91 protein-coding genes, 1 tRNA gene and 3 pseudogenes (1 of these 95 only partly in view) are annotated in these 111,343 nt (G+C 43.4%); 28 read left to right on the plus strand and 67 right to left on the minus strand.

What is annotated here, in order from left to right; genetic code table 11:
- From ACTS60_RS17650 to ACTS60_RS17680, 7 genes and pseudogenes are all read left to right on the plus strand, one after another.
- Positions 1–286 carry the final stretch of a pyridoxal phosphate-dependent aminotransferase gene (locus ACTS60_RS17650; protein ID WP_440889318.1) on the plus strand. It extends 929 nt beyond the left edge of the window, so the window shows 286 of its 1,215 coding nt (coding positions 930–1,215); the start codon falls outside the window, past its left edge; its stop codon occupies positions 284–286.
- A gap of 83 nt (positions 287–369) precedes the next feature.
- Positions 370–600: pseudogene (gene yfbR / locus ACTS60_RS17655) on the plus strand (5'-deoxynucleotidase); the annotation flags it as partial.
- Positions 601–689: 89 nt separating this feature from the next.
- Complete coding sequence (gene yfbR / locus ACTS60_RS17660) at positions 690–1,289, plus strand: 5'-deoxynucleotidase (RefSeq protein ID WP_049843723.1); 600 nt, start codon at positions 690–692, stop codon at positions 1,287–1,289.
- Positions 1,290–1,297: 8 nt separating this feature from the next.
- Entirely contained in the window at positions 1,298–3,151 is a 1,854-nt protein-coding gene (locus tag ACTS60_RS17665; RefSeq protein ID WP_440889319.1) for a hypothetical protein, read from the plus strand.
- Complete coding sequence (locus ACTS60_RS17670) at positions 3,148–5,085, plus strand: tyrosine-type recombinase/integrase (protein ID WP_440889320.1); 1,938 nt, start codon at positions 3,148–3,150, stop codon at positions 5,083–5,085. The genes ACTS60_RS17665 and ACTS60_RS17670 overlap by 4 nt, the downstream gene beginning before the upstream one ends.
- Entirely contained in the window at positions 5,082–6,185 is a 1,104-nt protein-coding gene (locus ACTS60_RS17675; RefSeq protein ID WP_049843720.1) for a hypothetical protein, read from the plus strand. The genes ACTS60_RS17670 and ACTS60_RS17675 overlap by 4 nt, the downstream gene beginning before the upstream one ends.
- Before the next feature lies 1 nt (position 6,186).
- Positions 6,187–7,473: a site-specific integrase gene (locus ACTS60_RS17680; RefSeq protein ID WP_440889321.1), complete on the plus strand. Its 1,287-nt coding sequence runs from the start codon at positions 6,187–6,189 to the stop codon at positions 7,471–7,473.
- A gap of 88 nt (positions 7,474–7,561) precedes the next feature.
- Here ACTS60_RS17680 and ACTS60_RS17685 read toward each other — a convergent pair whose 3' ends face one another.
- From ACTS60_RS17685 to ACTS60_RS17700, 4 genes are all read right to left on the minus strand, one after another.
- Positions 7,562–8,830: a hypothetical protein gene (locus ACTS60_RS17685; RefSeq protein WP_440889322.1), complete on the minus strand. Its 1,269-nt coding sequence runs from the start codon at positions 8,828–8,830 to the stop codon at positions 7,562–7,564.
- Between the two features lie 58 nt (positions 8,831–8,888).
- Positions 8,889–9,518, minus strand: a complete 630-nt coding sequence (locus tag ACTS60_RS17690) for a hypothetical protein (protein ID WP_440889323.1) — start codon at positions 9,516–9,518, stop codon at positions 8,889–8,891.
- Between the two features lie 88 nt (positions 9,519–9,606).
- Complete coding sequence (locus tag ACTS60_RS17695) at positions 9,607–10,317, minus strand: hypothetical protein (protein ID WP_440889324.1); 711 nt, start codon at positions 10,315–10,317, stop codon at positions 9,607–9,609.
- Positions 10,318–10,515: 198 nt separating this feature from the next.
- On the minus strand, positions 10,516–11,862 hold the full coding sequence (locus ACTS60_RS17700; RefSeq protein WP_440889325.1) for a DNA sulfur modification protein DndB: 1,347 nt from the start codon (positions 11,860–11,862) through the stop codon (positions 10,516–10,518).
- A gap of 24 nt (positions 11,863–11,886) precedes the next feature.
- Here ACTS60_RS17700 and ACTS60_RS17705 point away from each other — a divergent pair, with 24 nt between their 5' ends.
- Positions 11,887–13,065, plus strand: coding sequence for a hypothetical protein (locus ACTS60_RS17705; protein ID WP_440889326.1), 1,179 nt, complete (start codon positions 11,887–11,889; stop codon positions 13,063–13,065).
- A gap of 65 nt (positions 13,066–13,130) precedes the next feature.
- Here ACTS60_RS17705 and ACTS60_RS17710 read toward each other — a convergent pair whose 3' ends face one another.
- From ACTS60_RS17710 to ACTS60_RS17730, 5 genes are all read right to left on the minus strand, one after another.
- Positions 13,131–15,401 (minus strand): hypothetical protein, encoded by a 2,271-nt coding sequence (locus ACTS60_RS17710; protein WP_440889327.1) that lies wholly within the window; start codon positions 15,399–15,401, stop codon positions 13,131–13,133.
- A 74-nt stretch (positions 15,402–15,475) separates the two neighbouring features.
- Entirely contained in the window at positions 15,476–18,391 is a 2,916-nt protein-coding gene (locus ACTS60_RS17715) for an AAA family ATPase (protein WP_440889328.1), read from the minus strand.
- Positions 18,391–18,843, minus strand: coding sequence for a hypothetical protein (locus ACTS60_RS17720; RefSeq protein ID WP_049843713.1), 453 nt, complete (start codon positions 18,841–18,843; stop codon positions 18,391–18,393). The genes ACTS60_RS17715 and ACTS60_RS17720 overlap by 1 nt, the downstream gene beginning before the upstream one ends.
- Complete coding sequence (locus tag ACTS60_RS17725) at positions 18,836–20,155, minus strand: hypothetical protein (RefSeq protein WP_440889329.1); 1,320 nt, start codon at positions 20,153–20,155, stop codon at positions 18,836–18,838. Before ACTS60_RS17725 ends, ACTS60_RS17720 begins: the two co-directional genes overlap by 8 nt.
- Positions 20,155–21,117 carry an MBL fold metallo-hydrolase gene (locus tag ACTS60_RS17730; RefSeq protein ID WP_049843711.1) on the minus strand — a complete coding sequence of 321 codons (963 nt, stop codon included), beginning with the start codon at positions 21,115–21,117 and terminating at the stop codon, positions 20,155–20,157. The genes ACTS60_RS17725 and ACTS60_RS17730 overlap by 1 nt, the downstream gene beginning before the upstream one ends.
- 325 nt (positions 21,118–21,442) lie before the next feature.
- Between ACTS60_RS17730 and yfbR (ACTS60_RS17735) the strand changes: the two are divergent.
- A pseudogene (yfbR, locus tag ACTS60_RS17735) lies at positions 21,443–21,802 on the plus strand (5'-deoxynucleotidase); the annotation flags it as partial.
- A gap of 3 nt (positions 21,803–21,805) precedes the next feature.
- Positions 21,806–23,140 (plus strand): anti-phage deoxyguanosine triphosphatase, encoded by a 1,335-nt coding sequence (locus ACTS60_RS17740; protein ID WP_440889371.1) that lies wholly within the window; start codon positions 21,806–21,808, stop codon positions 23,138–23,140.
- A 12-nt stretch (positions 23,141–23,152) separates the two neighbouring features.
- Here the strand turns inward: ACTS60_RS17740 and ACTS60_RS17745 are convergent, their stop codons facing one another.
- Positions 23,153–23,770: a tRNA-uridine aminocarboxypropyltransferase gene (locus tag ACTS60_RS17745; RefSeq protein ID WP_440889330.1), complete on the minus strand. Its 618-nt coding sequence runs from the start codon at positions 23,768–23,770 to the stop codon at positions 23,153–23,155.
- A gap of 3 nt (positions 23,771–23,773) precedes the next feature.
- Here ACTS60_RS17745 and rrtA point away from each other — a divergent pair, with 3 nt between their 5' ends.
- Positions 23,774–24,325 carry a rhombosortase gene (rrtA, locus tag ACTS60_RS17750; protein ID WP_440889331.1) on the plus strand — a complete coding sequence of 184 codons (552 nt, stop codon included), beginning with the start codon at positions 23,774–23,776 and terminating at the stop codon, positions 24,323–24,325.
- A gap of 84 nt (positions 24,326–24,409) precedes the next feature.
- On the opposite strand, the gene ACTS60_RS17755 is transcribed toward rrtA, so the two are convergent.
- The 7 genes from ACTS60_RS17755 to tig all read right to left on the minus strand — a co-directional run bounded on the left by ACTS60_RS17755 (position 24,410) and on the right by tig (position 33,248).
- On the minus strand, positions 24,410–24,703 hold the full coding sequence (locus tag ACTS60_RS17755; RefSeq protein WP_440889332.1) for a ComEA family DNA-binding protein: 294 nt from the start codon (positions 24,701–24,703) through the stop codon (positions 24,410–24,412).
- A gap of 138 nt (positions 24,704–24,841) precedes the next feature.
- The gene (ppiD, locus tag ACTS60_RS17760; protein WP_440889333.1) at positions 24,842–26,701 is read right to left on the minus strand and encodes a peptidylprolyl isomerase; all 1,860 of its coding nucleotides are present in this window, start codon (positions 26,699–26,701) and stop codon (positions 24,842–24,844) included.
- Positions 26,702–26,912: 211 nt separating this feature from the next.
- The gene (locus ACTS60_RS17765; protein ID WP_010447007.1) at positions 26,913–27,185 is read right to left on the minus strand and encodes an HU family DNA-binding protein; all 273 of its coding nucleotides are present in this window, start codon (positions 27,183–27,185) and stop codon (positions 26,913–26,915) included.
- Positions 27,186–27,377: 192 nt separating this feature from the next.
- Positions 27,378–29,729 carry an endopeptidase La gene (lon, locus tag ACTS60_RS17770; RefSeq protein ID WP_440889334.1) on the minus strand — a complete coding sequence of 784 codons (2,352 nt, stop codon included), beginning with the start codon at positions 29,727–29,729 and terminating at the stop codon, positions 27,378–27,380.
- 130 nt (positions 29,730–29,859) lie between these two features.
- On the minus strand, positions 29,860–31,140 hold the full coding sequence (clpX, locus tag ACTS60_RS17775) for an ATP-dependent protease ATP-binding subunit ClpX (RefSeq protein WP_010447003.1): 1,281 nt from the start codon (positions 31,138–31,140) through the stop codon (positions 29,860–29,862).
- A 71-nt stretch (positions 31,141–31,211) separates the two neighbouring features.
- A complete protein-coding gene (gene clpP / locus ACTS60_RS17780; RefSeq protein ID WP_005430931.1) occupies positions 31,212–31,838 on the minus strand; it encodes an ATP-dependent Clp endopeptidase proteolytic subunit ClpP in 627 nt (208 codons plus the stop codon).
- 105 nt (positions 31,839–31,943) lie between these two features.
- Positions 31,944–33,248, minus strand: a complete 1,305-nt coding sequence (gene tig, locus ACTS60_RS17785; protein WP_440889335.1) for a trigger factor — start codon at positions 33,246–33,248, stop codon at positions 31,944–31,946.
- Between the two features lie 525 nt (positions 33,249–33,773).
- Between tig and ACTS60_RS17790 the strand changes: the two genes are divergently transcribed.
- The 3 genes from ACTS60_RS17790 (at position 33,774) to ACTS60_RS17800 (ending at position 37,183) form a co-directional block, all read left to right on the plus strand.
- On the plus strand, positions 33,774–35,579 hold the full coding sequence (locus tag ACTS60_RS17790) for a sensor histidine kinase (RefSeq protein ID WP_440889336.1): 1,806 nt from the start codon (positions 33,774–33,776) through the stop codon (positions 35,577–35,579).
- A 4-nt stretch (positions 35,580–35,583) separates the two neighbouring features.
- Positions 35,584–36,933, plus strand: coding sequence for a sigma-54-dependent transcriptional regulator (locus ACTS60_RS17795; protein ID WP_440889337.1), 1,350 nt, complete (start codon positions 35,584–35,586; stop codon positions 36,931–36,933).
- A 67-nt stretch (positions 36,934–37,000) separates the two neighbouring features.
- Positions 37,001–37,183, plus strand: coding sequence for a hypothetical protein (locus ACTS60_RS17800; RefSeq protein ID WP_081641268.1), 183 nt, complete (start codon positions 37,001–37,003; stop codon positions 37,181–37,183).
- Positions 37,184–37,210: 27 nt separating this feature from the next.
- Here the strand turns inward: ACTS60_RS17800 and ACTS60_RS17805 are convergent, their stop codons facing one another.
- The 9 genes from ACTS60_RS17805 to ACTS60_RS17845 all read right to left on the minus strand — a co-directional run bounded on the left by ACTS60_RS17805 (position 37,211) and on the right by ACTS60_RS17845 (position 50,015).
- Positions 37,211–38,572: a TRAP transporter large permease gene (locus ACTS60_RS17805; RefSeq protein ID WP_045392838.1), complete on the minus strand. Its 1,362-nt coding sequence runs from the start codon at positions 38,570–38,572 to the stop codon at positions 37,211–37,213.
- A gap of 3 nt (positions 38,573–38,575) precedes the next feature.
- Positions 38,576–39,250, minus strand: coding sequence for a TRAP transporter small permease (locus ACTS60_RS17810; RefSeq protein WP_010446973.1), 675 nt, complete (start codon positions 39,248–39,250; stop codon positions 38,576–38,578).
- A gap of 75 nt (positions 39,251–39,325) precedes the next feature.
- Positions 39,326–40,324 carry a DctP family TRAP transporter solute-binding subunit gene (locus tag ACTS60_RS17815; RefSeq protein WP_010446971.1) on the minus strand — a complete coding sequence of 333 codons (999 nt, stop codon included), beginning with the start codon at positions 40,322–40,324 and terminating at the stop codon, positions 39,326–39,328.
- A gap of 215 nt (positions 40,325–40,539) precedes the next feature.
- Complete coding sequence (locus tag ACTS60_RS17820; RefSeq protein WP_440889338.1) at positions 40,540–42,009, minus strand: protein adenylyltransferase SelO; 1,470 nt, start codon at positions 42,007–42,009, stop codon at positions 40,540–40,542.
- Positions 42,010–42,218: 209 nt separating this feature from the next.
- Entirely contained in the window at positions 42,219–43,034 is an 816-nt protein-coding gene (locus tag ACTS60_RS17825; RefSeq protein WP_440889339.1) for a sugar transporter, read from the minus strand.
- A gap of 168 nt (positions 43,035–43,202) precedes the next feature.
- Complete coding sequence (locus tag ACTS60_RS17830) at positions 43,203–46,178, minus strand: M6 family metalloprotease domain-containing protein (protein ID WP_440889340.1); 2,976 nt, start codon at positions 46,176–46,178, stop codon at positions 43,203–43,205.
- A gap of 235 nt (positions 46,179–46,413) precedes the next feature.
- A complete protein-coding gene (locus tag ACTS60_RS17835) occupies positions 46,414–47,781 on the minus strand; it encodes a TrkH family potassium uptake protein (RefSeq protein WP_440889341.1) in 1,368 nt (455 codons plus the stop codon).
- Complete coding sequence (locus ACTS60_RS17840) at positions 47,778–48,440, minus strand: potassium channel family protein (protein WP_138942859.1); 663 nt, start codon at positions 48,438–48,440, stop codon at positions 47,778–47,780. The genes ACTS60_RS17835 and ACTS60_RS17840 overlap by 4 nt, the downstream gene beginning before the upstream one ends.
- Before the next feature lie 339 nt (positions 48,441–48,779).
- On the minus strand, positions 48,780–50,015 hold the full coding sequence (locus ACTS60_RS17845; RefSeq protein ID WP_440889342.1) for a DEAD/DEAH box helicase: 1,236 nt from the start codon (positions 50,013–50,015) through the stop codon (positions 48,780–48,782).
- A gap of 182 nt (positions 50,016–50,197) precedes the next feature.
- Between ACTS60_RS17845 and ACTS60_RS17850 the strand changes: the two genes are divergently transcribed.
- Positions 50,198–51,505 carry a hemolysin family protein gene (locus ACTS60_RS17850; protein WP_440889372.1) on the plus strand — a complete coding sequence of 436 codons (1,308 nt, stop codon included), beginning with the start codon at positions 50,198–50,200 and terminating at the stop codon, positions 51,503–51,505.
- A gap of 412 nt (positions 51,506–51,917) precedes the next feature.
- Positions 51,918–52,883 carry a GlxA family transcriptional regulator gene (locus ACTS60_RS17855; RefSeq protein WP_440889343.1) on the plus strand — a complete coding sequence of 322 codons (966 nt, stop codon included), beginning with the start codon at positions 51,918–51,920 and terminating at the stop codon, positions 52,881–52,883.
- A 66-nt stretch (positions 52,884–52,949) separates the two neighbouring features.
- Here ACTS60_RS17855 and ACTS60_RS17860 read toward each other — a convergent pair whose 3' ends face one another.
- The 20 genes from ACTS60_RS17860 to ACTS60_RS17955 form a co-directional block, all read right to left on the minus strand.
- Complete coding sequence (locus ACTS60_RS17860) at positions 52,950–54,839, minus strand: hypothetical protein (RefSeq protein WP_440889344.1); 1,890 nt, start codon at positions 54,837–54,839, stop codon at positions 52,950–52,952.
- A 15-nt stretch (positions 54,840–54,854) separates the two neighbouring features.
- The gene (locus tag ACTS60_RS17865) at positions 54,855–55,487 is read right to left on the minus strand and encodes a protein kinase domain-containing protein (protein WP_274005823.1); all 633 of its coding nucleotides are present in this window, start codon (positions 55,485–55,487) and stop codon (positions 54,855–54,857) included.
- A gap of 8 nt (positions 55,488–55,495) precedes the next feature.
- Positions 55,496–58,948, minus strand: coding sequence for a type VI secretion system membrane subunit TssM (tssM, locus tag ACTS60_RS17870; protein WP_440889345.1), 3,453 nt, complete (start codon positions 58,946–58,948; stop codon positions 55,496–55,498).
- A 1-nt stretch (position 58,949) separates the two neighbouring features.
- A complete protein-coding gene (gene icmH / locus ACTS60_RS17875; protein WP_440889346.1) occupies positions 58,950–60,092 on the minus strand; it encodes a type IVB secretion system protein IcmH/DotU in 1,143 nt (380 codons plus the stop codon).
- A 7-nt stretch (positions 60,093–60,099) separates the two neighbouring features.
- Entirely contained in the window at positions 60,100–61,416 is a 1,317-nt protein-coding gene (tssK, locus tag ACTS60_RS17880) for a type VI secretion system baseplate subunit TssK (protein ID WP_440889347.1), read from the minus strand.
- 2 nt (positions 61,417–61,418) lie between these two features.
- On the minus strand, positions 61,419–61,886 hold the full coding sequence (gene tssJ / locus ACTS60_RS17885) for a type VI secretion system lipoprotein TssJ (protein ID WP_143692229.1): 468 nt from the start codon (positions 61,884–61,886) through the stop codon (positions 61,419–61,421).
- A complete protein-coding gene (locus tag ACTS60_RS17890; protein ID WP_440889348.1) occupies positions 61,886–62,833 on the minus strand; it encodes a type VI secretion system-associated FHA domain protein in 948 nt (315 codons plus the stop codon). Before ACTS60_RS17890 ends, tssJ begins: the two co-directional genes overlap by 1 nt.
- Before the next feature lie 33 nt (positions 62,834–62,866).
- Positions 62,867–63,562 carry a substrate-binding periplasmic protein gene (locus ACTS60_RS17895; protein ID WP_440889349.1) on the minus strand — a complete coding sequence of 232 codons (696 nt, stop codon included), beginning with the start codon at positions 63,560–63,562 and terminating at the stop codon, positions 62,867–62,869.
- Positions 63,563–63,564: 2 nt separating this feature from the next.
- Complete coding sequence (locus ACTS60_RS17900) at positions 63,565–64,698, minus strand: ABC transporter substrate binding protein (protein WP_071235612.1); 1,134 nt, start codon at positions 64,696–64,698, stop codon at positions 63,565–63,567.
- Complete coding sequence (locus ACTS60_RS17905) at positions 64,695–66,890, minus strand: MFS transporter (RefSeq protein WP_274005833.1); 2,196 nt, start codon at positions 66,888–66,890, stop codon at positions 64,695–64,697. The genes ACTS60_RS17900 and ACTS60_RS17905 overlap by 4 nt, the downstream gene beginning before the upstream one ends.
- A gap of 9 nt (positions 66,891–66,899) precedes the next feature.
- Positions 66,900–68,054, minus strand: a complete 1,155-nt coding sequence (locus ACTS60_RS17910; protein ID WP_138942868.1) for a D-alanine--D-alanine ligase family protein — start codon at positions 68,052–68,054, stop codon at positions 66,900–66,902.
- A gap of 144 nt (positions 68,055–68,198) precedes the next feature.
- Positions 68,199–70,805, minus strand: a complete 2,607-nt coding sequence (tssH, locus tag ACTS60_RS17915) for a type VI secretion system ATPase TssH (RefSeq protein WP_440889350.1) — start codon at positions 70,803–70,805, stop codon at positions 68,199–68,201.
- An 8-nt stretch (positions 70,806–70,813) separates the two neighbouring features.
- Positions 70,814–71,797, minus strand: coding sequence for a type VI secretion system baseplate subunit TssG (locus ACTS60_RS17920; protein WP_440889351.1), 984 nt, complete (start codon positions 71,795–71,797; stop codon positions 70,814–70,816).
- Complete coding sequence (gene tssF, locus ACTS60_RS17925; RefSeq protein WP_440889352.1) at positions 71,779–73,560, minus strand: type VI secretion system baseplate subunit TssF; 1,782 nt, start codon at positions 73,558–73,560, stop codon at positions 71,779–71,781. Before tssF ends, ACTS60_RS17920 begins: the two co-directional genes overlap by 19 nt.
- A complete protein-coding gene (gene tssE, locus ACTS60_RS17930) occupies positions 73,553–73,969 on the minus strand; it encodes a type VI secretion system baseplate subunit TssE (protein WP_274005839.1) in 417 nt (138 codons plus the stop codon). The genes tssF and tssE overlap by 8 nt, the downstream gene beginning before the upstream one ends.
- Entirely contained in the window at positions 73,966–75,321 is a 1,356-nt protein-coding gene (locus ACTS60_RS17935) for a type VI secretion system contractile sheath domain-containing protein (RefSeq protein ID WP_440889353.1), read from the minus strand. The genes tssE and ACTS60_RS17935 overlap by 4 nt, the downstream gene beginning before the upstream one ends.
- A gap of 46 nt (positions 75,322–75,367) precedes the next feature.
- Positions 75,368–76,846, minus strand: a complete 1,479-nt coding sequence (tssC, locus tag ACTS60_RS17940; protein WP_010446919.1) for a type VI secretion system contractile sheath large subunit — start codon at positions 76,844–76,846, stop codon at positions 75,368–75,370.
- Positions 76,846–77,355 (minus strand): type VI secretion system contractile sheath small subunit, encoded by a 510-nt coding sequence (gene tssB, locus ACTS60_RS17945; RefSeq protein ID WP_008219012.1) that lies wholly within the window; start codon positions 77,353–77,355, stop codon positions 76,846–76,848. Before tssB ends, tssC begins: the two co-directional genes overlap by 1 nt.
- Positions 77,356–77,424: 69 nt before the next feature.
- Positions 77,425–77,955: an Hcp family type VI secretion system effector gene (locus tag ACTS60_RS17950; RefSeq protein WP_008219014.1), complete on the minus strand. Its 531-nt coding sequence runs from the start codon at positions 77,953–77,955 to the stop codon at positions 77,425–77,427.
- A gap of 26 nt (positions 77,956–77,981) precedes the next feature.
- Positions 77,982–79,373: an ImpA family type VI secretion system protein gene (locus ACTS60_RS17955; RefSeq protein WP_440889354.1), complete on the minus strand. Its 1,392-nt coding sequence runs from the start codon at positions 79,371–79,373 to the stop codon at positions 77,982–77,984.
- Positions 79,374–80,059: 686 nt separating this feature from the next.
- Here ACTS60_RS17955 and ACTS60_RS17960 point away from each other — a divergent pair.
- The 3 genes from ACTS60_RS17960 to ACTS60_RS17970 are packed head-to-tail and all read left to right on the plus strand — an operon-like array spanning position 80,060 to position 82,920.
- Positions 80,060–82,051, plus strand: a complete 1,992-nt coding sequence (locus tag ACTS60_RS17960) for a type VI secretion system Vgr family protein (protein ID WP_440889355.1) — start codon at positions 80,060–80,062, stop codon at positions 82,049–82,051.
- Positions 82,051–82,614: a DUF6931 family protein gene (locus tag ACTS60_RS17965; RefSeq protein WP_440889356.1), complete on the plus strand. Its 564-nt coding sequence runs from the start codon at positions 82,051–82,053 to the stop codon at positions 82,612–82,614. The genes ACTS60_RS17960 and ACTS60_RS17965 overlap by 1 nt, the downstream gene beginning before the upstream one ends.
- Positions 82,615–82,623: 9 nt before the next feature.
- A complete protein-coding gene (locus ACTS60_RS17970) occupies positions 82,624–82,920 on the plus strand; it encodes a PAAR domain-containing protein (RefSeq protein ID WP_010446907.1) in 297 nt (98 codons plus the stop codon).
- Between the two features lie 23 nt (positions 82,921–82,943).
- On the opposite strand, the gene ACTS60_RS17975 is transcribed toward ACTS60_RS17970, so the two are convergent.
- The 5 genes and pseudogenes from ACTS60_RS17975 to ACTS60_RS17995 form a co-directional block, all read right to left on the minus strand.
- Entirely contained in the window at positions 82,944–83,288 is a 345-nt protein-coding gene (locus ACTS60_RS17975; RefSeq protein ID WP_440889357.1) for a hypothetical protein, read from the minus strand.
- Between the two features lie 44 nt (positions 83,289–83,332).
- Positions 83,333–83,950: a hypothetical protein gene (locus ACTS60_RS17980; protein ID WP_282065864.1), complete on the minus strand. Its 618-nt coding sequence runs from the start codon at positions 83,948–83,950 to the stop codon at positions 83,333–83,335.
- A gap of 268 nt (positions 83,951–84,218) precedes the next feature.
- Positions 84,219–85,346: an HNH endonuclease gene (locus ACTS60_RS17985; RefSeq protein ID WP_088881150.1), complete on the minus strand. Its 1,128-nt coding sequence runs from the start codon at positions 85,344–85,346 to the stop codon at positions 84,219–84,221.
- Between the two features lie 20 nt (positions 85,347–85,366).
- Positions 85,367–85,951 (minus strand): annotated as a pseudogene (locus tag ACTS60_RS17990) (class I SAM-dependent methyltransferase); the annotation flags it as partial.
- 161 nt (positions 85,952–86,112) lie between these two features.
- Positions 86,113–86,189: transfer RNA gene (locus ACTS60_RS17995), tRNA-Arg, on the minus strand.
- Between the two features lie 204 nt (positions 86,190–86,393).
- Between ACTS60_RS17995 and folD the strand changes: the two genes are divergently transcribed.
- Together folD and ACTS60_RS18005 are read left to right on the plus strand one after the other, a co-directional pair.
- Positions 86,394–87,254: a bifunctional methylenetetrahydrofolate dehydrogenase/methenyltetrahydrofolate cyclohydrolase FolD gene (gene folD, locus ACTS60_RS18000; protein ID WP_010446897.1), complete on the plus strand. Its 861-nt coding sequence runs from the start codon at positions 86,394–86,396 to the stop codon at positions 87,252–87,254.
- A 751-nt stretch (positions 87,255–88,005) separates the two neighbouring features.
- Complete coding sequence (locus ACTS60_RS18005; protein WP_440889358.1) at positions 88,006–88,452, plus strand: endonuclease domain-containing protein; 447 nt, start codon at positions 88,006–88,008, stop codon at positions 88,450–88,452.
- 81 nt (positions 88,453–88,533) lie between these two features.
- Here ACTS60_RS18005 and ACTS60_RS18010 read toward each other — a convergent pair whose 3' ends face one another.
- From ACTS60_RS18010 to ACTS60_RS18025, 4 genes are all read right to left on the minus strand, one after another.
- Positions 88,534–89,733 (minus strand): NupC/NupG family nucleoside CNT transporter, encoded by a 1,200-nt coding sequence (locus tag ACTS60_RS18010; protein WP_071235582.1) that lies wholly within the window; start codon positions 89,731–89,733, stop codon positions 88,534–88,536.
- 235 nt (positions 89,734–89,968) lie between these two features.
- Positions 89,969–90,913 carry a LysR family transcriptional regulator gene (locus ACTS60_RS18015; protein ID WP_440889359.1) on the minus strand — a complete coding sequence of 315 codons (945 nt, stop codon included), beginning with the start codon at positions 90,911–90,913 and terminating at the stop codon, positions 89,969–89,971.
- An 80-nt stretch (positions 90,914–90,993) separates the two neighbouring features.
- Positions 90,994–91,965, minus strand: a complete 972-nt coding sequence (locus tag ACTS60_RS18020; protein WP_010446891.1) for a lytic murein transglycosylase — start codon at positions 91,963–91,965, stop codon at positions 90,994–90,996.
- A gap of 44 nt (positions 91,966–92,009) precedes the next feature.
- Positions 92,010–92,294: a YcgL domain-containing protein gene (locus ACTS60_RS18025; RefSeq protein WP_010446889.1), complete on the minus strand. Its 285-nt coding sequence runs from the start codon at positions 92,292–92,294 to the stop codon at positions 92,010–92,012.
- 197 nt (positions 92,295–92,491) lie between these two features.
- On the opposite strand from ACTS60_RS18025, the gene minC reads away from it, so the two are divergent.
- Genes minC through minE form a run of 3 tightly spaced genes read left to right on the plus strand, consistent with a single transcriptional unit; the run spans position 92,492 to position 94,252 of the window.
- On the plus strand, positions 92,492–93,154 hold the full coding sequence (minC, locus tag ACTS60_RS18030) for a septum site-determining protein MinC (protein ID WP_440889360.1): 663 nt from the start codon (positions 92,492–92,494) through the stop codon (positions 93,152–93,154).
- 19 nt (positions 93,155–93,173) lie between these two features.
- A complete protein-coding gene (gene minD / locus ACTS60_RS18035) occupies positions 93,174–93,986 on the plus strand; it encodes a septum site-determining protein MinD (RefSeq protein WP_440889361.1) in 813 nt (270 codons plus the stop codon).
- Between the two features lie 2 nt (positions 93,987–93,988).
- On the plus strand, positions 93,989–94,252 hold the full coding sequence (minE, locus tag ACTS60_RS18040) for a cell division topological specificity factor MinE (protein WP_010446883.1): 264 nt from the start codon (positions 93,989–93,991) through the stop codon (positions 94,250–94,252).
- Between the two features lie 299 nt (positions 94,253–94,551).
- On the opposite strand, the gene rnd is transcribed toward minE, so the two are convergent.
- The 8 genes from rnd to ACTS60_RS18080 all read right to left on the minus strand — a co-directional run bounded on the left by rnd (position 94,552) and on the right by ACTS60_RS18080 (position 102,363).
- A complete protein-coding gene (gene rnd / locus ACTS60_RS18045) occupies positions 94,552–95,670 on the minus strand; it encodes a ribonuclease D (RefSeq protein ID WP_029560939.1) in 1,119 nt (372 codons plus the stop codon).
- Positions 95,671–95,757: 87 nt separating this feature from the next.
- Positions 95,758–97,449, minus strand: coding sequence for a long-chain-fatty-acid--CoA ligase FadD (gene fadD, locus ACTS60_RS18050; RefSeq protein ID WP_038884822.1), 1,692 nt, complete (start codon positions 97,447–97,449; stop codon positions 95,758–95,760).
- 106 nt (positions 97,450–97,555) lie between these two features.
- Complete coding sequence (locus ACTS60_RS18055) at positions 97,556–98,410, minus strand: alpha/beta fold hydrolase (RefSeq protein WP_440889373.1); 855 nt, start codon at positions 98,408–98,410, stop codon at positions 97,556–97,558.
- Between the two features lie 6 nt (positions 98,411–98,416).
- The gene (locus tag ACTS60_RS18060; RefSeq protein ID WP_440889362.1) at positions 98,417–98,974 is read right to left on the minus strand and encodes a Slp family lipoprotein; all 558 of its coding nucleotides are present in this window, start codon (positions 98,972–98,974) and stop codon (positions 98,417–98,419) included.
- 28 nt (positions 98,975–99,002) lie between these two features.
- Positions 99,003–99,308 carry a hypothetical protein gene (locus tag ACTS60_RS18065; protein WP_010446873.1) on the minus strand — a complete coding sequence of 102 codons (306 nt, stop codon included), beginning with the start codon at positions 99,306–99,308 and terminating at the stop codon, positions 99,003–99,005.
- Between the two features lie 53 nt (positions 99,309–99,361).
- A complete protein-coding gene (gene tsaB / locus ACTS60_RS18070) occupies positions 99,362–100,063 on the minus strand; it encodes a tRNA (adenosine(37)-N6)-threonylcarbamoyltransferase complex dimerization subunit type 1 TsaB (protein ID WP_440889363.1) in 702 nt (233 codons plus the stop codon).
- 42 nt (positions 100,064–100,105) lie between these two features.
- On the minus strand, positions 100,106–102,031 hold the full coding sequence (locus ACTS60_RS18075) for an ATP-dependent DNA helicase (protein WP_440889364.1): 1,926 nt from the start codon (positions 102,029–102,031) through the stop codon (positions 100,106–100,108).
- Between the two features lie 134 nt (positions 102,032–102,165).
- Entirely contained in the window at positions 102,166–102,363 is a 198-nt protein-coding gene (locus tag ACTS60_RS18080; protein ID WP_440889365.1) for a hypothetical protein, read from the minus strand.
- A gap of 193 nt (positions 102,364–102,556) precedes the next feature.
- Between ACTS60_RS18080 and purU the strand changes: the two genes are divergently transcribed.
- Entirely contained in the window at positions 102,557–103,390 is an 834-nt protein-coding gene (purU, locus tag ACTS60_RS18085; protein WP_038884829.1) for a formyltetrahydrofolate deformylase, read from the plus strand.
- Between the two features lie 491 nt (positions 103,391–103,881).
- On the opposite strand, the gene ACTS60_RS18090 is transcribed toward purU, so the two are convergent.
- Positions 103,882–104,478, minus strand: coding sequence for a VOC family protein (locus ACTS60_RS18090; protein WP_138956000.1), 597 nt, complete (start codon positions 104,476–104,478; stop codon positions 103,882–103,884).
- A gap of 220 nt (positions 104,479–104,698) precedes the next feature.
- Between ACTS60_RS18090 and argS the strand changes: the two genes are divergently transcribed.
- The 3 genes from argS (at position 104,699) to ACTS60_RS18105 (ending at position 107,769) form a co-directional block, all read left to right on the plus strand.
- On the plus strand, positions 104,699–106,432 hold the full coding sequence (gene argS, locus ACTS60_RS18095; RefSeq protein WP_010446861.1) for an arginine--tRNA ligase: 1,734 nt from the start codon (positions 104,699–104,701) through the stop codon (positions 106,430–106,432).
- Positions 106,433–106,668: 236 nt separating this feature from the next.
- Positions 106,669–107,097 (plus strand): HIT family protein, encoded by a 429-nt coding sequence (locus ACTS60_RS18100; protein WP_010446859.1) that lies wholly within the window; start codon positions 106,669–106,671, stop codon positions 107,095–107,097.
- Between the two features lie 150 nt (positions 107,098–107,247).
- On the plus strand, positions 107,248–107,769 hold the full coding sequence (locus ACTS60_RS18105) for a YqhA family protein (RefSeq protein WP_440889366.1): 522 nt from the start codon (positions 107,248–107,250) through the stop codon (positions 107,767–107,769).
- 73 nt (positions 107,770–107,842) lie between these two features.
- On the opposite strand, the gene ACTS60_RS18110 is transcribed toward ACTS60_RS18105, so the two are convergent.
- From ACTS60_RS18110 to ACTS60_RS18120, 3 genes are read right to left on the minus strand one after another with little or no spacing between them, the layout of a single operon-like run.
- A complete protein-coding gene (locus tag ACTS60_RS18110) occupies positions 107,843–108,073 on the minus strand; it encodes a FeoC-like transcriptional regulator (protein ID WP_010446855.1) in 231 nt (76 codons plus the stop codon).
- A complete protein-coding gene (gene feoB / locus ACTS60_RS18115) occupies positions 108,070–110,346 on the minus strand; it encodes a Fe(2+) transporter permease subunit FeoB (RefSeq protein WP_440889367.1) in 2,277 nt (758 codons plus the stop codon). The genes ACTS60_RS18110 and feoB overlap by 4 nt, the downstream gene beginning before the upstream one ends.
- Positions 110,346–110,573: a FeoA family protein gene (locus ACTS60_RS18120; protein ID WP_010446851.1), complete on the minus strand. Its 228-nt coding sequence runs from the start codon at positions 110,571–110,573 to the stop codon at positions 110,346–110,348. Before ACTS60_RS18120 ends, feoB begins: the two co-directional genes overlap by 1 nt.
- Between the last annotated feature and the right edge of the window lie 770 nt (positions 110,574–111,343).

Here is a 111,343-nt window from a genome sequence, read left to right on the forward strand (position 1 = left end):
TAACCGCGCTTACGAGCTGATCAACCAGATCCCTGGTGTTTCTTGCGTGAAACCAAAAGGCGCAATGTATCTGTTCCCGAAAATCGATACTAAGATGTACAACATTAAGAACGACCAACAAATGGTGTTGGACTTCTTGAAACAAGAAAAAGTACTGCTGGTCCAAGGTTCTGGCTTTAACTGGCCAAAGCCAGATCACTTCCGTATCGTAACGCTACCACACGTAGAAGATCTCGAAACCGCGATTGGTCGCTTTGAAAGATTCTTAACCACATACAGCCAGTAGTAATTACTTCTGATCTCTCATATGCTTAGAGGAGCTCCTAGTGAGCTCCTTTTTTTGTATCAGAATCAAAATTGGAGACAGCAATGAAAGAAAGCCATTTTTTCGCCCACTTGGCACGAATGAAGCTAATCCAACGCTGGCCCTTAATGCGCTCCGTATCACCGGAAAACGTCTCAGAACATAGCTTGCAGGTTGCTTTTGTCGCTCATGCACTCGCACTAATTAAGAACAAAAAATTCGGTGGTAGCCTCAACCCAGAACGCATCGCCATTCTTGCGATGTATCACGATTCAAGTGAAGTTTTGACTGGCGATTAGTTCGTTTTCCTTTTTTTGCGTAAAACACTTTCTTAGTTCGTATTTTGTACTATGTTTACATGTAGTAGCAGATTAAGGAGCGTAGCGTGAAAGAGAAAAACAGCACATTTATGGCTTGGATAACTCGATTACCACTGATCAAACGTTGGGCCTTAATGCATTGCTTTCAAGAAGAAAACGTTTCAGAGCACTGTCATCAGGTATCTGTCATCGCGCACTTACTTACCGTCATTAAGAACAAAAGATATGGAGGTACACTCAGCCCTGATAGAGCGGCTGTGATAGCTATATATCACGAGATCTCAGAGACTAAATTGCAAGACATCAACTCAAAAACCAAGTATCACAGCCCCGAATTCACAGCAGCTTTTAAAAAACTTGAAGATATAGCGGAACTAGAATGCTTAGATACACTACCTGAAGACTTACGCGAGGAATTTGAGGGACTAATCGTTCAAAGGCATGTTGACCCCCAATACAAATCAATAGTAAAAGCGGCAGATATCCTAGCTGCATATATAAAAACAATTAATGAGTTAAGATTTCACAACAATGAGTTTCTACACGTAGAAGAAGGGTTAGCATTACGTATAGAACAGCTCAAAACAGATATGCCTGAAGTACAAGATTTTATGGATGTGTTTTGCGAAAGTTGCACAACAACTTTTGATAAAATTTCTGGGTAGACACCTCAATGAAACAAGAATACTTTACTATTAATCAACTAACCGAAGCGGTACTTGATAGTAGCAAAGTAGAGTTAACGTCCGACGAAAAGTCGTCATTGATAGTTTTTCGAGAGTTCTTGATAGCTAGTAGGACGCAAGATATTTTGTTATCAAAGTTCGGCGAGTTCAATTTCCTTGAATTTAATCATTACTTATCATTGTCTAAGCCCTCAAAACGTCGCTATGTTATATCGACAACTGTAAGAAGACTATTCGAAAAGGCGAACTCTATACTTAATTGTTTTACAAGATGCCCAAGCTCATGGCCAACCCCACCAAAACCTAAACCATCACACTTTGAGCCTCTATCGACCGAACAACTAGATACACTCAGATCCTTTCTAAAGAAACAAATAGACTTGGCCTATCAAAAGGAATCTATAGCGTCAGTCGCGATTAAGACAGGAGTCCCAAGTACTAGAACTGGTCTGGAATTTTGGAGAAAAGACAACCAAGATAACAACTTACCTCGCTTCAAAAACTGGACTAGTAACCTAGTTGACACGTTGGCAACTTTCTACTCTGCTCACCCTGAATACCCTAATAATGTTACTCGGGAAATGCAGAAAACAGGTGGCAAGTACTACGTACCTAGAGACCTTACCTATACCAATCTTAATAACCCTATTGTTACGATAATGAAGCGTATCGTAATGCAAAACGTAAAATCTTACACTCCCTTCATACCCAATGAGCCAGGTTTAAACAACAAGGAAATTCTCTCATACCTTTACCCTGACTTTAGAGAGATGATAGCCATAAAGACTGCTATTTGCCTCGAAACAGGGTGGTCGCCTGATATCACAGATAAAATTAATCCATACGATTTTACATTTGACCCTATCCCAATAGAGAGTGATTGGGTCTTCATTAAGTCAACAAAGGCTAAAGGTGCAGCATTAAATAAAAATTCCCGCATACGAGAGCAACGAGAAATGATTCATCCGAGCTCAAAAAAAAATCGATACAGCGCCTACAATTTAATTAAGTTGCTTGTTAAAAGGACATCTAGACTTAGACAGGGTCATTTGTACTCAAAAGCTATTTCAGACATTAATGCACCCCCTGCGTTTGTCAGTTTTACAACTAATACGAAAGTTCAAATTGTTGCCTCTCATCCAGCAAGAGGCGAAGTAAATCGCCAAGCTGCACAGAAATATCTAGCTAATGAACTTGGATTTAACTTAGATCTTCGTCAACTTAGGCCAACTAGGCTATACCTCAATGAGACCGAAAACAACCTACCACTATTGCTCCAGGTAATCTTATTTGGGCATTCAACTTCGGCGATTACCGATGGAATCTATAAAGATAACGCTCATTTCAACCAAATCCGAAAAGACAAACTATCTTGTGAACTCGACAGCATAGCAGAAAGTATTAGTGATGGTTCGTTCAAAGGCACCTTGATACCCCTACGAACACATCGCTCTATTCAAAAGAAAATACTCACTATTTACTCTAATCAATGCGGGGAGTCTCCACTTGCAATATGTAATGACCCTACGAGGCCAGACTGGAAAGTAACTCACGGAAAAATTAAAACACCTTGTAGACAATTCAACAAATGCCTCCTTTGCTCTCAATCATCAGTTACTAGTAACAACATCCCATTCATTGTTGATAGATACTTATATTTAGATCAAATACGCCGAACCTCACGCGATAGTCACTTTGAATCCATCCATGGCGATGAATTCAAAGCAGCAAAAGAAGTTATCGATTGCTGGCCTTATAAAGAAGAAATTGAAGAAGCAGAACTTAGAAGTGCATCAGAAGGATACCTTCTCCCACCAATTATCTCGGAGAATTACACATGAAGCTTATAGACTTTAGTAAAGCTGACCTAAGTGAAGACTTTGATATTTTAGAAGGTATAAAATTCAGCGAAGATAGTTGGCGCATACAACATGCACAATCAGAGCATCTAACAATGAACTTCGATAGAATCACCAGTCAAAGAGATTTGTCGAATATTAGAGATATTGTCACAATCGTTAAAATCTTCTCGTATTACCATTTTCCAAAGAAAATCAACTTGAATATCACTAGTTGGAAGACTGCGAGTAGTAGGTTCAGTATGTTCGTGACTACGGCTAAGTACTTCCTTCTCAATAAAGGACTTACAACCAGTAGACTGCTATCGAACATCACTCAAAAGCAATGTAGGCAATACATAGACCAATGCGTAGAGCAATATAGAAATAACGTTGTCGGCTCTTCACTAAAACTCTCTAGTGCAATACTTTTTTTTGATACATGGTGTGATTTAACAGAAAAAGGCTTATTACCCTCTCAATTAACAATCCCGTACAGTAAACACTCAATAATTAACAAAAAACTACGTTCTGAGATTCATCAACTTAAAGAGGCGAGTACCTCTCCATGGAGCCCCCTCTCTGCTGACGTAATCAAATCTGTTTTTGATGAGTCGGTAAAATACATACAAGAACTTTCACCAACTATTATTGAGTGCTCAAACCTTATAAGAAACAGAGGACGATTAGGTCAAGGACAATCTTATGGGGCAGTTAGACAAGACGGCAAAACAAAGAAACTTTTCAAAACCTTACAACATATTCAAATCCCTGAAATCTCAAATGGGGTAATGCTCTATGATTTCAAACCAATTACAAAGATAGTAAGTAGTCTCGGTTATTCTTGTGGCTGGCAATATCGAACCACTATCAACATTACTGAAATACGCCCCTCCGTGATTAAGCTAAAACGATGTTGCATTTTTATCATAGCTCTGTTTACTGGATTAAGAAGAGAAGAGATTGCTGAATTAAAGGCAAAGCGAGCATATAAAAAAAATGGTGATCTCTATCTTGATATAATTAGATATAAAACGGCAAAAGATGACGAAGGTGAAAGTGACTCAATACCTGTACCAGTTATTGTTAGAGATGCAATTGACGTCCTACTGAAGCTGTTTGAAGATAATCGTACTAAATTGAATAGTGACTACCTATTAGTTTCTGACATCATCAACCATAAGAAATATAAGAAGATTAAGTTGGACACTATAGGAAAAGACATTAAAGCACTTATTGCTGAGATCACTGGCATAGATGATGCCCATACTCACCAATTGAGAAAAACAATTGCTTGGCTACTTATCTCTAAGAGTGAATCTAATATTGAACTGATACGCCAACTATTTGGACACAAAAGCTATGGAATGACAATGCGATACATTCTTAGAAACGAGCTAATGGTTCAAAGTGTCGTGGAGTTAATCGAGCATAACTACACTGAAGACCTCGTTGATATTTTCGAGGAGATAGCGAACAACAACACCTATGGGCGTCTGTCAGTGAAAATGAAAAAAAGGTTTTTTAGTCGCCACTTTAAAGGGCAAATACTGACAACGGATATAGAAGCTTATGTCCGAACATCATTAGAGGCAGGGGTTCCGCTCTTCGTTTCTAAGGTGCCAATAGGTGGCTTTTGCTTGAAGACAGGAGATGATAAATCAGTTCCACCTTGCATGGAGGTAACTGGTTCAAGTTCTCCTGATATCGAGTTCTGTGACTACAAAAAATGCCCCCATATCCTCCTCACAGAAGATGCGATCAACAACATAGAAGCTCAACTCAATTACTACAAGCAAAAACTAAAGTATATCGACGGGTGTATCAACCCAAGTGTTGCTGAATACTATGAAAATCAGGTCATATCTCACAAGCAGTTATTAGAAAAACTATCTCACAAAGCGTCGACACCAAATGCTTGGGGCACTAAAAAATGAAACTAAGCGAAAAAGATATATCCAGAGCTATAGAGGTGCTTAAAAAGTCCAACTCTTTTTCTGTGTCAAAACTAGCAAAAGAGCTTGGTGTTTCCCGAACCTTTCTCTACGATAAATTTCACCATCTGCTGCCAAAGCGTTCAACTGACACAGAAGAGAAGATAAAGCGAGCAATACTTAGTTTACAAGCTCAAACTGGAAGAAAATCGTTCACGATTTCCGAGGTGGCTAGAACTGTGGGAATAACAAGGCAATGCATATCAAGAGACTACAAATGCATGCTTCCATTTATTCGCGGTGAAGCCTCATTGGAAATCGAAGCTAATGATACAATTCGACTAGAGCATAAGATCAAGTTACTTAACGATGAAATAGCGCGACTTGCAAAAGAAAAGGATGATGAACAAAAACGATTTAGACAGATTGTTTACTCAGATTTGATGAAGATGGACGCGCATGCGTTTGAAGCGAATGAGGACAGGGTTGCTCTAACTAGATTACAAAATCAAATAGATGAGATGGCAAAAGCCAATTTAGAATTAATTGGTGAACTAGCCGAAATGCGTTCATTACTATCTGAGCAAGAGAAAAACGCTCCCATAACCTCATCTACTAATTCACAACTCTTATGTAATGTTTCCCCTGACTATAGTGCTCTATCTAGCAATATGGATGAGTCAACTATGATGAGGCTCTTTTTAAAAGCAGAAGACTTGGCTCTGAAAAAGGCTATTGATATATGCTACTCATCTAAGCCAGACGCCATAGTTTTCTTTCAACCATTCTTAAGTTGCGAATTAGAATCACTAAAAGTGATGCTACCGCAAGGGAAGATACTAGTAGTTGAAAGTAATCACCCTCAAGCGAAACATTTTCAACTTTTATTAGAAAAAGTTTCCGACACACCGATTTTCGCTATTTCAGCCAAAGGGCAAACACCTCAATTAGCTCAGTATTACTGTAGGAAGAGGTTCCCTAGTAAATTTAAAAATACGTTCATAGATAAGCTATATAAGCTACTCTCTTATCCTGAACTTGCCGATGGCTTCTGGTCAGTAACTACTGTGACACCTCCCCCCTTCTTAGCAATGGCAAAGTAAAATGAGAATTGAACGATCCTTAGTTAGTTATAGTTTTGAAGAAAGAGACCTCAAACATCACGTACTGATACTAAAAAATCGCAATGGAACTGAAGTACTTTTAAGTGCCGTAAATTTGTACCTAAAAGATAGAGCGTTCAAAAGCATCAAGACCAGCGAGCGTTATTCGTCTGCAATAAAACGATTCTTAGAGTTTATAATTTCAAAGGGGAATTGCATTGATTCCACATTTTGGAGGAATGTGCGAAACAGTGATATCAGAGAATGGCAAGGTTCAATAGTAAATACACGAGATTCAGAAATGAAGCAAAGGCCAAATGATGAAACAATCTTCCAAGATGCATCTATAGTATTTGATTTTTACTCTTGGGCACAAAAAAAGAACTTCCCTACACTTACCAGTATCACATCATCAAGTTGGAAATATAACTATCGAGACGAAAGTAAGCTTCTCAGTAATATTAGTGTATTCTCTGGCGAATGCCCTGATTATTCTAATATAGACATTGGTATAAAACGGGGACATATGTCTCGGTGCTCTAGAAAGCATAAACAGGTTACGATCATGAGCACTGAGGATATCCAAAGCTTAATGAAGGCATATAACGACCCAGTTTACCCTGCAATGCTAATGCTAGCCTTAGCGACTGGAATGCGAGAACAAGGAGTGTGCTCGTTCCCATATATAGGTATCGGTATCAACGACCACATTCGTAGCTACCCAGAAATCCTTAGTAATCTAACCCAAGGCAGAAAAAGTCGCGGAGAACCAAATACATTTCCTTTCACTGTCATGGAAAAAGGGAGCAAAATTAGAACACTAGAAGTGAACATGTCAGCCTGGAAGGTAATCTGCGCCTCATATTTACCGTTCTATTACGAAAGAAGAAAACTATTTCAAAGTAAACACTCGGGAATTAAACCTGACAACACCTTTTTTCTAAACAAGGCTGGAGTCCCTGTGACCCCAAAAATGATAGCAGATAGAACTTACTCAGCGAAGAAAAAGTTGAATGACAGAAATTTCCGTTGGTCATTTCACAACACAAGAGACTGGTACGCAACCTCATTTATAATAAAGCACTTGACCACAGATCAGATAAACGCTTCTCACTATGATGCAGCAATTGAAGATGCTCTAAGACGACAACTAGGCCACGAGGACATTAGAACTACTTATATGCACTATGTTCGAGTTGCCTCGTTACTCCTAGCAACTCGAAGCGGGAAGCTTGACTTTTCATTAGGTAAAAATGAGAAGTTTTGGAATAGTATTAGCAGCTTATGACACTACTAAACTTTTAGAACTTAGACTGTATACACGAAATTATTTGCAGTACACTACCATAACAGTATGGTGCTACATTAACGAACACCTAATTACTGCCTAGTATCCAAATACGTAGATGAGAGCACTTGGGTAAGAGCTTTAAGTACTGCTTCCCCATCTGGTGTGGGTTTTCAAACTCTGTACCTTCTAGAATTACCCATGCTCGAACTCCGATCTGTTCTAATGGCTTGAAAAACAATTTAATTCCAGACCCTGTCGTACCAAAAGTTTTCGCCACAAGCTTGTACCCATAGAACCCCAAAAGCTGATAATTTAAGTCATGATTTATATCTAGGTACTCTACTATACCTCGATTACGCAAATTACTCTTCAGCGATTTATAAGCAGATAAGGCTTCTGCATTCAATTTTATACAAGATGTTAATGCATTCAGTGATTGGATTGCATCATCACATTTGTCACCAAAGTCAATATCCCCCCTGAGAAGAGCTGCATCATTCACGTTTTGCACTTTTGTAATTAAAGAGTTCATCTTTCTAGCCCAGTGAAGCAGTGCCATTTCTGTTTCGAATACAGAAATGATATCTGTCTCACTGAGTTGACTTACATAAGAAGAGGCCCATTCTAATGGAAGAACTTGGTGCTGACTAAATACGCTATTAATGAATTTTTCACTAGCGCGAGCTTCTACTAAAATGCGGTAGCACCACTCATTAAGAGGTTCGAGATCTTCTTTCAGAGTTGCAAGTTTCATTTTATGACCTAAACCACTACTTAAGCGAGTCGGCAAATCTTGTACTAATAGATCAATGCTCGGCCACCCTTGAGCGTAGTGTCTACTGACTAAGGAACTCAATAGAGTTGTTTCAATATAAGTATCTAGAGAACCCAACTTAAACTGGCTAATAACATCAGGATCATATAATTCTGTAGCGTAATATTTCCGAACTAATTCGGGACGCTGAATGAATAGCTCCTCTATACTATCCCAAAATAATATTTCTACCTGAAACGGTATGTCATTACTGTTCTTTATGTGTTTTAGCAATTCCGCCTGAAGCTTCGTATCCCTTTTTTGAGTTGTCGCTAGTACTAAGCGCTCAAATGAAACCTCTTCATAAAATGCTTTGGCTCGCTCTATCCATGAAGACAAATCTTGTATTTTGATGTGTTGAACTTCAAGCCCACGCTTTTTTGCTTGTAGTACATGTGAGCCATCATGAGACACCAAGTCGATACCACCTTGATCTTGCCCATGACTCCCATACAAGGTCAATTCAGGATGCAAATCTCGAAGCATTCTCTCGAAATCCTGCCAGTTTTTAGGGATTGGATACTCACAAGCTATTGGCATATTTTAAATTCCTTAGTCAAAATTTTTATTTATAAAATCTATCATTGCCAGTTGTAAATCAGGTTGGATTCGAAAGTAACAAATATACAGGTTTATATCCTCCCATAAACGACATCGGTGAGTACTCACTGCTACCTATGCTAGCCATTTTCACTTTCTTAATAACTGCAATAAACTCGGATAAAGTGAACTCAGTATTATTTTCATGAACCAAGTTAAGAATTTCTTGCTCGTCATGTAAAAATGGAGTCGGTTCAGAGTTTACCAAAACTCCATCAATAGTGACTTCAGCTACCATATCAACCTGTTCTTGTGTGAACTTTGACATATCAGCCCACAAATACTTCTCGCATGAAGATAACTCTTGAAAGTTTCTCGCGAGTGGACAGCCCGCAATCATTGGTATTCCGTATCTATTAGCTTGTTGTGAACCGTATATTATCTGTTCACTAAATTTAATATTGATAGTTGGAGCTATTGGAGAATGCACTTTCGGACGTCTAGCGTACATACCTAACACTCTAAACCTAAAGTCCTTGTTGACCAACATTGACAATTTTGAACCTTCCCTAGATATCCATGGGTATACAGGAACAACAATTTCAAAACGACTCCTTAAGATTCTAATCAACTCTGGAAGCAAGTTATATTCTGACGATCGCTCACATATAAAACTAGTCGGGGCCATTACAAATCCTTTTGGTTTATATCCAAGTGCACCTTAATCAAAGCAACGCACACTTTCGCTTCAGTTACGGACTACATGTCTTCATGAATCAAAGGTCGTGGGAAATCTTATAATCGTTTAGATGAGCTCCAGACAATAAAACTTTAAGCCATTGGAAGTATTCGTCTTGGTCTGGGGTCAACTTGATTCTGTACTGTGAATCATCCAAGTCATTCGCGTTTAAGCAAATTTCTCCACTATAAGGCTCTAGACAAATCAGACTTATATTAGGGACTTCATTAGATAATATTGTCGCAGGCAGAAACTCGATATCGACAGGAAACTGATAAATTGAACGCTCCGTTGCCGCTATGAACAACTCTACTACGTCAATAAAGTTTTCTGTTTCATCGAAAGTAGGTACGTAATAGTCGTGTTCTACAGCGTTTCTGACTCTATTCAGCTTCATTAAAATTCTAGGAGTAACGACTCCACATCTTTCTAGATACTTGATGTACTGAGGAAAGGTAGTAAAGCGTTGACTCGCCTTTTTAAGTAAATCGAAACCAAACAAGCTTGCGAGTGTTTCAACCTGCAAATGTAGCGCTCGTTTAGCATTTGAAAATGAATTAATCCTAGCTTTCTCACAACGACCACTTTCCAAGTCGTCAAGTGCAAAATCCAAATACTGTTTGGGTAGCAAACGTTCCCTGCATTCCATGTTACGACATGTAAAGGTAAAATCAGGATCAAAATCTGTATAGTTGCAAGGGATGGGAATCATATCTTTGCTTTGGTCTGTTTTGATGTTTGGAGCCATAAGTAACAGCCATAGGCTAAATTGGCGAGGCACATAAACTCAATGTACTAGGTTAAGATAGAGCTAGGTCTACCATCCTGACAATATGCCATTAAACACAGATGGTGGCAATTGTGCTCAAATAATTTCAATAAGTTATATTATTATCACCAAACTAATTTGAGGTCGTTCAACCTAGTTTACGACCTCATAAGGGGATCACCGTCCTGAATCTAATGTGTAACTGACACCCACCTTGCTTGATAAATGCTTAGCAAAATGAACACGCGACGAAGCACCTCCCGTTACAACTTTATAAGACCCATCTTCTGCAAGTGCGACACAGTCGCAGTTGTGCCAATGTTCGGCTCTACGCGAGTAATCGAGTTTTCCTAAGGCCTTAGCCGACTGATATATAATATTGGTTCGCTCTGCGGGAAGAAGATCTGCACAGGTGTGCCATAATTGATGAAAGACTAACCCAAGAGCTTGTACTAGCGTTGTCACAACCTGAAACCCATTCCTATCATCCGAGTATCTGTCTCCTTGAATTTCAATCCAGGTTTCCAAAAAAAGCGACAGATCATTTTTTATTTGGTTTATGTGCTTATTTGTAAGTATTGCCCCATCCGCCATTTCTCGAACTCCCCTAACCTTGCTTTGTAGCTTGTACCCGCCAAGCGCTCCTAAAACAAATCGAGTCAATGTATTTAAAGTTATAATAAATTCGCTTTTCTCAGACACTCTACTGGAGTCAATACTCATACCACCATGCGACTCGACAATAGGCAAAGATCCAAGTTCTCTCGCAAATACAACAACTTCATCGGCTCTAGTAAGTTTCATCAACTTGTTAGTGCTCATTGGTTGTTGTTGACCATTAACATCAGCGAATATCTGTGAAAAATCGTTGGCCTCTAGAGCTCTGTCTTTTCTGAAGATAAAAACAACTTGAACACTCAGCTTTTCAAGCAGCACAGAAAGCTTTACCCTTCGTTGACGTCTAGCGTCTGAATCTGTGCCCTTCTTTATTAAACTGTTATCGCAATCGCCTAACACCATTGCGGCTGTTGAAAGTCTGTTTAAACCATCAACTATGAAATTTCGTTCAGGCTGGACTGTAAGTACATCATTGTTACGAGGCTCATGCGATAATTCGCATTGCACCTCTGACATACACCCAATGAGTACAGGGGGAATCACTCCTCCGACATCAATAGAGTGAGTTAGATGTTTAAAACAGTAATCTTCAAAGCCATTCCTTCTTTGCGGACTAGCTACCCTTTGAATTTCCGAGTACATGCTCTTCAAGTGACTTGGTAAAAAGTCTAGTGAACAAGTTCTCAATAGATCACCTATAGGCATAACCGTTGACATAGTGTAAACACCATTAAAACTGGTATGCGTCACGTTTCCAAAAATCTGTTTGGTAGTCATACCAAAACGCACTTTTTCTCTCTCTTGTTCTATCACTATCACCTCCAAAAAGTAACAAATTTGGCCTGCATTTTTGATCGGGGCGACGCCCCATTCAAGAGATTTATTGACCTTTTTTGTACAATCCATAAAAAACAATACGTTAATGGATTTATGAATAGTTCAAGTGAGATTAGTATTAACGGCCTTTGCACCAAAAATACAACAGGTGGCATATGTAAATTTCAATCTGTGGCAAAAGTATCAGAGCTATTTGAATTGCTACCAGAACATCACGTTTTATTTGACAGTATTTCTTCTAATTTTGAGCGCCCGACCAACAAGAAACGAGTGTCTCAACTTACTGAATACCTTGAGGAATCTATAGAGAAAAACAGCCCTACAGATGTATTGAGGGTTACGTTTTTTGTAAATGGAAAAGTTAAAGAGAGAGATTTGGGGGAACTTCTCAAAAGAATCTCTTTTGAAAAAGATAAAATTATACTTTTAGATGGATTTAATTTGATTAGTGCTATAGCACAACTTAAAGATATAGATAATCCATTCACTAAAAAGAGAAAAAACAATCAAAAAAAACTCACAGCTTTGCAGAATAGTTTTCTTTGCGAAATGGACGTTCAATTAAATATCATGTTCTCCACTTCAGATAGAATTAGCGATCCTGATATTTATAAATTATTCATTGATATAAATACAAACGACACTAGAGTTTACTCACAAAACCTACTTGTAAACAAGGAACACAAATCTCCTTTGGCAGGCGGTTGTCATCAACTCGAAGTTAACTTAGACTTAGAGAAATTTGGCGGTGTTTCGCGTATAAATAAAATAACAAAATCCGAGACTTACGTTACAACACAAAACACACTCATATATATAATCTTAGGAAGCCTAGGGGGACGAAGTTTAAGAATTGATAAGCATCTTCCAACCCATCTACCAGATAAAAGAGCTATAAATACTACTCTTGTAGATAGTGTAATTCCTGAAATAACACAGTTTATGCATGGTTGGCTCAGTGGTCTAGAGAAAGATTTTAAACAGAATCAAAATGGCTTCCACCGTTCGATGCAAGTCTGGCAAGCACTTGGTCTTGTTATTTTTCACTTAAAAAGTAACAAAAACGCCACATTAAAAGACTACTATATGGCTGGTAATAGACTAGCGAAATTGGATTATAAGAAAAATGCTCAGCATTGGAAAAATTGCAAAGCGTTAAAAATGGATTCAACAAATAGCTATTGGATAAACGCAACTGGTGGTGGAAGAACGTTTCGTGATGAAGTCGCGAACTACTTTATAGATGTGCTTAATGAAGAGTTCAGGACGTAAGTAAAACCGTGAAGCCCAATCACTATCACGGTTTATTGATTACATATGGTTATAAATCATTAGCGTCATATGGTTAAATCAATGATTATATTTTCTGGTCTTCCAAGTTGCGAATAGTACATCGTTTCTGTTAATCCTAACTTTTGGATTTCAGAGTCCAAAATACTAGTTTCAATTCCACATACCTCTTGCATAGTCATCAAAACACCATCGTACCAATCTGATTGCTGAGAATTGATTATCGTTTGACAATATCCATAAATTTCATCGCATTGTTCGGAAGTAATGACCTGGTGTTCGTCTCGTAATGCTGATAGAAAATCAGAACAATAAGATATCCTTAAAAAACAAGATAAAAATCGCCTCCACGTAATCATCGGAGCATTTAGATCTACCAGAGCATCCAAATAAACACTTGTACGCCTTAGTAACGAACCAATGAAATTCGCAGACTTAACTGCATCCACAGGCAATAGAGTGCCTAGAACAGATAAGCTACCTTTGGATAAAAATCCATTAGCTACAGAAGCATGTGAGCCTCCAATTGCTGCCGTTAGACAAGCACTTAATATAACAATAGGCGGATAGACAACTGGCAAAGTCCAGGTATCTACTCGATCTAAACCTATCTGTAACCATCCATGAGAATCCTCTCCACCATGGTTACCGTGACAATCAAGTATTAGAATATTATCATCACAACTATTAACTGCTTCAACGAATTCCTCCATATTGGATACATCTTTAAACTCTATGTTAAGACCGCTCTCATCGTCTATATAGCTGTTTATAGCTTCTTCCAAGACATGCTTTATGGGGTCATTATCCTTAAATGAGCGTATGACTGTGATAGAGTTTAATTGCTTTCTAGATAGGGAAAAACTCGAAAAGTTAGTTGCTTCTTGAAGGAACTTGTTGCCTGGGGTAGTCGAAATTTTTGATATTTCATGTGTGAACATGAGAGGAATTCGGTCAAGGCAGACCCACTCTAGTATAGAGTCCGTACAAATAGTTAGAGAGGAAGACTTTGTTACTATATAGTCGGATAGAACCTCTCCGATTTCGTCCTTCATACCAGAAGTAAATTGATCGAATTTTCGCTTAAGCTTTGTTTCAGATTTTTGTTTGTCTGACTTCGACAAACTTTCTATGTCTCTTAGACTACTATGATAAAAATTCAGCTTATTTGGCAACCTAAGTGCAGGTGCATTATTAGATACGCTCAGAAAGTTAATAGCTCCAGAAGAAAATGCCAGTTCAAACTTTCGAATCTCAGCTATTTGTCTGACAAGATCACTTTTTTGCAACTCTTTAGATTGTTGGTCATTCTTTACCGAGAAATCAAACCCTGAATAATTTGGATTTTTAAATAATCCATTCATGATAAAATCTCTAACAACCTTGCTCTTTTCCTTCCTCTTTATGTTATTCCAGAATTGACTATTGAAATCATACAAATAGGTATAAATGCTTGGACAATATAGAATCAAGTCTGACTTGCTAGATGATTGGACGCAGGTACTCGTAAGCTCTTTAACAGCATTTGAACTGTTAACCATCGCTTCAATATATGCACCTCTGTCAGTACCGCTTTTTAGTTTCTCTTGATTAGGTAATTGAAAACCTAAACTATATAAGACTGCTTCATTGGGATTAGTTACAGCATGATTATATGATGGTAACTTGATATCATTAAAAACCGCCTCTCTCCTACAGGAATCATCAAAGAATAAATCAGCTTTTTCTGGCAACCCCCCTTCACCTTGCACAAGTTTTAATCTATCACATATCGATTCATCTAAAGAAAAAGTTCTGAACTCTTTGTTAATAACTACATCGCAAGTTTCTTCCCATCCAACGGTTATTGGAGGGTATTTAAAGTTCTTACAAACGTCATTAACGTGCTGTACAGCATCTTCATCTATACAGTAGCAATATATGAAAGGAAGCCCCTCGAAAGCACCTATCCTCTTTGTGAAACTTGACTTATCAAGTAATAAGTATGTACCTACACTGTAACCATTTCTAAAGTCTATTAATTCATCTTGGCTCATATAAACTTCATTGGCGGTTGAAGGCATAATACTCATTAAATGTAAAAGAGCTATATACTTGGAGTCAAATAGATTTAGATTGTACCCTTGAAATGGTGAATAGCTATGTACATCATCATTATCGGGTACGATAAGAACATGAAGAATTGAAGTCATTGCAATGTTCGGATACAGGTTAATTTCACTCTCAACATTTGAAATATCTTTTAAATGTGTGAATTGAAAATTAAGAACATTTAATTTTAGCTTCTTCATTTTTATCTTTTTACCAACACGCCCCATAAATCCTCCCAGAATAATGGTAACCTAATGAACCATCAAATAATAAAAAGAGCCAATAGTTGGCTCTTTCAAAACTACAAGCTAATAAACTTCGTAGAGTAACGTTCCTCAGGCAGTTTACTTCTAAACAAATTGAAAAAACTTCGATTATGAGTAGTTATTATTATCTGTTTCTTAAATCGTCTAGAAAATATCTTACATAAATCTATCAAAGCATAGCTATTTAAATCATCCATACTCTGTACGGGGTCGTCGATTACAATTGCATTGATAGCTGATTCATCCGACCTTGCATGGTCAGCGAGGAAAATACAAATCGACAATATATTGATCTGCGCTTCACTTAGGTAATAGATAGGTGTATTATCATCATCCATTGAGTTAGATCTTGCTTGGATATAAATCCCTTTATTATTACCATTAAGATCAACACGAAATGATATCTCGTCATATTTTAAATGTGGTTCAACATACATAAACATATCGTTGAGAACTTCACTATTGATGCTATCACTTGCCAACTCGGAGAAGTAAGACATTGCCTCATCTAGTGCAAGGTTAACCTTTTCCAAATTAGAGTTACCTTCCCTCAATTCCCGATTCTTAATTTCTAATAGTTTTCTATTTTCAATAATATTTTCTTTCTTACTCGCTATTTTTTGTGAAGTTAATAGATTAGCTAAGAAGGCAGAACACTTTTGTTCAATTCGGGTTATAAGGTCGACGAAAAAGAAATTGTTACTAGTTCTATATGATGTAATTTGACTTTTTATATAGTTATAATCAGCTCGAATAACCCTTTTATTTTTCTGAGATATTTCAATAACATCCCTCATAATCATATCTTTCGAAAAACCAGCATAGACTTTTAGATTGGATATTTTTTCTCTTAGCTCTGCTAATTGTTTTTCAAAAATTTGAAGATCACTTTTTGATTTCTTATCCATAAGAATCAAATTGTTACGTTCAAACAAACAAATATGATATGATTTTGACTTTAAAATTAGTTCATTGATACTCAAATCAAATTGTACTTTGATTGTATCTTTCAAACGTTTAAGTTCGGCTTCATAAGTAAATTGCTCTTTTGATTTTTCAGATAAGAGAAAAGTAATCCGCCCTGACCAATTCTCATACTTATCTTTTTTTCTAGAAAGTAAAGATAATCGAATTTCAACATTTTTTTTGATAAATGAAATTTTTTCTAACAAACCAATTATATTAATTTGCGTATAATTAATATTTAGATCAGACAAACAAGTGTATAAGCTCGATGCTTGTTGTTTACGTTCCCTAAGCTGATCTATTTCTTTATTAATTCCTTGCTTTAACTCAGAAACTAGATTATCTATGGTATCATTTAAATTTTTAATTTCACCGACTAATTCAAGCTTTTGCTTGTTAAGAGTTTCTATAGCTCCATCAATAAGTTGCCTTGAGTCAGTTTTTAAACTGTTTACTGAATCTATTAGTTTATTTGTATCATCATAGACTGTTCCGCAGGCTGGACAACTACTCAACGTTCTTTCATTTATGACTTCAATAACATAAGATTTAATAATACCAAGCTTCTCTTCAAATGAAATTACTTTTTCTTTCTCACTATTCAGATCTTTTATCTTTATATTTAGCTGCTCTAGGTCATGCGTTTTTTTATTCAACTCCAACACATATTTTAGTTCATGGTTTTCATCAATAAATGACTTTTTTGTAATAGAGCCAAGTAAATTAGACTTAGACGAAATTTTCTCATTTATTTTACTTATAAATAGCTTTTCACTTAAGAGAGTAATTTCTTCATTATCAACCTTTCCAAACAATGCATTAATCAACCCTTCAGAAGTTGATAGTTTTTTATCTTGGTCTATTAAGTCTAATAAATTAATACTTTTTATTTTTTTCTGAACTAATCCATTTACAGTTGAAACTCTTTCAATGTAATCTTTACAGTTCTCAATACTAAAACTAACCTCATCGAATTCTCGTATTTTATTATTTATATTTTCAATGTTTCTAGGTGAAAGTAGTGTATTTAACTCATCTTTTTTTGATTCTATACTAATAGATTTTTTTTCAATACGTTCAAAATCTGCATTCTTCTCTATAAGCTCACTTTCTAATTTCATTACTTTGGAAGCATTTAAGTGATCTCTAGAGCGTTCTTTGTACTCATCCAAATCAAAACCTATTAGCTTTGACTTTAAGTTTTCAAACGACGTTTTAATTTCAGTCAGATAGCTAATTGAATCACTTATACTCTTTTCAGAAATATCTTGGAAAAAAATAAAGTTTTTCTTAAATAAGTTATAATCTTCAGAAGAATAAAACTCAGCCCCCTCAGTAATACTACCCTCAAGTAATGAAACATCCTTACTTTCATTTGATATCAAGGACTTAATATATGATATTTCAGTTCTTCTCTCTGAATTGGACTTATCTATGCTACTTTTAATAGAGTTGATCTTATCATATACCTCAATATCTTCTGAGTTACCTTTATTACCAATTAGTGACTGAAATAAGCTACCACTACTAGCTTCATATGAAAATTTGCTAATTGTTCCTTGACTAAGAATGTTATTATTGAAGTTTTCTACATCCTTTATAGAGCTTTTCGAAATTCCTGGACAGTAATCATGATTTCTTCTACTTTTTGGTTTTGTTTCTCTATGTATTAACTTTCCACTTTCGAGTTCTAACTTAACAGAACCTATCTTTTTGGCGCTGTATCTGTTTTTGAGTATGTTCCCCTCTTTGGGGTTCCTATTCTTTGCGTTATTATTAGAAATAATTGTATCTAACCTAGATACTTTACCTGTTGCTGCCCACTCTATACCTTCAATAGTGCTAGTTTTTCCAGTACCATTTGGTGCATATACAACAACTATATCGGCTACCTTATTATCAATCTCAAAATCTAGCTCTTTCTCATCAGAAAAAGCTCTGAAACTATCCAGTGTTATTTTCTTGATTTTGTTTTTATTCATCATTATATAGCCATCAATTGAAATACTTCATTGTGTTCTTTCTCTATTATTTCTTTTAGGGAACTTTTTTTTACTTCTTCTTTTTTTTCTGTTCCATAAAAGATCAGGTCTTTTATACTACTTTCTAAGTCCTCGACTTTACTTCTAGCTATCTTTCTACAACAGTATGTGTCTGACTGTATTTCTTTTTTAGTATCAATATCAATTTCTTCAGTAGAACAAAATACCAATAGTAGATTTCTAGATATTACTTGGTCTATAAGATTGGATTGAAAGTCAAGCGCAGTTCTAGTTGTTATGTCATTCCAATTCTTCTTGATACCTTCAGGCGAGTTCATATAACAAAGAATCAAATCACCTTCATCTGAGAATATTTCAATCTCGTTTTCCAAAATGAATTTTTCAGCGGAAGGCATATCATCAAACAGCAAATCTTTACAATTGATACTATTCATAATATTTGACTACCTCCATAACTTCTCTTTGAAGATCTTGCTGATTATAACACTCATCATATAGCTCGTTCCTTATCTGCTCTACAACCATTTTCACTAGGAATCTAATATTTATAATTGAAAACTTCATATCCGCACTCTTTCTAGTTTCAAGGAAACTTCTTAACTTTGCTTTTTCATTAATTGGAATAGAATCATGATATAGTTCAGGCTCTCTCCCATCTGCAAAGTTAGAAATAACTTTAGATATTCTTTTTTTCTTTACATAACTTAGGTCATTGTCATCTGTAGAGTAGATTATCATTATTATTGCATTTGAATAGTCGAGACTATTCTCTTGCTTTATTAACTTAGCTATCAGTTGGTGTGTTTCAGTAAAATCCGTTACATGTATAGTGAACAATTTATTGCTTTCAAATTTTGTCGGATTCAAGCTGACATTCGATAATGTTTCATCCATAACCATGGAGATAATTCTTGAATGTATATATGACTTAAGAGATTCTTCATTTCTTAACAATGATACATGTTGTGTAATTTTATCTTTATCGTCAGGAAGGTAAAAGTATTCACAAGCTTCCAGTCCATTTAAATCTATACAATTTAATTTATCTAAAAAGTTACCATTAATAATGTATTCAATTATTTTCTCATCTAGAACTTTACATGACTTATCAACTATTTCTTCTATGCACTCCTGACTATATAACTCACTAACTATTTCTTTAGGAAGTTTTGTATATATATCCCTCGACCGCACACCGTATATTCTTTTATATGAAAAATTATCGTCAAAGCTATCAGTAATAATAGCTTTCAAATATATTACGTTCTTTGTAACCTGAAATATAGGCCCACCAGAAAAGCCTTCAATATTATCCCTATCGGCATAGCTAGGAAGGTTTTCATCAATCCTAAAGAAAACATTCTCATTATCGAACAGGATTGTTCCTTCATGTTCAATCGCTTTAAAGTCAGAGGTTTTAACCAAAGATTTAGGATATCCCAATATCCAGAAGCTAGAGTCTTTATCTATTCTGGCGGAATCTTCTAGGCACAGCTCAATTTTATTTGTGCACCTTTCATTAATTTTAAGAATCGATATATCCAATCCGTCCAGTTTACAAACGTAGCTGGAGTCAAGCTTTCTACCTGTATTATCGAAAACTTCAAAATCATGGCTATCAATATTATGCTCTGCCGTAAGTACATAGGAATGCTCGGCAAATCCTAAGCTAATCCACACACCGCTTCCAGTTAACTTAGATTTCACCTTAACTAACGCAGAGTGAAAACATCCAATATCAACCATTATAGTTTAACCTTTGTGCCAAACTCATATTCCGAAAAATTCAATTCGATCTCGTTATTTCGACGTTTACTATGAACCCATGAACCTTTCGGTACGAAAACTTCCGAATGCTTTGAATTTTCCTCTATTAGAGCAATGGTATAATAATTTGGATATGAACTTCTATTTCCAGGTATTAGATACTTAACCGCGGGAAATTTTTCCAACAGTTCTTTCGAAATATTGTACTTGCTTCCATGGTGCGGAACCTTGAACAAGGTTACAGGTGTACATTCGATGTCAGCACTTAGTATTTGGCTAGGAACGCTGTCCCCACAAAACAACATTTTCTGTTCATCACAAGTTATCAAACAGACAATACTTGATAGATTTTGTGGCTTATCGTCTTCCTTGTACTTCTTAGTAAGTAGCACGTTTTTGTCGTACTCTTCGTCTTCATCATGGCCAATGTTAGTATCTCGCCAATTATCATGATTAGCTTCCAATGCCTCTTTGGTTGGAGACAGAATATCAATAATAATGTTCTCATCGATCTCAATCGAGCAGCCTTGATGTGCTTGAACAAGATCTATATCTTTGCTTATGATCAATCCAAGCAGAGTGTTGCCTTCTTGATAGCCGCACTGAGTACTCTTTTCTTTGATTACCTTTATTTCTGCTTCACTGTGAGGCACATTAAAGACTACTTTGCCAATACTCTCACGGTTAACGCTATCACTTTCAAAAAGCGCTAAGAGACCATTAACATGATCTTTATCGACGTGCGTTAAGATGACTACGTCAATTTTGCCACCTTCTTCAAGTATCCCCTCTATTTGCTTTAGTGCTTTCCTGCCATCCCCTTTGAAGCCACCATCGATTAAAATATGTTTATGTCCTGACGTTCCAAACAGTTTTAGTAGGAAAGAGTCTGCATTTGAATCTGTGAGTGTTGTAAGTTCTATGTTTCCAGTCATAATCATTGTGTAGCTTTTAAAATATCTATCAATAATTTATCACAGTTGCATATTACATCGTTAGTATAATGAAGAGACCTTGAGCACTAAAGCACTAGCTTTATAAAATCACTTAAATTATTCAATTAAAGAAGGCTTTCCACATACAACTTGATAACCTAGAGGTAGAGCTCATTTACTCCTCTAAGGCGTAGTATGTTGTACAACTTTAAGTCAATAACGCAGATGTAAACGAACGTACAGCTGTCATCAGATTTTTTTGCCAAACAATTGTTATATTTACCTTTTATTCGGTTAGCAACTAATGGGGGTTTCTTAAATGCGAACTAATGGTGACTTACCGACACCGGTTAAATACTATAATCCGGAAATTGCTAAAGAATATAAGAAGATAGAAGCCGCTGCAGAGCAAAAGCTTTTGTCTATGCTACCAGAAGAGTTTCAAGACGATTTTGCTCCTTACCTGCTTTCTCATTCTGCTCATGAAGAGGATGCAAAAATCGTTAAGCAAGCTGATTCCATCTGTGCCTACCTTAAATGCTTGGAAGAGCTTAGCGCGGGTAACCATGAATTTGCCTTAGCCAAGAAACGCCTCGATATCACTTTGCAAGAACGCAAGACGCCAGAAATGGAGTACTTCTTATATACCTTTGCCCCAAGCTTTGAATTATCGCTGGATGAAATCAGTTAATTGATGGAGAGAAAAGTGTCGTTTGAATTAGATGCCCTATGGCAAGAACGCCATGATGATGAGCACAAAATCCGCCGTGATGATCATCGTAGCCCATACCAGCGTGACCGAGCACGGATCTTACACTCCGCCGCTTTCCGCCGCTTGCAGGCGAAGACTCAAGTACATGGCAACAGCTTAGAGGACTTTCACCGTACTCGCCTGACTCACTCTCTTGAAGCTGCACAATTAGGTACGGGCATTGTCGCTCAACTTAAAAAGAAACAACCTGAGTTTCGAGATCTTCTACCGTCTGACAGCTTGATCGATTCTCTCTGTTTGGCACACGATATTGGTCACCCACCCTATGGTCATGGTGGTGAAGTTGCACTGAACTATATGATGCGTGAGCACGGTGGATTTGAAGGCAACGCCCAAACCTTTCGTATTGTTACCAAGCTAGAACCCTATACCGAGCACTTCGGCATGAACCTGTCGCGAAGAGCGTTACTTGGCCTAATTAAATACCCCGCTTTGCTTAGCCACACACGTGCAGTTTGCTTACCTGAGCCTGTTGAGCATCAGCGTAAACTCAAAGCCAAAGATTGGGGGCCAGCAAAAGGCATTTACGATTGTGATAAGGATTTGTTTGATTGGGTCATTGCGCCATTGACCGACAACGACAAAGCGTTGTTAAGCCAAATGCGTTGTCGTCCAGAGTCAGATTTTGAACACTGTAAAACACGATTCAAATCGCTCGACTGTTCGATTATGGAGCTCGCAGACGACATCGCTTATGGCGTGCATGACTTGGAAGATGCCATCGTGCTTGGCATGGTAACTCGTCAACAATGGCAAGAAGGTGCAGCAAGTCAATTGGCAGATTGTGGCGACCCATGGTTTGAAGCACACATAGGTTCTATCGGGCAAATGCTATTTAGTGGAAAACACCATGAACGAAAAGATGCGATTGGCGGTATGGTGAATGCGCTGTTAACCAGTATTTCAATCAAGGTCGTTGATGTACCATTTAATAACTCACTGCTCGCATGGAATGCTTGTTTAGAACCACATATGGCTAAAGCACTAGATGTACTTAAAAGCTTTGTGAGCCAGTACGTAATCCAAGTACATCAGGTACAAATTGTTGAGTATAAAGGCCAGCAAATCATCATGGATTTATTTGAAGCTCTGAGCGCGGATCCGGAGCGTTTGTTGCCAAAACACACTCAAGATCTTTGGCGAACAGCAAGTAATGAGAGTGCCAAGATGCGCGTGATTGCCGACTACATCTCGGCCATGACGGATGGCCATGCGCAAAAGCTACATCGTCAGTTGTTCTCTTCTATCGTTTTGTAACGCAAGGAAGCGCTACTCGCCTTTCAAATAATTCTTCTCAAATACGCCCGAAGGCATCTGGGCGATTTGAAATTCAATCATCTTCTCAAACGCCGTCAGCAACGGCTTAAAATCTTTGTCTGGTTCCACCAAACTCAGCGCATGATATCCAGCTTCTACTGTCGACAAGCTGTTTTCAGATGGCGCTTTGCGAATCGTATAATGACCTTGCAGATTCTCTGGCAGTTTCACCGTAGGGATAGCATGCAAGTTAGTCGATAGTTGCCACATCTTGTAGGCTTTCTTCCAGGTGCCGTCGAGCAAAATCAAACGTATTTTCTTAACGGCAGCACTTTCATCGGCAGATAGCGTAGAAAGACACAACGACTGCTCTGACGGGTAAAGAATAAAATGTTGGTAAGTATCATCTTCTAGTAAGGCATTTAAGACATCATTATCAGAAAAGTCTTCTCCGATCAGACAAGTACAATGATTTAAGCTCAAATTGAGAATTCTTGCCGTACCAAGGGGACGATGTTCTTCACTCATATGCTGAAGGATGATAAGTTCAACCTCGTTTGCTAGCGGTACAATCCATTGGCAAATACAAGCTTTGCGCGATTTTCCACACTGAGAACAATAACGAGACATAGAGTGAACCTTTATACATTGCTGAGCATCATCAGCGTTATCTGTTTAATACTACAATTCGAACCAATGGCAAGCCTAACCGAGTGGCACGCTTACAATATACGCCACGGCGAATGGTGGCGAATCGTAACAGGAAATCTCACGCATACCAACTTTGCTCACTTAGGTATGAATCTGGCTGGTTTATGGGTGATCGGATTTATCTTCCGTCCTACCGTGCGTAATTTCACCATCGTATTTCTCGTTTTGTGTACCTTCGTTGGTGCAATGAACTTGTTCACCAATATGTCGGTTTACGTCGGACTGTCTGGTGTGCTGCACGGCTTATTCGGTTTCTGGGCTCTGGCTGAGGTTTTCGACGGCAGGAGAAGCAGTTTAGTGCTCGTAGGTGGTTTGATTGCTAAAGTCGCTTGGGAGCAATTCTACGGCCCTTCAGCAAGTACGGCTGCAATGATTGGTGCTCGCGTAGCGGTTGATGCCCACCTGTTCGGTGCTATCGGCGGCTTGGGTATGGCATTGATTGAAAAAGGCCTGCACCGACGAGTGTTTGGTTAGGCTATTGACCATTGTCTGCAAACAAAAAATCCCGAGTCAATAAAAGTAAGCGACTCGGGATAGCAGGAACTTTATTTTCTACTTTTATAACAAGATACGCTGAAGGTTCTTTTCAACCGTAGCTGATCCTATGCCTTTGACATTCGACAAATCAGCCGCAGTTTTAAATGGACCGTTCTCTTGACGATACTCAACAATATCATGCGCTTTCTTTAGCCCGATACCTTTCAGCAGCGTCGCTAGCTCCTCTGCCGAAGCTGTATTTACATTAACGGTAATTTCAATTCCATCATGCTTGCTGTTGGTCTCACCTTCTGCTGCATAGGTCAGTGGCGCAAGTACACATAACAGCACTGATAAAATCCATTTCACTTTCATTGCCTTCTCCTCTTTCATCTCTAGGCTGAAGAGCAATCTATGGGATATAGAAAGAACAAAAAAGTGATAAGCGACAAAAATAAAACGGGCCGCTATAGCGGCCCGTTTTAGTTAACATACGAATTACATTCGTTTTGGCTAGTTGCTCACAACGAAGTATTCAATGTCAGTATTAGCGCGCAGAACAGACACGACTGAAGAAAGGTCTTGTTGCGCTGAGCTGCGTAGCATTTGCATTGCAACTTGCTGTTCTAGTGCGCTGTCTAGCTCTGCTTTTACCGCATCTAGCTCAATGATAACGATGTTACCAGCAAAGTCCTTCGATTGACCAAACACAGGTTTACCTTCGGTAGGTTTTGCCATTGCAAATACTGTGCTTGCTAACGGAGAACGGCGATCGATTGATTCCTGCTCACCAAACGCGAGTTTGTTTTCTGCTAGAACGGCTTCGTCACCCGCTTTTAGAGACTCAACAACTTTATCACCTAGTGCCAATGCTTGTTGTTCACCTTTAACACGTGACAGTTCCGCAACAACTTGCTCTTTTACTTGATCCAGAGGAAGGACTGTCTCATCACGAGCATCTTCTACTCGAACAACAATGATGTGCTCAGGAGCAACTTCGATTGCTTCAGAGTTCAGACCGTCTTCTTTTACCTCAGGACTAAGAATCGCTTGCATCACTGCAGGGTTCTTAAGAACTTCCGGAGCATCGACTTGAGAAATGAAGTCTGTTGTCTTCACTTTTTGGCCAACAGCCTTAGATGCATCGTCTAGTGAGTCTGGGTATTCAAACGCTACTTTTTCAAGTTCGTTTTGCAGCTCGTAGAACTGATCTACTGCTTTTTGGTCAACCATTTCTTTCTTGATCTCAGCCGCCACTTCCGTAAATGGTTTAGCAACCGAATCTTTTAGCTCTTCTAGCTTGATGATGTGGTAACCGAACTCAGACTTCACTAAGCCAGTTGTATCACCAACATTCTTAAGCGCAAATGCTGCTTCTTCAAATGCTGGGTCCATAACATCACGTTCAATCCAACCTAAATCACCGCCTTCTTCTGCGCTACCGAAATCATCCGATTTTTCTTTCGCTAGTGTAGCGAAGTCTGCACCGCCATTTAGCTCATCAAGAATTGCTTGTGCTTTTGCTTCATCATCGCCTTCAACAAGGATGTGCGCTACTCGACGTTGCTCTTCTGAAGAGTACTTATCTAGGTGCTCATCGTAGTATTTCTTAACTTCTTCGTCAGAAACTTGGATTTGCTTTTTCAGCGCTTCCGCAGATAGTTCGATGTAAGCGACTTTCACTTGCTCTGGGCGAGTGACGTTATCTGGGTTCGCTTTGTAGTAATCTTGGATCTCTTCGTCACTTAGCTCTACGTGCTTAGCGAAGTCATCAAGATTAATAGTAATTGTACGAATATCACGTGTTTGTGTGAAAAGCTTACCCTCAGCTTGTACTTCACCCGGAAGCGTAAACTCACTCAGTTGAAGTGCATTAAGCAGCTGTTCACGAACAAGCTGGCTACGCATGTACTCTGCAAATGAATCTGGTGAGTAACCTGCGCGGCGTAATGACGCTTGGTAAACATCTTGGTCAAACTTACCATTTGACTGGAACTGAGGTAGTTCAAGAATCATGGTACGGATTTGGGCGTCGCTAATACGAAGACCTAGTGATTCTGCTTGCTGGTCCAGTAAAACGTCATTGATCATACGATCTAATACGGATTTGCGGAAAGACTCAACATAAGCAGGGTCAGCTAGCATTTGAGCGAAAGAATCACCAAACTGAGCTTGCATACGGTTACGCTCGTTTTGGTAAGCCATTTCAAACTCACCACGGCTGATTTCAGTGTTGCCTACTTTAGCTGCCGCGTTGTTGCCACCACTTGTTAGATAGCTCCCTACCCCTGCGAATACGAAAGACAGGATGATCAATCCAAGGATAATTTTGACCGCGATGCTGTTAACGCCTTCGCGTAATCGATCCATCATAATTTAACTGCTCTCCACAATTGAAGCCAAACGCTTCCAATAGAAAAATGTAATGACGCGATAATATCAGAAAAAGAAATGCGCATCAGTAGGATGCGCATAATTTCAAAAAGTTCGGCGGAGACTTTGTAAATTTTTGTTCAAAATAAGCATTTTGAACAAAAGTTACGCAAAATGCTAAGACTCAGAAGCCGAGATAAGATCGCAGATATTAATTACAAGCGTCTTTTAGAGCTTTACCAGCTTTGAATGAAGGTACTTTTGCTTCTGCGATTTGGATCTCTTCACCAGTCTTAGGGTTACGGCCTGTGCGAGCAGCACGAGTACGAACACTAAAAGTACCGAAGCCAACTAAAGCTACTTGGTCACCTGATTGCAGTGTGCCGCCAACAGCTTCGATGAATGCGTCTAGAGCACGACCAGCTGACGCTTTAGAGATGTCTGCATTTTCTGCGATTTTTTCTACTAATTGAGTTTTATTCACTGTGATTTCCCCTTTGTGTCATCTGTGATTATTTTTGTGATGACTTTTCGTTCCATATAAAAATAAAGTAGCTTCAGGCCTTATTCCTAAAGGGCTGACAGCTGTCGAACTTAACTTAGTGCCAAAAAAAAACGCTGACAAGCCTTTTTGGGCCTATCAGCGTAAAGTTTTACTTATTTTTGCTGCACATCACTATTTTTTAGCTTCAAACTCAACCCCAGCAGGGTCTCGCTCTAGTGCAACTTTCAGAACTTCGTCGATCCACTGTACTGGGATAACCTTCAGATCCGCGATAACATTTTCTGGAATCTCTTCCAAATCACGCTCGTTGTCTTTCGGAATCAGTACCGTTTTGATGCCACCACGGTGTGCCGCAAGTAACTTCTCTTTTAGGCCGCCGATAGGTAGAACTTCACCACGTAGTGTGATTTCACCTGTCATACCCACTTCTGCTTTTACAGGGTTACCTGTCAAGCTAGAAACTAGCGCAGTACACATTGCGATACCCGCGCTTGGGCCATCTTTTGGTGTTGCACCTTCTGGTACGTGTACATGGATATCACGTTTCTCGTAGAAGTCTGAGTTGATACCCAGCTTTTCAGCACGAGAACGTACGACCGTCATCGCCGCTTGGATCGACTCTTTCATTACGTCGCCAAGAGAACCGGTTTGCGTCAGCTTACCTTTACCAGGCATCGCTTCCGTCTCGATCGTTAGAAGATCACCGCCAACTTGAGTCCAAGCAAGACCAGTTACTTGACCGATACGGTTGCTGTCATCCGCTTTGCCGAAATCATGGCGTTGAACACCTAGGTACTCTTTTAGGTTATCCATCGTAACCGTCACAGATTTCAAGCTGCTATCAAGCAGGATATTCTTCACTGCTTTACGACAGATCTTAGAAATCTCACGCTCTAGGCTACGCACACCCGCTTCACGCGTGTAGTAACGAATAATGCCGATGATCGCTGAATCTTCGATAGTAATTTCGTTTGGCTTCAGACCATTACGCTTCACTTGCTTATCAACAAGGTGACGTTTTGCGATATTTAGCTTCTCGTCTTCTGTGTAACCAGACAGGCGAATCACTTCCATACGGTCTAGTAGCGGCCCCGGAATATCCATCGAGTTCGATGTTGCCACGAACATTACGTCAGACAAATCGTAATCCACTTCTAGATAGTGATCGTTAAACGCGTTGTTTTGTTCTGGGTCTAGAACTTCTAGCAGTGCCGACGACGGGTCACCACGCATATCTGAAGACATCTTGTCGATTTCATCCAGAAGGAATAGTGGGTTTTTCACGCCAACTTTCGACATCTTCTGAATCAACTTACCTGGCAATGAGCCAATGTAAGTACGACGGTGACCGCGGATCTCCGCTTCATCACGCACGCCACCCAGAGCCATACGTGTGTACTTACGGCCTGTCGCTGCAGCGATTGAACGACCCAACGATGTTTTACCAACACCAGGAGGACCAACAAGGCAAAGGATTGGACCTTTCAACTTGTTGATACGGTTTTGTACCGCTAAGTATTCAAGAATACGTTCTTTCACACGCTCTAGACCGTAGTGGTCTTCGTTTAGAATCTCTTCTGCTTTCGCTAGGTTCTTCTTCACTTTAGAACGCTTGTTCCAAGGAACGCTGACCATCCAGTCGATGTAGCTACGTACCACTGTCGCTTCTGCAGACATTGGAGACATCATCTTAAGCTTTTGCAGCTCTTGTTCTGTCTTTTCACGCGCGTCCTGAGGCATTTTCGATTCTTCAATCTTTTGCTTCAGTGTTTCGAATTCGTCAGGCGCATCTTCCATCTCACCAAGTTCTTTCTGAATCGCTTTCATTTGCTCATTCAGGTAGTACTCGCGCTGAGATTTTTCCATTTGCTTCTTAACACGACCACGGATTCGCTTTTCAACCTGTAGTAGATCGATTTCAGATTCCATTTGGCCCATCAAGAACTCTAGACGCTCCGTGATATCAACAATTTCAAGAACTTGCTGTTTGTCCACCAACTTAAGAGGCATATGCGCTGCAATGGTGTCTGCTAGGCGCGCCGCTTCATCGATACCGCTTAGTGAAGTCAGTACTTCTGGTGGAATCTTCTTGTTTAGCTTGATGAAACCTTCAAACTGGTTGATCGCACTACGAACAATGACTTCTTGTTCACGCTCATCCAATTCTGGAGTAACGATAAACTCAGCTTCAGCCAAGAAGAAGTCGCTTTCTTTAAAATGGTTGATTTTGGCACGCTGTTGGCCTTCAACTAGCACTTTTACGGTGCCATCAGGCAGTTTTAGAAGTTGAAGAATCGTCGCAACTGTACCGACCTCAAAAAGGTCATCAACGGATGGCTCATCTGTGTCCGCTTGCTTTTGCGCCACAAGCAGCACTTGTTTGTTGGTTTCCATCGCTGTTTCTAGACAGCTAATTGATTTCTCACGACCAACAAACAAAGGGATAACCATGTGTGGGTAGACCACTACGTCACGTAGAGGTAATACCGGGATCTCGATACGCTCGGAACGTTCCAAGTTCATATAATTCTCTCTTCCGCTTTCACGTTTAACGTATTACTTAAGGCAGTATATGGGGGCTAATTGTTTGGATTCAATAAGAGAAATAAAAAAAGGAGGTAATTACTTACCTCCTTTTTATTCATGGCTGATTTTATTCTGCTCCAGCGGCCTGATTGTCGGCGTTGCTGTAAATAAGCAGTGGTTCTGATTCACCGTTGATGACGGATTCATCAATCACGACTTTACTAACGTCCGTCGCTGATGGCAGTTCATACATGGTTTCTAGCAGAACGCCTTCTAGAATTGAACGTAGACCACGAGCACCTGTTTTACGCTCCATTGCTTTCTTAGCGATAGCACGTAGCGCGTCTTCACGGAACTCAAGTTCTGCGTCTTCTAGTTCAAACAATGCTGCGTATTGCTTGGTCAAGGCGTTCTTCGGTTCACATAGGATCTGAATTAACGCTTCTTCATCAAGCTCTGTCAGTGTTGTCGTTACCGGTAGGCGACCAATAAACTCAGGGATCAGGCCATATTTCACTAGATCTTCAGGTTCTACCTGCATAAATAGTTCACCGACCGTTTTGGTTTCGTTTTTAGAACGCACTTCTGCGCCAAAACCAATACCTGTGCCTGTCGCTACACGCTGTTCAATCACCTTATCTAGGCCAGCAAACGCACCACCACAGATGAACAGGATCTTAGACGTGTCCACTTGTAGGAATTCTTGCTGCGGATGCTTACGACCACCTTGTGGTGGAACTGATGCAACCGTACCTTCGATAAGTTTTAGTAGCGCCTGCTGCACACCCTCACCAGATACGTCACGCGTAATTGATGGGTTTTCAGCTTTACGAGAAATCTTGTCAATTTCGTCAATGTATACAATGCCGCGTTCAGCCTTAGCTACATCGTAATCACATTTTTGCAGAAGCTTCTGGATGATGTTTTCAACGTCTTCACCTACGTAACCCGCTTCGGTTAGTGTAGTCGCGTCAGCCATTGTAAATGGCACATCCAGGAAACGAGCTAGCGTCTCAGCAAGCAGTGTCTTACCACTACCCGTTGGACCAATTAGAAGGATGTTACTCTTACCAAGCTCCACACCTTCACTCGTTGTATCACCATTGCGTAAACGCTTGTAGTGGTTATATACCGCAACTGCGAGCACTTTTTTCGCGTAATCTTGTCCGATCACATAGTCATCAAGGTGTTCACGGATCTGTTTTGGCGTTGGTAACGCTTCAGACTCTTTCTTAGGGAGAACATCTTTGATTTCTTCGCGAATGATATCGTTACATAAGTCGACACACTCGTCGCAAATGTAAACTGACGGACCTGCGATTAGCTTGCGAACTTCGTGCTGACTTTTGCCACAGAAAGAGCAGTACAGCAATTTGCCGCTGCCACTTTCTTTGCTTTTATCTGTCATTCGCTAACCTCTTAGCCTTTACTCTTTATGAATGAGTGTATATCAAATTTAGCCAAAATGCGCTGGCTAAATTACTCGCCGCGGTGGCTCAACACTGCATCCACAATACCGTATTCTACTGCCTGATCTGCCGACATGAAGTTGTCACGATCGGTATCGCGTTCAATCACCTCAAGAGGCTGGCCAGTATGTTCTGCTAATAGATTGTTTAGCTTCTGCTTGATGGTCAGGATTTCCTGAGCATGAATTTGAATATCAGAAGCCTGACCTTGGAAGCCACCTAATGGTTGGTGGATCATCACTCGTGAATTAGGCAGAACGTAACGCTTACCTGGCGCACCACCTGCAAGCAGGAAAGCACCCATTGAGCAAGCTTGACCCATACATACTGTACTTACATTTGGTTTGATAAACTGCATGGTGTCGTAAATAGACATACCTGCAGTTACGCTGCCGCCTGGAGAGTTGATGTATAGGAAAATGTCTTTATCTGGATTTTCAGATTCTAGGAAAAGTAGTTGAGCCACGACAAGGTTTGCCATGTGGTCTTCCACTTGACCTGTTAGAAAAATCACACGCTCTTTCAATAGGCGTGAGTAGATGTCGTAAGAACGTTCGCCGCGGGAAGTTTGTTCAACCACCATTGGCACTAGCGCGTCAATAATTGGCGACATTGCATTTTTTTCTTGGTAGCTCATATTCTTATGTCCCTAAAATAAATGGCCCGGATGATGAGTATCACACGGACCATTGTTAGCAGAATAGTCGACGTTAAGTCAACCTTCTACGCAAGATATTGCTTATTAAGCAGCAGGTTGTTGGTTAAGTAGCTCGTTGAAGCTTACTTCTTTCTCAGTAACCTGTGCTTTAGCGATGATCGCGTCGATAGCTTGCTCTTCTAGAGCAACGTTACGCATGTTGTTCATCATTTGTTCGTTTTTCTCGTAGTAAGCAACAACTTCTGATGGATCTTCGTATGCTGTAGCCATTTCTTCGATTAGCGCTTTAACTTTCTCGTCGTCAGCTTTTAGTTCTTCAGACTTGATTACTTCACCTAGTAGAAGACCTACAACTACGCGACGTTTAGCTTGCTCTTCGAACAGTTCACGTGGAAGCTGTGCAGCTGCTTCTGGGTTACCACCGAAGCGTTGTGCAGCTTGTTGACGTAGAACGTGGATTTCTTGTTCGATAAGTGCCGCTGGTACGTCGATGTCGTTTTGTGCAACTAGACCGTCGATAGCTTGCTCTTTGATGCGAGTCTTAATAGCTTGCTTAAGTTCACGCTCCATGTTCTTACGAACTTCAGCTTTAAGTGCTTCAACGCCACCTTCAGCAACACCGAACTTAGAAACGAACTCGTCGTTTAGTTCTGGTAGTTCACGAGCTTCAACTTTGTTCACTTTGATAGCGAACTTAGCTGCTTTACCTTTTAGGTTTTCAGCGTGGTAATCTTCTGGGAAGTTTACGTCGATTTCGAATTCCATACCTTTAGTTTTACCTTCGATACCGTCTTCGAAACCTGGGATCATGCGACCTGCGCCCATTTCTAGCGGGAAGTTTTCAGCTTTACCGCCTTCAAACTCTTCACCGTCGATAGAGCCAACGAAGTCGATGCTTACACGCTTACCAGCTTCTGCAGCTTCTTCAACTTCAGCCCAAGTAGCTTGTTGCTTACGTAGAGTTTCGATCATCTCTTCTACGTCTGCATCGTTAACTTCAGTTGTTGGTTTTTCAACTGTGATGCTTTCTAGGCCTTTTAGCTCAACTTCTGGGTAAACTTCGAAAGTTGCAGTGAATACTAGGTCTGCGCCTTCGTTGTTTTCAACTGGAGCGAACGTTGGTGCGCCAGCTGGGTTGATTTTCTCTTTTACGATCGCTTCGATGAAGTGACGTTGCATAACTTCACCAAGAACGTCTTGACGTACTGCTTTGCCGTACATCTTAGCAACCATTTTTAGAGGCACTTTACCCTTACGGAAACCATCGAAACGACGGTTTTTAGCGATGTTGCGTAGTTCAGCTGTAACAGCGTCTTCGATGTTTGCAGCTGGAACAGTAATGTTAAGACGGCGCTCTAGGCCTTCTAGCGTTTCAACAGTAACTTGCATTATATATAAACCTCTAAAGTGGCTCGGTGTTTCCGAGCGTATGAGCGAACTCTCTGGAGTTAACGCTTCATCCTTGTGTAGTGCTCTATCCGAACACTTAATTTAAAATCGAGTATCGACACTGAATTTCAGTGCCGGACTAATCAGTGATATCTTCAACAAACCTGCTAAAGGTATCTCCTATTAGCCTCAGGACAGAATTTTAGACGCGACATTCTAGCGATCTGTTGTAACCCTGTCGAGCCAATCGCCACTATCTGCGCATTGTCTGTGCTAAATTCTCAAAAGCCGACCTCATTTTCACTCAATCGGGCTCTAATCTAACGCCTATATTCGCTAGCCATATCTAGAATGGGGACAATAGCGACTTTTTCAAGAGAATCGACTGGTTTTTTTATTGAAAAGCCTAAAAAGAGATCTTGCTCTTGTTTTACTCCACAGAGTTGGAAACTATTTCGCCATTCGTTCAAACAAACCATTAACATTTCTTTACATGGACTTATGAAGAATTGGGAGCGTGAAAGGATGTCACAGCGTCGCCGCATTTTGCTGTTTTTTTTCATCTCGTATTTCTTCTGTGCACTACTTGGCGGCAGATGGGTTTGGCAACAAAGTTATCAAGGCTTACTGGACGAACACCAATCACAACTTGAACGCTTTTCTAGTCATATTCAGAACAAGCTCGATAAATACGCTCATATCCCTCATTTATTAGCAAAAGACGCCCCCCTGATTGACGCACTGCTCACCCCAAACAATAGCGCTCAGCTTGAAATCACTAATCGATACCTTGAATCCGTAAATGAGGTTATCGAAGCCGCTGATACCTATTTAATTGACCAGTATGGCACCACCATTGCCGCGAGTAACTGGCGCAAACCGCGATCATTCGTCGGCCGTAATTTTGCCTTTCGTCCTTATTTCAAACAAGCCATCGTCGGCAGCAATAGTCAGTATTATGCACTTGGTTCAACCTCTGGTAAGCGGGGTTATTACTACTCCTATCCCATTGTCTATGCAGGCGGTGTTATTGGCGTAGTGGTGGTAAAAATGGATCTAAGTAAGATAGAAGACATTTGGCAACAAGCGACCAGCGTATTTGTTGCAAGTGATCCTGCCGGGATTATTTTTATGAGTAGCCGCGCGGATTGGTTATTTAAAAGTCTAAAACCGCTCAGTGAATTACAGAAAGCGCAAGTTTGGGCAAGCAAACAGTATTTAGATACCGAAATCGTTAGCCTTGATTTAGTCGGTAACTTAGAAGAGCAACATACAGAAGCAAAACAGGGTTATCCGTACAATAAAGGAACTCTGGTTATTTCTTCTATGCCACTGCCTCAGTTGGGGCTAACAATCCGAGTGATTTCTCCGCGTCATTCCGTGTTATGGACCACAATGAGCTATCTGCTCGTGCTCACGCTGTCCTTTACGATCTTGTTCCTCATCGGACAGCTAATCTACCACCGCCAACAACGCCACATCCAACTAGAACGAGTGCAGCAAGAGGCCAATCAAAAGCTGGAGTTTCAAGTCATGGCACGAACCGCTGAGCTTCAAGCCGAAATTGCCCAACGAGCAGAAACAGAGCAAGTATTACGCCTCACACAAGATGAGCTAATACAGGCCGCTAAACTGGCAGTATTAGGGCAAATGTCAGCAAGCATTAGCCATGAACTAAACAACCCTCTCGCGGCAATTCGTAGCTTTGCTGAGAACGGTAAACTCTTTCTACAAAAAGAGAAATTTGATCGCGTTGAAGACAACCTGACACGCATTTCTGCACTCACCGACAGAATGGCCAACATTAGTCAACAATTACGCTCCTTCGCGAAGAAAACCAGTGGTAATGAACTGATTCGTGTTCACCTTTTACCTGTTGTGGCCTCAGTCAAAGAGTTAATGAAACCTGCATTCAAATCGGCTCGCGTAACGTTAGAAACAAATTTGATAGAACAAGATGTTGAAGTGCAGATTAATCCCATTCAGCTCGAACAAGTGCTGGTGAACTTACTGACTAATGCGTTGGAGGCCCTTAAAGAAAAAGAAGACAAGCAGGTTGTACTATCTGTAGAGCGAGACGATGAGTCCCGGCTTGTATGGATTCATGTTGACGATAATGGCGCTGGACTCGGTGAGTTCACACTTTCAGAACTGTGTGAACCATTCTTAACCACCAAACAGAATGGCTTAGGTTTAGGGCTTTCGATCTCACAGCAAATTTTAGCCAGCATGAACGGCAAGTTAAGTGCACAGAATAGAGAACAAGGTGGTGCTCGATTCTCTCTTTGCCTACCTATGCCATCAACCAACGCCCAACTTTCAGAAGGATGAGACCATGTGCCAGGTGTTTTTTATTGATGACGAAGCAGACATCAGACTTGCGATCGAGCAAACTTTTGAACTAGCCGAAATCAATGCGAGCTTCTTTCCTGACGCTGAATCAGCCCTAATTGCCATGCAACAAGGGGAAAAGGCAGGTGTTGTAATCACAGATATCTGTTTGCCAGGCATTTCTGGTATGGATTTGTTGACCACACTTAGTCAACGCGATGAGGATTTGCCTGTCATCATGATCACTGGCCATGGTGATATTTCTATGGCCGTTCAAGCCCTCCATCAAGGTGCTTATGACTTTATTGAAAAACCTTTCGCACCTGAGCATTTGCTTGAAACCGTTAAACGCGCCATTGAAAAACGTCAACTAACCAATGAAAACCGTAAGTTACGCCAATCACTCAAAGCCAGTAAAACGCTTGGACCAAGAATCATCGGGGAAACACCAAGTATTCAAATGCTACGCGAAACCATTAGCCACATCGCTGATACGAATGCAGACATCTTGTTGTTTGGTGAAACAGGAACAGGTAAAGAATTGATCGCCCGCTCTCTGCATGAACAGAGCTCCCGCCGCAATCATAACTTCGTCGCGGTAAACTGCGGTGCGGTGCCTGAAAACCTGATTGAGAGCGAGTTGTACGGTCATGAAAAAGGTGCCTTCACAGGAGCAGAAAGTCGCCGTATCGGTAAGTTTGAGTTTGCTCAGGGCGGAACTCTATTTTTAGATGAAATTGAATCGATGCCAATTCAGGCACAAATACGTTTACTCCGAGTGCTTCAAGAAAGAGTGATTGAACGTGTTGGTTCTAACGAGCTTCTGCCACTGGACATTCGGGTTATTGCTGCGACGAAGGTCGACTTAAAGCAGGCTGCCGAAGAAGGTACATTTAGACAAGACCTCTATTATCGCCTTAATGTTGTCACCCTCGATTTGCCGCCAATGCGGGAACGTAAAGAAGACATCCCTGCTCTGTTCCACCACTTCTTATTGGTCGCCGCATCACGTTACGGAAAAACCTCACCCAGTCTATCTCCCCAAGATTTGGCCCAGTTGATCGCACACGACTGGCCGGGCAATGTGCGTGAATTACGTAATGCGGCAGAACGATTTGTTTTGCTAGGCAAACTCTCTCAATTAAGCGAAGCACCATCCGCCCCCCCAACCATTTCAAGCCTATCTGAGCAAGTTGCTGAGTTCGAGAAGGCCGCAATAGAGAACGCATTGCTGGAAAATAGCGGTAGCATTAAGCAAACCATGGAACAATTGAATGTGCCTCGAAAAACTCTGTACGACAAGATGCAACGTTATCAGATAGATAAAGACATATATAAAGAAAATGGCAGTTGAGCTTTCTTCAGTCACCTAAATTGAACCATACTTTTTAGACGAACAAGCAATCATGGTTTCTTTGAGTATGAGTGAAAAAATCAGAGTACCGTTCATCAGTGACACCGTCATAATTGATGGCCACTATCAAGAGGAGAGGCGTTCAGGAGAAGAACGCCGTAAAAGTAATAAGAAGTGGAATGGATATGAACGAAGAGTCAACCCAGATCCTCGCTCATCGATCCACAAATCAATAGATGAAGAGGTTTAGTTCACCTCCTCATCTGTAGTTTTCCATTTACTTAGTAATAATCTCTGGCCCCATTAGTGTTGTTGGTAACCACGTCGATACCCATGGCACATAAGTAACGATTATGAGGAACAAGAACATCACGGCCACCCACGGTAAAGCAGCTTTCACTACATTCATCATAGACATTTTCGCGACCCCAGCAGTCACAAACAAGTTGAGCCCAACTGGTGGGGTTATCATACCTATCTCCATATTGACCACCATCATGATGCCCAAGTGAATAGGATCGATACCGAGTGCGATTGCAATCGGGAATACCAAAGGCGCAACGATGATGAGCAAGCCTGATGGTTCCATGAACTGACCACCAATCAGCAGCAGAACGTTTACTACGATCAAGAAAGTGATTGGTCCGAGACCCGCTGACAGCATGGATTCGGTAATCATCTGCGGAATGCGTTCTTCAGTAAGTACGTGCTTTAAAATTAAGGCATTGGCGATGATAAACAATAGCATGATTGTCAGCTTACCCGCTTCATAGAGGGTATGCTTAGTGTCTTTATGTACAAAGGTTTGAATCACTTTTACTATCGCTGGTTTGGTATTTTGTTTATCAGCAAATGGTCCCATGTCTTTGTAGATAAAGTTCGCGATAAAGAATGAGTACACTGCCGCAACCGCCGCAGCCTCTGTTGGTGTGAAAATACCGCCATAGATACCACCAAGAATGATCACCACCAGCAACAAGCCCCAGCTCGCATCTTTGGCTGCATCAAACGTTTCTTTCCATCCCACAAATGGTTGCTTAGGTAGATTCTTAATCCTCGCGGCAATGTAGATGGCAATCATTAACATGACACCAGCAAGCAAGCCCGGAATCACACCACCAAGGAACATTCGTCCTACCGACACATCCGTTGCTGCGGCATACACTACCATTACGATCGAAGGTGGAATCAAAATACCCAACGTTCCGGCATTACAAATTACGCCCGCAGCAAACTCTTTTGAGTAACCATTTTTGATCATACCCGCGATAACGATACTACCAATCGCGACCACGGTAGCTGGAGACGAACCTGATAGCGCGGCAAACATCATACACGCCACTACCGACGCCATGGCTAAGCCACCACGGAACCAACCCACAATGGCAATCGCAAAGCGAATGATGCGTTTAGCAACACCACCAGTAGACATAAAGCTTGAGGCCAAGATAAAGAAAGGAATCGCTAACAAAGTGTAGTGGCCAGCAAACGCATTAAATAAAGTTTGTGCAACGGATGCTAAAGACGCGTCTGAATGCATTAATAGAAATAGAATACTGGAAAGACCCAGCGAGACAGCAATTGGCACACCGATCAACATGAAGCCAATAACCATCAAGAATAAAAACAGAATATCCATGATTTATTGCTCCTTACGATCTGATGATGACGTTGAACCACTTGGAATCGCATCGGCGGCTTCGCTCAACTCTTCTTTCAGAGCTTCTAGCTCTTCTTCTGCTTCATGACCAGCAATCAAACGATCCAGCTTCCCAGTCGCAATTTGCCAAGTAATTTGTACAAAACGGAAAGTGAGTAACGCCATCCCAAGTGGCAAAGCAAAGTAAGGAATAAATCGTGGTAGCTTCTCGTAGCGTTCGCCTTCATTGAGCCATTCAGCTAAAAACTGAAACACTTCAGGCATAGGAATATCATCAGTTTCATACCAAGCGCGCTCAGTGACAAATGGATACCAGTAGTTCCAAGAGCCGATCAAAAGCAAAATAGAAAACGCCAAACAGCAAGCAGAGGCAAGAAGTGCAAAGATTTTACGTTTTGGCTCTGAGACCATATTGATAATCACATCGACACCAATATGAAAGTGCTTCTTCACACCATAAGACGCCCCGACCAAAACCATCCATGCAAACATGAATACCGTTAATTCTAGAGCCCAAAGAATATTGTCATTAAAGACGTAGCGAAAGATCACGTTGGCAAACGTCAGCAGGGTCATAGCACCAAGAAAGAACGCTATCAACGTCTCTTCTATGGCATCGGTGATTCGCCCGGCCTTGGCAAAAAATGTCTGTTCCATAATTACATCACGTTATTATTCGGAAAAAGAGGCCCTCTCCATATGTTGGAACGTAAGAGGGCCGGTCTAATGTTGTTATTGCTGGTTAGAAGCTAGCGCAGCATCGATTAAGTCAGAACCAATGTCTTTCTCAAACTTCTTCCACACAGGCTGAAGCGCCGTTACCCACTCTTGGCGCTGTTCTGCACTCAGAGAGCGAACCACACCACCTGCTTCAATAATGTTGCTCTTGTTAGCAAGGTTCACTTTGGTTGACTCTGCGTTACGCTGAGCGGAGACCTCTTGAATGATGGTATTTAGCTGTTCACGCTGGTCATCAGGTAGATTTTTCCAGAAGTCATTCGACGTCACTACGAGGTAATCCAGAATGCCGTGATTGGTCTCAGTAATACCGTCTTGTACTTCGAAGAACTTCTTACCGTAGATGTTTGACCACGTGTTTTCCTGACCATCGATGACTTTGGTTTGTAAACCGCCATACACTTCTTTAAACGACATTTTTTGTGGGTTTGCGCCAAGCTGTTCGAACTGGGCGACCAAAACGTCCGATGCTTGCACGCGGAACTTCAGCCCTTCGGCATCGCTTGGCAACATTAATGGCTTGTTGGCGGACATCTGCTTCATACCGTTGTGCCAGAACGCCAGGCCTTGCAAGCCACGTCGCTTCATTGCGTTCTTCAGCTTCTCGCCAGATTCTGAGTTTTGAAAACGGTCAACAGCTGCAACGTCTTCAAATAGGAATGGAAGGTCGAAAATGCGGTACTTCTTGGTGAATTTCTCAAACTTTGAAAGAGAAGGAGCAGCGAGTTGAACATCACCGTTAAGCAGCGCTTCCAGTACTTTATTGTCATCGTAAAGCGTCGAGTTAGGGAAAACCTGCATGCAGACTTTACCGTTCATTTCTTCATTAACGCGCTTTTCCAGTAACGAAGCAGCAATACCTTTCGGGTGTTTGTCCGTGTTGGTTACGTGGCTAAACTTAATCACAGTTTCACCAGGGTCACAGTTTGCAGCAGCATTAAAGCTAGTGATTGCCAGAGCAGAGACAGACAGTAGGGTTAGAGGCTTAAACATTATTATTCTCCTTGTTGAATCACATCCCATCCTTTCCATGAGTACCTAAATGGGTAGAGGGTGATGGGTACGGATGTTCTACAAGGAGCAAGTTGCAGACCAAGTTAATTATTACCTATTAGTCAACAACTTAAGATTAAAAGAAGGATAATTTAAAAAGATAAAGGGTCAAATCCACCCATACGAATGAACGAGATGGGTGGAAAATGACACATTTAAGAGGAACAGCTGATTTCCATCTTCTTGCCCCACTCTGGAGGCAGCTTGGCATAATCATCGAACTCAGGCTGTTCATCATAAGGACGCTTGAGCAGTTCAGCCAGTCGATTGACTTCACTGAAATCCCCCTCCTCTGCCTTATCAATGGCAAGTTGAGCAAGGTAATTACGTAAGATGTACTTCGGATTCACTTGGCGCATGCGCTCACAGCGTTGCTGCACGGTGACACGCTCACCGCGCTCGTCCACTTCTAACTCACAACGAGCGAGATATAAGTCTACCCATGAACTTGCCGCTTCTCGATCAATAAACAAATCAATCACAACTTGAGGCGATTTAACGTCGAGGTTAGACAACTCACGGAAGAAGCGAGTGTAGTCAGCTTTGTTTTGATTCAACAGCTCAAACATGGCTTCAAACAAGCGGCCATCTTCGTCAACTTTGGTATGAAGGCCGAGCTTAGCACGCATCAACTCACTGAACTTTCGACTAAGGCGCACTTCAAATTTGCCAAGCGCCATTTCGAGATCTTCTCGCGCCACAAGAGGCGACAAGGAGTGCGCCAAGGCAGAAAGGTTCCAAAGCGCGATGCGAGGTTGCTGCTCAAAGGCATAACGACCTTGGTAGTCCGAATGATTACAGATGTAATTTGGATCGTAGTCGTCGAGGAAGCCAAATGGCCCGTAATCAAAGGTTTGCCCAAGTATCGACATGTTATCGGTATTCATTACGCCATGGGCAAAACCATATGCTTGCCAGTACGCAATCATCTCTGCAGTTTTCTCCACAACAGACTCAAACATGGATGCGTATGGCTTTTCCGCTTGGGAGCACTCAGGGAAATGCCACTCAATCACTTTGTCAGCGAGCAGCTTTTGCTCAGCGAGTTGATTGGTATAGAAAAAGTGCTCAAAGTGGCCAAAGCGGATGTGCGTTTCTGCGACACGGATCAGCAGTGCACCATATTCCATCTTCTCGCGATAAACTGGTGTGTCACTGTCCATCATACCTAGCGCTCTGGTGGTAGGAATCCCTAGCCCTGCCATCGCTTCGCTACACAGATATTCGCGCGCCGTCGAGCGCAACACCGCACGGCCATCACCCATTCGTGAATACGGCGTCAGTCCTGCCCCTTTGAGGTGAATATCAAACCAAGTGCCATCTTGGTGCTGCATTTCTGCCAGCAGCAAACCGCGACCATCACCCAGATCTGGGTTGTACACCCCAAACTGATGGCCCGCGTATTTCATTGCCAAAGGAGCAAATGGAGCAAAGTCCGCTTGCCCAGCAAACACATTCAACACCTCATCATTTGCAGCAACTGGTAAACCAAAATGCTGCGCGAACTCACCATTCCAAACTACCCAACGTGTGTTGTCTAGCGGTTGTGGGGCAACATGGGTGAAAAATGCTGACGGTAGCGCACTGAATCGATGAGTGAAATTCACCCCTTCCCAAATGGACATTGCAGTTCCTTAACGAAGACTTCCTATTAAAGAGTATACGCCGTGAACGTGGTCTCCTTCAGCCATGAATTGTGCATGGGTATTTGTCAACACTAAAGCAAGGAGTCTAGAAGTGACAGCGCACTAAGAAATTCCGGCACTGCAAAAATGGTATTCGGAAGAAAGCGCTCCACTGCAACTCACCTGCAGTGGAACTCTTTGCTTACAGGTTAGGCTGGAAACTCGTCACTATCCTGCTGAGGGGCAGGTACTTCTTTGAAGCGGGATCGCTCGATGTCTACGATAGTTCGATAGCTCAATGACAGTAGCGCAATTTGATAAGCGCCAAACAAACCAAAAATTACGCCCGACACAATCATTGCCAACAGATGAGAGAACTCAGCAAACACCAACTGACTCAGTGTCCCAGCCAGCAATGGAATTAAGCCCATCAACACAAAAATCTGCTTGTTGAATGGACGGCTTTGTCGCCAAGCATCACCTAAACTGCGCGACTCTCGATCCAGTGCAGTGGCAGGCAACACCAATGACCAACGAGACAGAACCCAATACCCCGGAACACTTAAGACCAAAGTGATCACCTCCAATGCCAAAGAGCTGATTTCTCCACCGTCTACAATGATAAAAAACGTCACTAAGAATATTGGTAGCGCGATGATCAACCCCATTGCTAAAGCAAATAAAATCCACCAGCCGATAAAGCGCAGCTCACGCATGGATAAGCGCATCACATCAAGAGCAGAACGCATATATTCACGAGCAAGGTAAATGCGGTGAATGCGAACCGCTGCCATCGCTGCAACCAATGGATACAAAAGAAAGGTCGTAATAAAAAAACCGACACCAAAGCTGGAAAAGTCAGGCTCTTGAGAGCCTTGGACTAAAGCTTCTTGATATTGGGTAATAAAAATGGTGTGAACCACTATCAAAGGAATACAAGCGATAATAATGGTGAGCAAGTTTGCTCTAACCATGACGATTGCTTCTTGGCAAATAGCCGATATCGAAAACTGATTATCAGACATAAAAATATCCTTACTTTTATAAGTATCTAACCATAGACTACGCCTCAAAAATACAAGGCGTACTAAAATTCAGGAGTCCCCTCTCGCGATGCAGAGAGAGTTGGTAGTAGCTTGGGTTGAACAAAAAAGCCACTCATTTAAGTGGCTTTAAAAATAGATAATCAAGCATTAAGAGCAGCGACGCCAACCTAGCAGCCCTAGGAGTACCAGCGCCCAGAATGAAGTGCTACCACCAGAATCACCAAACGAAACCCCTGACGATTGAGAAAGCACATTAATATTCACAACCGCTGTGGCTGTAGAGCCTTTTTCATCCATAATGCTGTAAGTTAACGTTACAGATTGCCCTGTACCTGATGGCGCTGAGTAACGGATTTTCCCATTTTCAATTACTGCGCTGCCTCCACCACTCGTTATGGTCACTGATTGAATTGTCAAATCATGACCATCAGCGTCAGTGTCATTTGCAAGAACATCAATGACAACATCCTCACCAGCAGTCACTGTTACGCTATCTGTGTTCGCTTCTGGTGACGCATTTTGCACCTCGACACTCACTTGAGATGTCGATGTTAAGCCGCTCGGATCGGTAACGGTCAGTTGGAATGTCAATACATCACCTTGTTTACTGCCCTGTGGGATCGCAAAGCTGGCTTCTGCGGTATTAGCATTTTCAATGGTTGTCGCTAGGCCATCAATTTGCTCCCACAAATATTCCAGATCGTCACCATCTGGGTCAGAGCTACCCGCAGCAGAGAGCGTTACCTTTCCGCTGTTTTCTAGATCCCCTGTATCTGCGCTCGCATCCGCTAATGGTTCATCATTGTCTCCCGTTACTGTCACCACTACCTCTACGGTGTTTGAGGTGATGCTGCCATCTGAAGATACAAGACGATATTTGAAGCGGTCTTCACCTACAAAGTTCTTCTTCGGCGAGTAAACATCACCTTGAACACTGCCATGAGTTGGATGCTCAGCAATAACGACATTAAATAAGTACCCTTGAGCAATGTCGTCGTTGGCCATCAAAGACAGCGAATAGTCAGTGTTTTTTGCCGTTTCAAATGCATCAGGTTTTGCCGTCACTACACTAGCAACATCTAAATCCATCAGAGCCACAAATGGAATTGTCGAAAAGGCGGTATTGATTAAACCTTCAGTCGACTTATCTGCACTTTTACCAACCCACAACGGTCGCTCGCTTTGCAGAATATCTGAGTGAAGCGCACCGAAATTCATACTGCCTTCATAAGTGCCACCTTCTATCTCAACCAATAGAACATGTTCACCCGCAGCTAACTTAGTAGGCTGAGAGAACAGCACTCGATTAGGAGGCTGCACGCTGCCTTGTTGGAGTAACTCCGCGTTTGCGTCATCAAACGTCATGGTAGAAAACACTTCGTTAACTGAACTGTAGCGCCAAACTTTGTAACTGACGGCGCCACCTTTACTCGTAGGTACTGCAAACAGTTGAAGGCCATCTAACTCAGTTGGATTAGCCAAGTTCATTTTAAGTGCGATCGCATTGTCTTGAGTCGCGAAGATGTAGCCACGGTTAAGGTTGTTCAACCAAGCGAATTTGTTTGGCTCGTCAGGACGACTCATCACGAAGCTAGCAGAAGACGATGTACTTGTGATTCCAGTAACAGAAACATTGGTATCAAAGCCAGCAATTGCGCTCAAGCTAGGATTAGTGTTATCACCAATTGAAGTGTTACCTTGTGGGTATAAATCGTTCTCGTCAGCGAAGGAGCCTTGCTCAAGCTCTTTTAAACCATCCGCCTGCATGATCTGAACTTGCATTTCGCCAACATCATTAAAGGCATTGCGAATGTTCACAGAGGTAACGAGAACACCTTCTCCTTCAAGCGCTCTGTCATAATCTGTCAGCGTGCGGTTCTCTACGTATAAACGAGGCCCCATTTCTTTTAGGTATGAATCCAGATAAACCACACTTGATTCACCATTTGGCACCACAATATTAGTATTCGCGTCTAAAGAAACCGATGGATTAGTAAAACCAGCAGCATGCTTACTCCAAGCACTCATGTTGACCGGCGTCTCGCCAGCGTAGTTATCGCCTGGCTTTCTTCCCCAAGAGCCACCAGCCATCACTCCCCACATGCCAATAGAACCATCATGGTGATATGAGTAAAGGTCTGGCAGACCAAGCATTAAGTGGCCGAGTTCATGAACAATCACCCCCATGGTCGATTGATGTGTGGTTTGGTAATCACCAAAGACACAATATTCCATGATATTTTTGCCATCCACCTTCACCGTGCTGTGGCTACCTTTGTGTGGCCAAATCGATGGACGCCCAAAATAACCCGTCGAACGGTCACCACCAGCGAACACAAACATAACTGAGAGTTCATCAGGGTCAAGCTGACCATCTCCATTACGGTCATACGCTGCAAAGTCAACATACGGGTCAAGCTTTTGGTAGGCCTCGGCAATAACAGAGTCTAGTTTCGTAGAGCAATTAAAGTCGGTACTTGTATGACAATCTGGCTGCTTTTGATTAACCGAAACATTGATAATGCCGTCATTAGCTGTACCTCCGTTTTCCCTAGCAGGTATTACATGATACTTGCCGTCAGAGTTTTTTTGGTAGAAGTCCACAACACTCTGACCTGACTGCCCAAACACAAGGGAATGAAAGTCATGATCCATTTTTTGGTCAGTAAAAGAAACTTGCACGACCAAAAGCGGCTGCTCAAAATTAGATGAAGCACTCATGGCTTGGATACCAGAAGTTTGCTTCAGAAGGTTATGCCGAGCTTTCGGAGATATCGCTTGCATCGATTCAAGCGGTGCTTTGTAGAGCAGATCTGGTCGTTCTAGTGAAACACTTGGTGCGGCTTGGTTGGAAAGCTTCTTAACGCCCGTCGATTCTAGTTTAGGGATGTTTCCATCTTGGGTAATCTTGGCAAAAAACCAATCTTTGTCTTGCTTAACAAGTGCATTACCCTGCTTGTCCTCATACCAGTGAAAATCGGCTGAACCTCTTAAGATGACCTCACTCTCGCTGCCATCGTCTAACTGCACGGTATGCCAAATTGGCGCAGGTGGCGTTGTCGCTAGTACCGTCGAGGCGGTTAACATGCTGAATACGGATAGGGCTATCGTTTTAATTTTCAAAGTACTACTCCATCTGACGTTTCGCGCTTGGGCACGCGATCCTCATGCATAAATATAAAAAACCACTCATGCATCGACTAATCAAATGAATAGTAACCAATTATTTATAAAGTTAAATACCTTTCAAATACATTGGCTATTTTTTGAGCGTCACTCCACGTTCGCTATAAGAAAGCGAGAGACATCATGGTGACATTCTCTCGCTTGTTCACAGTACGCTACTGGCTCTCTCAACCTAACCCGTCAGTACATTGTCTTCTGGGTACTTAACTAGCGTAGGCTCTGGGCGAGCTAGCATATAGGCCAGCGTCAACGGACCAATACGACCAATGATCATCACCACTATCATGATGTACTTACCTGGTTCAGACAGATCTGCCGTCAAGCCAGCCGTCAAGCCAACTGTCGCAAATGCCGAAATAGTCTCGAACATTACCTTATCGAATGCTGCCTTTTCCGTAATCATCAATAAGAACATTGCTGTAGTTAAGATTGCGCCACTCACAACAATAATCGCCAGCGACTTGGTCACCGTCTGCCAATTCACAGTACGCTTAAAGATCACCACATGCTTTTTCTGACGCAGAAAAGCCCATGTCGCCATAAACGCTACGGCAAAAGTGGATACCTTGATACCACCACCAGTTGAGGTTGAACCCGCACCAATCAACATCAATACAATCATCACAAGCAATGCAGGTTGAGTGAACTGTGCCAAATCAACGCTGTTAAAACCCGCCGTACGTGCGCTGGCCGACTGGAAAAATGCAGCCAACCACTGACCTGCCATAGGTAAAGATTCCATTGTGTTAGGATTGTGTCTTTCCAACAGCCAGAAAAAGAGCGTTCCCACTGCAAGCAATACAGGGGTTGCTATCAACATGATTTTGGTGTGCAAATGCAAAAAGTGAAAACCACGACGCCAATGCAGCCAAAGATCGCCGATTACCGTAAATCCTAAACCACCAAAGATGAATAAGCCCGCCAGTGTAAAGATCACTACAGGATCGTTTACAAAACTCATCATGCTATCGGAGAACAGCGCAAAACCGGCGTTATTAAATGCGGAGATAGAGTGAAATAGCGCATAGAACATGCCCGTTTGCCAACCCATTTCAGGAACCCAACGAAACGAAAGGAAAATAAAACCAATCGTCTCTGCAATCAGCGCAAAGATAACGATTTTCTTCACCAATTTACGCAAATTCACTTGGCGGTCTTGGCCCAATGCATCTTTCGCTAATGCTTGTTGGCGTAAACTCAAACGTACCCCAAACATGTACAGCAAAACGGCAGAGAGTGTCATCTGACCTAAGCCACCAATTTGCATTAACAACATCAACAGAACTTTACCTGCCAATGTGAAATGTTGACCTGTATCGACCACACCAAGGCCAGTCACGCTGATGGCAGAAGTTGCCGTAAATAACGCGTCAGTAATCGAAAGCCCTGTAACAGAAAATACGGGTAATGTAAGCAAAATAGCAGAAGGCAATAGCACACCGAGAAAGCTCAGCAATATAATGCGAGGTTCACCACCTTTCGCTTTATCTCGTTTGCCATCTGGGACGTAGAAAACGCCTCTCTGATGAAATTGCGTCATAGTGATTTCAACTTGCTCGCTAGTTTGTCTTGAGGACCAACAACAATAATTAGATCACCGATTTCTAGTGTAGTATTCAGATCTGGCGCTTTGGTAATCTCAGGGCCTCGTTTAAAGCCAAGCACTTGTACGCCTTCCACTTTACACAAAGCAAGTTCACCCAGCGTTTTACCCATCCAGCGCGAGCCAATCACAAACTCAGTCATCGCTAGGCCGCTGCCTAGTGGGTGGAATTCTAGTACGCGTTTATCGAGCATCTTACGTGCAACACGAATACCCATATCACGTTCTGGCATGATGATATGGTCTGCTCCGATTTTTTGTAGCACTCGAGCTTGAAAGCGATCGTTCGCTTTTACCCAAACCGATTTGACACCCGCTTCTTTAGCGATCAACGTTGCAAGAATACTGGCATTAACATCAGCACCAATGGCAATCATGACCATGTCATAATCATCGAGCTTCAGCTCTGCGACAGTCTCTTCGTGAGTACAGTTCGCCACAATAGCTTGGCTAACAAATCCCGCCGCTTCTTTCACTCGGTCTTCGTTAATGTCTACCGCCAAAACTTGTGAACCGGAATCTTGCAGTTCTTTACAAACGGCTAAGCCAAAACGACCTAGACCAATTACAGCAAATTGCTTATCACCCGTTTTCATTCGTGCCTCGTTTATGCGTTAAATAGCAGGCGCGAAAGTTTGCGCCTATTCCTCACCATCTGCAAACAAGACGACAAAAAATTGACAAAACCTTAACTCAAACCTTCGCACGTAACCTTGGTATAGCCTAAGACAGGTTAGCGGTATTTTCCTGACTATTCGCAATTAAATCAAAAGAATACCTACAGAGCTCACGTTTTACCTGCTCATGATTTACGCCATAAAATAGAGAAAGAAAACTTAGACCGAGTTGAACAAAAAAGGCAAGAGGGAAAGAAAAAAGTAAAAAATAAGCCGCATCGAGGTGCGGCTTATCATGTAAAAAGGAACGGTTAAACGTTATTTAGCATCGCGCTTTTCACCATTATCGCGACGAGGACGCTGATCTTGCGGTTTACGCTTGTTCTTCGGCACGTAGTTCAAGATTGAAATCGGCACTGGCTTTCTTGGTGCAAAACCTTCAATTTCTACACGCTCTAATAGGTGTCCAAGGCGGCTTTCAATCATGCATAGATTTTTGAAGTCATCTTTCGATACCAATGAAATCGCTTCACCCTGTGCGCCAGCACGACCAGTACGACCAATGCGGTGTACGTATTCGTCTGCAGGGAAAGGTAGATCGTAGTTGATCACCACTGGCAAGTTGTCGATATCGATACCACGCGCCGCAACACCCGTGGCAACCAGATATTGGATTTCACCCGCTTTAAACTTCTCAATCAGCTCTTGGCGCACGCGTTGATTACGGCCGCTGTGGAATGCTTCTGCCACGATGCCGCGCTTCTCTAACTGAGTAACTAGCTTCGCTGCGCCGTGTTTGGTTTCAATGAATACCAATACTTGCGACCAGTCGTTCTCGTTCAGCATGTGGCTCAACAGTGAAGACTTCATGTCTTTATCAACCGTGGTGATCCACTGCTTGATGTTTGATTTTGATGCACTGTGCTTCGCAATCGAGATTTCTTCAGGGTCAACAATCGCGTTCTTTGCCAAATCACGTACAGGGTTAGATAGTGTCGCAGAGAACAACAAGCTTTGAATGTCTTCTGGCATGCAATCGACGATCTTATCGATAGAATCGATGAAACCCATATCCAACATTTTGTCGGCTTCGTCCAGAACCAACATTTCCACTTCATCAAAATGGATCGCACGTTGGCCGTACAGGTCAATCAGACGCCCCGGCGTGCTCACTACGATGTCGACACCTTCGATCAGCGCTTGTTTTTGCGGTGCGTAATCAACACCACCAAACATCGCCATGGAGCGCAGTGACAGGTTCTTGCCATATGCTTCAATACTTTGGTGAACCTGCATCGCAAGCTCACGGGTCGGTGTTAGGATGACCGCTCGTGCGCGTTTTTTACGTTGTGTTTCACCTTGGCTCAGTTTTTCTAAGATTGGTAATACAAAGCTGGCGGTTTTACCCGTACCTGTTTGTGCTGCAGCAATCAGGTTGCTACCACGCAGAACAATTGGAATCGCTTTTTGTTGGATAGAGGTCGGTTTTTCATAACCCAGCGCCTTCACAGCATCTGTGATAGGAGTGCTTAAACCAAGCTTAGAAAATGGCATAGAAACGTCTCAACGAAGAAATGGGCGCGTAGTGTATCAGAATCCTAACTAAGTAACAGAATCAATCACACGACTACACAAGCAGGCTCGACAAACAAATTCTATCCTATTAATAAGGTATTCAATTGTTACAGCGTGATGATTTATTCACCACCTCACGTTTCTACGTTTTAAACCTAGTTATGCTGAAAACGTGTACATTACTGGAAGACTTTATGGACATCTTATTTCTGGTAGGATTAATCGCACTCAATGGCGTCTTTGCCATGTCCGAGATTGCGTTAGTCACCGCCAAAAGTGGCCGACTGAAAAAGTTTGCCGAACACAGTGCTTCAGCACGTCTAGCCTTGCAACTGAAAAACAACCCCACTCAATTTCTGTCTACGATTCAAATCGGCATTACTGTAATCGGTATCCTCAGCGGTATTTTTGGTGAAGCGACCCTCTCCGTTCCATTTGAACACTGGCTCGTCACACAAGGTTTAGAGCGCGAAATAGCCACTGTACTAGCAACCGCAATTGTCGTTGTGGTCATTACTTACTTTGCCATTGTGATAGGTGAACTTGTACCAAAGCGTTTTGCACAAAACAATGCCGAGCGTATTGCCGTCATCGTCGCCTACCCAATCCACTGGTTAGCCAAACTGACCACGCCATTCGTGATGTTATTAACTGTCTCAACTGATGCTCTGCTCAAACTTATGCGCCAAAACAACAATGGTGAAGTGGTCACTGAAGAAGATATTTTTGCCGTAGTGAGTGAAGGATCAGAGAGCGGAGCAATTGAGCCGCAAGAACAATTGATGATTCGTAATTTATTGCACCTAAATGACCGCTTAGCGCTTTCGCTAATGACGCCTCGCTGCGATATTCACTCTCTTGATCTCGATTTACCGCTTGACTCAATTCTCAAACACTTACGTCAAACCCAACACTCAGTATGGCCAGTATGTAAAGGCGGTTTGGATAACATCATTGGTACTATTTCTTCCAAGGCATTACTGGACGAATACGACGAACTTTCGATCTCCCACCTTGCAAAACTGCTTAAACGCCCACGCTTTGTACCGGAGTCCATGAAAGGCTTACCATTACTCAATTACATGCAACAAACCAGTACCGAAATGGTGTTCATTGTTGATGAATATGGCGATGTACAAGGTCTAGTCACACACTACGATTTGCTCAAATCTATCGCTGGTGAATTAGGTATGGCACCACAACAAATCTGGGCTAAAAAGCAAAAAGATGGCAGTTGGCTAATGGATGCACTGATTCCATTAAATGAGCTGAAATACAAACTTGAACTCAACAATATTGAGGGAGAAGAAACCGAGGGTTTCCAAACCTTAAATGGCTTCCTAACTTGGTTAATTGGCCGAGTACCCACTCAAAGAGAAATCGTAATATATCAGTACTGGCGATTTGAAATTCTACATGTAAAGAGCAATCGAATTGTGCAGGTCAAAGTGACAAAAGTAAGAGAATAAGCTTAAGAGCTCATCGCTATTAATAGTAGATATTATGAGATCGTAGCATCTAGAAAATAATTCGATCTCATAATCACCATTCCGTTATTATCCAACTGGGCATCAAAAACATTTTCCTTTCTCGCTTTGCTATTTGTCCGTCAGTAATTATCTACTTCTCCTTCTTATCTACTAATAATCATTTCACCCAGTTCAAACACTCATAAAAAATTATTAGTAGCAATACGAAATTTTACAAATATAATAACGGTCTATAAAGATGGCCACTTCTGGCTAAATAAGAATTAACTAAAATAAAGATGGACCTTATTTAATTTAAAAAAATAACCATAAGAATAGATATCGTTCCAAAAGGAATTTAATAAATGGTCGCAGAGCCTTAACGATAGCTATCATTGTACTAAGGCGTTTTATGGAACAAACGACCATAACCTTAACTGCGCTTGCATTTTCCGGGGGGCCGGCCACTTCAATTACTGGGCCAATTGAAGTGTTAACTACAGCAGCCTACCTTGCAGGGGCCGCTCCCCCTGAAATTAATATCGTAACCCAGGACAATAATCCTGTTGTTGCACATGGAGGAATAACACTCACTCCAACAGTAAAAATTGAGAGCATTGAAAGAACGGATATATTACTGATAGGATCTTTGGGAGAACCAGATAGAGAGTTAACTGCCTGCTCAGATAAAACTCTTCAATGGCTAGAGAATTATTCAGATACCGATATCCCTATTATTTCCATTAGTACAGGAACATTTGCGTTAGCTAAAGCTAATTTACTTTCTAAGCGGAATGTGACAACACACTGGCGTTATGCCAATCTATTTCGAGATATGTATCCCGATACCAAACTGCGTGTTGAGAGAAGAGTTACCTGCGACGGGAATTATTACTGTACTTCATGTACAAACGGCTACAATGACGTCATGATGCTCGTCGTGGAGCAATTATTTGGTTTATCTGTACGTGATAGATGCCAGCAGCATATTTTTGGCAATACCGATAAAGTGCAGCAACAATCATTGGCAAAATTTCTCCCATATCGTCAGCACAGTGATGCTCTTATTCATCAGTTGCAGGACTGGATGCATAATCATCATAGCTTACAGTTTTCTGTATTTGAGTTAAGTGAACGTATTCATTTGAGCGAAAGACAAATGAAACGCAGATTTAAACTGGCAACGGGACAGACACCGATACAGTATATTCAACAGATTCGTCTTTCAGCAGCGAAAGATAAATTAGAAACGACCAAACAAACTGTCGAGGAAATTTCTAGAGTCGTTGGATATGAAGATGTGCGTTACTTTAGAGAGTTGTTTAAGAAGTTTGTGGATATGACTCCGCTAGAATATCGCAAAAGGTATCAACATTAAGTTTGACTTATAGCAATATCAAGAATGGCGGGACATCCCGCCATTCTTAGTTGTTTAGCTTAGTTATTAAGGTTTGACGGCTAGTAATCCCATCGTTGGATTCATAACATTCATTCCTGCTAACGCCAGCCCGCCAGAGAGTGACTTAGTTCCCCTCTTCGAAGCCGCTTTCTTCGCCTGCTTCATAAGCATGTTTTGCGATTGATTAAAGCGCGCTTGATTATCAATATCCACAGCGGCTTGAGTAATGTCCTCAGGGCTCATGTTGATAGCATCATTGACGCCAAGCGTTTCTAGGTACTTATCCATAACATTTCTATCAGGACTAGCGATACGATCATGCATCGTGGTCACTTCATCCTTAGTAGACATGTTTGTGAAGGTTGGAATACGCCAGATCTCTTCCGCTAAGACTCGGTAGTCCGCTTCTATCATGTTCAACGACGACATGATGCTCTCTTCACAACGGCTCACTGCCACCTGGTTAACGTTTCTGTTGTATTTAATGCCCGTTCTGCGTTTAGTCTGCTTCGAACGGAGGTGCTTACCAAACGAATCCCACAGCAGCACTTTGAGTAGCATCGGGTTAACCATAGTTCCAAACTCTAGGCCAGTACCTGCCACAACTGTTGCACTTGCACCCGCTTTAAATGTGAAGTCTCCAGAACCTTTAACAATGGCTTCCAAAGCAGCAGATGCGCCCAAGCCAACTGATGCAGAACCAGTCACACTACCAGACAACATATTCATACCACGAGCTTTCAGGGTAAAGGTACTTGTTCCACTAGCCTTAGCACCAACAAAGGCACTTGCACCAAGCTTTGTTTTGATAACTTCATTTTCAGTACCCACGTTGGCACTGTTTATTGCACCGGTGAATTGAACTTTTGCTGTCGCACCGACAAACAGCTCCCCCTCGTTCTTTAGTGACATAAAATCAGCCACAGAAAGTTCATGAGAGACTGTTAACTTCATTCCCATTTCGGCAGCGAGCATCGCATCAATTTCTAAATCGATACCCGGTATAATTTGAGTTGTTACTACCGAATCATCAATACTAACAGTAGCATTTCCTGTTTTCTTATTAACCTCAAATTCAGATTTAGTACTTTTCTCTTTGTTTCCACTAAAAAGCTCTCGGCTATGCCCAATGCCACCCAATGCGCCTTTATTGATTTTAGCGCTCGCACTAAACTTGCTGCTCTCACGGGCACCAATTTCAGCGGATGCTTTGATTTGGTTTTTCATTTTTCCGAAGTCCCAAGTTTTTTCAAACTCGACTTTTGCTTCGGCAAATAGTGCTTGTGAGGCTTCAAATGTCAGTGAACTGTCCTCAAGGTTTACTTTGCCCTCAGCAGAGCGGGTATTTCCTTTTTGGAACAGATCATTGATAGCAGGCCAAAGTTCAGCATTACATTTGGCATGATTAAAGTAGGCATCTCGTAAAGCATTAACTTGCGCATCCAGAATTTCTACCTTGGCTTGGCCAAGCTCACCGGATGCTAAGATACTGCTATGAGAACGCTTCAAAACTTCATGCTTGTTATGCAGCATTTGGAAGAAAGTACGGTTAATCAATTTCGAACGGACAGATTCCGTTGGTGAACGGTGTGGTTGAATCACCTTAACGACACTACCAAACTTTTTCGTCACTCGTTCTACAAAAAACTGCCATACAGGATGCTTAGTAACTGCGCTAGCTTCGTAGGCGCTACTATTGTTTCCTGACTGGCGATACAATTCCGCCTCAACCTCAGAATAGATAACATCTATCGCTTTTTCTAAATAAGGTAAGGCTCTGTTAGAGTGCCTTCTCCCGCATGCGAGAGACAGTTTTTTCAACCATTGCTCAATTTCTATCGCGCATCCTAAGTTAGGGATTAATTTTCCATCCGTCCCTTTGATTGATGACACATCGAAATCAAGATTGGCTGCAGCAAGCTGTTTTTTATTCATTAGCTTTCCTTCTATCTAAATCTCAAGGCTCAGGGCTTTTCGCCACTGGATAAGCGTTGAGTTTATTGAGTAGTCATGCGCATATGACATGACCTGATCGATGATTTGAATCAGTGAAAACCAGTCGTCCCCCGTTTCTACCAGACCTTCCCCACTCTTTTGATTTGGCGAAGCAAACATAGGCGTTGCTTGCCAATCGGAGAGTGCTTCCCGAGAAGATCCAGTCCGACAACTGGCACCGAAATCGATCAATCGAATATGTTGTAATTGAGGTACATAAAGCAGGTTAGATGGCTTGATATCGCCATGTACCCACCCCTTGCTATGACAGTGTTTGATCGCCTGAACCACACTAGGCAAAAGCGAAGCAAATAACGCTAGATCCTTAGGCTCAAACTCAATCAGCGGTATCGCACTTTGATCAAACTCCAGCGTTAGCTGCAATTTGCTCCAGTCGACACCCACTACTTTTTGTATTTGAGCGCCCTGACACTCTTGCAAAGCAACCCACTCTCTTTGCAGGCTCTCTGCAGAATCAAAATGCTTAGTGTAGTGGGTCAAGTCGTTACTGATTTCGTGTACACGGGAGTACGTCGCCAAAACTTGGCAACGCACTCGTTCCTGCGATTCAATCACTGCTTTCAACATCGACAACCTTAAAGCTGCTTAGGCAACGAGAATTGAACAAATAAAGATTTATCCAATGGTTGTTTGGAATCACGCAACGTGTAATCCAATACGATGTTGTTTTGGTTAATTTTGTAGTTGAGCTTACGAATCAAGCGGCTCGATGTCGCACTGCTCTTATTCGCAAAAATAGCGCGCAACAACGCCCACTGACCGGTAAATGATTGTTGTGCGACTCGATTCTGACCGCTGTAGAATTCTGCACTCAAATAGCCATCCACTCCTGCGGTTGGCCAAGTTATCTCGCGCCACACTCTTGGACCATGTTTGTAGTCGTAAATCGTTTCAGCCTCTCGTAGGCGGAATTCCGTCACGTCAGTACTCATTGAGCTCGCTTTTACTTCAAGCCTTAACCCAAGATCATCTCCTGAAGAACCGAAGAAAATGCCACTCAGTTTTTGAACTAATTCAAGTTGCTTACGAGTGTTTGAGTTTATTGGTAGCGCTAGGCCGTCAACTTCGTTTAGCTTGAGCCTGCCGTTATCCCAGTAAACAAACGGCTTCAAGGTTTCTTCTATGTAGCGAGCCACACGGCCACTTGGTTTAAAGAATTGAGAAAAGTCATCTAAGCTCACTTCTCCACGGCCATGTTGATCAAATGGGAATCGCCCTTCAATGGCAGACACATAAAACTGGTAAACTTGCTCATCCCACTGTGTATTTAGATACACTACGCTGCCATTCACCACTTGCTTCCAAACTTGTTCACTGAGACTCTTCGTCCAAGACGCGACGATGTTTGGAGCCTTGCTGCCAGCTTGACGGAAGTTCACGATAGGGTCGCTACTACCTTGCGCATGGGCGATGGCATAAGCATGGAATGATTTTCCGGGGTTTGAACTAGACAATGCGGCATCGAAAAACGAGTTAACTTCATCAACTTGAACGATCAACTGCTCCAGTGGTGTATCCTTGTCTTTACCATTCCCATTCACAAACCGAGAGAAAGGCAAAAATGCTTCATTTACGACGAATGAAGGTTGCAGCCTCAACAGGTTATCGCCAACTGCTCGGTTCACCTTGTCGGCTTTGTTCAACACCTTTTTCGCTTTCTTCAATCCTAGTTGACCGGCTGCACGCTTTTGTCCTTTCGTATCTGGTTGATCTGCGACAGCCAATGTTGTGTTCACCACAACTGCATCCAATACATCAAGTAGTGGACTCGTAGCCGGAGAACGTGTGTTCCTTAGTGCATAGCTGAGCCCTGAAGCATCGCCAAACTGCTTGATTTGAATGTTGTTGACCAAGTCTTTCCAGTAGTAGATGTAATCGGCAAAATACAGACGTTGAACCTGTTTGCTCAGTTCTCTAAGCTCAATGACTGATGCGCCAGACATATCACCTTGAATCGCTTTAAACTCGCTCATCAAGCTTCTAAGCAGAGGCGACTTTGCCGTCAAATCAATTTGGCTATAGCCCTGCTTAGTAAAGATTTCTGGGATCAGATAGCCATGGAAATCATTAGTAAACTCAAACAAGCTATTGAACTTCTCACCGAGCTGGCTTCGGAGATCCACTTGAGTACGGTACTCTGGCATCTCTTTAATACGCGCATAAATCAGTCGCTCTGGTGACAAGCCTTCAAGGTTGTTCGTTGCAACAGCTATCAGGTCTAGGTTCGGTTGTAGCTGCTTGTCGTAATGACTTTTAAACAAGTCTTCGATTAAAAGAGAAAAAGAGTAAAGCTCGTCTGGAGAAAGCTCACCTTGGTCTTTCAAGTTATCCAGCAAGTAAGTTTGTAGTTCCGCAAAGTTCAGTTGCTCTCGGTCAAACAACATCTGGTAGTAACGCAAAATCTCAAAGATTCGGCTTGGGTTACCAAGGTTCACATAAACATACAGCTCGCTGCTGATCAGCTCTTCTAGCTTTGGCAGCATTATCTGGTGCAACTGTTTTTCATAAGCAGAGTAAACGCTCTCGGCCGTATCTGTTTGCTTAATACTGACTTTCTCATGCCACGGTTTAGGTTGAACGCCCTCAGCAACCACGTCGCCGAGTTCTCTTAATACCGCCACAACCTCCGACATCGAATTGTCATTGCTCAGCTTTTGAACATCGTTTTGATAAAAACGAATTTGAGATAGAGCCGTTGTGCGCCAATCTTCATCAACATTCCAGTTTTCTTGTAACTTCAGACCTGCAATAGAAATCAGCCCAACCACGGAGACTAGAACAGCGGTTCGAAATACAAGATAACCCGCATGACGCCATTCATTAACACCGACGATATTCTTCTCCGGCAAGATGACCTTATTGAACAAACGTTGAGTAAAGAAACCACGACGATTTGGCTGCTGTTCAACTTGATTATTAGCGTTGAACTCAGCACGTTCGGCCACAACCTGCGTTAGTAGATCATGCTCAATGCCTTTTTGTCCGGATGACATTAAATAAGCGCCGCGGATCCATACGGCTTCTCGGACACGGTTCTCGCGACCAATGTCGCTCAAAAACTCGTTGACGCGCTCTAAGAAAATTCTTAGCTGATAAGGCCAAGCGATTATAGAGCCTGACTTGTCACTGCTGACGTTTCTCAGTAACTCAAACTGCTGCCCCGCAATGGATTGAATCAACGCGTGGCTTTCCGCCTCAAATTGCTGTTTGTCATAACGGCGTGAAACATCGCACTCAAAGGTAATACCAAAAGGATTTTCTGAATCACATGCTGTAAAGCTCTCAAAGAAACCAGTGAAGTCTGCTATCGAGTCAGCTTTAGAGAAAGCGGCATAAACAGGCAAGTTTAAGCTAAGCTCTGCGCCCATCGACAGCACTGCCTCCTGATAGATGCCAGAGAGCCTAGTGCGTTCTTTCTTGTCTCCTGTCATTAGGCGATCACACCCAATAACCGTCACAATGCCGTTCAGTCCTTGCCTCGGACGGTATTTGAGTAGTTGCTTCGCCAGTACTTGCCAAAGCGACTCGTCAATACCGTCGTTGTCAAATATACGATGGCCGACTTCCACAACGACTGCGTTATCGTTGCTCCAAAAGCGTAGGTACTGTTCCGTATCACTTTCATCCAAGTAGCGCTCGTTAACTGGCTCAAAACCATTCTGCAGCAATATGGCACTTTTCGCGTCTTTTTCACCACCTAGAACTAGGTACCAAGGCAGACTGTAAAGACTTTCTAGCTTGTTACGAGCTTGTCCTTGTATCTTTTTCGTTGCGATACGAAACAGCTGCTGGATCACGCGTGTGTCTTGTTTAAGCAGTACGTGTTGATCATGCTCTTCTTTCTCTGTTTGATTAAGCTTGCGCTGTTTCCACCACCAAACACATGTAAAGAAGACAATAATGACGGTGACAGCGAGCATTCCCCACTTTATCCAGACTGGTTGCTCTTCTGATGCCGTTATCCAAAATGCGAGCGTCCCTAAAATGGCAGTAATCACCAAGAAAATAGAAAATATCTTTTTAAACATCTTATTTCAGCGCTCTTTTAATCGTGGCGTTCAAACCAAAGCGAACATTGAGTTCATTTTTCAACTTACGAATGGTGTTTAAGTCGTCACCTGCGTGAAGATAAAGCTCAACACCATGTTCCGTCTCACGAGTAAAAGACTCATAGCCTGCTTGCTTGAGTTCTGTCGATAAACGAAGTGCGTCGCTCGCCCGAGAAAATACCGCGAGAATGATCTCCCATTGCTGAGTGACCACTTTTCCTTTCATTCCCGTTTCTTCCTCTAGGCTTTCACTCTGTCGCCCCAAATCCGCATCGGTACTTAAGTACACTAAGTCACTGCTGTTTTTCTTCAGGTTAACGTCTGACATATCGATCGCGCTAAACTGTGCCAACAACGGCTGCACGCGGCTGTTGTACCAATATTCAGTAAAGCCATACCCGGATGCCAGAACCAAACAAGCCAAGCCTAACGTTTTGCCCATACTGATCATTAGCCACGGGCGTTTACCTTCGATTAGCGTTGGTGTTTGCGGTACCGGAAAAGGACTTTCACTGCGATAGTGGCGAATGAGACCGTACGCACGAGCGGTAATATCATGCAATTGGCTCTCGTCTTCATGGCGAAAACGCCCTTTGAAACCCAAAGCTAAAAGCACGTACTGAAGCTCAATAAAATCAACAAGTTTATTCGGCTGCTGGCTGGCCTTATCTAGCAACACAAAAAAGGCCTCTCCGCCATCGCGCTGTGAAAACACCTTGCTCAACAACGAATGATTTTCCCAACGGGCACGCTCTCCCCAAGCGGTGTACAGCACAGCTTCATCAAATGCCGCGCACAACACAAAACAGCTTTTTTCAATCACGCTTGGGTGGTAATCCAAGTGCAGACCACGTAAACGAAACGCATCAATGGCGTACAAAAGTTTTTGACGAAAACGGTTGATGTCTCTCGGTGCACCTTGACGCTTAATCGTCACTAAAATACCCAACAGTTCCGTTGCCGCATTCATTAAAGGGCTACCATAAATGGCAAGATTCTCAATCAATCGCTCTGTACCCGAAGTGTCCGCTTTGGGTGGCAACTGATGCTGCTTTTGAGGTGATTCGGTCGATGTCACTCGTCGAATTTGAACCGTCGGTTCTTCGTTAAATAATCCGCCCATCCGTTACCTACCTGATCACATGAAAATCGACGTGGATATCATCAATTCTTTCATCAATATGAAGCGCGATCGCCTCATCACGTTTGATCAGCGCTTGCCACAATTCAGACTTAGTATCGATTTCGAAGTAAGCAGCGTCATTCAAAGACTTCAGCTCAGAAGGTGCATAAGGAAGATGGCGCAAAGGAACACCTGAAAGTGCATTACGTACTAAACCGGCAATATCACTGTTCCCTGCTAGCTTCGCAGCACGAGGAAACTCTTCACTAAGTTGAGTAGCACCGATAGACGAGGAAACGGCCAACACAAAGCGCCCTTGATTGTATAGGCTGCGATCATCGACCAGTGTGCGTAGCAAGCGACGGCTCACAAACAGCTGTTTGTCCCAGTTCAATGTTGATACGTTATCTATCTGAACCTCACGCAGTAACACCAATAACTCAGAAAACACGATCGAGAAAATGCTGTATAGCGCATCTTGATTCCATGCAGGGAAAGACTTTGGCATCTTCCCTTCTAAACCCTGCATCTGCCCCGCCATCGAAACGCACTCTAAATAGAGGTGACGTGTCAGCAACGAGCCATCTAGGCTCCATTGTTCAAGCTTTGGCATCCAAGCACCCAGTACTTGCAGCCACAAGTAGTCACGCATCAACGACTGATAGCTTTTACTGCTAGACTCCGCTTGTAAACGAGTATGTATCGCTCGGGAACGGTATTGTACTTGTGCAAATAGATCAGCAACGTTATCGGTTAGGTAGCTAGATACGGCAAACTGCAAGCATTGGGGAACGAATGCTTGGTTCAACACAACAACACCTTCAGACTTGTGTTCACTGATTTCAGCAACGGATATCAACACAAAATCTTTTAGCTCATCACCTTCTAAACGCAACTGAATGTTCAATGTTGCTAACTCTAACTGAACCGGGTCACTGTGCTCTCGGCTGGTATCGTAAACAGGGTGCTCTTGTGAAGAGTGTCTAAGACGCGCATCTTCTCCAACATCAATAGTGCCCGGTCTTGAAACCGGAAGGGCCAGATACACTTTCTTATGACTGGTATTTTTCGGCACATCGAGCACGAGTGCTTGCCCAATTTCAAATGGCGTTCCATCAGGGAAAATACCTTTAGCACGACGCACCGAAACCTTACCAATGTGCAACATCGAGCGGTCAAGCTCTAGCGAGGTCAATCCATAAGCATTAGGGCTAATTTGTCCGGCGAACTCGCGAGTAAAATGTTCAACATAGCGCTCTTGCTGTTGAAAGTGCTGAGGGGAAAGGAACATCCCCTCACTCCACACGACTTTATTATTATCCATTATTATTCTTCTTCCCCTGACACAGACAGATTAATGCCATCAATTTCAATACTGATAACCGCTGAATTCACAATTAGCGGCTTATAAATCACCTTGTTCTTCGCCTCTCTGTAATCAGCAAAACCCGCAATCACACCGATGTACTTAACGCCATTACCAAGTGGGATAATTTCCTGACGAGTTTCACCCGGCAAAATGCTTGGTAACTGACGAGAAACGGCCAACTCGGCCTTCAATACGCCTTGGTCATCATTATAAATTTGAATAAAATCAGAGAGTTCAAACGCATTATTATTCGTCAATTGATAGATTCGGAGCTCTACCGGAGAAGGCTTACCTTCAACATTAGGGTTAATATTGGTCGCAGCTTTAATATCAACGACCAGTTTTGGCTCAACCAGCTCATCGCTCCATAAACTGCACCCTGACATCATAAGGGCGATACACATTAGGCATAAACGACGTACCATTACTGATCCCCTTCGAAGTTTTTTTGCATACGCATTGCATCTCTGAAGTACGCTTGAAACTTAATTTGCCAATCGCGATTCTCCACTTGTCGGTTGAAATAGCGTTTGTACATATCCCAGTACTTCGGTTTACGAGACCAAAAGCCGCTACCCGACAAATCATCAAACATCGACTCCATCGCATTCGGAGAAATGTCAGACAACAACCTTGCCAATGCCATTTCTAATGCTTTGTCCGTGTATTCCTGTAAGCGCTGCTCATGCTTCTTAAACTCAGTGATAACAAACTGAGATTGGTTAACTGGTGACTCTTCTTGAGCGAAAGAGGGGGGCGCCATCACTTCATGGTTTGAAAATGACACACGAAAATCACTGTCTTTCAGCGGGTCATCCTCATCCGTCTGAAAATCAAGATTAAAGTGAGGCGCTTGCTCCTGCTTAACTGAGGCATCATTAGCAAATGGGTCATCCCCCACTACATCTGTCGTCGAGATAGTGAACTCTGGCGCTTCATCTACTTCAGGAATGCTTTGAATAAAAGGAGTTGATTCTGTACTAAACGGATCATCACCTAGTCGAGAGCTATCTGTGTGATGCTGCTGGGTTTGCGCTTTCGCTGATTCAGGGAAGAAACAAGAAACCAGCAATCGGTAACGGCCAATATCAAGAACATCACCATCACTTAATGTCGATTGGTTACCATTGCCTAAAGGCGCATCAGAGCCATTGATGTAAAGGCCATTGGTGCTGTTGTCCATGATTTGGTATCCACGCGAGGTCTTACGAATCGTCGCATGGGTACTTGAAATCTCACGACTTGCGTCATTAAGTTGTAGCGTCGCGCCAAACGCACGCCCGATATCTCCACCATCTTCTGGAAATGCTTGATTCCATTGGGCGATGCTTTCACCATCTGGAGAGCTAATAATTCTAATCGATAGAGGCATTTGACTGACCTTCAATAAATTCAATATTTGGAGTTAACGACACTGAGAAACCGCGTCGTTAAATTCATTAAGAAAGTTGGGGTATTTCTTAGTAAATGCTTTGGAGAAATACACCCCCAATGGATTCGATTTGACCCGTGTTCGAGAAATCGCTCGATAACTGATACCCATTTTTTTTATCGTCTCGTCAATGACAGCGTCATTGCCCAATACCGCTCCGACTTCCCCGTTCAGCATTAACTCAATTAGGGCTTTTGGCGTCCTTGGTTTTTTACTCACGCGGTAACCGTTTTTCTGTAGCCAAAACCATTTATTTGAGCCAAATAGTGCCGCAACTTCGACCTGAGATTTGAACATAGCGTTGTCTAACTCTGTTGAATCAGAGAGCGAGAACCAACTCCAATTCTGTTGATCAAGTGGCGCAGAATAATCGGCATACTCATCACGCTTACTGTTACGAGACGCAAGGAAGAAACCATGTTGTGAGCCAACCTCTGTCATGAGCTGGGCTCTATCCCACTTAGTCATCGTGAGCTGATACGGCTGGTCCATCACTCTCATGACACACTTCACTCGTTCTATCCCCGGCCCTTTCATTTCCCCGTTTTCTTGGTACTGATAAGGAAACCATTCTTGGGTTGCGAGTAGTAATCGCTCAGGGCGCTGATAGGCCAAAGCAGGTTGGCTAAGCACGGTCAACATAACGGCAATGAAAACGACACGAATCATGGTTAATGGCTCTCCATGCTCATGCCAGCAGAACGCACTAGCTTGCCATCTTGCGAATAGATGTCGCTGGCCATTTCAATCAATACAAACGGAAGCTGCGTATCAACACGGCCTGCTTGTTTAAAGCTAATCGAGATGTCTGGTGGCGACAGCACGCCCACAGGCAGAGAGGCAGGTGCCGCGCCCTTTTTCAGTACTTCAATGCCGTAAAGTGCTGCTTGGTGGGCGTTGTTCTCAAACCCTACGCCAACAGACATCAGCGCACTTTGTTGCGTGCCATTAACCGCATCAGGCACTGCGGTTAGCAGAGGAAGCTGCTCTGAATACAGGTTGATCTCATCAAGTCGGTTAAGAAGACTTGAGCTACCCGTTAGCCAAAGCAAGGATTGACGTAAATTGCCATCGTTGACCTTCATCGATTCAACGGTGGTTTGCATCACGTGCTGAAGGGCAAGCTCAGGGTTATTCTCGTCAACTTCGATAGGAAAGACTGTCACTCCTTGCTTCTCAGCCTCTTTCTGAAGTGGCAAGAACTGAGTGAGATAAGCACTGGTGTTCGACTTGGCGTACAGCACACCAATTTGAGTCAGACTTGGTTTAAAGCGACGTAAAAAGCTCAGCGTAATATCAGCAGGCAAATTCAAGGAGGTGTAAGCAAAGTTGTTGCCGCTTGAGTGATAGTTATCCGTCAGGCCCAGTAACACCGGATCTTTTGCGTTCACCGATACAACCGGCAGCTTACCTCCAGCGTAAACCTTATGCAGTGAGACGGTCGCACGAGATCCGACCGTGTAGATCATGTTTGCCTTTATATCGGCAGCTTTCGTCCAAGCGACCAGTTCCTCTTGGCTTTTAGGTAAAAGGAAAGCGCGAAATGAAACGTTAGGCATTTCTCTGCGAAACACTTTTAAGATGGTCGACAACGCAACATCATACGAGTCCGCTTTTCGAGAAACTAAAACCCAAACCATCGGATGTTCACCACGTGGGGCGAACAATACATCGCTGTCATTAGCATTGATTTCCCACTGTACCGCCTTCTCAGCTTGTAAGTGTTCACCCAACCACTCAGGCCAATCCGCCAAACTCACCGATGAGGATGCAGCCAGTACCAAAAGTAAAATCAATCGAATCATGCTTTCGCCTCCTTTTGTGCACCACGGTCAAACAACCACATCAACAAGCCAGCTAAGGTAAAGAATGCTGAAAGCGCAAAGAATGCGTAGTCCGTTCCAAGGTGAGTAAGCAAAGCACCGACAACGACCGAACCCAACACATGACCTAGCCTTTCCAGAAAGCGATAAGTAGAAGCAACTGAGTTGGCATTCACACCTTGAGTGGTGGTCACCACATGAGTCACAACTGGGGCATTAATAAAGCCGTGTGAAACGCCCATGACTAGCATTGCGAACGTTGCGACGAGGACAAGATAGGTTATATCTTCAAGTAAGAAGGCAGCAGAAAGAATGGCCAAAGCAACAGCGCCAACGATGCTTCCTAAGCAAAGCGCCCATTTTGCAGAGCCAATACGGTCAATCATTGGCGAGACCTTGCCACTAATGAAAAGCACAGAGAATGCATAAGCCATCAGCACCTGACCGATACTTTCGCGCTCGACACCTACATCAGAAAGAAGGATTGGCACAGCAAAGAATACGACACCTGTTAGCATCATTTTGGTTGGGATACCAACAAGCAGCATGGTGCGCATGAATGACGGTACACGCATCAAAGCAGCGGAATCTTTTAGCATCATCGTCAGGTTCTCTTTGAGTGAACCTTGAGCATTCCCCTGAGGAATCATCGACGGCAGCGACAACGCGAACAGATACATCAGGCCACCAACTAAAGCCGACAACATGAAAATACCTTGCACGCCTACGGTATCAGCCAACAAGGCACCGATTGCCGCACCAGAGATGAATCCAGCATTGAAACAAAATACGATGATGCCTGCGGCTTGTGTCTTGTTAGATTGATCACTGCAACGCAGAATATAACCTTGAACGGCAATAAAGATCGTCGCTTGCCCAACGCCAGAGGTGAATCGCGCAATCAGCACCATCGCTAACTGGGACTCGTACGCTAGCAACAGGCAGCCAGCCGCAGATAACAGAATACCCACGCCAAGTACTTTGCGAATATCAAACACTTCAACTAGGCGCGAAACAGGCAATAGCGTCGCAGCAAAGCCGACAAAGTAGAGTGTAAAGAAGTAAGACGACCAACTTTCACCCGCGCCATTCTCTACCGCGATTTGCGTTAAGTACTGAGGTAAAACCGGCGCCATTAACGATTCCATCAGCACCGTAACCAAAAGCAACGGCTTAACCTGTGCTAGTACGATATCGTTTTTTGGCTGTTGCTCTGAGTGGCTCAGCAAGCGAATAAAAGCAAAGCAAATGAACGCACAACCAGCAAATAGAATGGCAAAGTTCTTTAGTGTACGTACCAACTGCGCAAACAGTACTTTAGGGAAAAAAGCGACCGTCACCTTGTTTCCTTTCGCATCGCTGACCAGAAATTCGGCCATCTCATCGACTGACATACTGTTCTGCGCTTTACTTTTGGCGATCAACTCAGGTCCCTGAGCAACAGAAATGGAAGAGACTTCTGGGTTTGACTGACGAAAACTGTCTAGCATCTCATTGATGCCACTCACTTGACGATAGCTGATCCCTGCATTCAGTACTGGAGCCAAACGTTGAGTAACAATGTTCGCCATGGAATCCGCCTTGTGCTCCAAGCCGGATTTGTACAATGCACCGACCATCAACAGCACGCTCGCCGACATGGCTAAGAACACCCCACCAAATGCAGTGAAATAAATCTTGGGGTTTTGGCTACGCAACACAAAGAAGATAAACGCAGCGGTCAGTAAAACCACCAGCAGCACCATCGGCTGGAAGTGCCTATCGATGCTCCTTTCGATTTCTTCATCACTCAGCCAAATCTCCAAAGCACCAACTTGAGCGAATTTATTGTTCAAAGGGATGGTGACTAAGCTGCCAACAAAGTTGTCATCGGTGTAGCGATATAGCTCTTGCTGCCCAGAAATCACTCGGATATCAACCACAGAAGAATCCGCTTTCGCGATTGGCGATAGCACTTTCTCAAGACCAGCAAAGTCCTGAAGCGGCACGCCGGAACTGAGAACTTGTTCTATACCGATTCGGGCGGCTTCTGTTTGGGCTAAAATCGCATCACGGCTCTGCTGTTGATAGCTTTTCAATGCTTGTGCATACCCAACAACAAAGATCAGCATTAGTGATAACAGAACCAGTAATGCTCCGAGCAACAAGCGGCTATATTGCTTAAAAGAGTTCAAAGTTCACTCCTAACACACGCTTAGAGCGTCGAATTGCTCATTGAGGCAATGCGCAACCGACATTGGTCGTTTTTGCTTAAGGAAAGATAATCGGTTAAACACCAACGACTGAACTAGGTCTGTGTAATCCATACCTTCACGAGCCAGATCATGGCAAACCAAACTTACCTTCTCTCCCTCCGGACGTTTTAGATCCGGTTTTGGATTGGTTTCCAGCACATAAAGGTTGCCTTCTTTGTCCATGCGTAAGTCCACTCTCACTAAGGTTTGAAGACCAAGCTGGCGATAAATCTTCTGACCGATCAGTGCTAACTGATTGCGTAGCCCCTCTTCATTAACAGCAACCAAACGGTCTTGAGTGATCGGCTTTACATCCATGGAAGTAAAAATAGGCTCGTCAGCATCCAGTACACGTTCAGTAATTGAGAAAGCCATCGGCATTTCAGACTGCGTCAGTTTGCCTTCTTTAAAGACATACTCTCCCGCAACAGCAACAACAAACTCTCGGCCACCAAGGAAAGGCTCAATCATTACTGTGTTCCCCGTCGCTTGACGCACATGCTCTACAACACCCGCGAGATCACTACGATTAAAAACAGGATAAACATGGATTGAAGCTCGGCCAGACACTGGCTTAACAATGAAACCATCTTTGAACTGCGCTTCAATTTGATCGATCGCATCTTGCTTTGCTGCGTCTTCAAAATGTTCATCAATACCAATGGTGATAAATGGTGCAGTCGGCAGTCCAGCGGCTTTAATTTCATGCTTAAACAGGTGCTTGTTATCCAAGATCCCTGCCGTCATTGGCGAGTGCCCTACATAAGGCACGCCTAGCATTTCCAATGTAGAAGGCAAATGACACATGGAGTCAAAACCTTGCAAACCACCACTGTTCGTAATCACCAAGTCAATGCCTTTATCTTTCAGGCACTGCGCTAAGTTGATGTCTTCTGCTAACACCTCCACGAACTGGAAATTAGATTCACGCAGTGCATTAGCAATATCGTGTGCAACAGGTGCATACGTTTTGGTTGAGCGAGGGCTCAAGTTTTCAAAGATAAAACTGCCGTCCTGCTCTTTATCCCCACCGTGAATCACTGCGATTTTTAAGTTCTTGCGAATCCATTCCAATTGTTGCGTAGAAAAGACTGAATGCATCATCTGTTAGTACTCATAATGTTGTGCTGCTAAAAGGGCGCGTTAAACACGGCCTGCAACAAAAAGCGTTAATAAAATTACGTTATTGTTTTAGTTGGGTTTATATACAACCCATTGTTTTTTTTTGAGGTCTATCGCCTCTTAATGCTATTGAATCTGAATCTTAAATTTGCCTTCTTCAACGTGAACAGTGACCGCTTCTACCGGCTTGCTCTCGCTCATGCGGACAATGCATTGATTCGCTAAATCCGGCATAAGTTGACGATTGATCAGTTGTTCAACGGCACGAGCGCCTGTTTCAGGTGAATCGTTCATATTGACCAGCAGATCAATCACATCAGGGTGAAATTCAAAACTTGCTTTGTAGTGGGATTGAACGCGCTTACGAATGCGGTTCAGAGACAAGGTTGCAATTTGCGCCATTTCTTCATCGTTCAAAGGGAAATAAGGCACGATGGTCGCACGACCAAGAAATGCGGGTTTAAAGTGTTTTTGCAGCTCAGGGAAAATAGACTGAGTCAGCGTCGGAACATCCGGTCGACCATTTTCACATGCATTAACAACAGCACTGTCTGCCGCGTTTGATGTCATGATGATGATCGTATTACGAAAATCGATGTGTCGACCTTCACTGTCCGAGATAGAGCCTTTATCAAAGATTTGATAGAAGATGTCGTGCACACCAGGGTGGGCTTTTTCCATTTCATCCAGCAGTAGTACAGAATATGGGTTCTTACGTACCGCTTCTGTTAAGACACCGCCTTTACCGTAGCCAACATAACCCGCAGGAGAGCCTAAAAGCATCGACACCTTGTGCTCTTCTTTAAACTCCGTCATGTTGATGGTGGTGATATTTCGCTCACCACCGTATAGCAAGTCGGTAAGCGCCAATGCAGTTTCGGTTTTACCCACACCACTTGGACCACACATCAGGAATACCCCAACAGGTTTGCGTGGGTCGGTTAAACCTGCACGCGACAAGCGAATTGCTTGTGAAAGCTCTGCTATCGGCGTTGTCTGACCAATCACTCGCTCACCGATACGAGTCTCTAGGTGCATCAACTTCTCAACTTCTTGGCTAAGCATGTTGCCCACTGGAATACCCGTCCATAGCGCCACCACTTCAGCGATGGTTTGTTCTGTTACCTGTGGCAATACTAATGGCTGCTCACCCTGGATCTCACGCAGGGCTGCCATTTTGTCTGCTAACAGGATTTTCGCTTCATACGATATCACCGAGCCATTTTCTTTTAGCTCAGCGTCTAAGCCAGACTGCAACTCAATGATCTCTTCCACCAAGAGGCGCTCTGCGTTCCAAGAGTACTCAAGTGACTGATGCTCTTGTTCTAAAGCCGCCAATCGCTGTTTTGCTTCTTCCAAGCGTACGCTTTCAATCGACCACAATGCCGACTCATGATGTAACGTTTCGATCTCGTTGTTGGTGTAGCGGATTTTTTCTGCAATGGCTTCCAACTGCCTTGGTGCCGCACTTTGGCTCAATCCAATGCGTGAACACGCTGTATCTAACAGACTAATTGCTTTATCAGGTAACTTACGCTCAGGAAGGTAACGAATAGAGAGAGCGACTGCGGCATCAATGGCTTCTTGCATGACTTTAACGCCATGGTGCTTTTCAAGGCTGCGCTTCACGCCGCGAAGCATGTGGATAGCATCTTCTTCATTAGGTTCATTAACCGCAACAACTTGAAAACGACGAGTCAACGCGGCATCCGATTCAAAGTACTGTTTGTATTCTGCCCATGTGGTCGCTGCAAGTGAACGAAACTCGCCACGCGCAAGCGCTGGTTTCAGAATATTAGCTGCATCATTCTGGCCCGCTGTGCCACCCGCCCCAATCAGCGTATGTGCTTCATCGATAAACATGATGATCGGCGTCGTTGACTGCTTGATCTCATTGATCACATCTTTAAGGCGGTTTTCAAACTCACCTTTGATGCTCGCGCCTGCTTGCAAAAGGGATAAATCAAGGCTGCGCAGCTCAACGCTCGCAAGCGCAGATGGGACATTGCCATTCACGATTTCTTGGGCAAGACCTTCAACAATGGCCGTTTTACCTACACCTGGGTCACCGACGAGGATCGGGCTGTTTTGACGGCGGCGGCACAAGATATCAATGGATTTGCGAATTTCATCTCCGCGTCCTGTAATAGGGTCCAACTCGCCTTTACGCGCGGCCTCTGTCAGGTTTTGCGAGAATTTGTCCAAAGCTGGCGTCGCTGAGTCACCACCGGTTGGGACCATGCTCTCGGTAGACGATGAGACTTCACTGGGTCCGCTGATCACCATCGACTGACTGCGTAACCATTCAGAAGACAATACTGACACCCACGAGCTCAACACGCCGTTGTAAGCGCTTTGGTCCAGGCGTTGCTTCAGCACCATAAGCAGATGAAATTCATTCACCACCGATTGCTGATTGTTTAATGAAGCAAGCATCCATGCATCTTTAAGTAACTCAACCAACTCAGGGGACAAAGAAGGTGAAGAGTCATTACCACGAGCCAAGTGCATCAGACGGTCATTGCAACGCTCCAACATCGACTCTTTGGCCATTGATGCTTGCTGCAAAGCGGCTTCCCAGCCTTTGGACTGTTGTAACAACTGAACAAACCAATGCTCAGCTTCTATCGCAAAGTGTCCTTTACTTACACAATCTCCAGCAGCCGTTTCCAGGGCACTTTTTAGTAACGGAGTAAGCCTTTTGACCAAGCTTTGTAGTTCAATATTTATCATTCTGTTTCCTAACTTTTCGTCAGCGGCATTTCAACAAACTGTTGACGATCTGATTGATGACTCATCCACGCGGATTGGCCAATTCTTAACGCTTTTTGGTGACTGCCTGATAGCTTCACTCTCGGCAGATACTGGCTATTTACCTTCATATAGAGTGCATACTTGGTATTCACTCCCATATAGCTTCTAACCATATGGTCCAGCGCAAGAACCATCTCTTTGTCACTGCGTATTTTTAAGTAATGCTGATAGTCTTGAGGGCAAATTTTTATGTTGAGTTTCTGCCCCGTCATTGGCGTCGACATCCCGACCAACGCGCCCATTCCCAATTGATGATTGTTTCCGGCTTGGCCAATTTGAGTTAACGAACACTCTGTTAAAGGCAAATACTCTAGGCCACTGCGTTCAACCTCAAACTCCGACTCGAAGTAATCTTCTAGCATCGACTTAAGCGCCAATGGGCAGGTTAATTTCAACCCTAATAAGCCGGTGTATTGCACCAAGTGAGATTCCGGCATTGGTGCCTTATCTCCAGTCTGTCCAGCCAAACTGGAAAGCATTTCAGTAATAGATTGACGGTCACGATTCCAATGAAACGCCTCTTCCTCAATCTGATACGTCAGCTCGTGCTTTTGCTTTGTTTCGCAGTACAAGCGGTAGTAACGGTTATTAAACATGTCGAAGAAGTCGAGTGGCGCTTCATCGCCAAGTTCAAAACGCGCTTTTAGTGCATCGCCATACATCGCTCTTGGCATCGCTCCAGAGTTACCAGACAAAGCCGCCAATGATGTCTTTACCGTAAATTCACCCTCTCGCTCCGAAGTAACCATAGAAACTTCTGCTTGATAGTAAGCTGGGAGAATTTCCGCACTGAACCTCACCTCAGGTCGCTGACCCTTTAAATGAGCCTGATGCTTGAAGATCTGCCACGCTTTTTCTAGCTGTCCCTCAAACGCACCATAAGCGAAACGGCTTACAACAAACTCTTGCACCCAGTTCTCCTCGGGAAGGACAGGTAAACACCGTCTTGGCCTTCCAAATAAATATCCACTTGAGTAAAGCTGTTGAAGCCTGCGAAATAAGCAAAGAAGTGGTCAAGCAAATGACCAAAGAGGGATACGCCTCCGTTGACATTGCTTGCGTCTAACGTCACCGAAATTTTTGTGCCGTAAGCAAAACATGTTTTTCCTGACACACGGATCGGAGCCACCACTTGCTCCTGCTCGATATTTTGTAGGGACTCGATATAGATGTGGTTTTGCACCGCTTGGTTGTGGTTATACAAATCAAACACATTTTTCAGCGTAGCGGTTGGGTCATCCGTCCCTAGAATTGCGTGATAGTTAAAGTGCAAATGGCAAAGCAGTGCCCATACATTCTTATTTGCATCACGACTGCGCAGTGGCAAGGTTGGGCGGCGCAGCAAGTTCATAGTCGCTGGAATCGTAAGAGATTCCCGACATGTCACTTGGCTGTTTACAGGCAATGAACCTGCTCGAATGCCGTCAGTCGCAGTTGTCGTCACCGACCAAACTCTGGACGACGTCGTGGCACTAACATGCCCAATATCAGCCACTTTTAAGCCACTGCGAAGCACGCCTCTTTCGTGGGTATCCTGTACGAGCTGCCAACGAAGTGCAGTCTCTGTACTGTTGTACTTGTCTCCGTAGATCTGACAGACCTTAAACGGTTCACCTTCCGTCACGTCTAGCACTTCATCAACAGAAAACACTTCCAAATCATTACCCTGGCTTGCATCAAGATAAATTGGGTACTGCTTTTGGGTGAAGTCGATTTGCAGAGGTTCTGACACTTTGGTTTGTAGGTTCACCAATGGCGTACAAAACAGAGAAAAATGCTGTGCTTGAATGCTACGAGCTTGCACCACACTCATCTCATTCAAGAAAATCTGAATACGAAACTCTGAGCCGATTGCGTGTTGCATGATGTTGCCAAGGTCTAATTTGAATCCTTGAAATCTTTCAGGGAACATGAAGAACTCGGTCAATAACTTAAAGCCACCAAAGCTTGCTGCTTGATACGGTAAAATAGTGTCGTTCACATCGAAGCCGATTGGTTGTAGCGCAGACTTACCTAATGAGTAGCTCTTGCCATTATTCTGGATACACACCTGACAGCGACCATGGGCGAGTACATCATACAAACGCAATGCAAAGTGGCTTTCACCTTTGAGATGCAGTTTCAACTGGTCAATATCCAGATCACGCAACTCGATACCGCTATCGGTTGCCTCAATCGTCAGCTCCAGCATCGCTTTTGCGTTCTCTGCACCCACAGGCTTAGCCAGTTCAAATGGCGCAAACAGCACTTCTGCCGAAGCAACTTGAATTGGAAGCAGTGCTATATTTTCGGAAGTGCGAAACACCACTGGCTCGCCAGATTCGCTCGCGACATCGAACTCAGTGCCTTTAGGAATACTGTGCTTTGCATTAGCTTCTTCAAAAATAGCGAAGTCCAACATGCTGTATGACGGCACTGGCCTTAGGTAATGCGGGAACAACAAGTTCACCAAGCTTTCTGTCAGCTCTGGGTAAGACTCATCCAAGCGCTGCTGCAGTTTGCCGTTCATCAAGGCAACACTTTCAATCAAACGCGCGATCTGAGGATCATCAATACTGTCTTTACGCATTCCCAATGCACAAGCAGTCCCCGGATGACGTTCCGCGAACTGAGAGGCTTCATTGCGAATAAAACGCAGTTCCTGTTCAAAATAGGAAAGCAATGAATCAGACAAAATTCGACTTCCTTACATCTAGTTTGTTGCTGCTCAAATCCAAAAAAGAATCCAGTACGATCGCCTCATCACCGAGCTCTGAATGCACCACGGCGGAAAGGCGAAAGCTCAATTGGTTGCTACCCAATTCCCCTTCTTGAACATCAATCTCTACCTGGCTCAGGCGAGGTTCGAAGTTTCGGATCAGCACTTCAATTTCTGCGACAATGTCACTGGTGTTGTTTTTACTTTGAGCGCGAGCCATGTTGCGCATACCGAACTCGGCAATCGTTCCTTTTTCCGATAAAAATATCTCTGAACACAGAGGCGCTCGGCTGGAAATAAGATCACAGACGTTATCAACAATCGCATCTCGAACGCTGTCGATATCGTCATTCCAGCTTCGGGTTAACTTAGCCATTAAGCTCATGATGTCTCTCCAACCTCAGTACCAGATACCGAAGTCGTTAACACCACTTTCGCATCCATCATTTCGTATTGATATTGAGGCTGAAGCATGATCTCGCATAGGTAGCGGGTTTTATCATGAGGAGCCTCTTCAATGCGTACATAGCAAGACCGCAGCGGGTATCGGGCAAGTACGGCATCCTCACCATAATTGACGTTGCTAATGAACTGCTCTAGCCATCGCTCTAGACTGCGTCGACAACTTTCTGCGCTGTCATATCGACCAACTTGGTCACGAATTTGAACCTTGATGTAATGGGCAAATCGGCAAGCCATTAGGTTGGTTTGGAGCATTCCGAGCTGACGTTGAGCTTCATCAGGCGCTTGCCAAACAGATTGATTGCTAAAGAAACCTTTATGGCCACTTAAGTAAATACTGGTTAAAGGCATGAACCCTTGAGACGACCAAAAGCCATCTTCTTCACTGTAGATGTCTACCTTGGTCTTAAGCTCTTTTGAGTCCTGAACGATAGCTCCATACGAACCTGTCTCATCGTAAGAACGCAGGAATCCAAACCAACTGATTCGGTCAAACTCTCGCATCACATTACCTAGCAAGAGGTAAGCGCTGCTGCCCCATAAGGCATATTTCTCTTGCTGGCGCTCGTTAAAAACAAACCCAGCCTGATATTGACGATATGGTTGACGAATCAAATGTTCTGGCATCACCAAGTGCAAAAATCGTGATGAGTTTTTTTCTCGTAGCAGCTGCCAAGAAACAAAATCTCGACTAGTAAGAATGCGATCAATTCTCGCGCTGTCGTGAAGCAGCCTTCTTGGTTCATCACCAAAGAAAAACTCGTCGGTTCCGAGCACCATTGGGCAAAAAGAGAGCTCCCCCAGCTCAGAGAGCAGTTGAAGGGTGTAAAGATCGTCATACTCCTGATCATCGGCGTAATCAGCCGAGACCTTGTGATCGACCATCACCATGCCAAATGGGCTACCTCCGGCGGTATCCAGCTCATTTGAATACAGTTTTCGGTATAGGGATGACTGCTTTAGATCGAAAGAGTAATTGAGATCTGCCGAAACCATACTCCAACTCAAGTCGAGCATTTTGATTTTGACTCGACGCTGGGATACCTGCAGCTGCGCTAACGATTTGAGCCCCATCCAAGAGGCTTCTAACTGCTTATAGTTAGGATGTTGGATAACGTCCGACAGCTGTTCACTTATTGACGTATCAATCTCGGAGATCAAACGAACCAACAATGCTTTGAATTGAGCCACCGACTGACTTTTCGCGCACAGTAACAGCTCCTGCCAGGCAGGATTCTCAGCTAAAATGCGGTCAAATTCGGAATCTGTATACATCAGCGACTCAGTTCAAAACATTCGGGGACAGTGCCCCCGAATAGAATTAGCCAGGAATGTTCGCAACCATTCGTAGTGAAGTGGTTAGCTCTTCCATTTGCAGCCAAGGGCGTAAGTAAGCCACTGCAGAGTAAGCACCTGGGCGTCCAGCTTGCTCTTCTACTGTCACTTTCGCTTCAACCAATGGATGTGTTGCTTTCGCATCGTTACCAATCGCATTTGGGTTAACGTATTGGTTGATCCAAGAGTTCAACTCTTTCTCAACGTCATTTGGATCTAGGTTTGAACCAATACGATCACGGCCCATTACTTTTAGGTACTGTGCGATTCGGCTGCTTGCCATTGTGTATGGAAGACGTGCTGAAATTGCCGCGTTTGCCGTTGCATCTGGGTCTGTGTACGTTTTTGGTTTATGCGCAGTCTGAGCACCCATAAACACCGCGTAGTTAGTGTTTTTGTAGTGAACCAGTGGCAAGAAGCCAAGATCACTCAGCTCTTTTTCACGCTCGTCCGTTAGGTTAACTTCGGTCGGACATTGCTGTAGCAAGTCACCGGCATCAGAGTAGTGAGTGAAGTTTGGCAGGTTCTCAACTTTACCGCCGTTTTCAGTACCGCGGATCGCCGTGCACCAACCGTACTTGGTGTAAGCTTGAGTCATCAGAAGACCAAACTCATACGCCGCATTGCTCCAAACAAAATCGCCGTCTGAAGACACAACTTGCTGACCGTTGTCGCGAGTTTGAAGCTCTTCAAATGCAAATGATTTAACTGGAACAGTTTCTGCACCGTAAGGAAGGCGAGCCATCGTTTTCGGTAGAGTCAGAGCAACGTAGCGTGAGTCATCGCTTTCACGGAATGCATTCCAGCTTGCGTATGCTGGCGAATCAAAGCCTGCTGCAACTGGTTTGCCTTCAGAAAAGCTACTGAATGCGTTGAAGTCGAACATACTTGCATTCGCAGCAGCAACGAAAGGTGCATGAGATGCGGAAGCAACTTCACCCATGTAACGTAGCAGCGCAACGTCTTCATCACCGTAACCAAATTCGTAGTCACCTAGCAGTGCACCGTATGGCTGACCACCCGCTGTACCAAATTCTTCTTGATAAACCATATTGAAGAAACGGCTGCGATCGATCGCTGGTGCATCTTCAAACTGCTCTAGCAATTCGTCTTTGGTGTAATCCGCCAGTTTGATTTTCAGATCTGGGCCTAGCTCGCTGTTTTTCACAAGCTTTTGCAAACCTAACCATGAGCCTTCCATTTTTTGGAACTCACCGTTTTGCATCACCGTTGAAAGCTGCTCAGAGATTTTGCTGTCTAGCGCGCTGATTGCTTTTTCAATCGTCAACGTTAGGTTCTTATCCCAAGTCACTGTACCTTCCAGCGCTTGAGAAGCCATGATGCTCAATAGCTCTTTTGTCGTATCTACTGGTGTTTGTGCTGTTGCGCTGATCGCTCGGTCAAGAAAGCTCTGCGTTGCTTCTGCTTCAGTAGCACCTTGTACTGCTTGTTGTTCTACAGACATTATTCCGCTCCCTCTTTGCTCAAACCTAGTTCTTGAGCTAAACCATTGATGGCATCTGCGCTTTGCAGAACTTCTTTCAGTAGACGCTCAAGATCTCTCGAACGATCGGCTTTGCTTAGGAGTACTTTTAGCTGGTTACGTGTTTCAACCAACTGCTTAAGCGGCTCAATTTGATCAACTAAGTTCTCTGGGTGGAAATCTTTCATCGAACGGAAGCTTAAGTTCACTTCAAACTGGCTATCATCATTAGCTAGCTTGTTATCAACCTTGTACGAAAGACGCGGGTGAATTTGACCCATCACTGTATCGAAGTTGTCTTTATCGATACCCGTGAACTCTCGCTCTTCTAAATCAACTTTTTCTGATTCTGGTTTGTGGCCTGAAAAGTCGCCAATTACGCCAACAACAAACGGCAGCTCTTTCGTCTCTACAGCGCCGTTCGTTTCAACGTCATAGGTGATGCTGACACGGTTCTTACTAACGCGCTTATGTTGTGAGTTCAATGCCATAACGGTGTCCTAAAATGAGATATTCATGAAATAGACATGCCACTTAACGTGGCATGTCTAATGGAAGAATTACTTACCAGAAGTCATTTTTCCGGTCGGTAGGTCGTAAGTCACAACACCACCGCTTTGTAGTTCACCACCTTCTTTCTCGTAGTGATGTTTCTGAGAAATAGAAGTGTAAGAAAGAGATAGGCTTTCGTACGGTTGAGAACCATCAGTGCCGCTCACGTTGTAAGAAACTAGACGTGCTTTTTCTAGCTTAACTTGGAAGTAAACGTCTGCACCTTGGCCATCGTTAGAAGGCTTAGTAAATGCAATCTCAACTGTTTTACCTTCTTTACCTGGGTTGAATAGGTAAGACAATAGATCTTCAGAAGCACCATCGACTTCTTTAGTTACGCTAACTTCGCTTACGCCAACCATGCCTGAATCCGCATTGGTGCCGTTACCGATGTCCATAGCAACGTTACGAACGCCACCCCAAGAGTAAGAGTTGATTGCAAACCAACCGTCATTTTTACCTTCAGCCGTTTCTAGCTGACCGATAGTCGCTGCGCCCTCAACTTGAAGACCGCTTACACGCATGTAAATACTTGCCATGATTTTTCCTTATTTTTTAAACACAATTACCAACTCAGAGCCGACGTAGCGGATGATTGTGGTTTTTTATCTTGCTTAGATTGGGTATCTACAGGGGAAGTCTGAGATACATGCTCTTCGACACTTGGCGGCTCCGAAACGGGAGGCGTCGCTTGAGGTGTCTGGGGGCTTTCAATGTCCACCGTTGGAGTACTCACCTCCGGCAGCAAAACCTGATCGAGATGATTCAATCCGGCGGCATTAAAAATCGTACTAAGAGCGTCACCGTTTTGTTCCGACATCATTTCTTGCAGCAACTCAGGTAAGGATAAATATCCCCATCGAATCGCTTTTTCTAACAAGAATGAAATTGGGCTATGCGGTTCGCTCTGGCGAAAATAATCAGAGACTTCTCTCAGCAAATGGAAAGCTAAGTCTCGGTTCATGTTGTTTAGGTTACCCAGTTCAGAGAGATTTCCTGCGTGTAAGTGTTGGCTTACGGTCTGAGCCTGCTCCGATGCCATAGGTATTGGCTCTATCTGTTTTGCATCCATATGGCTTGGCTGATCACCTTCAGAAACTGAACTTTCGGCAACCTCTTGCTCTACTGCCTTGGCCTCCGCTTTCGGGGCCAACTTAATTCCACTTAAATGAACCAAAGCGTTTTCAACGCGGGTAAGCAGTGACTTCGCAAATCCAAAGTTGGTACTTTGACTGCCTACAGACTGACAATGAGTGCTCACTAACGCAGACAAACGCTCCAACTGGGAGATACAACGTTTGGCATTTTCCATCTTGAATTGAATCGCGGAACGCTCTTGAGCCACCGTGGTGGTAAGCGTAGATTTCAGTTGGCTGATTTCGCCTTTTCTCTCTGCACTTTGAAAATCAAAAAACGTTACTTGTCCGACTAAGGGCAATTGCAGCATCGGTGCATAGAGAATCGAGCTTTCCTCGCTATCACCAACTAATTGGAAAAATGCTTTAACTTTCGCATCAGCTTGCTCCCTCTCTTTGCCCTTATCATCATCAGATTTGAGCTTTTCAACTGGCAGTACAGGGTTGAGGTGATCCCAGTGCTTCTCACTTAAATCGGCTAACCACTCAAGGCTATTCGCAGCGCTTTCTAACGTGGTATCGAGAAGGAACTGAGCGGCAACAAACCATGAGATGAGCTCGATATCTCTGGTTGTATTTGAAAACTGTTCGAACAAACTGTCTGAAAGAGTCTTCCAGCTATTTAGACATGCCTCTTGTAACGCGTCTTTCTCGTCAGCACTGGGATTTTGACTTAGCTTACGCAGCGCTGTTTGCGCGACATTAAATTCATTACGTAACGGGCGAAAAGCACCTTTATCCAGTTTAAGATAAACGCCACAGATAGAATCATCACTCAGAGGTGTAGAAAGTTGCTCAATTTGATGCTTTGAAAAAGGCATAGGTTCCTGCTCTATTGGGTTAATCAGCCGACTATTCGCTTAAGTGCCCATTAAGTTCAATCGCTATTTTCTGTATTTTTAGATAAGGAAAAACGGTAGAGGCATTGAGTTAGTTCAACCTGTTAAATTCTTATTTGCGCAGCAAAAATAACACTTTACTAATATTGTTTCATACGAAGTGACACATTTATTAATTGCCAAGAGTATATCTTTGAGATGAATTATAGAAAGACCTATTCACGCCATATTTAGGTGATTTTTAGGTCATCCAACCTCTTAAAAATAACACTACAAAAAGAAGAGAAATTCGATAAACTACTGATTTAATTTAAATTAAAATAAACAAGACACAATGAGTCTTTATATATTAACAATGTCTTAAATATAACCTCAAAGATATCACCATCATAAAAACATGAAAGCACTAGCTCAGCGTCTTAAAAATGAAACATATTTTATAATAAAAATAACTGCAAAGTAATCGATTACATATTATTCAGGTAATAATTAAATAGACAAATTACCTTGAATTAAGGTCTAACTCGAAATAGATTAAATGTATAGAGCATGAAAGTTGATACCAATACACCAAGTAATAATAATATCAATTATTATGTTATAATTTCGAATGTTCATCCAATAAACAGCCTTTTAGAACTGTTTATTTAATAGTGAATTAAGTGAATATGAGCAGTAACGAATTAAAGCACCAAACCCGCTCCCTCACCATTAAGCTTTCAGATAACAAAAGTTATATCGTCACCCAATTAATTGGGGAAGAAAGCATATCCGGCGGTTGTCAATTTTCCGTTTCCATAGCAGCAAACATGGAGATCGATACCAAAAACCTAGGCAAAGCTGTTTGTGTGTCTTATGAGTTTGACTCTGGAAAGCGCTTTTTTTCGGGCATATGTAGCACTCTGCAATTCACAGGGTATAGCAAAGACAAGCACCAATTTTACTATCAAATAGAGATATTGGATCCGCTTAGCTTGCTGCAATACAAACGCAGTCGTCAGATTTTTCAAAACATGACGACGAAACAGATCATTGAAAAGCTTCTAGAACAAGCTGATCTCAAAAGCTATTTTCACTTTTCCCTTTCCGGAAATGGGAAAAAGCATGAGTACTGTGTTCAACTTGATGAAACCGACCAAGCTTTTATACAGCGCTTGTTAGCAAGCGAAGGTTGGCACTACCACGTACGCCATCAATCCAATAAGTCGACAATCTGCATTGGCGATTCGAATCAACGATTTGAGAAAATATCCGCTCCAAAGTTGAGCTATCAAATAGGTGGCAACAATCAGCAGCACGTACTAACAACGTGGAGCCAATCCCATCATGTTGGCAGCGGAAAGGTATCTGTCGCCGATCATACTCAAGATCTGGCTGAATTCTTTGATAGCGGCCCCCGAAAAAGCACCGAAAGTTACGCGTCAACTTCATTGACGCAAGAACTCTTTGCATTTGGTCACGAGAATAAAAATGAAGCCCGTGACGCAGCTAAAATGCATATGGAAGCGCTGGATCTTAAGAAGTCAGGCTCTCACTCATCATCAAGTTTAGCGACGCTTGCTTGTGGCTATAAATTTGAACTAACGAACCATCCTCTCGGTTCAATGAACCAAGAGTACATCGTTACTCATCTATCACACCGCATATCCAGAGAAGAATCGAACAACGACGTCGCTTATCAGAATCAGTTTTCTTGCATCCCTTCGTCACTGGTTTTTCGCCCAGAGATATTAGATAAACCGCGTGTCCATAGCTTACATACCGCAACCGTCACCGGGCCAAAGGGAGAAGAGATTTACCGAGATAAATTGGGTCGAGTAAAAGTGCAATTTCACTGGGATAGAGGTGGCAAAAATGACGAGAACAGTTCATGTTGGTTGCCAGTATCACAAGGGTTCGCCAGTAAGGGGTTTGGTTCTCAGTTCACACCACGCATTGGTGATGAAGTGATTGTGCAATACATTGATGGTGACCCCAATCGCCCTATCGTGACTGGCTCTCTATACAACAAAAACAGCGCGGCTCCTTACAGCTCGGATACTCAAAATGGCATCAAAACTCGTTCAACGCCTAAGGGCAGCAGCAAGCAAGGAAACGAACTGCGTTTTGAAGATCAAAAAGACAAAGAACAAGTGTACTTACATGCTGAAAAAGATTGGCTACTGGACGTAAATAACGACAGCCAGTCAACGATTAAAGGCATGAAAAAGACCCAAGTTGAGAAGAGTGCCACCTTAAACGTTAAAGAAGACATACAAGTCGAAAGTGAAAAAACGCTTACCGCCAAAAGTAAAGACAACTGGACGGGTGACAGTGAGAAGGATCTAAATCTCAGTGCCGCTTCCAACATCAATATTGCGGCTAAATCGACAGTCAGCGTTGATGGCAACCAAGTGTCGATCTGCGGTAAATCGAAGATCGAACTCAAAGTGGGCGCGAGTAAAATCGAGATCAGCGCTAGTGGTATTAAGATCGACGCTCCTCAAGTCTCTGTTTCAGGTAAAGCAAAAGCAGAGATGAAAGCCGCAATGATCAATATTGAAGGCCAAGGTAAGGCCGATGTAAAAGCAGCGTTAGTGTCGGTTAACGGCAGTGCCATGACACAAATAAAAGCCGGGGCCATGGTGCAAATTCAAGGCGCAATTACAAAGGTAAATTGATGATGTTGATAAAGGTTCCTCACCAATCCGCGCAAGAGATCTTAAGTGTCTACGAGCCAAATGCCGCATTCGCAGAGTTAGCAGACGCGAACACTACGCCTATCGATTTGATTTCTGTGGCGATGGATCAAGAGCTGTTTGCCGATGCTGTGACTTTTCTTGCACATGCTCTCCCAGTTCGTGAATCTATTTGGTGGAGCGTAACCTGCGCCGCCTCTCTGCATCACTGGAAAGAAGACGAAGCCAATGCCATTCGCGCAGCAAAGGCTTGGGTTTATACACCTGATGAAACAAGCCGCCGATTTGCAGAACAAATGGCAAATAAAGCGGGATTAGAAACCGGTGCAGGCTGGGCAGCTCAAGCGGCTTTTTGGAGTGGTGGCAGTATGATTAAGCCAGAGGATCCTGCCGTTCCCCCTCCCCCATACTTGTACGCACAAGCGGTCGCAGGAAGCATTAACCTTTCAGCCGTTTTACCTGACGGTGAAGAAGCAAAAGAACGCTATCAACAGTTTATAGAAATGGGTCTAAACATCGCCTCTGGCGGAAACGGTCAACAATAGGGAAAAAACATGCTACCAGCAGCCAGAGCAACAGACATGCACATGTGTCCGATGCAAACACCAGCCGTGGTGCCAATCCCTCACGTGGGTGGGCCATTGCTCCCTCTCCCAACAACAGTATTGATCGGCAACCTACCAGCCGCCACTCTAGGGCAGATATGTGTTTGTGTTGGCCCTCCAGATAGCGTAGTTAAAGGAAGTGCAACCGTGCTGATTAACAATAAGCCTGCAGCGCGCATGGGCGATCTAACGGCCCATGGCGGAACTATAGTGATGGGCATGCCAACCGTGTTGATTGGTGGATAACGATATTGTGTTTCCGTGCGATCTCAACGTGCAGTGATCTGCACTAACTCAGCCAACGCATCACAAACTCGCTCAGCGATAGTTTGGTTATGCCATTTACCCGCGGCAACGACGGTATTTACTTGATGATTCATCAATAGCAATCGCCTGATAAGTTGCTCTCTTTTCATCGATCGTTTGTTGCTTGGCAGCAATTGAATATCACGAGCTAAATAACTGATAGCGAGCAACTCCAACTGCCACTCCAGTATCAAAACCTGTTCATGTAAGTGCTCAGCGTTGTACTTTCCTTGCTCAAACATCGCATTTATATTCTCCAAATGGTGTTTTACTTCTTCTGGAATACCCAATATGTGATTAATGTTCATCGCTTATCTCCACAATAAGCCCCGACTAGCGGGGCTATCGACAATTAGAACAATGGCGCTTTTCTGTTTAAGCCCTTAGTGGCCAAATAGAAATCCAAATACTGCCAATATGAAAAGGTATCTATCGGTAACTGAGTACCTTCTTCGATATCGAACAGTGACTCATCACCTGTTTCATCAAACTCTTCTTGTGTTTCTTCATCTGCACAGTCATAAGCCTCACAAACTAGCTCATCACGAATCTTTTCCTCGCTGTAGCCATAGAACTTAGCAACTTCATTCACAGATATGCCCAACTGTTGGCACAAGTCTCGTGAGCAAGGAGCAATGCCGCGCTGGAAGTTCTCAGTCACGCTGTACGGTAGCCACTGTCCAACTTCGTGCCAGTTATGGACATTTGGCACTGTAAATACCAACCAATACTCTGGGTTAATGGCAACTTCCCACCCCAATAGGTTGAACTCCCTGACTAAATCTGCGCGGTTTTCCAACGATAGAGATTGCCCAATCAGCTGTTGGATAGCAGTTTCACGAATTTTGAAACTAGGGCAGCACTCCTCTTTGTATTCCGGAGAGATTCCTTTAAACAGTAAAATCACCTTTGCTAATTGCGTGAAAGTCAGTTTTTCAGGCGTGATCGTGTGTCGTGTAATAACGGCCATAATTGTTTCCTTTATTGAATTTTTGGATCGAAAAAGACCTCACCCGAAATCGAGTGAGGTCTCTGTCTTTTATGAAGGGATGGTATAGCGAATGCTACGAATATGCCTTATACACGAATCAAATCTAAAAATCTTACGATTTTGGCGCAAACTCAAGTCACTTAGAATCGAAGAAAAGAACCTTTCTAAGATTTTGATTTAATTGCGATTAATAAATATCTTGAGCAATTATATTTCAGGGTTTGGGTGAATAGAATTCAAGCCAATTTTACAACCCTTTAAATAACAACCCTCGATGGTGACCAAGATAATATTTATGCTCTCGATGAACATGAAAGTACATATCTTCATTCAATCCTAGAACTTCCGGTTTCTCTAGGTAACGCGATATTAGCACCTTCCCTTTATCGTCAAATGAAATGAAACCGAGATCAAATGCCTTATCCAAATTTGGTAACAATAACAGTCCATTGAACTTATCTAATCGCTCTTCGTTATTAGAGTCTCGCCAAGGTTTAATATGAGATGCTAATAGCAGTTGTGTATTCTTGAATCCAGTAACAGCACAGCCTCCCCACATATCAATAAGCTTACTTCGAAAGTGCCCCTGTCCCATTCTAGTATTAACTAAAACTGTCTTTTCAGTAGTACTCAGCTGTTGGTCATTCATTACCTTTCGAATATCAGCGTTGACATCAATTTGTGATAAATCAGCCAGGAAGGTGTCATAGTGGGACAGCGCAGCACTATACATACCTTTACCTTTGATATCGCGAACTTGAAATTCGGGTAGATGCTCAGCTTTAAGCCTATAGCTCTTAAAGTCGGAGTATGATTTAAGGTCTGTTAGCGGCTTTTCGATTTTTTCGGCATCCATTAACCAGTTTGATATCGAGCCACGGACTGCACCTACATAGTTCTTTGCCGTCTTCTCTGATTTACCCAAATCAAGTAGCCACCGATGAAATAATGAAGATAGGTCTGATAAGTTAGATACAAGCGCTTCTTTCAATTCATTTGAGACAATACTGCTACTCATGTATTCAAATAACTCATCGTCGACGTAAGCATATGAGATGGCTTTAGGTGAGTACCTCTTTGTATTTTCTGGATAATACCCATCATTGTAAGAGTGATGCCAAAAACCCTCACTTCTCAAAAAGAAGTAAGGGTTTTCTGGCGTATTTCGATCATTCCCTACTGCTAGGTTTTCAAAATGGTATGTGAACCGCTCTTTAAGGATAGAGTTAAATTCAATCTTGTTGGTAGCGATATGGCCAGCCCGAATTAAGTCCATAACAGCGAGTAACATACACACTTTGTGGGGACTCTTTTTTCCATTTGAACTATTTACGTTCAAGTTACAGAATTTATTCACATAATATTGAAGAGACACAACCTCTCCTTCTCTTACTTTGAAATAACAACCGTCTGCCAATGAATGTCATCACGCTTAAGCTGATCATCGCTTTCAGAAACATGCCTAACCATAAGCGCACTGTTCTTTGCCAGCTGTTCTAACTCTTGAACAGAGACAGGATAAGCTTTACGCCCATCAGTGAATTCACCATGGCGAAGGCTTATGACCAATCGACCATTGGGTGCCAGTAGATTAGAGAGCTTACGGAAAGCGCGTTCACGATGAGAAGTAGCAAGATGCATCCAAACCGCACTCACTAATATCAGATCAAAGCGAAGCCCTAAATTGGTCGTTTTCTCAAGTGCAGGCAAGGCATCATCAAGCCAAGTAACCAAATCACCCGTCTTAACTCTACCAAGCTCTAGTAGAGTTGCCGCTGGTTCAAGAGCAATCACCTCACAACCTTGCTCCATCATCCATTTTGCATCTCGCCCAGACCCCGCTCCCACATCCAATACCCGACCGCCAGCATGAGGCCAAAAAGCCTGCCAGCTCGCATGAACGTTCTCAAACGTCGTCGAGTTGTATTGCTCCGCTAATGAGCTCGCATTTTGGTTATAGAAATTAGAAGTTGAGGACATAAAGATAAGACTGCAATTGAAGTGAACACATAGTAAGTGCTATTGATTGCAAAGACTAGCAGGTAGTGCAGAAGTTGTAGGGGAGGTTGCGTTAAAAATTCTGCAGTCTAAAAACGACAAAACCCCGATAACTCGAGGAGCTATCGGGGTTTCTAAATAAATGGCACGCCCTATAGGATTCGAACCTATGACCACATCCTTAGAAGGGACGTGCTCTATCCAGCTGAGCTAAGGGCGCGCTACAGGGACAGGATTATACGAGTTCAAACGCTTAAATCAACGGGTTTTCATAACATTCTGATCTGAGTGCCTAAAAAAAGGGCATTGAAATGAGAAATGTTCAAAAACACCACAAAGCAAACGTTTGCGTATGGATGTCTCACATTTTTTCTGCGACAATGCGCAGCGATTAATTTGCCTTCTCAATTTATTAAGGAAAGTCATGACTGCTCAAAATATTGATGGAACCCTTATCTCCCAAACTGTTCGTTCGGAAGTTGCGGCTCGAGTGAAAGCTCGCAAAGAAGCAGGACTACGTGCGCCAGGATTGGCAGTGGTTTTAGTTGGCGAAGACCCAGCATCTCAGGTATACGTTGGCAGTAAGCGCCGTGCATGCGAAGAAGTTGGCTTTGTATCTAAGTCTTTTGACCTTCCTGCAACCTCTTCAGAAGAAGAGTTGTTGGCTCTGATTGATGAGTTGAACAACGATGCAGAAATCGACGGCATTCTTGTTCAGTTGCCACTTCCTGCTGGCATTGATGCAACACACGTTCTTGAGCGTATTCACCCAGAAAAAGACGTAGATGGTTTCCACCCTTACAATGTGGGCCGTCTAGCGCAGCGCATTCCTAAGCTTCGCTCTTGTACACCAAAAGGCATCATCACTCTTCTTGACCGTTACAACATTGAACTACGTGGTAAGCACGCGGTTGTTGTTGGCGCATCGAACATCGTTGGCCGCCCAATGACGCTTGAGCTGCTTCTTGCTGGATGTACAACAACGACTTGTCACCGCTTCACAAAAGACCTAGAAGGCCACGTTCGCCAAGCTGATCTAGTTGTGGTTGCAGTTGGTAAACCAAACTTCATTCCTGGTGAGTGGATTAAGAAAGGCGCAGTTGTGGTCGATGTGGGTATCAACCGTCTTGAGTCTGGCAAGCTAGTCGGTGACGTGGAATACGATAAAGCACGTGAGAATGCGAGCTTCATTACCCCAGTACCGGGCGGCGTTGGCCCGATGACGGTAGCAAGCCTGATTGAGAACACAATGCTGGCTTGCGAGCAGTTCCATACGAAGAAATAAAGAATTACCGATACTAAAAGGGCTCCGCAAGGAGCCCTTTTTGTTTGGAGTAATAACCCCCTCTAACTCCCCCTTGAAAATGGGGAGGACTGGACTGAGCTAACTTTTGGATCGCTGAGTGATTCAAATACCGAAACCGGATTTAGTTCAGAGCAGCAACCCCCTCTAACTCCCCCTTGAAAAGGGGGAGGACTGGACTGAGCTAGCTTTTGGTGCGCTGACTTATCCAAATGCCGAAGCTGGATTTGGTTCGGAGCAACACCCCCTCTAACTCCCCCTTGAAAAGGGGGAGGACTGGGCTGAGTTTGCTTTTGGTTCGTTGACTAATTCAAATGCCGAAGCTAAGTTTAGTTCGGAGTAATAACCCCCTCTAGCTCCCCCTTGAAAATGGGGAGGACTGGGCTGCATTCGCTTTTTGTTTCCTGACTTACTCAAATGCCGAAGCTGGATTTAGTTCGGAGTAATAACCCCCTCTAACTCCCCTTGGAAAGGGGGAGGACTGGGCTGCATTCGCTTTTGGTTCCCTGACTAATTCAAATGCCGAAGCTGGATTTAGTGCGGAGTAGCAACCCCCTCGAACTCCCTCTTAGAAATGGGAAGGATCGGGCTGAGATCGCTTTTACTCATGAAATTACAGCGAACATCATATTAATTGTCGGTTGGTGTTTCACACTAAGCGAGCTCAGGTCTAGTCCCCTCCCCTTTCTAAGGGGAGGGTTAGGGAGGGGTTGAGAACGCAAAGGAAGTACAAGTGCCACAACGAACTTTTAATTTAAAGTACCAAAAGCCAATCAGAAGTCGATTACGTGCAAATATGCCAAAACCTGAAAAAGTACTTTGGCAAAGAATCAGGCATAAACAGCTTGGCATGAAATTTCGTAGGCAACATGGCATTGGTCGCTATATTGTTGACTTCTATTGTGCGGAATTGAACTTGGTTATTGAGATTGATGGTGATAGTCATTTCTCTACTGAGGGGAAAGAAAAAGACTCAATGAGGGATGCATTCATGGAAGCATTGGGGATTGAGGTTCTGCGATTCACCAACGAAGAAGTGATGAAGCAAACCGAGTCTGTTTTAGAAAAGATTATTCTGTTTAGTTCAGAGCAGCAACCCCCTCTAACTCCCCCCTTAGAAAGGGGGAGGACCGGAAAGAGCTCGATTCAACTAATGCAATCGTCACAGAAATTATATTAACTGTCGATTGACGCTTCATAATAAGCGCACTCGGGTCTAGTTCCCTCCCCTTTCGAAGGGGAGGGTTAGGGAGGGGTTCTGTTACAAACTCAAAATCACGCCAGCGATTGATGCACTCATCAGGTTAGCCATCACACCAGCAATAATTGCTCTGAAACCATGTTTAGATACGAAAGCGCGCTTCTCCGGAACAAGTGAGCCTAGGCCACCAATTAGCATTGCCATGCTTGAGATGTTCGCAAAGCCACACAGAGCAAAAGTAACAATCGCTTGTGAATGGGCACTCAGTTGAGACTTCACGTCAGCCAATTGAATGAAAGCGACAAACTCGTTCACTACGATTTTGTTACCGATTAATGAGCCTGCAGTGATCGCCTCATTCCAAGGAATACCAAGCAACCAAGCAACAGGAGCAAACACGTAACCAAGGACTAGTTCAAAACTCAGTTGAACACCGAACCAATCACCAACCCAGCCTAGCACACCGTTAAGCAGTGCAATCACACTGATGAATGCCAGCAAAGTCCCACCAACAGAGATAGCAATGCTGACACCTGCCATGGCACCATCTGCCAAAGCTTCTACCACATTGGTTGCACGCGGAATCTCTACTTGGCTGATATCGATATCTGGTGCTTTTACCTCATCTTCTGGCATCAGCATTTTCGCCATCAAAAGACCAGCAGGAGCAGACATAAATGCCGCAGCTATCAAGTAGTTTAAATCCACCCCTAAAGAAGCGTAACCAACCAAGGTACCACCAGCCACAGAAGCCAAACCACCCGTCATTACCGCGAAGAACTGTGAATCCGTCATGTGCTTAAGGTATGGCTTCACCATTAACGGAGCTTCAATCGTGCCAACAAAAATGTTCGCGGTTGCAGAAAGCGATTCTGCGCGGCCAATACCCAATAACTTTTGGATACCGCCACCAATGAAGTTGATGACTCTCGGCATTACCCCTAGGTGATACAAACCAGAGATTAATGAAGAGAAGAAGACAATGATGCCAAGAACATTAATCGCGAATGTGAACCCGCCCGTTGCAAGATTGCCAAAAAGAAATGCGATACCTTCTTGGCCGTAGTTGATCAGTTTAGAGACGACTCCACTTACTGAACTTAACGCTTCTCTGCCTGCTGGTACATACAGCACCAACAATGCAAACAGCACTTGAAGAGCAAACGCTAAAGATACCGTTCTGAGCTTGATATTTTTTCTGTTTGTAGAAAGCAGCCATGCTACGAATAGAATGGCTACGATACCAATAATTGAGTTCATAAAGTGGTTCCGACAAAAGGGGGACAGGAAAGGCGTCGGATTCTATAGCGAGAAGAAAAAGCTGCAAGTTGGGTATGTTAACAGTGTGAAAAGTCAGGCTGGTTACTATTTGACCTTAAATGTAACCAATTGAAATATTTAAACTTAAACGTTTGCCTATTTATATTATTTCCATTTGGAAAAGATGTTTCTGAAACCAGAAAAATTTTGTGACTTAAATCACCTTCTGTAACCACTACTTTGGTAAAGAGATGTATGGTGCTAATTTCTGGTCCCAGTGACAAGGTGTGCCAATCCTTTGCTTAATAAAATCGATCACTGCAGAGATCTTTCTCGGCATGTGTTGGCGGCTTGGGTAGACCGCATAAAACGGCATCGATTGACTTGCTTTCCAGTCTGGTAACAACTGAATCAACTTACCGGTTCGGAACTCATCACCAAGCAGGTAAGTTGCTAAGTAAGCAATCCCCCACCCCGATATCGCAGCATCACGAACCGCTTCTGCTAAATCAACCGAATAGTTGCCCGAAACTTTGACATTAAGCTCTTGCTCGCCTTTAGTGAAAGCCCAACTGGTGTAGTCACGCTCCCAACTTCTATATATCAAACAATTGTGTTGAGAGAGTTCATTAGGTTCCGTGGGTGTGGTGTGCTTTAACAAATATTCTGGTGAGGCCGCTACAATAAACTGGCAATCTGTTAATCGCTGTGCAATGTAGCCTTCTGGTAGACGCTCATTGTTGGTGATCCAAAGGTCTAATCCCTCATCTAACATATCCACTTTGTAATCAAATAGGTGAACTTCTACTTGTAACTGTGGGTACTGTTCACGCAACTCTTGAATCGCTGGAATAATGTGTAAGGTGCCAAATGACTGCGATAGTCCTAATCGAACGAGGCCTGCCACTTCATCTCTTTGGCTTTCCATTTCTCGGGTCGCATTGCCAACCGCTTGTACGACTTGCTCACAATGGTGATAGAAAGTTCGACCAGCCTCCGTTGGGGTGAAACTACGAGTGGTACGTTGCACAAGCTTAATGCCTAACGAAGCCTCTAATTGACTGAGCTGCTTACTGACGTGAGACACGGACACACCTAAGCTCTTAGCCGCAGCGGTAAAGTTCTTATGTTTGATCAACGCAGAGAAGATCACCATTTGTGCAGCACGTTCAGATAACACGAAAACCTCGATAAAATTTGAGAAAACAAAGGGCTCCGAAGAGCCCCTTTCATATTGACTGATTAATTAGAATTAAGCACTTAGAAAGTAATGCGGTCAGCTAAGTGACTTACCGCCAGCGCAAAGTAGTAAGAGCGGTTCCACTTCATCAATACGTTGTAGTTGTTGTACACCAAGTAAGTACGGCCGTTTTCATCATCTGGCATGATTAGCCAAGCTTTGATGTCTTCGTCCAACTTAGGCAATGGGCTGCCATCGTATTTGGTGATACCAAGCTTGCTCCACTCTTGCAGGTATTTGCCTTTTTCGGCACCACGACCTTCAAGGTTATGATCAATACCATGCGGCACTTTTACTTGACGACCCCACGTGTATTTGTCGTCCCAACCAGACTCACCTAAGTAGTTAGCGGTTGAAGCAAATACGTCTGCTTCTGATTGCCAGATGTCTTTCTTACCGTCGCCATTGCCATCCGCGGCAAAACGCAAAAATGAGCTAGGCATAAACTGACACTGTCCCATCGCACCAGCCCAAGATCCTTTGAAGTTCTCTAGCTCAATATGGCCTTGATCAAGAATTTGTAGCGCGGCCATGGTCTCTTTGCGGAAGAACTCTTCACGTCGGCCTTCAAACGCCATGGTCGACAAAGCATCGATAACACGGAAGTTACCTGTGAACTTACCGAAATTACTCTCCACGCCCCAAAGCGCAACAATAAAGCGTGGTTGAACACCAAATTCATCACCAATGCGTTTTAGCTCTGCGTAATGCTCTTTGTATAACTGCTTCGCTTGTTTAACCTTCCATTCAGGAACAGCTCGAGGAATGTACTCGTCCAACGTCAGCTTTTTCTCTGGCTGGTTTCGATCCGCTTTTACCGCTCGAGGCTTGTATTCAACATCGGCAAACGCAGCGCTGATGACTTGCTCAGAGATACCTTTATCACGAGCTTCTGCTCGCAGTTTATTAAGGTATTCGTCAAACCCTTCGCTACTAGCAAAAGCCGAAGTACAAACACCTAAACTAAGCATCGTTGCCAGTATTTTTTTCATATTGCCCTCCTTGAGCAAGGCAGATCACTCAATAGAAAACCGACTTATTGTTCGTCTTTCTGCTGAGCTTTTTGTTCTTTGTATTTTTCTAATAAGTTTTCTGGTGGTGGTGGCAACTGAAGGAAAAAGCCTTCATTTTGTAATGAAGCTTTCACTTTCTCGACATCCACTTGAGCTAGGCTACGACCTTCTAGTTTGATCGTCATAACCGGCATAGGCTTACCGAACATCTGCATAAGTGTGTCAGGCACCTGTGAAAAATCGTCTTTTTTCGGAATGTAGAGGTAAGCGCCTTCTTTCTTGGAACTTTTATAAATAGAACAAAGCATGACAAGCCTTTTGTGCTGATTTCCGCCATTTTGGGGCGGATTTAAATAAAAACGTAAAATTCTCGCAAACTTGATAGCAAAAATGAGATTAAATCACTTATTTGCCCTTAAGATAACTTGCTGCGTCAAGGGATGAAATATAACATGACATACCTAGTTTAAGGCAACGCTCTTTCAACAGAGGCAAGAAGTCCACGATGACCCATTCACCTGACCTTAAAGGTAGCAGTTTTACATTGTCTGTTTTACACCTTTCTGACAATGAGATCGTCAAAACTGTCGAATTTTTGCAAGAAAAGGTTTCTCAAGCGCCTTCTTTTTTTGCGTCCGCCCCATTGGTGATCAATATAGCAAAAGTTGAAGGCGATATTGATTTTAGCGCATTGAAGCAAGGCATCGCTAACGCCGGCTTTATTCCGGTTGGCGTAACGGGTTGCAAAGACAAACGCATACAAAACCTTGCCTCTGAAGCGGGCTTCGCCATCATGTCTGCTAGTAAATCTCCTGCAAAAGCACCAGCGAAAATGGCACCAACGAAGGTGGTGCGCACACCTGTTCGCTCTGGCCAACAGGTATACGCCAAAGATGGCGATTTAGTCGTACTCGCGCATGTTAGCGAAGGGGCTGAAGTTATTGCCGATGGCTCTATTCATATCCACGGAACACTACGTGGCCGTGCAATCGCAGGAGCAAGCGGACAAAGCGAAGCTCGAATTATCTGCCACAATTTACAAGCTGAGCTAATCTCCATAGCGGGTGACTATTGGCTTAGTGATCAAATTGCGAGTGAGTTCTGGAAACAAAAAGTAATGATCAGTAAAGCAGAAGAGTCATTACATCTTGAGACTCTCACGATTTAAGTTTTAAAAAGGAAATAAAATGGCACGCATTATTGTTGTAACGTCTGGTAAGGGTGGCGTGGGTAAAACCACTTCTAGCGCAGCCATCGCTTCTGGTCTTGCCCTCAAGGGTAAAAAGACAGCGGTGATCGATTTCGATATCGGCCTGCGTAATCTCGATTTAATCATGGGCTGCGAACGTCGCGTTGTTTATGATTTCGTTAACGTTATTAATGGTGAGGCAACGCTAAACCAAGCGTTGATCAAAGACAAACGTACCGATAACCTGTTTATTCTTCCTGCTTCTCAAACTCGAGATAAAGATGCACTGACTAGAGACGGTGTACAACGTGTGTTCAACGAGATGGGTGAGATGGGTTTCGATTTCATTATCTGTGACTCTCCAGCAGGTATCGAGCAAGGTGCTCTAATGGCGCTTTACTACGCCGATGAAGCTATCGTAACGACCAACCCTGAAGTCTCTTCAGTACGCGATTCAGACCGTATTCTTGGTATTCTTGATTCTAAATCACTTCGCGCTGAGCAAGGTTTAGAGCCAGTGAAGCAGCACCTTCTACTGACTCGCTACAACCCTGGCCGTGTAAACCAAGGTGAAATGCTGAGTGTTGAAGACGTAGAAGAGATCCTGCATATTTCCCTACTTGGTGTTATCCCTGAAAGCCAAGCTGTATTGAACGCATCAAACAAAGGTGTTCCTGTTATTTTTGATGAAAATACAGATGCTGGTATGGCGTACTCAGATACCGTTGACCGCCTACTGGGTGAGCAAGTTGAATTTCGTTTCCTTACTGAGGAGAAGAAAGGACTCTTTAAACGACTATTTGGAGGCTAATAATGTCACTATTGGAATTTTTCCGACCTCAGAAGAAAGCATCAGCAAGCCTAGCGAAAGAGCGTTTACAAATTATCGTGGCGGAACGTCGTAGCCAAGATGATCCTGCGCCTTCATACTTACCGCAACTTAAGGAAGATATCCTTAAAGTGATCAGTAAGTACGTGGCTATTGACCCGAACATGGTTGACCTAACGTTTGAACACAAAGACGATGATATTTCCGTTCTTGAGCTCAACGTGAAGTTACCAGAAGACGAGAAGTAATTACTTTTCGACTTTGCTTGAGTGACCTTCTCATCGTCATACTGGACCGCGAGGGACCTGCGCGATTCAGAATCTATTGCCAGAGCATTCGGATTGTTGAGAGATAGCTTTGGCTTCAAGGCAGACTAGAAGTAGATTCCTAGTCTCACTTAGGTTCTTACGGTCCACCCAGCTTCGCTTGTATGAATCGGTGGCTTGGTATCGCCAAAATGAGAGTCTCAGGCAAAATAAAAATGCGTGTTACAAAAAAGGTTGGCTTATTTGCCAACCTTTTTCGTTTATCTTGTTTTGAGCAACGCTTACTTGAGAATCTTATCCATCTTCTCACCTAGCAACTCTAGACGCCAACCTTGCATCACGTCCGGTAGTCTCGCTGGATCACGATCTTTCTTCCAAACCCAACTGATGATTTGGTTAATCTGCTTTTTCGAAGCCAAAAACTCGGTCGCTAAGCCAGATTTTTGAGACGCTACTTTCACTACGTCCTTCATGTTCTTGAAGATTTGCTTGTAGCCAGGGTAATCCATCAAACGTTCAATAGTAGCAGGGTACTCATCGGCTGGAGTGAGCTTCGCTTGCTTGACGATAGCCGCTATACGCGCACCATGACGATTGATTGCGCGAATATCAATACCTTCTGCTTCCATCTTCTTGAAACTCGTCAGGCCAAGGCGTGCCACTGTGAGCAAGTCCCCTTCTTTGAAGATAAAGTTCAGCGCAAGATCGCGCTTTAGTGCTTCGCGGTAACGCCAAGTTGCCAGAGGCTTAAGAACGGCTAACTCACGAGGTTTTAGCTGCCAAGCGCCTTTAATATCAAGGTAGGCGTTGTCTGGGTTGGTATTACGAATACGTTTAGAAACCAGTAGGTCGCTTTCTTGCTGAACAGCTTCCCACCAGCCTGCTTCCGTCACCTTATCGAACAACTTCTCATAGAGAGGCAGCAAGTAGTGAACATCCGCTGCGGCATAATCAAGCTGCTTTTGTGTTAATGGACGTGCCATCCAATCGGTGCGAGATTCACTCTTATCCAGTTCCACACCAAGGTATTCTTCGACTAGCGTTGCAAAACCGGTTGAAAGTCCGTGGCCAAGAAACGCCGCCATAAGCTGAGTGTCCACCATTGGGAATGGCGTGCAATCAAAGGCATTTTGGAATACTTCTAGATCTTCACCGCATGCGTGTAGAACTTTAAGTACTGAGGTGTCTTTAAGTAACTCAACAAATGAACTCATGTCGGTAAGTTCAGTTGGGTCAATTAGGGAAAGTTGCTTGCCATCGAAAAGCTGAATCAAGCCTAGCTGCGGATAGTAAGTCCTTACACGGACAAACTCAGTATCCAACATAACGACATCTGCTTCTCGAGCTAGAGCGCAAACTTGTTCTAGGTCTTTGTTTTTAGTAATAATTTGATAATTCACATGCTTCTCGCTATAAAAAAATGCCAGCAAAACGCTGGCATTCTAACATTAATTATCAATAAATGATTGTTGCACAAAGAAATCCGCTTATGCGCTCTTCTTCGCGAGCTCTGCGTCGTTTTCTTCACGCAATACGCGTCGAAGGATCTTACCTACGTTGGTCTTAGGTAGATCTTCACGGAACTCAACCAACTTAGGTACTTTGTAGCCAGTTAGGTGTTGGCGACAATGTGCAATGACTTCGTCTTTAGTTAAGCTTGGATCACGTTTAACCACGTAAATCTTCACTAACTCACCAGAAACTTCGTGAGGCTGACCAATAGCAGCGACCTCAAGCACTTTACCGTGCAAAGCAACCACGTCTTCGATCTCGTTCGGGTAAACGTTGAAGCCAGACACAAGAATCATGTCTTTCTTACGGTCGACGATGTGTAGGAAGCCTTCCTCATCAAACTTAACGATATCACCGGTCGATAACCAACCATCTTCGTTGATCACTTCTTTGGTCGCTTCCGGACGCTGCCAGTAGCCCTGCATAACTTGAGGACCACGAACTTGAAGCTCACCGGTTTCAGTGTTTGGTAAACCGTTACCTTCTTCATCAACGATACGTACTTCCGTTGATGGTACAGGCAGACCGATAGAGCCGTTATATTCCACTAGGTCATGCGGGTAAGCCGCCACGAGCGGAGAACATTCTGTTAGGCCGTAACCTTCGAGTAGGTAACATCCGGTTGTTTTCTGCCAACTCTCTGCAACCGCGCGTTGTACTGCCATACCACCACCTACTGCTAGGCGAAGGTTACTGAAATCTAGCTCATGGAAATCTTCGTTATTTACCAATGCATTAAACAACGTGTTTACACCGGTAATAGCGGTGAACTGGTGCTTCTGCAGCTCTTTCACAAAACCTGGAATGTCACGTGGGTTGGTAATCAGTAGGTTATTGCCACCCATTTCGATGAATAGTAGACAGTTCACCGTCAGCGCAAATACGTGATAAAGCGGCAGTGCTGTCACAACCAGTTCACGCCCCGGAGACAGAACGGGGCCATACGCGCCTTTCGCCTGCATTACGTTCGCAATCATATTGCGGTGCGTCAGGATTGCGCCTTTCGCTACGCCCGTTGTACCACCGGTGTACTGAAGGAACGCAATATCATCGCCAGACATAAATGGCTTCACGTACTGAAGACGACGACCTTTGTGCAGCGCTTTGCGCATTGAGATTGCACCCGGTAGATCGTACTTAGGTACCATACCTTTCACGTACTTAACTACGAAGTCGACAAGCGTACCTTTCGCACGTGGCAGCATTTGACCAAGGCTGGTCAGAACGACGTGCTTAACAGGCGTGTTTTCAACGATCTGCTCAAGTGTGTTCGCGAAGTTAGAAACGATAACGATCGCCGTTGCGCCAGCATCGTTTAGCTGATGCTCTAGCTCACGGGGAGTGTAAAGTGGGTTCACGTTCACCGCGATACAACCAGCACGCAAAATACCAAATAGCGCGACAGGGTATTGCAGCAGGTTTGGCATCATAAGAGCAACGCGGTCACCCTTTTTCAGCTTTAGTTCGTTTTGTAGGTATGCGGCAAATGCGCGGCTACGCTCTTCCAACTTGCGGAAGGTCATGACCGAGCCCATGTTCATGAATGCCGGTTGGTCTGCGTATTTTTGTACAGACTGCTCGAACATTTCTACCAAAGACTCATATTGCTCTGGATTGATGGTTTCAGGTACGTCACTTGGATAACGTGAAAGCCATGGTTTATCCACGATGTTACTCCTCGTTTATAACTGGCTAAAAAATAGCGTCCTTTTTATTTTGAGCACTATTACAGCACAGCAAACGTGCTTGAGCACGTAACTCTCAAACACTTGTTTAAATTTTGTTAACTACACCAAGAATTCGCTTTGCGACCTCGAGCTTTTGCTCTAAATGACAATGATGCCCACCTGCGACAGAAACCACATTCGGTGGATTTTCTCCCCAATCGACTTGGTTAGACTGTAAATGCTGAAATCCTTTGTCACCTAAAATGATCAGGTGCGGACAGCAGATTTGGCTGGTGATCGCATTCGCGTGATCCTGCGCCATACGATAAAGAGACTCGCATTTTAATTTGGCATCATGTCGCCAAAACCATTGGTTATCACGACATTCAGTTCCGCGCTCTACGATAGGCATCAACTGCTCGGCAGTCAGCTGATTCGCTTGCATGCGTAGCTTTAACGCCAGATCGAAAGAAGCGATGGCTCGCTCCGGTTTGTTACGTTGACGTTGTCGACTGAGGACACCGTTACGCAGACGTTTAACGCTATTTGAAGGGTTTTCAGCGAGTGGACCCGCCCCTTCAATTTGCACTAATGCTTCGACTTGCTCTGGAAAAGCAGCACTATAGCAACTTGCGATTAATGCGCCTAGTGAATGCCCTACTAACACCAGTCTGTTTGGCGATAATTCATCCAATAGTTGGTGTAAATCAGCAATGTAGTCATGAAAAGGATAGTAATTATCGGAGGATTTATGACTGGAGAGACCATGACCAAATAGGTCTATTGCTAACAAGTGAAGCTCCGGCGCTCTCTGGTGAATAGCATTCATCAGAGCCTTAAAACTGCCCGCATTATCCATCCACCCATGAAGAAAAACGACTGAACAAGCAGTCGTTTTTTCGTTTCCGATCTCTAGGGCAGCCATGCTCCCACATGGGAGTTCAAAACGGCGCTCATTAATCACAGACTATTTAACCTTTTTGATCACCTTGCCGTCTTGTGGGAAGTCATTTCTCATCATGCGGCAGTTAATGGAGTAACAAGGGTAGAAGTAAGTTGGCGTATCGTACATGCGTACGCGCTCTTCAATCTTCCATAAGCGGTAGCCATCGCCTGTCACTACAGGGAAAATGTAAGGGTGCTCACCGATTTTGCCTTGCTCTTCCCCTGCACTTTTACCAACAACAGTAATTAGCCTGCCTTTGCTAAACGATACTGGTTCTAAATATCCATCCATATATACAACAAAGCGGCCAATAGGTTCTTTATCAATATTTGGTTTACCAGTTTTACTAATTGGGAGGTTCACAACTTCCAAACGGGTTTTATCTTTCAAGTTGTCGACTTGAGCAATAACGCCGCCGAGTCTTACGTCTTCCTTAACTTGACCTTGGGATTCTGCGAAGGTTTTGTAATCTGTCATGACTTGTTCTGTTGACGCATTAAGCTCTTCTGGTAGGGAGCTACACGCGGACAAGCCAATCGTAACAAGAAGGGTAAATAAAATTCGTTTGGATAGGTTCATGTTTCCCCTTTAAAGGTTGTGTTGCAGTTTAGATGTAAATATCGACACCAAGCAATTGAGCGAGTTCCTCTTTTTTCGCTTGGTTCATTACACCCATATATTCTTCCATGGCTTTGCGAGCACGTCCTTCAGGCAAATCATATTGAATTTGAGCCCGATGTATTTGTGATTCATCAACCTGTTTGATGGAGTGCGCGACCGCATTCGCCACCTTTGATGGTTGGCCAACGGGTTGCTTTTGCTGACTTTTCTTTACCTGACTTTTTTTGTTGGTTTTCGTCGTTCGATTTGCACCGGGAACCAACGCAGGAGGTAAACCATTTATCGATGCCATAACGCTCCATCTTTATTTAGGGCGAAGTAAACTTCGCCCTAACTCAATAAGGATTATTCGCGACCTGGTAGCTTCTTCCAAGTCACATTGTCACGCAGATAAACTGGGCTCGACTCTTCGACTGGAACAGTATTGCCTTTATCCAGCTCCTGTTTCGCTAAAATAACAATGTCTTGCGAATCGGGGTAAAGTACCTCACCAGCAGTTAGATTCAATCGAAGTTGACCTAACTCATCTTGGTATGCATCCCAACCTGTACCTGCGGTTGTCCATGTATTATCGTCAGCTTGTACTTCTTCGGCTAAACGCGCAGGTGGAATCACGCATTCTGCATCCACTCCAGCCCATTCGCCATTCTCTTGACGAGTATAACGAGCCCAATAAACTTCACTCATACGTGCATCAATTGCAACCGCAACATCAGTCGCACCGTGTCGGCGGTAGCTGCCTTGCGCCATGGCTGCAAGTGTTGAAACGCCAATCATTGGTAGGTCTGCACCAAATGCTAAACCTTGTGCAATACCAATACCGATACGAACACCAGTAAAGCTGCCCGGACCACGACCAAACGCAAGCGCATCCAACTCTTGAAGGGTCAAACCGGCTTCTTTCAGAAGTTCATCTACCATTGGTAGCACTTTCTTGGTGTGATCGCGAGGTGCAACTTCACTACATGAAATCACTTTATCACCCACTAATAATGCAACAGAACAATTTTCTGTAGCAGTATCGATAGCAAGAATTTTTGCGCTCATTTGACTCTCTATAACTCTGTTCTAAATGTAATTAAGGCCACTCTATGACTGGCTACCTTGTTCGGCTTTTAGGAATGTTTTGATTCGTTCTAGATCTCGTGTTCTTGGGATCGGAGGTAAACTTGCTAAAAAGATCCCACCATAATCTCGTGTGACCAAACGGTTGTCACAAATGATTAATGCACCGTGATCTTTCTGATCTCGAATCAAACGCCCTACCCCTTGTTTTAACGTAATAACGGCGTCAGGAATTTGCACTTCTGCAAATGGCTCACCACCACGTAACCGACAATCTTCAATACGTGCCTTAAGCAATGGATCATCAGGGGCTGTAAACGGTAATTTATCGATGATAACACAGCTCAGTGCATCACCTCTAACATCTATCCCTTCCCAAAATGCACCAGTGGCCACCAGCAGTGCATTACCCAGCTCCATAAACTCGGCTAGGGTCTTCTGTTTACTCATTTCGCCTTGCATGAGTACTGGCAAATCCAGCACTTCACGAAAGCGTTCTCCTAGCTCACGCATCATGCTGTGCGAAGTACATAAGAAGAAACAACGTCCGTCATTCTCTTCAATGACAGGCGCGAGCATTCGCACCAGTTTGTCGGCTAAGCCTGGGCTGTTTGGCTCAGGTAAATAACGAGGTACACATAAACGCGCTTGCTGCTCGTAATCAAACGGAGAAGGCAGGGAAAACTGTTGTTTTGGCTTCAGACCCAAGCGTTCAGTAAAGTGCTTGAAGTCACCAGAGACAGCAAGGGTTGCTGAGGTAAAAATCCACGCACCTTGTTTGATTTCGATTTGCTCATGGAATTTATCCGCCACCGAAAGCGGTGTAATGTGCAGGGCGAAATGGCGCGGAGAAGTATCGTACCAGTAGGAATAACCGGTGATGTCTACGTCACACACTCTGTCGATCCGACCTTTGATGAGGTTGGCACGCTCAAACGCGGTATCCAGCAATTGGCTTCTACCCAACGCCAGTTTTAGTACATCGATGGCAAGATCTAGGCTATCAATTAAACGTACCAGTTCACACTTGATCGATTCCGATTGCAGAGCCTCACGCCAGTTGCCACGAAAACCGGGTTCACCTAATACAATGCGCATGTCCATGGCACTTTGCATCAGTTTATCCCCCACTTTTTGCAGTTGACGCATGTCTTTCGCTTCTGTGCGGTAGGCAATTTCAATGTCTTTGGCAAGCTCTTGGATCTGACGGCTGGAGATCGACTGTCCGAAGTATTCGCTGGCGATATCTGGAAGCTGGTGGGCTTCATCGAAGATGAATACATCTGCCTCAGGGATCAGCTCGCCAAAACCCGTTTCTTTTATCGCAAGATCGGCGAGGAACAGATGGTGGTTTACGACAACGATGTCCGAATCCATCGCACGTTTACGTGCTTTTAAGACGAAACAATCAGTATAGCTCGGACACTCTTTGCCTAAGCAGTTGTCGTTGGTTGAGGTAATGGTTGGGATGATCATGCTGTCTTCAGGCAGATCTTCACAACCTCCTAAATCGCCCGTTTTCGTTTCCGAAGACCAAGAGCGTACCTTAACCAATTGAGTCAGCAGTGTTGGATCTGCTTCGTTGGTGTGGCTTTCGACCATCTGTCGGCTTAAGCGATCTAAACAAAGGTAGTTAGAGCGACCTTTTAACAATGCCACTTGACCATAGAATCCCAGCGAATTCACCATCAACGGCAGGTCACGATGATATAGCTGCTCTTGTAAGTTCTTAGATCCGGTACTGATGATGACTTTTTTGCCACTCAATAACGCCGGCACAAGGTAAGCGAAGGTTTTACCTGTTCCCGTCCCAGCTTCAACCACCAGCTGAGTTTGGTCTTTGATCGCACTGCTGACGGCTTCTGCCATATCGATTTGGGGCTGACGAGCTTGAAAACCAGGTATAGCTTTACCTAGCGCACCATCAGAGGAAAAGGTTTTTGCGATCATCCACTTTTTGCCTGAGCGAGAAAAATTGCCGAGAGTATACCAAAGAACGGGAAAGGATCACGAGGTGACAAAAGTGCAGAAAGTGAGCCGGGGCGAGCCAATAATAAGACCCGCCCCGGAAGGTGTTTGTGAAGTTATTTACGATTTAAGTAGCGATTTAGCCAAGCTGGTCCTTGGAATGCATCGTCCGATACCATGGCTTTCGCCGCTTCGGTAGGAGTGGCTTTATTTTCCCACATTAGACTGAGCACCTGCTCATCAATGCCTTGTTCCCCCACTAATGCACTTACTCGCTCTTGGTACAGTTTGCGTGCTAGTAGTTCTTTATCCATACGCACCACCTTAGCCTTTTAATTTTGTCTTACGTCAACAAACTTGTGACTGTTTAAATTCACCTAGATAATTTGTTGAAACCATTTTGATAATAGATTATTTATGGTGGTCAAATTGCGGCATAGTTCACCCTATTAGGGCTAAACAATTTTTCGTACGCTAAAAAAAATAAAACATGGAAGTATTCTATTTATGGAAAAGAAAACACTACTTACTCATTGTTCAGACGCCCCAGGCCTGATCTCAAAAATCACCAATATTTGTTATAAGCACCAACTGAATATCGTCCACAATAATGAGTTTGTAGATAATGCCAGTGGTCACTTTTTTATGCGTACCGAGCTAGAAGGCTACTTCAATGATCAGACTTTTCTAGCAGATTTAGACCAAGCACTGCCTCAAGGTGCGAAGCGAAAGCTCATCAGTTCCCGCCGTAAGCGTATCGTTATTTTAGTCACCAAAGAAGCGCATTGTTTAGGCGATATTTTAATGAAGAACTACGACGGAAGTTTGGATGTAGAGATCGCCGCCGTTGTCGGTAACTACGACAAACTACAAGGCCTTACTGAACGCTTCGATATCCCTTATCACCATGTTACTCACGAAGATCTGAGCCGCGAAGAGCATGAGCAAAAGATGCTCGAAGTTATCGCTCAATACGATGCGGACTTTTTAGTTCTGGCGAAGTACATGCGTGTGCTAACCCCAGCTTTTGTAGAGCAGTACCATCACAAGATTATTAATATTCACCACAGTTTCTTGCCCGCTTTCATCGGTGCAAAACCGTACCAACAAGCGTTTGATCGTGGCGTGAAAATCATTGGTGCAACCGCACACTTTGTTACCAATGATCTAGATGAAGGGCCAATCATTAAACAGGACGTAATTCCTGTCGATCACACTTTCAGCGCACAAGATATGGCGCAAGCGGGTCGTGATGTAGAAAAGAACGTGTTGAGTAAAGCACTAAACAAAGTGCTCAATGACCACGTTTTTGTTTACGGTAATAAGACGGTTATTCTTTGAGTTAGCGACTGACTGTTAACTATTAAAAACGCGTAATTAGAGAAGGTATTGCCTTTTCATTACGCGTTTTTTGTATCAGTCGTTGGATGTTTTATGGCAGTGCATGTTAAGAGATTCCCGACTGCGCTCCTTCGTCGCTTTCGGGAATGACGTAATTGAGGCATGAGCATGAGCATGAGCATGAGCATGAAAGCTAATTAGTGCACATCACTTGACCAAACACAAACGACTTGAACTTCGTCAGCCCGACGAGCTTAGCCAAGATCAGGAATCCTGCGATTTAACGCTAGCCTTCACGACAGCACTCTTTCTTCGATGTCAGGAATGACATAAGTGGGACATAGGCATAAAAACGCATTAATACGCACCACTTAACCAAGCGCAAACAACTCAAACGCGTCATTCCGACGAGCTTAAGCGAGATCAGGAATCTCATATCCGCGCACTGTCAGCTCCAGTTTGCCCACAAAGCTCAGCGCACGTAAAACAAATTAAGCCTGCTCAGACTCCACAATACGCTTGAGTGAATGCGGATGCAGCTTGATACAAATACCCTGATACTTAAACGCCACGGTTGGGTTATTCAAGCGTTCGCCTTCCCCTTTCGGGCTGGACAATTTGATCTTCACACCCAGCTGTTCCAACTCATCAAAGCGTGCACCAAACGCTGGATAAGTGTGTTTCAAATCAGCTAGAAAGTCGTCTGCAGTTTCGGCATGAGATGGAATCACAAACTCCACATGTTCCCAGCTTTCAGTTGGGTAGATTTTGCCTTCCGCAGGGTATGGCAGCTCCAAACATTCAATCTTCCAGCCACGGCTTTCCAACGCTTTGTCGAATTCAATAACAATAATCGGGCGACCGTTGATTTTCGCTTGTGAAATCACCTTACCGTATTGATTCCATGCTTCATGCGCAGCTTTTGCGGTTTCAGTATCGTTAATACGCAGCGCAATATGGTCAGCTTGAGCAAAGCTCAGATCCAGTTTTAACAGGGATGCAAGCTCTTCAATCTTCGCCATAAATGCATCCAGATCTTGGATCATCAATTCAGGCGCTAGGCGTTTTTCAACTAGTTGAGTCGTCATTGTGGCTCTCTTTTGGGGCGATTTATCTCATTACTCTGAGCGCAATAGTAAACGCAAACCAAGCCACATTTCCATTCAATCGAAAAAGTATAAATTTCCCCTAATCCTCTCTGTATGAAAAGCAATAAAGTTGTTATCATTAGCCCCATTTTTGTGAACTCCAACAGAACTCGGCACTTATATCGCCGAGTTCTTCGTCCTTGAATTGAAGGAAACGCGTGTGAATATCCAAGCACTTATTAATGACAAAGTATCTCAGGCTCTAGAAGCCGCTGGCGCACCTGCAGGCAGTCCTGCAGCAGTTCGCCAATCAGCAAAGCCACAATTTGGTGACTACCAAGCAAACGGCGTAATGGGCGTTGCTAAAAAACTGGGTACTAACCCACGAGAATTTGCACAGAAAGTACTGGATGTTCTAGACCTAGACGGTATTGCGAGCAAGACAGAAATCGCTGGTCCTGGTTTCATCAACATTTTCCTAAGCGAAGAGTTCCTTGCGAAGCAAGCGGAAGCAGCACTGGCTGATTCACGCCTTGGCGTTGCTGCAGACGAAGCTCAAACTATCGTTGCTGACTACTCTGCACCAAACGTAGCAAAAGAAATGCACGTTGGTCACCTACGTTCAACCATCATCGGTGATGCGGTAGTACGTACTCTTGAGTTCCTAGGTCACAAAGTGATCCGTGCGAACCACATCGGTGACTGGGGTACTCAGTTCGGTATGCTTATCGCAAACCTTGAGCGTGTACAACAAGAGTCTGGCGAAGTTTCTATGGAACTGGCTGACCTTGAAGGCTTCTACCGTGAGTCTAAGAAACTGTACGACGAAGACGAAGAATTCGCAGTTAAAGCACGTAACTACGTTGTGAAACTGCAAAGCGGCGACGAGTTCTGCGCAGAAATGTGGAAGAAGCTGGTTGACGTAACCATGATCCAAAACCAACGCAACTACGATCGTCTAAACGTATCTCTATCTCGTGATGACGTAATGGGCGAGAGCATGTACAACGACATGCTACCTAAGATCGTAGCAGACCTTAAAGCACAAGGTCTTGCGGTTGAAGATGACGGCGCGCAAGTTGTGTTCCTTGAAGAGTTCAAGAACAAAGACGGCGAAGCGATGGGCGTTATCGTTCAGAAGCGTGACGGCGGCTTCCTATACACAACAACAGATATCGCATGTGCGAAATACCGTTACGAAGAGCTAGGCGCAGATCGTGTGCTTTACTTCATCGACTCTCGTCAGCACCAGCACCTAATGCAAGCTTGGACTATTGTTCGTAAAGCGGGTTACATCCCAGAATCTGTTTCTCTTGAACACCACGCATTCGGTATGATGCTAGGTAAAGATGGTAAACCATTCAAGACTCGTGCAGGCGGCACGGTTCGTCTTGCTGATCTTCTTGATGAAGCAGAAGTTCGTGCAGCACAGCTGATCGAATCTAAGAACCCAGAACTAGCAGAAGACGAGAAGAAAGCGATCGCTAACACAGTTGCAATGGCAGCGGTTAAGTACGCAGACCTTTCTAAGCACCGTACCACAGACTACGTGTTCGATTGGGACAACATGCTAGCGTTCGAAGGTAACACTGCACCTTACATGCAATACGCTTACACTCGTGTAGCATCTGTATTCGCTAAAGCTGGCGTTTCTATGGATGATCTACAAGGTGAAATTAAGATCACTGACGAGAAAGAAAAAGCGCTTATCGCAAAACTTATGCAATTCGAAGAAGCGGTTCAATCTGTTGCTCGCGAAGGTCAACCGCACATCATGTGTAGCTACCTATTCGAACTAGCAGGTCAGTTCTCTAGCTTCTACGAAGCGTGCCCTATCCTAGTTGCTGAAGACGAAGCTGTGAAACAAAGCCGTCTGAAACTAGCAGCGCTAACGGCGAAGACCATCAAGCAAGGTCTATCTCTACTAGGTATCGATACTCTAGAGCGTATGTAAACGATTCGAGTCTCGAGACAAGTTAGAAAGGTTGGCGTGAAAGCGTCAGCCTTTTTTATTGCTCCGCATATCTCATTTGCGTGAGACCAACCACTTCCCCACTAGCGTCGGTAGAAACACGTCACTCCCTACAGTGAGGGACGAACGTGATAGGGAATCTCTCGTTTAGTATTTAAGACCTAGCCACATCCTCTCTCCAACCTTATACTCAACTAAAACAATTAATTGGAAAGATCATGAGTTTTGAACTGCACCCTCAACTGGCAAAAGACACCACCGTTATCGGCCACTTCCCACTGTGCGTGGCACTTCTGCATAAAGACAATGCCGTGCCATGGGTTATCTTGGTACCTAAGCGTGCAAACCTAAAAGAGCTTCACCACTTGCCAATGCAAGAACAGCAACAGTTTTTGCTAGAGTCTCAAGCGGTAAGCCAAGCACTGGAAGCAACATTCCGTCCAGATAAGTTAAACCTTGGCGCGCTAGGTAACATGGTGCCACAACTGCACATTCACCATATTGCTCGCTTCGAAGACGATGTGGCATGGCCGGGACCAGTTTGGGGTAACACCAAAGGTGAATTCCGCACAGAAGAAGAGCAAAACGAATTGCTTGGTCGTATTAAGAACGTGCTGTCACTGAGCTCTATTTTCCAAAAAGCATAAGCACTGCTAGCGAAAATAATCCGTCTTTGAATACAGCTGAAATAGACAGAGAAAGATTAATACTTATTTGTAACAATCTTTCTCATTTTCCTGGGATTATCACTCAAATCAAACTTGTTTAGACTGCTCGCTCAATTAGAGAGGGTCATCATGAAACAAGTCTTCAACACATTCCGATACGTCAGCTGGATTGCCATCATCTGTTCTATGGCGGCTTCGTTCTTGCTTTTTGTTATGGGCGCAGCAAAAACCTATTCGGCATTTGCGGTCTTCATTCTTAATCAAACACCTCCAGAAACACTCGCACATTTAGATAAAGCAGACATCGCGATCGCTTATTTGATCAAGTCTCTAGATACGTTTCTTGTCGCACTGGTTTTGTTTATCTTTGCTCACGGTATCTTTACTCTGTTTATCTCCAATAAAGTTAAAGCTAAAACACAAGACCAATCCGTTTTGCATTGGATCAGAACACCAAACATTGGTCACCTAAAAAACATCTTAGCTGAAGTCATTATTGTGATTTTATTTGTGAAGTTCTTGGAGCTCGTACTGATTAATTTCGATAGCTTAGACTGGACGATCTTAACCCTACCAATTTCGATTTTAGTTCTAAGCCTTGGATTAAAGTTCTTAGAACTGGGCTCAACCAAGAACTCTGAAGATCGCTGATTGAATAGATAAAAAAGAAAAGCCGCATCATTACTGATGCGGCTTTGTCGGTTTTACGTGAGACTTCTTGCTGCTACATGGTTACTGTTAAAGATAAACCATCTTGCTTAGTTACAGAGTAGCGCACTCGAGTAACGTCATGAGCTTTATTGGTGTCGACTAAGCGGTTAACTTTACCCTTCTTGATCCACACGCTTAACATCGCGTCGGCGCCATCTTCACTCATCCCAAACTGTTTAGCCAGATCTGACTGGGAGACGGTTCCTTTGTCTGCAATGTATTGATAAAGCTCTTTTAAAATCATGCTACTTGCACCTCTAGTGCACCTTGGTGCTTCTTACCTACTCGCTTGAACACGCGGTATGTGCCAAAGAAGATTGCCACAATCACTGCCATCCAAATACCACTAGTAATAGGGCTATCTGCAAAGTGTGTCAACTGGTTGTAGAACGTCGCACATAGATATGCCAAGCCCATTGTCCACACCGCAATAAAACGCGCAAAGTTATGGCCGAACTCACGTACATATGCACCCATCGCTGCTACACATGGTGTGTAAAGAAGAATAAAGATTAGGTAAGCAAACGCTGCGTTACCAGAAGCAAATTGAGCTTTGATGTTACCAAAGATAGATGCATCTACTTCTTGCTCTTCTGCTACTGCACTTGAATCAGTAAGGTCACCGACTTCAATGCCCAGTGGATCTGAGTAGCTCAAACCAGCAAGGTTATCAGGGATACTCATTACCGCTTCTTCTAGGCTGCCCATTAGGTCAAATTCCGCTTCTTCGCCATCACTTGGTGTGGTGTATAGGCTGTTAAGCGTACCTACCACAGCTTCTTTAGCGAAGATCCCCGTAATAATACCAACAGTTGCTGGCCAGTTGTCTTCTTGAACGCCGATTGGTGCAAACACTGGCGTCACGACTTGTGCTGCTTTAGAAAGTACAGAATTTTCACTGTCTTCGTTACCAAAGCTGCCATCTGTACCTAGTGAGTTAAAGAAACTTAGGATTGCCACAACGATTACGATGGTTTTGCCCGCACCCAATACAAAGCGCTTCAGTTTTTGCCACGTTTTGATCACAACGTTTTGTAATGTTGGAAGCTCGTAATCTGGCATTTCCATAACCAACGTGTCACTGCTACCTGGATAAAGCGTGTGCTTAAGGAAAAGACCAGTGAAAATCGCAGCCACAATACCAAGTAGGTAAAGTGCAAATACAATGTTCTGACCCGAGCCAGGGAAAAATGCAGCGGCAAATAGCGCGTATACAGGCAAACGAGCACCACATGACATAAATGGAGCCATTGATGCAGCCAGTTTACGTTCACGCTCTTGGTCTAAAGTACGAGTTGCCATGATTGATGGTACGTTACAGCCAAAACCAAGAACAAGCGGTACAAATGCTTTGCCCGGTAGGCCGATCTTCTGCATCACTTTATCTAGTACGAATGCTGCACGAGCCATGTAGCCTGAGCTTTCAAGTACAGCTAGGAAAAGGTACAAACACGCGATAACTGGAATGAAAGTCGCGACTGTTTGGATACCACCACCGATACCATCAGCAAGAACAGTTACCACCCAAACTGGCAAATGACCATCCAATAAGTGGTGACCGCCATCAACTAGCAACGCACCAACACCGATATCGAAGAAGTCGATGAACGCACTACCAATGTTGATAGAGAACATGAACATTAGGTACATCACAACGAAGAAGAATGGAATGCCCACCCACTTGTTGAGGATGAACTGGTCGAGCTTTTCAGTCACACTACGACTTAGCTTACCTTCGCTACGGCGTACTTTCTTACACTCTTCGTGAAGGTGCGTATATTTAGTGTCGGCAACATGCAGGTCAACATCCAGTTCAAGCTCAGTAATAGTGTTTTCAACGCTATTGCGGTCAGCATCTGACATACTGTTAAGAACAAGTGCATCTTTTTCTAATGCACGAATCGCTAGAGCACGGTTAGAAACGGTTTGATCATTAAAAAGAGCCGAAACGTTATTGATCGCCGCTTCCATTTGCTCGCCGTAGTTCAAAGACATTTCTTTTAGTGCAACACCTTGAACCACAGATTTGTGTAGCTTCTCTTTAAACTCGGCAACTTGTGCTTTGTTTGTCGCAGATAGACTTACTACTGGGCAACCCAGTGTCTTTTCCAGTTCAGCTACATTGATGATTTGGCGTTCACGCTTAAGCGCATCCATCTTGTTCAACACAACAATCATTGGGCGGCCAAGTTCACGTAGTTGAAGTGTCATATATAGGCTACGTTCAAGACTGGTTGCATCTACTACGTTGATGATCAAATCTGCTGGGTGAGTCAAGACCGCACGGGATGCGATCGACTCATCAATGCTGTTGCTGTCGTTACCACTATCAAGTGAGTAAATACCAGGCAGGTCAGTCAGTGCAAAATCATCACCTGCATGTTTAAACTGACCTGTTTTCTTCTCAACAGTTACACCAGCCCAGTTACCAACCTGCTGTTTAGCACCTGTCAGGCCATTAAAAAGTGTTGTTTTACCGCTGTTTGGGTTACCTACAGTAAGAATTTGATATTGCATTATGCTCGCTCCACTTCAATGTTTTGCGCAATCGCTTCTCGCAATGCAACAGAAACACCACGAACTTCAACTTGCAGAGGGTCGCCCATAGGAGCGCGTCGAATTACTTTTACTAGAGTGTTAGGAAGTAGCCCCATTACCATGAGCTTTTTTCGAACATCTGAGGATAGACCTTCAAGTAATCGAATAGTTACCGTTTCTCCGGGTTTGATCTCTGATAGCTTCATAATGGCCCTTAAGAGTATTGCTAATGATAAATATTATTATTAAGAGTATTCAATGGGGCGATTCTACTCCCCAATACCCTCCTATTCATTGTGTGAAATCAAAGATTTCACGAATCTACCCTGTTTATTAGTCGTCAAGTTCGTTAATTAAAACTCCGTCATTTTCGTCAAAATCAATAAATGAGCCCACAGAAAACAACAACAAACTGATAACAAAAGAAACTCAAAAATTAATTAAGTCTTATTTATCAGTAATTTACTGAACAAGATTCAACTTGTCGCATTTCTCACATAAAGGTGTCGTTATTTTTATAAGAAAAATAAGTAAGGTCTCGTATAGTTAACCCATCGAGAGGCAACAGCCACTCAAAAGAATTCCAGAGGTGGCATGGCAACATGTCACTCCGGCAGCAAGCGAAGGTGTCATTGACACCCGTGGTATAGTCCCCCCGGCTATACCACGATATTTTTTTTCTTCTCTTTCTTTATTGCTTCTTAAGTAACCTCCACTAACCTCTTAAATCTCTACTGCTAGTCAATAGTCGCTGTTACCCTTATTACCTATTTTTCTTACATACCGCCCCATTGATTTTGAACTAGTTAACTAAAGCCCTGTGTCTAGTTTTTAGGCGACATCTCGTATCTCGTATCTCGTATCTCGTATCTCGTATCTCGTATCTCGTATCTCGTATCTCGTATCTCGTATCTCGTATCTCGTATCTCGTATCTCGTATCTCGTATCTCGTATCTCGTATCTCGTATCTCGTATC

The organism is Vibrio sp. WZ-1, from assembly GCF_052037695.1.
GTDB lineage: Bacteria > Pseudomonadota > Gammaproteobacteria > Enterobacterales > Vibrionaceae > Vibrio.

Excerpts from the sequence above, each read along its gene's own strand:
- ACTS60_RS17665 (WP_440889319.1), top strand. The coding sequence starts at position 1,298 with ATGAAACAAGAATACTTTACTATTAATCAACTAACCGAAGCGGTACTT.
- ACTS60_RS17670 (WP_440889320.1), top strand. The coding sequence starts at position 3,148 with ATGAAGCTTATAGACTTTAGTAAAGCTGACCTAAGTGAAGACTTTGAT.
- ACTS60_RS17675 (WP_049843720.1), top strand. The coding sequence starts at position 5,082 with ATGAAACTAAGCGAAAAAGATATATCCAGAGCTATAGAGGTGCTTAAA.
- ACTS60_RS17680 (WP_440889321.1), top strand. The coding sequence starts at position 6,187 with ATGAGAATTGAACGATCCTTAGTTAGTTATAGTTTTGAAGAAAGAGAC.
- ACTS60_RS17685 (WP_440889322.1), bottom strand. The coding sequence starts at position 8,830 with ATGCCAATAGCTTGTGAGTATCCAATCCCTAAAAACTGGCAGGATTTC.
- ACTS60_RS17690 (WP_440889323.1), bottom strand. The coding sequence starts at position 9,518 with ATGGCCCCGACTAGTTTTATATGTGAGCGATCGTCAGAATATAACTTG.
- ACTS60_RS17695 (WP_440889324.1), bottom strand. The coding sequence starts at position 10,317 with ATGGCTCCAAACATCAAAACAGACCAAAGCAAAGATATGATTCCCATC.
- ACTS60_RS17700 (WP_440889325.1), bottom strand. The coding sequence starts at position 11,862 with ATGGATTGTACAAAAAAGGTCAATAAATCTCTTGAATGGGGCGTCGCC.
- ACTS60_RS17705 (WP_440889326.1), top strand. The coding sequence starts at position 11,887 with ATGAATAGTTCAAGTGAGATTAGTATTAACGGCCTTTGCACCAAAAAT.
- ACTS60_RS17710 (WP_440889327.1), bottom strand. The coding sequence starts at position 15,401 with ATGGGGCGTGTTGGTAAAAAGATAAAAATGAAGAAGCTAAAATTAAAT.
- ACTS60_RS17715 (WP_440889328.1), bottom strand. The coding sequence starts at position 18,391 with ATGATGAATAAAAACAAAATCAAGAAAATAACACTGGATAGTTTCAGA.
- ACTS60_RS17720 (WP_049843713.1), bottom strand. The coding sequence starts at position 18,843 with ATGAATAGTATCAATTGTAAAGATTTGCTGTTTGATGATATGCCTTCC.
- ACTS60_RS17725 (WP_440889329.1), bottom strand. The coding sequence starts at position 20,155 with ATGGTTGATATTGGATGTTTTCACTCTGCGTTAGTTAAGGTGAAATCT.
- ACTS60_RS17730 (WP_049843711.1), bottom strand. The coding sequence starts at position 21,117 with ATGATTATGACTGGAAACATAGAACTTACAACACTCACAGATTCAAAT.
- ACTS60_RS17740 (WP_440889371.1), top strand. The coding sequence starts at position 21,806 with ATGGAGAGAAAAGTGTCGTTTGAATTAGATGCCCTATGGCAAGAACGC.
- ACTS60_RS17745 (WP_440889330.1), bottom strand. The coding sequence starts at position 23,770 with ATGTCTCGTTATTGTTCTCAGTGTGGAAAATCGCGCAAAGCTTGTATT.
- ACTS60_RS17755 (WP_440889332.1), bottom strand. The coding sequence starts at position 24,703 with ATGAAAGTGAAATGGATTTTATCAGTGCTGTTATGTGTACTTGCGCCA.
- ppiD (WP_440889333.1), bottom strand. The coding sequence starts at position 26,701 with ATGATGGATCGATTACGCGAAGGCGTTAACAGCATCGCGGTCAAAATT.
- lon (WP_440889334.1), bottom strand. The coding sequence starts at position 29,729 with ATGAACTTGGAACGTTCCGAGCGTATCGAGATCCCGGTATTACCTCTA.
- clpX (WP_010447003.1), bottom strand. The coding sequence starts at position 31,140 with ATGACAGATAAAAGCAAAGAAAGTGGCAGCGGCAAATTGCTGTACTGC.
- clpP (WP_005430931.1), bottom strand. The coding sequence starts at position 31,838 with ATGAGCTACCAAGAAAAAAATGCAATGTCGCCAATTATTGACGCGCTA.
- tig (WP_440889335.1), bottom strand. The coding sequence starts at position 33,248 with ATGCAAGTTACTGTTGAAACGCTAGAAGGCCTAGAGCGCCGTCTTAAC.
- ACTS60_RS17790 (WP_440889336.1), top strand. The coding sequence starts at position 33,774 with ATGTCACAGCGTCGCCGCATTTTGCTGTTTTTTTTCATCTCGTATTTC.
- ACTS60_RS17795 (WP_440889337.1), top strand. The coding sequence starts at position 35,584 with ATGTGCCAGGTGTTTTTTATTGATGACGAAGCAGACATCAGACTTGCG.
- ACTS60_RS17800 (WP_081641268.1), top strand. The coding sequence starts at position 37,001 with ATGAGTGAAAAAATCAGAGTACCGTTCATCAGTGACACCGTCATAATT.
- ACTS60_RS17805 (WP_045392838.1), bottom strand. The coding sequence starts at position 38,572 with ATGGATATTCTGTTTTTATTCTTGATGGTTATTGGCTTCATGTTGATC.
- ACTS60_RS17810 (WP_010446973.1), bottom strand. The coding sequence starts at position 39,250 with ATGGAACAGACATTTTTTGCCAAGGCCGGGCGAATCACCGATGCCATA.
- ACTS60_RS17815 (WP_010446971.1), bottom strand. The coding sequence starts at position 40,324 with ATGTTTAAGCCTCTAACCCTACTGTCTGTCTCTGCTCTGGCAATCACT.
- ACTS60_RS17820 (WP_440889338.1), bottom strand. The coding sequence starts at position 42,009 with ATGTCCATTTGGGAAGGGGTGAATTTCACTCATCGATTCAGTGCGCTA.
- ACTS60_RS17825 (WP_440889339.1), bottom strand. The coding sequence starts at position 43,034 with ATGTCTGATAATCAGTTTTCGATATCGGCTATTTGCCAAGAAGCAATC.
- ACTS60_RS17835 (WP_440889341.1), bottom strand. The coding sequence starts at position 47,781 with ATGACGCAATTTCATCAGAGAGGCGTTTTCTACGTCCCAGATGGCAAA.
- ACTS60_RS17840 (WP_138942859.1), bottom strand. The coding sequence starts at position 48,440 with ATGAAAACGGGTGATAAGCAATTTGCTGTAATTGGTCTAGGTCGTTTT.
- ACTS60_RS17845 (WP_440889342.1), bottom strand. The coding sequence starts at position 50,015 with ATGCCATTTTCTAAGCTTGGTTTAAGCACTCCTATCACAGATGCTGTG.
- ACTS60_RS17850 (WP_440889372.1), top strand. The coding sequence starts at position 50,198 with ATGCTGAAAACGTGTACATTACTGGAAGACTTTATGGACATCTTATTT.
- ACTS60_RS17855 (WP_440889343.1), top strand. The coding sequence starts at position 51,918 with ATGGAACAAACGACCATAACCTTAACTGCGCTTGCATTTTCCGGGGGG.
- ACTS60_RS17860 (WP_440889344.1), bottom strand. The coding sequence starts at position 54,839 with ATGAATAAAAAACAGCTTGCTGCAGCCAATCTTGATTTCGATGTGTCA.
- ACTS60_RS17865 (WP_274005823.1), bottom strand. The coding sequence starts at position 55,487 with ATGTTGAAAGCAGTGATTGAATCGCAGGAACGAGTGCGTTGCCAAGTT.
- tssM (WP_440889345.1), bottom strand. The coding sequence starts at position 58,948 with ATGTTTAAAAAGATATTTTCTATTTTCTTGGTGATTACTGCCATTTTA.
- icmH (WP_440889346.1), bottom strand. The coding sequence starts at position 60,092 with ATGGGCGGATTATTTAACGAAGAACCGACGGTTCAAATTCGACGAGTG.
- tssK (WP_440889347.1), bottom strand. The coding sequence starts at position 61,416 with ATGGATAATAATAAAGTCGTGTGGAGTGAGGGGATGTTCCTTTCCCCT.
- tssJ (WP_143692229.1), bottom strand. The coding sequence starts at position 61,886 with ATGGTACGTCGTTTATGCCTAATGTGTATCGCCCTTATGATGTCAGGG.
- ACTS60_RS17890 (WP_440889348.1), bottom strand. The coding sequence starts at position 62,833 with ATGCCTCTATCGATTAGAATTATTAGCTCTCCAGATGGTGAAAGCATC.
- ACTS60_RS17895 (WP_440889349.1), bottom strand. The coding sequence starts at position 63,562 with ATGATTCGTGTCGTTTTCATTGCCGTTATGTTGACCGTGCTTAGCCAA.
- ACTS60_RS17900 (WP_071235612.1), bottom strand. The coding sequence starts at position 64,698 with ATGATTCGATTGATTTTACTTTTGGTACTGGCTGCATCCTCATCGGTG.
- ACTS60_RS17910 (WP_138942868.1), bottom strand. The coding sequence starts at position 68,054 with ATGATGCATTCAGTCTTTTCTACGCAACAATTGGAATGGATTCGCAAG.
- tssH (WP_440889350.1), bottom strand. The coding sequence starts at position 70,805 with ATGATAAATATTGAACTACAAAGCTTGGTCAAAAGGCTTACTCCGTTA.
- tssE (WP_274005839.1), bottom strand. The coding sequence starts at position 73,969 with ATGAGCTTAATGGCTAAGTTAACCCGAAGCTGGAATGACGATATCGAC.
- ACTS60_RS17935 (WP_440889353.1), bottom strand. The coding sequence starts at position 75,321 with ATGTATACAGATTCCGAATTTGACCGCATTTTAGCTGAGAATCCTGCC.
- tssC (WP_010446919.1), bottom strand. The coding sequence starts at position 76,846 with ATGTCTGTAGAACAACAAGCAGTACAAGGTGCTACTGAAGCAGAAGCA.
- tssB (WP_008219012.1), bottom strand. The coding sequence starts at position 77,355 with ATGGCATTGAACTCACAACATAAGCGCGTTAGTAAGAACCGTGTCAGC.
- ACTS60_RS17950 (WP_008219014.1), bottom strand. The coding sequence starts at position 77,955 with ATGGCAAGTATTTACATGCGTGTAAGCGGTCTTCAAGTTGAGGGCGCA.
- ACTS60_RS17955 (WP_440889354.1), bottom strand. The coding sequence starts at position 79,373 with ATGCCTTTTTCAAAGCATCAAATTGAGCAACTTTCTACACCTCTGAGT.
- ACTS60_RS17960 (WP_440889355.1), top strand. The coding sequence starts at position 80,060 with ATGAGCAGTAACGAATTAAAGCACCAAACCCGCTCCCTCACCATTAAG.
- ACTS60_RS17965 (WP_440889356.1), top strand. The coding sequence starts at position 82,051 with ATGATGTTGATAAAGGTTCCTCACCAATCCGCGCAAGAGATCTTAAGT.
- ACTS60_RS17970 (WP_010446907.1), top strand. The coding sequence starts at position 82,624 with ATGCTACCAGCAGCCAGAGCAACAGACATGCACATGTGTCCGATGCAA.
- ACTS60_RS17975 (WP_440889357.1), bottom strand. The coding sequence starts at position 83,288 with ATGAACATTAATCACATATTGGGTATTCCAGAAGAAGTAAAACACCAT.
- ACTS60_RS17980 (WP_282065864.1), bottom strand. The coding sequence starts at position 83,950 with ATGGCCGTTATTACACGACACACGATCACGCCTGAAAAACTGACTTTC.
- folD (WP_010446897.1), top strand. The coding sequence starts at position 86,394 with ATGACTGCTCAAAATATTGATGGAACCCTTATCTCCCAAACTGTTCGT.
- ACTS60_RS18010 (WP_071235582.1), bottom strand. The coding sequence starts at position 89,733 with ATGAACTCAATTATTGGTATCGTAGCCATTCTATTCGTAGCATGGCTG.
- ACTS60_RS18020 (WP_010446891.1), bottom strand. The coding sequence starts at position 91,965 with ATGAAAAAAATACTGGCAACGATGCTTAGTTTAGGTGTTTGTACTTCG.
- ACTS60_RS18025 (WP_010446889.1), bottom strand. The coding sequence starts at position 92,294 with ATGCTTTGTTCTATTTATAAAAGTTCCAAGAAAGAAGGCGCTTACCTC.
- minC (WP_440889360.1), top strand. The coding sequence starts at position 92,492 with ATGACCCATTCACCTGACCTTAAAGGTAGCAGTTTTACATTGTCTGTT.
- minD (WP_440889361.1), top strand. The coding sequence starts at position 93,174 with ATGGCACGCATTATTGTTGTAACGTCTGGTAAGGGTGGCGTGGGTAAA.
- minE (WP_010446883.1), top strand. The coding sequence starts at position 93,989 with ATGTCACTATTGGAATTTTTCCGACCTCAGAAGAAAGCATCAGCAAGC.
- ACTS60_RS18060 (WP_440889362.1), bottom strand. The coding sequence starts at position 98,974 with ATGAACCTATCCAAACGAATTTTATTTACCCTTCTTGTTACGATTGGC.
- ACTS60_RS18065 (WP_010446873.1), bottom strand. The coding sequence starts at position 99,308 with ATGGCATCGATAAATGGTTTACCTCCTGCGTTGGTTCCCGGTGCAAAT.
- tsaB (WP_440889363.1), bottom strand. The coding sequence starts at position 100,063 with ATGAGCGCAAAAATTCTTGCTATCGATACTGCTACAGAAAATTGTTCT.
- ACTS60_RS18075 (WP_440889364.1), bottom strand. The coding sequence starts at position 102,031 with ATGATCGCAAAAACCTTTTCCTCTGATGGTGCGCTAGGTAAAGCTATA.
- ACTS60_RS18080 (WP_440889365.1), bottom strand. The coding sequence starts at position 102,363 with ATGGATAAAGAACTACTAGCACGCAAACTGTACCAAGAGCGAGTAAGT.
- purU (WP_038884829.1), top strand. The coding sequence starts at position 102,557 with ATGGAAAAGAAAACACTACTTACTCATTGTTCAGACGCCCCAGGCCTG.
- ACTS60_RS18090 (WP_138956000.1), bottom strand. The coding sequence starts at position 104,478 with ATGACGACTCAACTAGTTGAAAAACGCCTAGCGCCTGAATTGATGATC.
- ACTS60_RS18100 (WP_010446859.1), top strand. The coding sequence starts at position 106,669 with ATGAGTTTTGAACTGCACCCTCAACTGGCAAAAGACACCACCGTTATC.
- ACTS60_RS18105 (WP_440889366.1), top strand. The coding sequence starts at position 107,248 with ATGAAACAAGTCTTCAACACATTCCGATACGTCAGCTGGATTGCCATC.
- ACTS60_RS18110 (WP_010446855.1), bottom strand. The coding sequence starts at position 108,073 with ATGATTTTAAAAGAGCTTTATCAATACATTGCAGACAAAGGAACCGTC.
- feoB (WP_440889367.1), bottom strand. The coding sequence starts at position 110,346 with ATGCAATATCAAATTCTTACTGTAGGTAACCCAAACAGCGGTAAAACA.
- ACTS60_RS18120 (WP_010446851.1), bottom strand. The coding sequence starts at position 110,573 with ATGAAGCTATCAGAGATCAAACCCGGAGAAACGGTAACTATTCGATTA.